At 69.1% G+C, this 88,865-nt stretch carries 91 protein-coding genes (1 of these 91 only partly in view); 33 read left to right on the forward strand and 58 right to left on the reverse strand.

Features of this window, described 5'->3' with window-relative positions; genetic code table 11:
* Window positions 1–2,373: the 3' portion of an AAA family ATPase gene (locus tag VFZ09_RS00945; RefSeq protein ID WP_329725528.1), read on the forward strand. 63 nt of this gene lie to the left of the window's left edge; the window shows 2,373 of its 2,436 coding nt (coding positions 64–2,436); its start codon lies off the left edge, out of view; the stop codon is at window positions 2,371–2,373.
* A 26-nt stretch (window positions 2,374–2,399) separates the two neighbouring features.
* On the opposite strand, the gene VFZ09_RS00950 is transcribed toward VFZ09_RS00945, so the two are convergent.
* The gene (locus VFZ09_RS00950; protein WP_329725529.1) at window positions 2,400–2,711 is read right to left on the reverse strand and encodes a hypothetical protein; all 312 of its coding nucleotides are present in this window, start codon (window positions 2,709–2,711) and stop codon (window positions 2,400–2,402) included.
* A 102-nt stretch (window positions 2,712–2,813) separates the two neighbouring features.
* On the opposite strand from VFZ09_RS00950, the gene VFZ09_RS00955 reads away from it, so the two are divergent.
* From VFZ09_RS00955 to VFZ09_RS00970, 4 genes are all read left to right on the forward strand, one after another.
* Window positions 2,814–4,760 carry a hypothetical protein gene (locus VFZ09_RS00955; protein ID WP_329725530.1) on the forward strand — a complete coding sequence of 649 codons (1,947 nt, stop codon included), beginning with the start codon at window positions 2,814–2,816 and terminating at the stop codon, window positions 4,758–4,760.
* 67 nt (window positions 4,761–4,827) lie between these two features.
* On the forward strand, window positions 4,828–5,178 hold the full coding sequence (locus VFZ09_RS00960) for a hypothetical protein (RefSeq protein WP_329725531.1): 351 nt from the start codon (window positions 4,828–4,830) through the stop codon (window positions 5,176–5,178).
* Window positions 5,179–5,286: 108 nt separating this feature from the next.
* Window positions 5,287–5,802, forward strand: a complete 516-nt coding sequence (locus VFZ09_RS00965; protein ID WP_329725532.1) for a helix-turn-helix domain-containing protein — start codon at window positions 5,287–5,289, stop codon at window positions 5,800–5,802.
* Window positions 5,803–5,894: 92 nt separating this feature from the next.
* Window positions 5,895–8,168 carry an adenylate/guanylate cyclase domain-containing protein gene (locus VFZ09_RS00970; RefSeq protein WP_329725533.1) on the forward strand — a complete coding sequence of 758 codons (2,274 nt, stop codon included), beginning with the start codon at window positions 5,895–5,897 and terminating at the stop codon, window positions 8,166–8,168.
* A gap of 12 nt (window positions 8,169–8,180) precedes the next feature.
* Here the strand turns inward: VFZ09_RS00970 and VFZ09_RS00975 are convergent, their stop codons facing one another.
* A complete protein-coding gene (locus VFZ09_RS00975) occupies window positions 8,181–8,732 on the reverse strand; it encodes a GNAT family N-acetyltransferase (protein WP_329725534.1) in 552 nt (183 codons plus the stop codon).
* Window positions 8,733–9,010: 278 nt separating this feature from the next.
* Here VFZ09_RS00975 and msrA point away from each other — a divergent pair, with 278 nt between their 5' ends.
* The 3 genes from msrA (at window position 9,011) to VFZ09_RS00990 (ending at window position 10,494) form a co-directional block, all read left to right on the forward strand.
* Window positions 9,011–9,640: a peptide-methionine (S)-S-oxide reductase MsrA gene (gene msrA, locus VFZ09_RS00980; RefSeq protein WP_329725535.1), complete on the forward strand. Its 630-nt coding sequence runs from the start codon at window positions 9,011–9,013 to the stop codon at window positions 9,638–9,640.
* A 160-nt stretch (window positions 9,641–9,800) separates the two neighbouring features.
* Window positions 9,801–10,004, forward strand: a complete 204-nt coding sequence (locus VFZ09_RS00985) for an alpha/beta fold hydrolase (protein ID WP_329725536.1) — start codon at window positions 9,801–9,803, stop codon at window positions 10,002–10,004.
* A 145-nt stretch (window positions 10,005–10,149) separates the two neighbouring features.
* Window positions 10,150–10,494, forward strand: coding sequence for a hypothetical protein (locus VFZ09_RS00990; protein WP_329725537.1), 345 nt, complete (start codon window positions 10,150–10,152; stop codon window positions 10,492–10,494).
* Between the two features lie 13 nt (window positions 10,495–10,507).
* On the opposite strand, the gene VFZ09_RS00995 is transcribed toward VFZ09_RS00990, so the two are convergent.
* Window positions 10,508–11,545, reverse strand: a complete 1,038-nt coding sequence (locus VFZ09_RS00995) for an ATPase (RefSeq protein WP_329725538.1) — start codon at window positions 11,543–11,545, stop codon at window positions 10,508–10,510.
* Window positions 11,546–11,983: 438 nt separating this feature from the next.
* On the opposite strand from VFZ09_RS00995, the gene VFZ09_RS01000 reads away from it, so the two are divergent.
* Window positions 11,984–12,529: a hypothetical protein gene (locus tag VFZ09_RS01000; RefSeq protein ID WP_329725539.1), complete on the forward strand. Its 546-nt coding sequence runs from the start codon at window positions 11,984–11,986 to the stop codon at window positions 12,527–12,529.
* 2 nt (window positions 12,530–12,531) lie between these two features.
* Window positions 12,532–13,008, forward strand: coding sequence for an SMI1/KNR4 family protein (locus tag VFZ09_RS01005; protein ID WP_329725540.1), 477 nt, complete (start codon window positions 12,532–12,534; stop codon window positions 13,006–13,008).
* Between the two features lie 150 nt (window positions 13,009–13,158).
* On the opposite strand, the gene VFZ09_RS01010 is transcribed toward VFZ09_RS01005, so the two are convergent.
* On the reverse strand, window positions 13,159–13,647 hold the full coding sequence (locus tag VFZ09_RS01010; RefSeq protein WP_329725541.1) for a VOC family protein: 489 nt from the start codon (window positions 13,645–13,647) through the stop codon (window positions 13,159–13,161).
* A 2-nt stretch (window positions 13,648–13,649) separates the two neighbouring features.
* Entirely contained in the window at window positions 13,650–13,952 is a 303-nt protein-coding gene (locus VFZ09_RS01015) for a hypothetical protein (RefSeq protein WP_329725542.1), read from the reverse strand.
* Between the two features lie 121 nt (window positions 13,953–14,073).
* Here VFZ09_RS01015 and VFZ09_RS01020 point away from each other — a divergent pair, with 121 nt between their 5' ends.
* From VFZ09_RS01020 to VFZ09_RS01030, 3 genes are read left to right on the forward strand one after another with little or no spacing between them, the layout of a single operon-like run.
* Window positions 14,074–14,844, forward strand: coding sequence for a TetR/AcrR family transcriptional regulator (locus tag VFZ09_RS01020; protein WP_329725543.1), 771 nt, complete (start codon window positions 14,074–14,076; stop codon window positions 14,842–14,844).
* Window positions 14,841–17,600: a phosphoenolpyruvate synthase gene (locus VFZ09_RS01025; RefSeq protein ID WP_329725544.1), complete on the forward strand. Its 2,760-nt coding sequence runs from the start codon at window positions 14,841–14,843 to the stop codon at window positions 17,598–17,600. Before VFZ09_RS01020 ends, VFZ09_RS01025 begins: the two co-directional genes overlap by 4 nt.
* Window positions 17,597–18,103, forward strand: a complete 507-nt coding sequence (locus VFZ09_RS01030) for a permease (protein WP_329725545.1) — start codon at window positions 17,597–17,599, stop codon at window positions 18,101–18,103. The genes VFZ09_RS01025 and VFZ09_RS01030 overlap by 4 nt, the downstream gene beginning before the upstream one ends.
* On the opposite strand, the gene VFZ09_RS01035 is transcribed toward VFZ09_RS01030, so the two are convergent.
* From VFZ09_RS01035 to VFZ09_RS01085, 11 genes are all read right to left on the reverse strand, one after another.
* A complete protein-coding gene (locus VFZ09_RS01035; protein ID WP_329725546.1) occupies window positions 18,032–18,976 on the reverse strand; it encodes an alpha/beta hydrolase in 945 nt (314 codons plus the stop codon). The two genes, VFZ09_RS01030 and VFZ09_RS01035, sit on opposite strands and share 72 nt — an antisense overlap.
* A complete protein-coding gene (locus VFZ09_RS01040) occupies window positions 18,973–19,620 on the reverse strand; it encodes a TetR/AcrR family transcriptional regulator (protein ID WP_329725547.1) in 648 nt (215 codons plus the stop codon). Before VFZ09_RS01040 ends, VFZ09_RS01035 begins: the two co-directional genes overlap by 4 nt.
* A 94-nt stretch (window positions 19,621–19,714) precedes the next feature.
* Window positions 19,715–20,086, reverse strand: a complete 372-nt coding sequence (locus tag VFZ09_RS01045) for a hypothetical protein (RefSeq protein WP_329725548.1) — start codon at window positions 20,084–20,086, stop codon at window positions 19,715–19,717.
* Between the two features lie 135 nt (window positions 20,087–20,221).
* Window positions 20,222–21,526, reverse strand: a complete 1,305-nt coding sequence (locus tag VFZ09_RS01050; RefSeq protein ID WP_329725549.1) for a sensor histidine kinase — start codon at window positions 21,524–21,526, stop codon at window positions 20,222–20,224.
* A gap of 80 nt (window positions 21,527–21,606) precedes the next feature.
* Window positions 21,607–21,891, reverse strand: coding sequence for an NAD(P)-dependent oxidoreductase (locus VFZ09_RS01055; RefSeq protein ID WP_329725550.1), 285 nt, complete (start codon window positions 21,889–21,891; stop codon window positions 21,607–21,609).
* Complete coding sequence (locus VFZ09_RS01060; RefSeq protein ID WP_329725551.1) at window positions 21,869–22,510, reverse strand: DUF2239 family protein; 642 nt, start codon at window positions 22,508–22,510, stop codon at window positions 21,869–21,871. Before VFZ09_RS01060 ends, VFZ09_RS01055 begins: the two co-directional genes overlap by 23 nt.
* Window positions 22,511–22,713: 203 nt before the next feature.
* Window positions 22,714–25,050, reverse strand: a complete 2,337-nt coding sequence (locus VFZ09_RS01065; RefSeq protein ID WP_329725552.1) for a hypothetical protein — start codon at window positions 25,048–25,050, stop codon at window positions 22,714–22,716.
* 20 nt (window positions 25,051–25,070) lie between these two features.
* Window positions 25,071–25,733: a trypsin-like peptidase domain-containing protein gene (locus VFZ09_RS01070; RefSeq protein WP_329725553.1), complete on the reverse strand. Its 663-nt coding sequence runs from the start codon at window positions 25,731–25,733 to the stop codon at window positions 25,071–25,073.
* Window positions 25,730–26,563, reverse strand: coding sequence for a hypothetical protein (locus tag VFZ09_RS01075; RefSeq protein ID WP_329725554.1), 834 nt, complete (start codon window positions 26,561–26,563; stop codon window positions 25,730–25,732). Before VFZ09_RS01075 ends, VFZ09_RS01070 begins: the two co-directional genes overlap by 4 nt.
* 95 nt (window positions 26,564–26,658) lie before the next feature.
* Window positions 26,659–27,672 (reverse strand): hypothetical protein, encoded by a 1,014-nt coding sequence (locus VFZ09_RS01080; protein ID WP_329725555.1) that lies wholly within the window; start codon window positions 27,670–27,672, stop codon window positions 26,659–26,661.
* Window positions 27,673–27,832: 160 nt separating this feature from the next.
* Entirely contained in the window at window positions 27,833–28,498 is a 666-nt protein-coding gene (locus tag VFZ09_RS01085) for a nuclear transport factor 2 family protein (RefSeq protein WP_329725556.1), read from the reverse strand.
* Window positions 28,499–28,637: 139 nt separating this feature from the next.
* Between VFZ09_RS01085 and VFZ09_RS01090 the strand changes: the two genes are divergently transcribed.
* Together VFZ09_RS01090 and VFZ09_RS01095 are read left to right on the forward strand one after the other, a co-directional pair.
* Window positions 28,638–29,723, forward strand: a complete 1,086-nt coding sequence (locus VFZ09_RS01090; RefSeq protein WP_329725557.1) for a HEAT repeat domain-containing protein — start codon at window positions 28,638–28,640, stop codon at window positions 29,721–29,723.
* 110 nt (window positions 29,724–29,833) lie between these two features.
* Complete coding sequence (locus VFZ09_RS01095) at window positions 29,834–31,123, forward strand: hypothetical protein (protein ID WP_329725558.1); 1,290 nt, start codon at window positions 29,834–29,836, stop codon at window positions 31,121–31,123.
* A 104-nt stretch (window positions 31,124–31,227) separates the two neighbouring features.
* Here the strand turns inward: VFZ09_RS01095 and VFZ09_RS01100 are convergent, their stop codons facing one another.
* The gene (locus VFZ09_RS01100) at window positions 31,228–31,575 is read right to left on the reverse strand and encodes a YtxH domain-containing protein (RefSeq protein ID WP_329725559.1); all 348 of its coding nucleotides are present in this window, start codon (window positions 31,573–31,575) and stop codon (window positions 31,228–31,230) included.
* Between the two features lie 246 nt (window positions 31,576–31,821).
* On the opposite strand from VFZ09_RS01100, the gene VFZ09_RS01105 reads away from it, so the two are divergent.
* The 11 genes from VFZ09_RS01105 to VFZ09_RS01155 all read left to right on the forward strand — a co-directional run bounded on the left by VFZ09_RS01105 (window position 31,822) and on the right by VFZ09_RS01155 (window position 43,295).
* Window positions 31,822–33,351: an acyl-CoA carboxylase subunit beta gene (locus VFZ09_RS01105; RefSeq protein WP_329725560.1), complete on the forward strand. Its 1,530-nt coding sequence runs from the start codon at window positions 31,822–31,824 to the stop codon at window positions 33,349–33,351.
* A 35-nt stretch (window positions 33,352–33,386) separates the two neighbouring features.
* Window positions 33,387–34,532 (forward strand): acyl-CoA dehydrogenase family protein, encoded by a 1,146-nt coding sequence (locus VFZ09_RS01110; protein ID WP_329725561.1) that lies wholly within the window; start codon window positions 33,387–33,389, stop codon window positions 34,530–34,532.
* 127 nt (window positions 34,533–34,659) lie between these two features.
* Window positions 34,660–35,484, forward strand: coding sequence for a ribonuclease III (gene rnc / locus VFZ09_RS01115; RefSeq protein ID WP_329725562.1), 825 nt, complete (start codon window positions 34,660–34,662; stop codon window positions 35,482–35,484).
* Between the two features lie 77 nt (window positions 35,485–35,561).
* Window positions 35,562–36,119 carry a peptidylprolyl isomerase gene (locus tag VFZ09_RS01120; protein WP_329725563.1) on the forward strand — a complete coding sequence of 186 codons (558 nt, stop codon included), beginning with the start codon at window positions 35,562–35,564 and terminating at the stop codon, window positions 36,117–36,119.
* 144 nt (window positions 36,120–36,263) lie between these two features.
* The gene (gene era, locus VFZ09_RS01125) at window positions 36,264–37,211 is read left to right on the forward strand and encodes a GTPase Era (protein ID WP_329725564.1); all 948 of its coding nucleotides are present in this window, start codon (window positions 36,264–36,266) and stop codon (window positions 37,209–37,211) included.
* A gap of 11 nt (window positions 37,212–37,222) precedes the next feature.
* Window positions 37,223–38,683 (forward strand): ribosome biogenesis GTPase Der, encoded by a 1,461-nt coding sequence (der, locus tag VFZ09_RS01130; protein WP_329725565.1) that lies wholly within the window; start codon window positions 37,223–37,225, stop codon window positions 38,681–38,683.
* Between the two features lie 80 nt (window positions 38,684–38,763).
* Complete coding sequence (locus VFZ09_RS01135) at window positions 38,764–39,567, forward strand: tetratricopeptide repeat protein (RefSeq protein ID WP_329725566.1); 804 nt, start codon at window positions 38,764–38,766, stop codon at window positions 39,565–39,567.
* Between the two features lie 10 nt (window positions 39,568–39,577).
* On the forward strand, window positions 39,578–40,738 hold the full coding sequence (locus tag VFZ09_RS01140; protein WP_329725567.1) for a PQQ-binding-like beta-propeller repeat protein: 1,161 nt from the start codon (window positions 39,578–39,580) through the stop codon (window positions 40,736–40,738).
* Window positions 40,735–41,166, forward strand: coding sequence for a (deoxy)nucleoside triphosphate pyrophosphohydrolase (locus tag VFZ09_RS01145; RefSeq protein ID WP_329725568.1), 432 nt, complete (start codon window positions 40,735–40,737; stop codon window positions 41,164–41,166). The genes VFZ09_RS01140 and VFZ09_RS01145 overlap by 4 nt, the downstream gene beginning before the upstream one ends.
* Complete coding sequence (locus VFZ09_RS01150; protein ID WP_329725616.1) at window positions 41,166–42,050, forward strand: ribonuclease H-like domain-containing protein; 885 nt, start codon at window positions 41,166–41,168, stop codon at window positions 42,048–42,050. The genes VFZ09_RS01145 and VFZ09_RS01150 overlap by 1 nt, the downstream gene beginning before the upstream one ends.
* A 141-nt stretch (window positions 42,051–42,191) precedes the next feature.
* Window positions 42,192–43,295: a serine/threonine-protein kinase gene (locus tag VFZ09_RS01155; protein WP_329725569.1), complete on the forward strand. Its 1,104-nt coding sequence runs from the start codon at window positions 42,192–42,194 to the stop codon at window positions 43,293–43,295.
* 1 nt (window position 43,296) lies between these two features.
* Here VFZ09_RS01155 and VFZ09_RS01160 read toward each other — a convergent pair whose 3' ends face one another.
* Window positions 43,297–43,842, reverse strand: a complete 546-nt coding sequence (locus VFZ09_RS01160; protein ID WP_329725570.1) for a hypothetical protein — start codon at window positions 43,840–43,842, stop codon at window positions 43,297–43,299.
* Between the two features lie 1,486 nt (window positions 43,843–45,328).
* Between VFZ09_RS01160 and VFZ09_RS01165 the strand changes: the two genes are divergently transcribed.
* Complete coding sequence (locus VFZ09_RS01165; protein ID WP_329725571.1) at window positions 45,329–45,706, forward strand: hypothetical protein; 378 nt, start codon at window positions 45,329–45,331, stop codon at window positions 45,704–45,706.
* A 154-nt stretch (window positions 45,707–45,860) separates the two neighbouring features.
* Here the strand turns inward: VFZ09_RS01165 and VFZ09_RS01170 are convergent, their stop codons facing one another.
* The 26 genes from VFZ09_RS01170 to VFZ09_RS01295 all read right to left on the reverse strand — a co-directional run bounded on the left by VFZ09_RS01170 (window position 45,861) and on the right by VFZ09_RS01295 (window position 62,821).
* Entirely contained in the window at window positions 45,861–46,232 is a 372-nt protein-coding gene (locus tag VFZ09_RS01170; protein WP_329725572.1) for a hypothetical protein, read from the reverse strand.
* A gap of 27 nt (window positions 46,233–46,259) precedes the next feature.
* Complete coding sequence (locus VFZ09_RS01175; protein WP_329725573.1) at window positions 46,260–46,469, reverse strand: hypothetical protein; 210 nt, start codon at window positions 46,467–46,469, stop codon at window positions 46,260–46,262.
* Entirely contained in the window at window positions 46,466–46,687 is a 222-nt protein-coding gene (locus VFZ09_RS01180) for a hypothetical protein (RefSeq protein ID WP_329725574.1), read from the reverse strand. Before VFZ09_RS01180 ends, VFZ09_RS01175 begins: the two co-directional genes overlap by 4 nt.
* 38 nt (window positions 46,688–46,725) lie before the next feature.
* Window positions 46,726–47,148 carry a hypothetical protein gene (locus VFZ09_RS01185; RefSeq protein ID WP_329725575.1) on the reverse strand — a complete coding sequence of 141 codons (423 nt, stop codon included), beginning with the start codon at window positions 47,146–47,148 and terminating at the stop codon, window positions 46,726–46,728.
* A 10-nt stretch (window positions 47,149–47,158) separates the two neighbouring features.
* Window positions 47,159–47,470 (reverse strand): hypothetical protein, encoded by a 312-nt coding sequence (locus VFZ09_RS01190; RefSeq protein ID WP_329725576.1) that lies wholly within the window; start codon window positions 47,468–47,470, stop codon window positions 47,159–47,161.
* A 66-nt stretch (window positions 47,471–47,536) separates the two neighbouring features.
* A complete protein-coding gene (locus tag VFZ09_RS01195) occupies window positions 47,537–47,881 on the reverse strand; it encodes a hypothetical protein (protein WP_329725577.1) in 345 nt (114 codons plus the stop codon).
* Window positions 47,878–48,513 (reverse strand): glycoside hydrolase family 19 protein, encoded by a 636-nt coding sequence (locus tag VFZ09_RS01200; RefSeq protein WP_329725578.1) that lies wholly within the window; start codon window positions 48,511–48,513, stop codon window positions 47,878–47,880. Before VFZ09_RS01200 ends, VFZ09_RS01195 begins: the two co-directional genes overlap by 4 nt.
* The gene (locus VFZ09_RS01205; protein WP_329725579.1) at window positions 48,510–49,046 is read right to left on the reverse strand and encodes a hypothetical protein; all 537 of its coding nucleotides are present in this window, start codon (window positions 49,044–49,046) and stop codon (window positions 48,510–48,512) included. Before VFZ09_RS01205 ends, VFZ09_RS01200 begins: the two co-directional genes overlap by 4 nt.
* 2 nt (window positions 49,047–49,048) lie before the next feature.
* Window positions 49,049–49,888: a hypothetical protein gene (locus VFZ09_RS01210; protein WP_329725580.1), complete on the reverse strand. Its 840-nt coding sequence runs from the start codon at window positions 49,886–49,888 to the stop codon at window positions 49,049–49,051.
* A 31-nt stretch (window positions 49,889–49,919) separates the two neighbouring features.
* Window positions 49,920–50,216 carry a hypothetical protein gene (locus tag VFZ09_RS01215; RefSeq protein ID WP_329725581.1) on the reverse strand — a complete coding sequence of 99 codons (297 nt, stop codon included), beginning with the start codon at window positions 50,214–50,216 and terminating at the stop codon, window positions 49,920–49,922.
* A 23-nt stretch (window positions 50,217–50,239) separates the two neighbouring features.
* Window positions 50,240–51,058 carry a hypothetical protein gene (locus VFZ09_RS01220; protein WP_329725582.1) on the reverse strand — a complete coding sequence of 273 codons (819 nt, stop codon included), beginning with the start codon at window positions 51,056–51,058 and terminating at the stop codon, window positions 50,240–50,242.
* 77 nt (window positions 51,059–51,135) lie between these two features.
* Complete coding sequence (locus VFZ09_RS01225; protein WP_329725583.1) at window positions 51,136–52,533, reverse strand: hypothetical protein; 1,398 nt, start codon at window positions 52,531–52,533, stop codon at window positions 51,136–51,138.
* 70 nt (window positions 52,534–52,603) lie between these two features.
* Window positions 52,604–52,750 (reverse strand): hypothetical protein, encoded by a 147-nt coding sequence (locus tag VFZ09_RS01230; protein WP_329725584.1) that lies wholly within the window; start codon window positions 52,748–52,750, stop codon window positions 52,604–52,606.
* A 1-nt stretch (window position 52,751) separates the two neighbouring features.
* A complete protein-coding gene (locus VFZ09_RS01235; protein ID WP_329725585.1) occupies window positions 52,752–53,456 on the reverse strand; it encodes a hypothetical protein in 705 nt (234 codons plus the stop codon).
* 65 nt (window positions 53,457–53,521) lie between these two features.
* Window positions 53,522–54,655 (reverse strand): hypothetical protein, encoded by a 1,134-nt coding sequence (locus VFZ09_RS01240; RefSeq protein ID WP_329725586.1) that lies wholly within the window; start codon window positions 54,653–54,655, stop codon window positions 53,522–53,524.
* A 976-nt stretch (window positions 54,656–55,631) separates the two neighbouring features.
* A complete protein-coding gene (locus VFZ09_RS01245; protein ID WP_329725587.1) occupies window positions 55,632–56,108 on the reverse strand; it encodes a hypothetical protein in 477 nt (158 codons plus the stop codon).
* Between the two features lie 189 nt (window positions 56,109–56,297).
* Window positions 56,298–57,434 (reverse strand): hypothetical protein, encoded by a 1,137-nt coding sequence (locus tag VFZ09_RS01250; RefSeq protein WP_329725588.1) that lies wholly within the window; start codon window positions 57,432–57,434, stop codon window positions 56,298–56,300.
* 17 nt (window positions 57,435–57,451) lie between these two features.
* Window positions 57,452–58,498 carry a DNA adenine methylase gene (locus tag VFZ09_RS01255; protein ID WP_329725589.1) on the reverse strand — a complete coding sequence of 349 codons (1,047 nt, stop codon included), beginning with the start codon at window positions 58,496–58,498 and terminating at the stop codon, window positions 57,452–57,454.
* Window positions 58,495–59,400, reverse strand: coding sequence for a hypothetical protein (locus tag VFZ09_RS01260; protein ID WP_329725590.1), 906 nt, complete (start codon window positions 59,398–59,400; stop codon window positions 58,495–58,497). The genes VFZ09_RS01255 and VFZ09_RS01260 overlap by 4 nt, the downstream gene beginning before the upstream one ends.
* A complete protein-coding gene (locus VFZ09_RS01265; RefSeq protein WP_329725591.1) occupies window positions 59,393–60,535 on the reverse strand; it encodes a hypothetical protein in 1,143 nt (380 codons plus the stop codon). The genes VFZ09_RS01260 and VFZ09_RS01265 overlap by 8 nt, the downstream gene beginning before the upstream one ends.
* Window positions 60,528–60,833 carry a hypothetical protein gene (locus VFZ09_RS01270; RefSeq protein ID WP_329725592.1) on the reverse strand — a complete coding sequence of 102 codons (306 nt, stop codon included), beginning with the start codon at window positions 60,831–60,833 and terminating at the stop codon, window positions 60,528–60,530. Before VFZ09_RS01270 ends, VFZ09_RS01265 begins: the two co-directional genes overlap by 8 nt.
* Window positions 60,823–61,167, reverse strand: coding sequence for a hypothetical protein (locus tag VFZ09_RS01275; protein ID WP_329725593.1), 345 nt, complete (start codon window positions 61,165–61,167; stop codon window positions 60,823–60,825). The genes VFZ09_RS01270 and VFZ09_RS01275 overlap by 11 nt, the downstream gene beginning before the upstream one ends.
* 352 nt (window positions 61,168–61,519) lie before the next feature.
* Window positions 61,520–61,870: a hypothetical protein gene (locus VFZ09_RS01280; protein ID WP_329725594.1), complete on the reverse strand. Its 351-nt coding sequence runs from the start codon at window positions 61,868–61,870 to the stop codon at window positions 61,520–61,522.
* On the reverse strand, window positions 61,863–62,159 hold the full coding sequence (locus VFZ09_RS01285; protein WP_329725595.1) for a hypothetical protein: 297 nt from the start codon (window positions 62,157–62,159) through the stop codon (window positions 61,863–61,865). Before VFZ09_RS01285 ends, VFZ09_RS01280 begins: the two co-directional genes overlap by 8 nt.
* Window positions 62,152–62,538, reverse strand: a complete 387-nt coding sequence (locus tag VFZ09_RS01290; protein WP_329725596.1) for a hypothetical protein — start codon at window positions 62,536–62,538, stop codon at window positions 62,152–62,154. Before VFZ09_RS01290 ends, VFZ09_RS01285 begins: the two co-directional genes overlap by 8 nt.
* On the reverse strand, window positions 62,531–62,821 hold the full coding sequence (locus VFZ09_RS01295) for a hypothetical protein (RefSeq protein WP_329725597.1): 291 nt from the start codon (window positions 62,819–62,821) through the stop codon (window positions 62,531–62,533). Before VFZ09_RS01295 ends, VFZ09_RS01290 begins: the two co-directional genes overlap by 8 nt.
* Window positions 62,822–63,268: 447 nt before the next feature.
* Between VFZ09_RS01295 and VFZ09_RS01300 the strand changes: the two genes are divergently transcribed.
* On the forward strand, window positions 63,269–65,353 hold the full coding sequence (locus VFZ09_RS01300; RefSeq protein WP_329725598.1) for a S46 family peptidase: 2,085 nt from the start codon (window positions 63,269–63,271) through the stop codon (window positions 65,351–65,353).
* Window positions 65,354–65,451: 98 nt separating this feature from the next.
* Here VFZ09_RS01300 and guaA read toward each other — a convergent pair whose 3' ends face one another.
* The gene (gene guaA / locus VFZ09_RS01305; protein WP_329725599.1) at window positions 65,452–67,005 is read right to left on the reverse strand and encodes a glutamine-hydrolyzing GMP synthase; all 1,554 of its coding nucleotides are present in this window, start codon (window positions 67,003–67,005) and stop codon (window positions 65,452–65,454) included.
* Window positions 67,006–67,106: 101 nt separating this feature from the next.
* On the opposite strand from guaA, the gene VFZ09_RS01310 reads away from it, so the two are divergent.
* Window positions 67,107–67,733 (forward strand): hypothetical protein, encoded by a 627-nt coding sequence (locus VFZ09_RS01310; RefSeq protein ID WP_329725600.1) that lies wholly within the window; start codon window positions 67,107–67,109, stop codon window positions 67,731–67,733.
* A gap of 33 nt (window positions 67,734–67,766) precedes the next feature.
* Here VFZ09_RS01310 and guaB read toward each other — a convergent pair whose 3' ends face one another.
* Window positions 67,767–69,224 carry an IMP dehydrogenase gene (gene guaB, locus VFZ09_RS01315; RefSeq protein ID WP_329725601.1) on the reverse strand — a complete coding sequence of 486 codons (1,458 nt, stop codon included), beginning with the start codon at window positions 69,222–69,224 and terminating at the stop codon, window positions 67,767–67,769.
* Between the two features lie 141 nt (window positions 69,225–69,365).
* Between guaB and VFZ09_RS01320 the strand changes: the two genes are divergently transcribed.
* Window positions 69,366–72,056, forward strand: coding sequence for a TIGR02266 family protein (locus VFZ09_RS01320; RefSeq protein WP_329725602.1), 2,691 nt, complete (start codon window positions 69,366–69,368; stop codon window positions 72,054–72,056).
* A 15-nt stretch (window positions 72,057–72,071) separates the two neighbouring features.
* Here the strand turns inward: VFZ09_RS01320 and VFZ09_RS01325 are convergent, their stop codons facing one another.
* The 6 genes from VFZ09_RS01325 to VFZ09_RS01350 form a co-directional block, all read right to left on the reverse strand.
* Window positions 72,072–72,845, reverse strand: a complete 774-nt coding sequence (locus VFZ09_RS01325; protein WP_329725603.1) for a DedA family protein — start codon at window positions 72,843–72,845, stop codon at window positions 72,072–72,074.
* Window positions 72,846–73,115: 270 nt separating this feature from the next.
* Entirely contained in the window at window positions 73,116–73,571 is a 456-nt protein-coding gene (locus VFZ09_RS01330; protein ID WP_043390977.1) for a Crp/Fnr family transcriptional regulator, read from the reverse strand.
* Between the two features lie 38 nt (window positions 73,572–73,609).
* Window positions 73,610–74,125 carry a gamma carbonic anhydrase family protein gene (locus VFZ09_RS01335; RefSeq protein WP_329725604.1) on the reverse strand — a complete coding sequence of 172 codons (516 nt, stop codon included), beginning with the start codon at window positions 74,123–74,125 and terminating at the stop codon, window positions 73,610–73,612.
* A 26-nt stretch (window positions 74,126–74,151) separates the two neighbouring features.
* A complete protein-coding gene (gene miaB, locus VFZ09_RS01340; RefSeq protein ID WP_329725605.1) occupies window positions 74,152–75,531 on the reverse strand; it encodes a tRNA (N6-isopentenyl adenosine(37)-C2)-methylthiotransferase MiaB in 1,380 nt (459 codons plus the stop codon).
* Window positions 75,532–75,624: 93 nt separating this feature from the next.
* Window positions 75,625–76,131, reverse strand: coding sequence for a hypothetical protein (locus VFZ09_RS01345; protein ID WP_329725606.1), 507 nt, complete (start codon window positions 76,129–76,131; stop codon window positions 75,625–75,627).
* 11 nt (window positions 76,132–76,142) lie between these two features.
* A complete protein-coding gene (locus VFZ09_RS01350; RefSeq protein ID WP_329725607.1) occupies window positions 76,143–77,540 on the reverse strand; it encodes a VWA domain-containing protein in 1,398 nt (465 codons plus the stop codon).
* Window positions 77,541–77,640: 100 nt separating this feature from the next.
* Here VFZ09_RS01350 and VFZ09_RS01355 point away from each other — a divergent pair, with 100 nt between their 5' ends.
* Genes VFZ09_RS01355 through VFZ09_RS01365 form a run of 3 tightly spaced genes read left to right on the forward strand, consistent with a single transcriptional unit; the run spans window position 77,641 to window position 79,981 of the window.
* The gene (locus VFZ09_RS01355) at window positions 77,641–78,366 is read left to right on the forward strand and encodes an SDR family NAD(P)-dependent oxidoreductase (protein WP_329725608.1); all 726 of its coding nucleotides are present in this window, start codon (window positions 77,641–77,643) and stop codon (window positions 78,364–78,366) included.
* The gene (locus VFZ09_RS01360; RefSeq protein WP_329725609.1) at window positions 78,363–79,199 is read left to right on the forward strand and encodes a dihydroneopterin aldolase; all 837 of its coding nucleotides are present in this window, start codon (window positions 78,363–78,365) and stop codon (window positions 79,197–79,199) included. Before VFZ09_RS01355 ends, VFZ09_RS01360 begins: the two co-directional genes overlap by 4 nt.
* Window positions 79,196–79,981, forward strand: a complete 786-nt coding sequence (locus VFZ09_RS01365; protein ID WP_329725610.1) for an SDR family oxidoreductase — start codon at window positions 79,196–79,198, stop codon at window positions 79,979–79,981. Before VFZ09_RS01360 ends, VFZ09_RS01365 begins: the two co-directional genes overlap by 4 nt.
* Before the next feature lie 2 nt (window positions 79,982–79,983).
* On the opposite strand, the gene queD is transcribed toward VFZ09_RS01365, so the two are convergent.
* The 6 genes from queD to VFZ09_RS01395 form a co-directional block, all read right to left on the reverse strand.
* Window positions 79,984–80,346 (reverse strand): 6-carboxytetrahydropterin synthase QueD, encoded by a 363-nt coding sequence (gene queD / locus VFZ09_RS01370; protein ID WP_329725611.1) that lies wholly within the window; start codon window positions 80,344–80,346, stop codon window positions 79,984–79,986.
* Window positions 80,347–80,373: 27 nt separating this feature from the next.
* Window positions 80,374–81,666, reverse strand: coding sequence for a class I SAM-dependent RNA methyltransferase (locus VFZ09_RS01375; RefSeq protein ID WP_329725612.1), 1,293 nt, complete (start codon window positions 81,664–81,666; stop codon window positions 80,374–80,376).
* Window positions 81,667–81,757: 91 nt separating this feature from the next.
* Window positions 81,758–82,414, reverse strand: coding sequence for a CoA transferase subunit B (locus VFZ09_RS01380; RefSeq protein WP_047857818.1), 657 nt, complete (start codon window positions 82,412–82,414; stop codon window positions 81,758–81,760).
* A gap of 9 nt (window positions 82,415–82,423) precedes the next feature.
* Window positions 82,424–83,122, reverse strand: a complete 699-nt coding sequence (locus VFZ09_RS01385) for a CoA transferase subunit A (protein WP_329725613.1) — start codon at window positions 83,120–83,122, stop codon at window positions 82,424–82,426.
* 90 nt (window positions 83,123–83,212) lie between these two features.
* Window positions 83,213–84,391 (reverse strand): acetyl-CoA C-acetyltransferase, encoded by a 1,179-nt coding sequence (locus VFZ09_RS01390; RefSeq protein WP_329725614.1) that lies wholly within the window; start codon window positions 84,389–84,391, stop codon window positions 83,213–83,215.
* Between the two features lie 270 nt (window positions 84,392–84,661).
* The gene (locus VFZ09_RS01395; protein WP_329725615.1) at window positions 84,662–88,504 is read right to left on the reverse strand and encodes a protein kinase domain-containing protein; all 3,843 of its coding nucleotides are present in this window, start codon (window positions 88,502–88,504) and stop codon (window positions 84,662–84,664) included.
* Window positions 88,505–88,865: the final 361 nt, after the last annotated feature.

Consider the following 88,865-nt stretch of genomic DNA (forward strand, 5'->3'; position numbering starts at 1 on the left):
GGCCGGAACGAGGTCACCCAGCAACTGGCGAACCGGATCCTCGCCCACCCGTGCGTCACCCTCTTCGGACCTTCCGGAGCGGGCAAGTCCTCGCTGATGCAGGCGGGCGTGCTCCCACTGCTGGAGGCCACGCACGACACCCGGGTCGTCCACATCGAGGGCTGGCTCAAGGACGAGGCACCCCTGGAGCGGCTGGTGCAGGCCATGTTCCGGCAGCTCGACCTGGGGCTGTCTCCGGCGCACCCGAGCCCCTCGCAGGGACTCGAGGCGGCGCTGGAGCTGGCGGAGCAGCAATCGGCTCGCCCCCTCCTCATCTGCCTGGATCAGCTGGAGCAGCTCTTCCAGCAGGGTCGTGACGCGAGGCACCTGGAGGAGTTCCTCGAGAGCCTCCAGGCGCTGGCGCGCAGTCCCCTGCGAGGGCTTCAGCTCGTGCTGTCGCTGCGCGAGGACTACCTGGGACGCTTCCGGGACCAGGCGCGCGGACGGCGGGAGCTGTTGGCGCAGGGATTCCGTCTGGGGCCCCTCACGGTCGGAGAGATGGTGAAGGTGGCGTGCCAGCTCGCGGAGGCGGGCACACCGGCGCAGCAGTGGTCAGGGGAGGAGCTGTCCGAGCTGATGTTCCAGGTGCGGATGGTCGGGCAGGACAGGTCGGAAGAGGCGGAGGTGCAGGCGGCTTTCGCGCAGATTGTCTGCCGGGCGCTCTGGGAGGAGCGGGCGAAGGGGGGAGCCACCGAGGTGGCCCGGGCCGAGCTGATGCTCCACCAGTACCTGGAGACGACGCTGGATGGGATGGGGGAGCTGAAGGGACACGCACAGCGCCTGCTGGAGGATCATCTGGTTGCTGGCGACAAGAGCCGGACCCTGCTGACGGAGAAGCAGGCGCACGCGGTGTTGTCCGAGCTGTCGGAGGCGGAAGCCAGCACGGTGCTGACGCGCCTGGAGGCGGCTGCCGTGCTGCACGCGGAGGAGCACCAGGGCAGCCGGTACTTCGAGCTGGGACATGACTGGCTGGCGCGCAAGGTGTTCGAACGGAGAGAGGAGCGGGTCCGTCAGGAGCAGGAGGCCAGGAGGCTGCAAGAGGAGCGGACCCGGCAGGAGGAGGAGACGCGGAAGCTTCGGGAGGAGCAGGAGCAACAGGCGCGGGAGGCCGCCCGGAAGCTGCGCGAAGAGCTCGCGGCGAGGCGGAGATTGGCACTGCTCGCCGGTGGAGCGGTGATGGTGGCCGTGCTGATGGGCCTGCTGTTGTTCTGGGCGCTGCGGCAGCGGAGTGCGGCTGAAGTAGCGACAGCACGTGCGCGCGATCATGCGTTGATGGCGGGCGCGCGCGAGCAGCTGGGGCGTTCCAGTCCGGCCATTGCCTCCAGGCTGCTCCTGGAGGTGAAGAACCCGGAGCAGGTGCGCGGGTGGATGCAGGTGGCAATCGATCTACTGAAGGTGCCTATTCCTACCTTCACCCTGCACTGCCACGAGGGCGCTCGCGACGCTTTGTTCAGTCCAGATGGGAGTCGCATCGCCGTCATGTGTGGGAATGACAGGACCGTGAGGGTGTGGAAGACCGATGGGAGTGGAGAGCCCGTGGTGCTCAGGGGCCATGAGGCCAGCGTCTGGTCGGCGGCGTTCAGCCCGGACGGCCAGCGCATCGTCACCGCCTCTTTGGACAAAACGGCGAGGGTGTGGAAGGCCGATGGGAGTGGAGAGCCCGTGGTGCTCAGGGGCCATGAGGCCAGCGTCTTGTCGGCGGCGTTCAGCCCGGACGGCCAGCGCATCGTCACCGCCTCGGAGGACAACACGGCGAGGGTGTGGAAGGCCGATGGGAGTGGAGAGCCCGTGGTGCTCAGGGGCCATGAGAACAGCGTCTGGTCGGCGGCGTTCAGCCCGGACGGCCAGCGCATCGTCACCGCCTCTTCGGACAAAACGGCGAGGGTGTGGAAGGCCGATGGGAGTGGAGAGCCCGTGGTGCTCAGGGGCCATGAGGACAGCGTCTTGTCGGCGGCGTTCAGCCCGGACGGCCAGCGCATCGTCACCGCCTCTTGGGACAAAACGGCGAGGGTGTGGAAGGCCGATGGGAGTGGAGAGCCCGTGGTGCTCAGGGGCCATGAGGCCAGCGTCTCGTCGGCGGCGTTCAGCCCGGACGGCCAGCGCATCGTCACCGCCTCGGAGGACAGCACGGCGAGGGTGTGGCCTGGGTCCATTTCAGAGCTTCAGCGCTTGCTGCGTGAAGTCAACACAGACTGTCTTTCTCCCCAAGCGCGCCAGACGTACCTCGATGAAAGCGAGCCGCAGGCGCAGGAGCGCTATGAGCGGTGTGAACGCTCCTACGGGCGTTCCCCCTTCTTCACGGCGGCCCCCCAGACGCAGTCCGCCGCTCCCTGATCCCACGGGCTACGGAACCACGCGCTTCACGGGCAGGCGTGCCGCCTCTCGCGATGCTCGATGAGCGGCGCGATGGCGCGAAGGAGCGAGTCCCCCACGTCTCCCTCGGGAGCGATCACACTCCAGCGCTGCGCCGCCAGGTCGTTCCGGCCCGCGTCGGCGCTCTCCCAGTTCGGCACCTCGGTGCGGCACGGAAGAGCGGGGGGCCTCGGTGCCTCCTGGAGGGACTCCATCGAGAGTCCCTGCTCCAGGACGGGCTGGTGATCTCCCGCCCGGGCGAGGAGGAGCTGAAGCTCCAGGTCTGGAGGTAACGGAGAGGCTCGTGCTGGAGGGCTCATACGCGGAATCATTCAGGGATATCGCGGAAAAAACCATTTCGCGCGGCAACCGTGAGGCCGCCCGGACGACAATGGGACAAAGCGATTTTCCAAGGAGATGAGATGAGCATCAAGCGCATGGACGGTGGGGGCGCCTCCAACGCGGCCGCGCAGGCCCGCGAGGCGGCCCAGAAGGCGGCGGCGGAAGCGGCTCGTCAGGCGGCGCTCGCGGCGGCACGTGAGGCCGCTGCGCGCGAGGCCGCGGCCCAGGCGGCGCGCACGGCGTCTCAGCAGTCGAGCTTCCAGCCCCAGGCGGCCCGCAACACCCTGAAGCTGGATGGCAACGCCGCGCCCCCGGCCTCCTCGCTCCTCACCGAGAACTCCCGCGACAGCAGCGTCAACTGCCTGGACCGCGCCGCGGACTTCATCTCCAAGAGCACGCCCCAGCTCCAGGCCCGCTCGGAGCTGGTCTTCCTGGAGGATCAGCGCGCCGGCCAGGAGGGGCAGACCGGCCACGTGGTGGTGCGCCAGGGCGAGCGCGTGCTCGACCCGAGCAGCGGCAAGAGCTACGACGACATGCAGGCGTACCTGCGCGAGCAGCCCCAGTACCGCGAGGTGGGCACGCTCCCCGGCACCACCGCCGCCAAGATCTTCTCCACCGAGCCCGGCTCGCCCGAGCGCGCCAGGGCCCTGGCCTCGGCCAACGTGTCTCCCGAGCTGCAGCGCATGATGGTGGCCGATCAGCCGCCGAGCGTCCCCAGCAACCTGCCCAACCCGGCCAACCCCCAGGACTACAACGTCTCCACCGGCAGCGCCCAGGTGGGCCCCGTCACGGTGAACTACCCGGATCAGCCCGGCCCCGTGCAGGTGGAGTTCAGCTCCTCGCTCGAGAGCGAGGTGAAGCGCGAGGACGGCTACGTCACCGTCACCATGAACGCGGAGACGTCCGTGTCCGCCTCGGGTGAGCTGGAGCTCAAGGCCGTCACCGTGGGCGGGGGCGTCTCCGCCGGCAATCAGATGACGTACGAAGTGAAGATGAAGGAGGAGGACTTCGAGCGCATGCGGCGCGGCGAGATTCCTCCGCCCCATCCGCTGGATCCGAACACGCTGCCGGATGGCGGCTCGGTGCGCCTCGAGCAGTCGCAGTTCACCGGCACCTCCATGGAGGTGGGCATTGCCTACCACGCGGCCGAGCTGGGCATGTCCAGCGACATCCGCGAAGGGGAGGGGATGATGATCGAGATGAGCCGCACCGGGGACAGCGTGCAGGTGACGGCGGGCCCCAAGGAGTTCATCGAGAACGAGGGGAAGATCAGCGTGGGCGTGGGCCCCGTGTCCGTGTCCGCCGGCCGCACCGATACCCTCACCAACTACCAGCTGCGCACGGCCACGTTCGACCTGTCCAACCCCCAGGGCCAGGAGGCCTACGACGCCTTCCGCGAGACCGGCCGCATGCCGGAGCGGGATGGGGCGGGCGTGAGCAACGCCCTGCACCTGGAGCGCGTGACGTACGAGTCGCAGAGCGAGTTCGGGCTGGAGATCGGCCCCATCGAGCTGAGCGCCGAGGGCGCCGCGAACACCGGCGACATGCTCATCACCCACCACCCGGACGGGACGACGACGCGCTCGCTGGACCTGGTGTACGGGGGCGATCACCCGGACCTCAACATCTCGCAGCGCTTCGACCAGGACGGCAAGCTCATCCCGGGCAGCGAGAGCTACACGTACAAGTTCGACACGGATGATCCGAACATGCGGGAGATCATGGTGTACGCCTTCACCGGGGACGAGGCGAAGGCCCAGGCCGCGCGCGACAGTGATGAGCCCATGACCCTGACGCTCACCCGGGATCAGATGCGGCAGCTGCAGGAGCGGGCCAGCGATCAGCCCATGAGCCACATGGGCCTGGGGGGCCTGCTGTCCGATTACGACGGCAATCCGCTCGATCCCGCCATGGCGGCGAGCATCATGGCCAGCTCGCCCGCCTACAACGAGTTCCGCCTGGTCGAGTCGCTCTTCGGCCTCTCGAACGGTGGGAGCAATCCGCCGCCCGGCACCCTCGATTACTGAGCGCCCCTGACATCCACGGTAGGCTCTCCGCGGCGGATTCCGCCGCCCGGCGTGGAGGTGTTTCCCCATGGTGGTGCCCAGGCTCCTGACGCTCTCGGCCATCGCGCGAGGAGATCGCGCGGCGGCGATCTCCCGCATCGAGGCGGCCATCTCCCGCTGCGGGTGGTTGGTGGAGGCGCGCGCCTTCTCCGGGCTCTACATGAGCTTCCAGCTGGAGCTGGAGCGTCCGCGGCTGGGGGAATTCGCGCAGCGGATGCGGGACGCCGGTGCCCCGCTGGATGCTCCTTCCGAGGCGGCGCTCGCGGATGAAGTCTCCGTCTCATCGGAGCGCGAGGGCGCCGTGCCCGCGGCGCTGGGCGTCACCTTTCCGCACGGCAATCCCGATCAGCGTCAGGTCATTCCCAGTGTGCCGGGGTAGCAATCCCAGGGTCCGCTCCTCCTTCTCATGACTGATTGCAAATTGCAACCAGTTGTAGGGTAGGGGCACTGGTGCGAGAATGCAACCGGTTTTTCCTGGAGCAGAAGGATGAGCACCGCGGCACACCGGTCGGGTTGTCCGATCAATCTCTCGCTCGAGGTCTTCGGAGACCGATGGAGCCTGATCATCCTGCGCGACATGATGTTCGGCGGCCGGAGGCACTTCCGCGAGCTGCTGACCCGGTCGGAGGAGGGCATCTCGTCCAACATCCTGGCCGATCGCCTGAAGATGCTGCTGGACGAGGGGATGATCACGAAGACGGATGATCCCAGCCACAAGCAGAAGGCGGTCTACAGCCTGACGGAGAAGTCCATCGCGCTGGTGCCCATCTTCGCGCACCTGGGGGCCTGGGGACGCAGGTACCTGCCGGTGAGCGAGGAGCTCAGCATCCGCGCGCAGCTGCTGGAGGAGGGCGGCCCGGCCCTGTGGGATCAGTTCATGGCCGAGCTGCGCGAGCTCCACCTCGGCGAGCCGGCGAAGCGCGAGGGCCCCACCGTCGCCGAGCAGCTCCAGGCCGCCTACGAGAAGGTCCTCGCCCGGCAGGCCGCGAAGACCCGGCGCTGAGTGCGCGATCAGGGTGGGGATGCGCGGGGCGCCATGCGCTTCGTTCCCTTGCTCGTCCTCTGTAGAGTCGCCGGCCGAGGGGAAATCCACGAATGGCGAGTGACATCTGGAAGTTCCTGCCGCCGCGCCTGCGCAACCGCCTGCCTCGGATGCTCGGCGTGGCGGTGCTGTCCACGGCCGTGGCGGCGGGGTGCTGGCTCCTGGGCGGGCTGGGGCTGCCGGCCCTGGAGCGTGCCCTCTCCGATCGCGCGCTCACCACCTTCACCCGGAGCCGCGGCCTGTCCCCCGACATCGTCGTGGTGGCCATCGATCAGTCGACCCTCGATGGCGTCCGGAACAACCCCACGTACGCGCGCGACTTCGGCCCCTATCCGTGGAATCACTTCCTGTGGGCCCGGGTGATGGAGGAGCTGGCCCACCAGGGTGCCCGGGCCGTGCTGTTCGACGGGGTGATGGACGAGCCCTCCACCGATGGGAGCGCGGAGCTCGAGCTCGCCCGCGTGCTGCGGGACACCCGGCTGCCCGTGTACCTGGGCGTGGCCACCCATCCCAGGGCCGCGCCGCTCCCCAAGGTGGAGCCCGTTCATCCTCCTGCGGCCCAGGACTTCGGCGAGGGGGCCGATCCCACGGCGGTGGCCCGGGTGCTGGCCTTCCCGGTGCGCACGGATGGACGCGCGCTGCCGCGCCTGGAGTCCGAGTCCGTGCCGGGCGTGCGCCAGTCCCACAACCTCATCCCTCCCGTCACGCCGCTGCTCGCCGAGGCGAACGGGTTCGGCCTGGTGGAGCCGGAAGTGGATTCCGATGGGCTCTCGCGGCGCACCCGCTTCGCGTACACGGATGGCACCAACGCCTACGTCACGCTTCCCGTGGCAGCGGCGGCGGACTTCTTCGGGGCCACGGAGCTCGTGTTCTCCGGCCGGACCTTGCGGCTGGGCCAGCGCGAGCTTCCGGTGAACCCCGATGGCAGCGCGGCGCTCGACTTCGGCGGCCCGCTGCACGAGCGCTTCCGCATCGTCCCCGTCGTGGCGCTGCTGGACGCCTGGGCCCTGCGCCAGGAGGGCCAGCCGACGGGGCTCGACAAGAACCTGTTCCGCGACCGGATCGTGGTCATCGGCCCCACGGCGTTGGGGCTCGGCACACCCGCGTCCACTCCGTTCGCGGCGTTCGTACCCGGGATGAGCTCGCGGCTCGCCGTGCTGGAGAACATCTTCTCCGGCCGCTTCATCACCGAGGCTCCCTTCTGGGTGAGCCTGCTCTTCGCGCTCGGCCTGGCCGTGCTGTCCGCGGTGCTGCTGATGACGGTGCGCTCGCCCACGCTGGAGCTGGCGTGGCTGCTGCTGGCCGTCGTCCCCCTCGTCTTCCTGGCCATGGGGGCCTCGTTGGCGCTGGGGCGGGTGCACCTGCTCGGAGCGATGCCCGTGACGGCGGGCCTGCTGTCCAGCCTGGGCGCCATGGCCTCCAACCACCTCTTCGCCAACCGCGAGGCCGCCTTCATCCGCCAGGCCTTCAGCCGCTACATGGAGCCCCGCCTCATCGAGCAGATGATCGAGGAGAACCAGCTCCCCCGGCTGGACGGCGAGGAGCGCGAGCTCACCGCCTTCTTCAGCGACATCCGCGGCTTCTCCTCCTTCTCCGAGTCCTTCCAGCACAACCCCCGCGAGCTGGTGCGCGTGCTCAACCAGTACCTGACGCGGGTGAGCTCGGCGCTGCTGCGGGAGGGCGGCTGTCTGGACAAGTACATCGGCGACGCGGTGGTGTGTCTCTTCGGCGCGCCCGCCAACCACGAGGACCACGCGGTGCGTGCCTGCCGGGGTGCCCTGGCCGCGCAGGCCGAGGTGACCCGGCTGCGCAAGGAGTTCCGCAAGAAGGGCCTGCCGGACGTGTACACGCGCATCGGCATCAACAGCGCCCGGCTCTTCGTGGGCAACTTCGGCAGCGAGCAGCTCTTCGACTACACCGCCATGGGCGACGGTATGAACCTCGCCTCGCGGCTGGAGGGCGCGAACAAGGCCTATGGCTCGCTGATCATGATCGGCCCGCGCACCTATGAGCTGGCGCGCGAGCACATCGAGGTGCGCGAGCTGGACCGGGTGCGGGTGGCCGGCAAGGCCGAGGCGGTGACGGTGTACGAGCTGCTGGCGCTCAAGGGCGAGCTGCCGGCGGAGAAGCGCTGGACGGTCAAGCGCTACCACGAGGCGCTCGCGCTCTACCGGGAGCAGCACTTCGCGGAGGCGGCCGGCATCCTCGCGGCGCAGCTGTCCGAGGATCCCGAGGACGGCCCCACGGCCGTGTTGCTCGCGCGCTGCCGCGAGTACGAGCAGCACCCGCCCGCGCACTTCGACGGCGTGGCCAACCTGGAGAAGTGACTCCCGGACTGCTCACGGCGCCCGCTTGCGCCGGGCCCGCCAGGTGTCGCGATCCTGTCCCCAGAGCTCCATCGGAATGGTGTCGTGGGGCGGCGGCAGCTTGCCGGGGCCCAGCAGCCTCGAGCCCAGCCGCTGGGCGACCTGTTGGGACGCCGTGTTGTCCGGAGCGATGGAGTGGATGATCTCCGTCCAGCCGAGGTGCTCGAAGGCCCAGTCCATGGCCGCCGCCGAGGCCTCGGTGGCGTAACCGCGCCCCCAGAACTCGCGCAGCAGGCCCCAGCCGATCTCCGGCCCCGGCCAGTCCGCGGGCTGCCAGGGACCCACGCGTCCCACCCAGCGGCCCGTCGCCTTCTCGAGCACGGAGAACATGGCGTAGCCCTGCAGCACCCACGAGCCCGCCATGGTGTGCATGCCCCGCCAGACCATCGAGCGCGGCTGGACGCCGCCGATGAAGCGCGCGGACTCCGGATCGGCCATGAGCGACACGAAGCCTTCCAGGTCCTCCGTCGCCGTGGGGCGCAGGATGAGGCGCGGGGTCTCGAGGGTCGGTCCAGGAGCAATCACGGTGGGTCTCCGAAGCGGGTGGGCAAGGGGTCAGGTTCGCACCCCGTTCCCCCCCGAACAAGGGCCGCCGCGCGCCCGCCCGAGGCCTCGGTTCACCTTGACGGAGATGGGCGCGGGGTCACCAGGGTCCTCATGGGTCTCCCCCCTGGGGAATGAAATCCGTTATCCCTGAATTGGACAAATGCAGGGGAAATGGATCGCTCCCGGTGCGGAAACCTCGAGGGAGGGTCCTGCGTACTCGACAGGAGCGCCCACTCCGGGCGTCTGGAGTCCGAACCATGTCATCCACCCGCCCCGTTGCTCTCCGCCTGTTGCCCATGGCCCTGGCCCTGCTCGTGGTGTCGAGCGCGTTCACCGAGGCCCTCGGTGCTCCGCCGGCCAAGGCGCCCACCCCCGCCACCCCCACCGTCAAGGAAGCCCTGACGGAGACGGCCTATCTGGCCGGAGGGTGTTTCTGGGGAATGGAGGATCTGCTGCGCAAGATTCCGGGCGTCGTGGAGACGGAGGTGGGCTACACGGGCGGAACCTTCTCCCACCCCACCTATGGCGACGTGCACACGGGGAAGACGGGGCACGCGGAGGCCGTGCGTGTCGTCTTCAATCCGAAGGTGCTGACGTACGAGACGCTGCTGGAGAAGTGGTTCTTCCGCATGCACGATCCGACGACGCTCAACCGGCAGGGCAATGACGTGGGCACGCAGTACCGCTCCGCCATCTTCTATGTCTCGGAAGAGCAGCGCCGGGTGGCCGAGGCGGTGAAGGCCCGGGTGGACAAGTCGGGCAAGTGGCCGCGCCCGGTCGTCACCACCATCACCCCCGCGGGCGAGTTCACCCCGGCCGAGGCCTATCACCAGGACTACCTGGTGAGGAACCCCAACGGCTACACCTGCCACTACATGCGGGACTGAAGGGACTCGCCCGTCTCCGGCGGTTCGAGTGGCGGGTGGAGGAGTTCCGTGCGCTCGAGCGGCGCATCATCCGCACGCGGGCCGTCACGATAATCCCGGGGCTCACGCGCGGGCCGATTACTCCGCTCTGGCACGAGGCGCGGAGCTGGCCCACGTCACCGTGCCCACGCTCGTCATCGCCACCCCGGAGGATCCCACCTGTCCCGCGTCCAACTCGCGGCACCTGGCGGAGAATATTCCGGGCTCGACCCTGGTGACGATCGAGGGAATGGGACACGCGATTCCGCGCGCCGTGGTGCCGCGGCTCGGGGCGGCGCTCCTGAGCCACTTCGAAGCCGTGGAGGGAAGAGCGGGCCTGCGTTGAGCTTCATTCCGGGCAGGTGAGGGCGGGGCAAAGGCCCTCGCGGAGGAGGGGAGCGGGCAGTGGGCTCATCCTCGCTACCGGTCACCCTGTTGCTCCCGCAGCAGCGGGCTCACTTTTGGGGTGACCCCTTACAAGGAGTTCCCCCATGAAAAAGCTCCCTGCCTTGGTTGCCACCGGTGTGCTCAGCCTATGGGGTTGCGCCAGCGTCTCAGGCAATCGCACGGGCGATGAGTTGCCCCTGGACGCTCTGCTGAACGAGACGGAAGTCGCCCGGCGGGACCGCGCGGACGCCCCCACCGTCTACAATGGCGAGGCCACGGGAGGCGCGGGCTATACGGTGACGACGGGTGACGGTCAGCTCTGGGCGCCCGAGGTGGCTCCGGGCAACACCGTGACGAGAACCCAGTCGGACATCTGGCGGAGCCTGGAACGGCAGGACGTCCAATCCGACATCATCGACGAAGGCCCGACGCACAAGGCCTCGCGATAGGCGACACGGCCGCTCAGCCCGCCCTGCGCCACGCCGCGGGGCGGGCGTTCAGCTGCTCGCGGACCGCCTGGGTCAACAGGTCCGCGCGCAGGGGACCGGGCAGGAAGCCCTGTGCCCCCAGGGCCCACGCCTGCGCCTCCTCTCGCGCCCGGCCCGCCAGCAGCAGCCGAGCCTGAAGGCCCCGCCGCTTCACGCCCTCCACGGATTGCACCGGCGCCAGGACCACCGTGTGCGGGCTCGCGGCCCGGACGTCCTGCGTGCGCGCCACCCGGGCCCGGAAGCCCGCGTCCTCCAGCAGCTTCAGCAGGCCCTGCGTGGCCTGGACGCCCCAGCCGTACACCCAGACCCGCGGCTCGGGCTCCACCGCCAGCTGCCCCGCCACCTCCACCCGAGGAATCTCCGGCCGGGTGGGGCGCGCGCGGGCCGGAAGCTCATCCGTCAGTGGCACCAGCACTGGCAGGCCGCTCGCGCTCCGCTGGGTGAGGGTCGCCGAGGCACCGCCCTGCACGAGCCCCATCATCAGGCACTCGGCGCGATTGGTCACCAGGGGGAGGTGCTCATCCGCCTCGGGGAGGGGAATGGGCTCCACGGGGCGCCGCGCGTCGAGCAGGTGGGGATGGTAGAGCCGATCGATGGCCCGGGAGATGGCGGCATCGGTGGCCAGCAGGGTCACCACGCGCGCCTTGCCGCTCACGCGCGCCACCTCGTCCAGGGCGGGCGGGTCCGCCGGGGCCGTGGTGGCCACCACCAGCACCGAGTCGCGGTGCCCCTCCAGCCGCAGCGGGACGACGCGGCACTCCTCCGCCACCCGGGCCGGAAGCACGTCGGCGAGCCGGGGATCCAACACCTCCGCGTCCAGGTCCACGGAGGGAAGGAGGAGCTGCCGGGCGAGCGTCTCGAGCACCTGCTGCGCGGAGCAGAAGCCCATGTCCACCACCACCTGCCCGAGCGGCACGCCCCACTTGTTATGGAAGCCCAGCGCCGCGCGCAGCTGCAGCTCGTCCACGAGCCCGTCATCCCGAAGCAGCTCTCCCAGCCTTTTCTTCGCCATGCCGGGGAGCCATTGCGTCCGGCGTGCCAGACCCGGAAGGACCGGGCCGCTGGGGACCATCCAGTTTTCAAGGGATTAGCTCGTGCTGGAGCTGGCTTGGTCTGGTGACTGCAGCCATCACCTGGTGACGGTAGTCACCACCCGAGGCATCGGAGAAGGGAGACGGGTGTAGCGGGCACCAACGTAGGCGGCGCCGGTCAGGCCCCCTGGGATGATGCCGCCGAGAACGGTGAACCCCAGGAGTTGTCAGCCCCATTGGGTACTCCCTTGGATCGGCTACCCATCGGGGTGTGGCCATCACCACGGGGAATTCCCATGAAGCTGGCCGGAGCGGTGGTGCTGTTGGTGTGCCTCGCTGGATGCGCGACGACCTGGGGAGCGGATGGCCCAGGAACGGGGGGCTCTGGCCCTTCGCCCTCACCAGGGGCCAGGCCCGCCGTGAAGAAGGAACTGCCCTGGTTGGAGGTGCCGGGCGGGCGCATGAAGACGACCCTCTTCTACGGCCCCTGGCAGTGCCGCCGGGAGTTCATGAACCAGTGCCAGACGGAGTGCGGCGCGGGCTACAAGCTCAAGGGCTGCATGTGGTTGGCCGATCTCAAGTTCGACTGGGAGGGAAGCCTCGTCGTCTTGCCTGTGCCTGTGAAGGCCGGGAGCCGCTACGGCATCTATCACTGCTGCTGCAACTACAACGAACTGTCGAAGGAGGACACGCGCGCCGCTCGCAAGAAGTGGGAGGGGAAGAGGGAGTCCTTCCGGCGGGGTTGGAGCGAGAAGTTCGGAACGTGGCCGGAGAACGGTGACGTCTCCTGGCCAGGGCACCACATCTGGGATCTCAAGCACGGGGGGAATCCGGTGGACCCCAACAACATCATTCCCGCCGAGCCAGATGTTCATGAGATTTTCAACGAGCAGTACCCCATGTGTTACGAGGGCCAGTCGCCCTGGAATACAGCGGGACCCGACCTGCCCTACACAGACAACTGACGATGGCCACGCCCCTGAACAGATTGCTCGAAGAGGTCTCCCGTTCGCACTTCCCCCATCCCCCCGCCACACCCGAGGAGATCGAAGAGTTCGAGCAGCGGGTGGGCTGGCGGTTGGACCCTGACCTCCGGGCCTTCTACCTGCACTGCAACGGGGCGGAGCTGATCAGACGGTTGCCGGATTCCCCCTATCGCATTCTTCCCCTGTCGAAGATCGTCCGGGCGAGGGTCGCCATCTTCGGGAAGAAGAACGATGACGACGCGCACGGCCCTGCCTCGATGTGGGCCATCTGCGACGTGCAAGATGGCAACTACCTGCTGGTGGATGTTGCCCAGCAGGAGAATGGTCGCTACCCCGTCATCGACGGCTGGCACGAGGCGTGGCCGGACCCGAAGTATTGTGACCAGATCGCCAGCTCCTTCTCGGACTTCTTGGAGCGGGCCCTGCGTGATGGCCAGGCCTACTGGCTGAACGAATGAGACGATGCCCTCGCCCATGAGCCTCCTGCTCGAAGAAGTCTCCCGCGAGCACTTCCCAAATCCTCCCGCCACGCCCGAGGAGATCTGGGGGAATGAGGGCGTGGCCGGCCGGCAGTGGCGGCATCGAGCGCCCCGTGGACTGCAAGCTGTCTACGCCTGCGCGTACGCCTGCTCGAGCCGGGCGATGTCGAACTTCTTCATCTTGAGCATGGCCTGCATCACGCGCTGCGTGCGCTGCGGATCCTTGTCCTGCATCAGCTCCATGAAGCGTTTCGGGACGATCTGCCAGGACAGGCCGTACTTGTCCTTGAGCCAGCCGCACTGGCTCTCCTGTCCGCCGTTCGCGGTCAGCTTGGACCAGAGCGTGTCCACCTCTTCCTGCGAGTCACAGTGCACCATCAGGGAGAGGGCCTCGGTGAACTTGAAGATCGGGCCCCCGTTCAACGCCTGGAACCGCTGACCCGCCAGCTGGAACTCCACCACCATGGCCGACCCCTTGGGGCCCGGCCCCGCGTCGCCATAGCGCGACACGGTCAGGATCTTCGAGTCCTTGAAGAGCGAAACGTAGAGGCTCGCCGCCTCCTCCGCCTCCGTGTTGAACCACAGGAACGGGGTGATCTTCTGCTCGATGGCTGCCATGGTCATGCTCCTTCGCGGCTGGGGGTGAACTGCGTTTCGAGATACCGGCGCAGGTGACGCAGGGACTCGGCCGCCACCTCGGGGCCCTGCTTCGCCTTGGCGAGAATGAACGCGCCCTGGATGACCGTCTGCATGAACAGCCCGAGGCTCTCGGGCGTCCACGGCGCGTCCGGCACGTAGCGCGCCTTCGCCTCGGCGATGTCCCGCGCCAGCATCGAGGCATGCGCGCTGAGGTGCTTGTCACAGGTGGCGCGGATGGCTGGATGCGTGTCGTACGCCTCCTGCACCATTGGGTATGGCGTCAACCCCCCTCTGTAAAGGGCTGTTCCGACAGGGTGATACGTCACGAGAGGACTGTCTCTCACTCCGTCTTGACAGAGATGAGACGAGAGAGATATCTATCTCTCGCACTGACTCAACGAACCCATGTCCCTGCCCGAGAACATCGCCGACGCCGCTGCCCGCCTGGTTGCCCTGCATGGGCCGGACGGGTTCACCATGGATGACCTGGCCCGCGAGTCCGGGCTGTCGCGCGCCACGCTGTACCGGCAGGCGGGGAGCCGGGAGGCGGTGCTCGCCGCGCTCTCGGAGCAGGGGGTGGAGGTGGGGCATCGGGCGGATGTACGCGAGCGGATCCTCGCGGCGTGCCGCGTGGTGTTCTCCCGGGCCGGCTTCGAGGCGGCCACGCTCGAGGACGTCGCCCGCGAGGCTGGCGTGGGCCCCGCGACGGTCTATCGCCAGTTCGGAGACAAGAAGGGCCTCATCAGCTCGTTCGCCGGGCACATCGGCCCGCGCCGCGCGATGCGGGAGGTGGCGCTCCATCCCACGGGAGATCTGCGGGCCGACCTGGAGCGCGTCGCCGCGACCGTCATCCGCTACGCGACGGAGGATCTCGATCTGCTCAAGCTGGCGATGCTGGAGCGGATGCGTGGTGGGCCCTGGGCCGAGTTCCTCAACACGCCCCCGATGCGCGCCCGGACGATCCTCACCGGGTTGCTGGAGTCCTACTCGGCCAGCGGTGCGCTCGAACCGCACGAGCCCCAGCGCATGGCCCAGGCCTTCGCCGGGATGATCTTCGCCTTCGTCATCAGCCCGGTGCTGGAAGGCGGACCCCCGCCGGAGCCGGAAGAGACGGCCCGTTTCATCACCCACGTGTTCCTTGATGGTCTCGCATCCACTGCTCGGAGAACTCCATGAGCGCAGCTGAATCCGTGCCCCTGTCCGCTTCCCAGCCCGTGGGGACGCAACCGCTGATCCTCCCCTTCGAGCACATCTCCGCGGCGGATCTGCCCCGCGTGGGAGGGAAGGGGGCCAACCTGGGCGAGATGGCTCGCGCCGGCTTCCCGGTGCCGCCCGGCTTCTGTGTCACGACGGCCGCCTTCGATGCGTTCCTGGCCGGCTGCGGGGAGCTCCAGGCGCTGTACACGGAGCTGGAGGCACTGGATGGGCAGGACGTGGAGGGGGCCCGCCGCGCCGCCGGAGCCACGCGCGACGCGCTCGGCCGCGCGCCCGTTCCCCCGGCCGTGGCGGACGCCGTGCTCGATGCCTGGCGGGCGCTGGACACCGGGGCCTCGTGGGCGGTGCGCTCCAGCGCCACGGCGGAGGATCTGCCGGACGCCAGCTTCGCGGGCCAGCAGGACACCTATCTCAACATCCGGGGGGCCGAGGCGCTGCTCGACGCGGTCCGGCGGTGCTGGGTGTCGCTGTTCACCGATCGCGCGGTGCTGTACCGGGCCCGGAGCGGCTTTGGCCACCGGGCGGTGAAGCTGAGCGTGGTGGTGCAGCGCATGGTGTTGCCCGAGGTGTCCGGCATCCTGTTCACCGCGGATCCCATCACCGGGCGGCGGCAGACGGTGTCCATCGACGCGGGTTTCGGCCTGGGCGAGGCGCTGGTCAGCGGGCTCATCAACGCCGACCTGTACAAGGTGGACAAGGCCACGGGCGCGCTGCTGGAGGTCCGGGTGGGAGACAAGGCCCTGGCCATCCGCCCCAGGCCCGAGGGCGGCACCTGGGAGGAGCGGCTGCCCGACAACGTCCGTCAGGCCCGGGCGCTCGACGACGCGGCCCTGCGGGAACTGGTCGCGATGGGCGCGCGGATCGAAGCGCACTACGGCAAGCCGCAGGACATCGAGTGGTGCATCGAGGGCGGGCGGCTCTACGTGGTGCAGGCGCGGCCCATCACGAGCCTGTACCCGTTGCCCGATCCCGCGCCCCGCGACGAGGGCCTGCACGCCTACGCCAGCTTCGGCCACGTGCAGATGATGACGGACGCGATGCCGCCGCTCGCCCTGCAGGTGTGGCGGTTGCTGCTTCCGTTCGACAGGGGGGCGCCGGGCCCTGGGGACGCACCCGGCGAGGCACGGATCGCCACCGTCGCGGGCAGCCGGCTCTTCCTGGACATCACGCCCCTGTTGCGCCATCCCATCCTGCGGCGCGTGTTCGTGGGCATTCTCGGTCACGTCTACGAGAACGTGGGCCAGGGCCTGGAGACGTTGGCGGGCCGGCCGGCCTTCCAGCGCGGCGTGAATGGTGACAGGGCCTCGCTGAGGTCCGTGGGACGCTTCGCCGTGCCCATCCTGGCCCGGGTGCTGGCCCGGTTGTTCGCCGTGGATCCCGCCCGGCTCCAGCCCGGGGTGGAGTCCTTCATCGAGTCGCGGGTCGCCGGAGTGCGCACCCGGCTCGCGGCGGCGGCCCCGGGCGCGGCGCGGCTGCGCGAGGCACGGCGTGCACTCTCGGAGCTCTTCTCCGAGGTCATCCTCGTCGTGGCCCCGAACATCGCCGTGGGGATCCTCGGGAACCGGCTCCTCCACCGGCTGAACCAGTGGGGTCTGATCGGCGGCACGGCGGAGGACCTGTCCGCGCTGGAGCGGGGCCTGCCCGGCAACATCACCACCGAGATGGATCTGGCCGTGGGCGATCTGACGGATCGGGTCCGTCCGTATCCGGCCCTGGCCGAGCTGCTGCGAAGCCGTCCCGCCACCGAGGCCCTGGCCGCGGCGCGCGACGTGGAAGGGGGGCCCGCGTTCCTCGATGCGTGGCGGGCCTTCCTCGAGCGCTATGGCATGCGGGGGCCCGGCGAGGTGGATCTGTCCCGGCCCCGCTACAAGGACGCGCCCGCGCCGCTCATCGCGGCCATCGTCGGAGGGCTCGGGCCGGCCTCCGCGAACCGCGCCCCGGGCGAGCACCGGGCCCACCATGCGGCACTGGCCGCCAGGGCGGATGCGGCGGGTGAGCGCGTGATCGCCGCCTCGCGCGGCGGGCTGACCGGATGGCTGCGCTCGAGGCTGGCGCGCCGGTGGGTGAGGGTGACCCGCACGGGCATGGGGCTGCGCGAGCACCCCAAGTACCTGCTCGTCCGCGTGCTGGAGCTCGTGCGCGACACGGTGCGCGAGGCCGGGGCGCTCCTGGTCCAACGCGGGGCGCTCGGCGCGGCGGAGGATGTGTACCTGTTCCGCTTCGAGGAGTTGATCGCGGCGCTCGAGGCTACCCAGACGCCGGATCTGCGCTTGCTGGCTGGAGCGCGGAGGGAGGCCCTGCGGCGCGATGCGAAACGCTCACCGCCCTTCGTGATGGCGAGCGATGGGGAGATTCCCGCGCTGGCGGTCCGCGCGGATCTGCCCCCGGGCGCCTTGTCCGGGACGGCGGCCTCGGCCGGGGTGGTGGAGGGACTGGCGCGGGTGGTGCTCGATCCGGCGCGCGAGGTGCTCCACGCCGGGGAGATCCTCGTGGCCCCGCATACGGATCCGGGCTGGACGCCGCTGTTCGTCCACGCGGCGGGGCTGGTGACGGAAGTGGGAGGGCTCATGACGCACGGCTCGGTCGTGGCCCGCGAGTATGGCATTCCCGCCGTGGTCAGCGTGGCGGGCGCCACACAGCGCATCCGCACCGGCCAGCGCATTCGCGTGGATGGCACGCGGGGCTTCGTAGAGGTGCTGGACGGAGGTGCGGCATGAAGGGCGCGCTGCTGGTCATCGGGATGATGCTGGTGGGGGTGGTGGGGCTGGCGGCCTGGAGAGGAGGCTGGCCGCTGGTGTACGAGGGGCTGAAGCGGGGAGGGCAGGAGAGCGTGACCCTGCTGCCGCTGCTGGTGGTGGTCTTCGTGCTCACCGGCTTCGTGCAGGTGCTGCTGCCCCGCGAGCTGGTGGCGCACTGGCTGTCCGACGAGGCGGGGTGGAGGGGAATCGGGGTGGCGTGGGTAGCGGGCGCGCTCACCCCGGGGGGAGGACCCATCGGCATGCCCCTGGCCGCGACGCTGGTGCGCTCCGGCGCGGGGCTCGGCGTGGTCGTCACCTACCTGACCTCGCTGTCCATGCTGTCCTTCATCCGCCTGCCGATGGAGGTCGCCATGTATGGCGGCAGGTTGACGGGACTGCGGCTGCTGGCGTCACTGGTGCTTCCCCCCGTGGCCGGGCTGCTGGCGCATGCGCTCGGGCCCTTGCTGATGGGACGCACCTGAGGCGAGCAGGAAGCCGCTGATGCGCTCGGACAGCCAGTGCCGGAAGGCATCCGTCGTCGGCGGGCAGTGCCGGCAATCCTTGATGAGTTCCGTGTCGGCGAGCGTCGAGAACAACTCCGGCGCGCGGGCGAGGAGCCGCTGTCCCGGGAAGCTCACGTCCAGGTCCGCGCCGAGCACGAGCGTGGGCGCCTTCAACCGCGCGAGCTCCTCCGGCTTCGCGAGCGCGGGCACCCGCATGTCCATGTTGAACGAGCGGAGGGCATCGCCCAGGTAGGGCACCCAGTCGTCATCCGTGGTCGTGAGCAGGTGCCGGACGAACGCCTCCAGGCGCCGTTTCGACGGGGACATCCGGTACAGCATCATCGGGAGGCCCACCTTGGTGAACCCATCCCAGTGCGAGCCATTCACCACGCCCGCGGGAACGAGCAGGGCCAGCCGCTGGATGCGCTCGGGCGCGTACGCCGCGAGCCGGATGGCCACGAAGCCGCCCCAGCTCACGCCCACCACGTGCGTGCGCTCGAGCGACAACCCATCGAGCACATCCGTCAACCACTCGCCGTACTCGTTGTTGCTCACCGAGGGCCGCGCATCCGCGCTCTTCACCGACTGCCCGACGATGTCCACCGCGTAGACGCGGAAGCGCTCGAGCAGCGGGGCCAGCTCGCTGAGCACGTGCGCCGAGCTCGCGAGCGCCCCGTGGAGCAGCACCAGGCTCGGAGCACCCTCGGGACCGCCGACGAGCACGTGCGTGTCACCGACGCGGGTCTTCACCGTCCGGCTCTCCGTCGGCACCTTCAGCCGGTGACGGAAGCGATCGAACCACTGGGAGAGAACGGCCTTGGCCTGCTCGCCTCTGAACGCGGACTTCATCATCGCTCTTTCCTCCGGGGTGATGGGCGGGTGGGACGAAGGCCCTCGAGGTGCTGGTCGATCAGGCGCTCCACCATGGCGACCGGGGCGGGGTGCGCGCCCTGCACCCACGAGATGAGGGCGAAGTAGAAGAACGAGAAGTACGCCGCGCCGAACAGCGCGCCATCCACGCCGGGCCGGAGCTCGCCCCGCGCGCTCGCCTCCTCGACCAGCCGCGCGATCGCCCCATGCACCCCGCCCACCTGGGCGGTGAACTTCCCGGCCCACGGCTCGTCCGCGAAGAGCGACTCCTTGAGCAGGGTGCGCGAGAGCTTCGGACGCCGCTGGTAGTACCCGAACACGGTGCGCGTCAGCCTGGACAGCTGCGTCTCCAGCGGTCCCGGGCCGAGCCCCTCCAGTGCGTGCCGCAGCGTCTCCTCGAGGTCATCGAAGAGGGCGGCGTGGAGCAGCTCCCGCTTGTCACCGGAGTGGTGGAGCACCGTCCCGGCGGACACCCCGGCCCGCGCCGCGATGGCCCGCAGGTTCGCCGCCTCGAAGCCCACGCGCTCGAACTCCTCGCGCGCCGCCTCCAGCACGGCCTTGCCGGTGGCCTCCTTCTGGGCCGCCCGGACGCCCGGCTGCTTCCTGGATTTCGTTTCGTTGGACACGTTCAATGAACATGTTTAACGAAATTCGGATTCCGGGTCCAGCGAAACGGCGGCCCCCTCTCGAGGCGCACCTTCGAGGCGCACCCGAGAAGGCTCAGGTATCGGTGTCGGGCGGCTCCTCGCCCGTCACCTTGCTGATGATGTCGATGCGCTCGGCCACGCCGGTGCCATCGCGCCGGAGCTCGTAGACGAGGCGGACCTTGCGGCCCGCCTTGACCGCGCTCAGCTCGGTCTGGATGCCGTTCTCCACCACGCTCGTGCCGGGCGTCACCCAGACGCGCACCTTCTTCTCCCAGGGGGCCATCGGGTTGAACACCCAGGCCTTTCCCTCCTTGCCCACGTGGGTGAAGACGCCGAGCTCCACCATCGGCTCGTCCACGTACACGCCCGCCGCCTGCCGCCGGTTCACACAGCCCGTCCCCAGCAGCGTCGCGGCCAGGACCGTGGCGATCAGCACTCGTTTCATGGTTCATCCTCCCGCGGATACACGTGCCCCAATCTGTCTCGCGGGACAAGCTGGCGCGGGGCAGGGGAGTCAGCTACCCCCACCGGTGCCCCGGCCCCCCGAGTGCCTCCTGGCGAACAGGCTTCTGTCGCCCGGTCAGCGGCCCGCCGCGCGCAGGTTTCCGCTCGAGCTCGTCTCCGGAGGCAGCGTCGGCACCTTCGGCAGATCGATGGTGAAGCACGTGCCCTTGCCCAGCTCGCTCTCCACCTCGATGCGGCCGCCGTGGGCCCGGATGATGCCGTACGACACGGACAGCCCCAGCCCCGTGCCCAGCCCCGCGGGCTTGGTGGTGAAGAACGGCTCGAAGAGGTGCCGCTTCGTCTCCTCGGACATGCCCGAGCCGGTGTCACGCACCTCCACGCGCACCTGCGCGCCCTCTCGCCGGGTGACCAGGCGCACCACGCCGCCGGAGGGAGTGGCCTGCCCCGCGTTGACCAGCAGGTTCACCAGCACCTGCACGATCTGCCGCGGACGGCCCACCACCGGCCCCACGTCCTCCAGCACCTCCTCCACCCGCACGTGGCCCAGTTGGATGCGCGCGATGCGCAGCGCCGTCCGCACCTCGGCGGTGAAGTCGTAGGAGACGTAGCCCTCGTAATCCCCGCGCGAGAAGCGGCGCAGATCCGAGACGATGGAGTTCACCCGTTTGATTCCATCCAGCGTCGCCGGCAGCACGTCGTCCACGTACTCCTTGAGCGGCGCGGACAGGTTCGGCTCGTCCTTCAGGTCCTGGAGCAGCGAGTCCACGTTGCTCGTCACGTAGCTCATGGGGTTGTTGATCTCATGCGCCACGCTCGCCGCCATCAACCCCAGGCTGGAGAGCCGCTCCTGCTCGAGCGCTCGCTGGTGCAACTGCTGCAACTCCTGGTGGGCCTGCTCCAACAGCCCGTGCTTCTGCACCAGCAGCTCTCCGCGCTTCTCGGTCCCCAGGTAGCCGAAGATGCCGATCAGGGAGAAGGCCGCGGCCGTGGCGGGCTCGGCGCCGGTGGACAGGGCCACTGCGTTGATCACCACGAGGTAGAGGGCCATCCGGGGACGGACCCACCGGTCGAGCCCGAAGTACCAGAGCATGTTGTAGGGCACGAAGACCCAGACCAGCACGGACCAGCGGGTCTGGATGCCCAAGAGGCAGATGCAGACCATGTTGATCGCCATCCGCATGGCTTCCACCCCGGCGCGGCTGGTCTTCCGGGCGAGCCATTCGAGGAACAGGGTGTTGAGCGGGATGAGCGCCGCGGCCACCCCCACGACGGAGAGGACCGCGTTCCACTGGCCCCAGTGCGCGATGATCAACGAGAGGTTGATGACGGCCGCCCCCATCCCCGCGAGCCCCTGGATGGCACGTTGGGCCCGCTCCGAGTCCGACACGGGGTCTGCAACGCCAGGCTGGCTGTCCATCATGCTCCTCGGTGTCGTGGCGACCGGAGGAGATCATAGGAGCAACAAGGGTCCGCCAGCCAAGGAGGACCCGGCCTGGCAGGTCAGGTGAGCAACCTCACCGGCGCGCCGGCCTTCCAGGCGAGGATGTCCTCCAACGCATCGCGGTAGAAGACGGCGTAATTTTCCCGCGTCACGTAACCCAGGTGCGGCGTCAGCACGACGTTGGGCAGCGTCAGCAGGGGATGGCCGGCTGGCAGGGGCTCGACGGGGAACACGTCCAGCCCGGCCCCGGCGATCCGCTGCTCGCGCAGCACGGCCAGCAGACGGCTCCAATCGGCGAGCCCCCGCGCGACGCGCTGGTAGTCATCGAGAATGGCGATCTTCACGGGCGGCATTCTCCAGATCCCTCCGGGCGATCGCCACCAATCGCCGGACATGCTCGCGGACATCCTCCGGCCAGGGCTGGATGAGCTGCTCGAAGCGCTCGGGGTCGTTCGCGAAGAAGGCCCGCGAGGACTCCTCGAAGCCGGGGAAGTCTCCCGCCATGATGCTCATGAACTTGTAGGCGGCTTCCTGGGAGCGCCGGGCCCGATCCGCGCCCGCGCTGTTGCGCTTCGCCTCCTCGACGAGCTTGCGCAGCGTCACCGAGGCCCCGCCCGGCTGCGAGTTGAGCCACTCCCAGTGGCGGGGCAGGAGCGACACCTCCCGCGAGACGACTCCCAGCTTCGGCCGGCCCGGACCGGATCGCCGGGTCTCCTCCACGGCCGTCTCGGCCTCGGCCCGCCGGGCCCGCTTCTTCTCCAGCTTGTCCAGGAACTCGTACAGCGTCCCCCGGAAGTCCAGGTCCACCGGCGTGCCCGTCTCGTCCTCGAAGATCAGGATCGACGCGCTGTCTCCCCGGTCGAGCCGCTCCTTGGCCTTCAGGGCGACCTCCATCAGCTCTCCCGACGCGATGAGCCGATGTCCCGCGAAGCCCGTGTAATTCCTCTGCTTTTCCTCGCCCATACCCGGCTCCTTTCCGAAGCCCCAATACCACCCGGGTAGAAACCAATCCCACGGGGTGAAATCCATGACGTCGAATATTACCCCGGGTAAATCCGGCATCAATGGATTTTACCCGGGTGATATCCAGCTCATTGGATACTACCCGGGTGGAATGAGGCCCCGCCGGGGCGCGGCCGGGGCAGGGGAGGGGGCCCCGGGCGGGCTCAGTTCCGGTACAGGAGGAACAGGGGCGTATCGATCGAGACGCCCGCGCTGAAGCGCCAGGACGGAGCCGGGGTCACGCCGCCCGCGTCGAGGTCATACGCGGCGCCCAACGAGAGCGAGACCGGCGTCCTGGGAATCATCCCCTTGAGCCACAGGCCGGGGCTGACGGCCTCCATCACACGGGGCGCCTTGCGCTCCTCCACGCCGACGAACTGGGTGTAGCCGGCCAGATCGATCACCTGGAAGAACGCGCTCCAGGTGAGCCCGGCGCCGCCGAGCTGGTAGTCGAGGCCGACGGGCACCAGCAGCCGGGGCGTGACGCGGTTCGCGCGGGGTCCGGAGAGCGAGTAGGAGCCCCCCAGCCCCACCAGGCCGCCCAGCGAGACGAAGCGGTGCACGTCCGGATCGCTCCGCCAGCGCCAGCTGCCCACCGGCGAGGCCGAGGCGAGCACCACGGCCTTCACCTCCTGGGCATCCTTCGCGTCGGCGAGCGACACCAACAGGCCGCCGTACCGGGCGAAGCCCTCCGGCAGGCAGATGCACGGCCGGCGCTCGCAGCGCCACTCGGACGTACGCGCCTCCGGTTCCGCCGCCGAGGGGGCCTTCCACGCCTCCTCCTGCACGCACCGCTTCGCCACGCCGTCGTCGTACCGAGCCGTCCGGCTGGAGATCGCCTGGTGCTCGAGCAGCAGCTGGTACACGGTGGAGAGATCCCTCGCGATCGCCGCCACCACCATGCGCAGCACGTCGCGGGACGAGGACAGGAAGCCCCGGGCCTCGAGCAGGGCCTTCTGGTTCTGAGCCACCTGCTCCGCGGCACCGGCACCGGAGGACTCCAGCCACGCCCCCATCAGCCGGTTGAGGTGCAGCAGCCCGTCCAGCGCCACATGCGCGGCATCGAGCGCCGACACTCCCTGCTGGGCCAGCAACCGGGTGGCCTCGGCGATGCGCTCGGGGCCTCCGTTCTGGGCGCCCGCGGAGAGTTGCCCGGCCTGCTCCACCAGCCGCTGCAGGTCCGCCGCCACGGTGAAGACGCCCTCGGCCGATTCGGAGAGGGGAGGGGCGATCGCGGCCCAGATCTTCAACCGCGACTGCTTCCCGGCCGGCGCGTACACCCAGCCGCAGCTCTCCTTCTGCAGCGAGAGCAGCAACACGGCCAGGCCCCGGGCGTTCGCGTCCATCTGCGGAACGAGGCCCCGGTTGGCGTCATCCACCAGCGCGGTGTAGCGCGTGAAGGAGGCGGGCATGCCACTCACGCACGCCATCTGCGTGTAGAGCCGCGAGACGTCGGGGGGAAGGCCCGGCTCCAGGGGGAGCGTCTCGAGCCGGCGCGACAGCGTGTCCAGCGCGCGCACCGGGTGCACGCCGCTCACCATCGAGTCCACCATCTCCCGTACGGGCAGCGCGGCCCGCTCATAGCGGCGCCCATCCGCCTGGGCCACCACCTCGAAGACCAGGTGCGAGGGGATGGAGCGGAGATCCTGCTCCACCGTCTTGCGCAGCAGTGCGAGCGAGGCCGCCCCGCCAGCCCCGAGCGTGGAGGCGAACGCGTTGTTGTGCGCCGCGGTGCAGGTGGCGGGCAGCCAGTCACGGATGTGCCCCTGCCGCTGGCCCCACTGATCCTTCACCTCCTGCTTGCAGATGCGCTCGTCGAACTCGACGAGCACGTACAACACGGCCTCGGCCTCGGCCCGCTCCTGGAGGGCTCCCGCCAGCCCGGTGAAGACCTGATCCAGGAACGCGTTCAGATCGATCCCCGGCAGCAGGCCCGGCAGGCTGGTGGCGGTCTCCACGCCCGCGTTCAGGGAGGTGTGGCCCCGGGCCGCGTCCAATATCTCCGACGTGGTGAGCGCCGCCTCCTGTTGCTCCCGGGGAGCGGTCTTCGAGCGCCGCACGGCCTCCAGTGCCAGGTCCAGCTCGTCGAGCGCCTGGAAGAGGGGCCTGCGCTCACTGAAGTACGCGGCGAGCACCAGCGCGTCCGAGTCGAGCAGCGCCTCCAGATCGAACTCCGACGCGGAGGGGCCCTGGTAGCGCTGGCACCAGGAGGCGATCTCGGGGACGGACTGGGGGGAGGGGATGCAGGCGGCGCGGATGCGCCCGGGGAGGTTGCCGCGGATCTGCCCCCACCACAGGGCGAAGGCGCTCGTGGTGTCCTGGGTGGGGAGCAGCCCGGCGCCGGGCACGGCGGTGGACAGGGGCACGGGAGCCACGCCCAGCGGGGCTCCGGGAGCGGGGCCCACGGACTGGGGAACGGCTCTGGATTGAGCGAGCGCGGCGGTGGACAGCAGGAGCAGGGCCAGGAGGATGCCTCCCGGTGCGCGCGGATGCCTACGCATACAGTGTCCTTTCTCGGTGTCTAGACGTCGAAACCCAGCGCGTGCATGGCCTCGAGCACGTCATCGCTGGAGAACGGAATGGCCTCACCCTGGTGGGTGTCGGCGTGGAAGGCGCGGTGGAGGCCGATGAGCTCGTCCGGCTGGCCCGGGCCGGTGCTGCGCAACAAGGGGCCTCCACTGAAGGCCGGGAGGTTGGCGGCGGGGTAGTGCAGGTGGCCATCCTCGCCGGTGGTGACGGTGACGGGGATGGACACCTGGGTGCGCGGCCGCACGAGGGTCCAGCCCCACAGCATGGCCTCGCCGTCCCTCGCCGAGTCGGCGAGCAGGGGCGGATCGAGCGGTCCGCTCACCTCCATGGGCATGCGCAGCACCGCCAGATCCAGGGTGCCCAGGAAGCCGGCGCTCTCGAGGAAGCGCGAGGGGATGACCACGGCATCGGCCCAGGCCCGGACGTTGCCCAGGTCGACCTTCACCTGGGCCGCGGCGAAGAGCTGGGCTCCCGCGCGGAACAGCACGGCGTGCGCCACCGTCAGCACCAGCCGCGGGTGCACCAGCAGACCGCTGGCCACCTGCGAGCGGTTCCAGGCGGAGGCCTCGATCGCCGCCACCGGGGTGAAGGCACCCTCGAGCGGCTGGTTCCGGTAGAAGAGGCCGAGGTTGGCCGCCGACCAGCCGCCGATCATCTCGTCACCGGGATGGAGTGCTCGACGCCTCCGACGTGGACCTTGATCTCGGCCGGCGGGGCGGGAGCACCCGGCTCCAGCTCCACGCGGAACTCCAGACAGGGATGGGACGCCCACCTCCGGGGCGCGTCCACCAGGCGGACCTGCTTCACGCCCTGGAGCTGCTGGAGCTCGGGCAGCTTGAGCTGCGCGGCCTGACGCAGTTGCCCGAGCTGCACGGCGGTGCTCGCCGGGGGCGTGGCCGGTGTCAGCGGCGTGCCTGGCTGGGGCGAGGGCGGCGTGTCCGACGACTTCTGTTGCACCTGGGCGGAACGGACGCGCCGGGACTCGGTCAGCATGCCGAGCAGCTCGTCCCAGAAGGACGCGCCGATGGCCGCGGCCGCACCGGTGAGGAGGACCTGCCCCACGAAGGTGAGGGTGGCGCGGATGGGGGAACCGCTCTGGGTGGGATTGGGCCAACCGCACGTGCCCAGGAAGGCGTTCGCCCCCGAGACGAGCGCGATCAGGAGCCCGATGAACAGCGTGTTCTCGGAGTTGGCGGTCCGGGTGAGCCGATCCACCTCGTCGCCGCCGAGCGCGATCGGCACGGGCTGCTTCGCCGAGCCGATATAGGTGTCGCCGGTCCGCAGGTCGACCTGGAGGTTGCCGCCGGCTTCTTTCTTCCCGAAGCGCATCCGGGGCCGGAGGGGTTGCCAGTTGCGGTGCTTGAACACCGACGAGATGCGCTCGACCGCCAGCGAGAGGACGAACAGCACCAGGAGCCCTCGCAGGAAGGCGTCCAGACCCCCACCGTTGCCGCCGAGAGTCTCCAGGGTGCCGCTGGTGCCCATAGTCTCGCCCCGTGTCTGGTCACGGCGACTATAGCGGCCGGTTCGGACAGGGGGCAGGGGAGAGAGTCCTTCCCCCGTTCATCATCCCGGGACGCTCAGGCCAGGGGCCGGCGGCGGACGCGCCACACGGTGAGCATCGCGCCCAGGAGCACCAGGAACGCCGTGCCTTGAGCGCCCCGCGCATCCCGAGCCACCGAGCACCCGAAGGCGAACCCAGGGGGCTCGACTTGCTCCTTCAGGCAGACCGGAGCGCCCTCGGTGGCGTTCCCCGCGGGATCGATCACGCGCCAGGAGAAGCACGGGGTGTACGCGGCATCATGCCGGGGCATCTCGAAGGTGGTGTCGGTGGGCTCGCCCGAGGTATCCACCCCCCAGACGCCCCACAGGACCTTGTGCTCATGCGGGTCCGGCTCACCGAAGCGGTAGGGCGTGTCGTCCGTCACCCAGAGCTCGAATCGATAGGCGCCAATGGCGCGTCCACCCTGGACACCGGGGACCCGGACCCGGGCGAGGGTGCTCACCTCCCGGCCGGTCTTGCGGCAGGGGAGACACACGCCGGGCGTGCATTGGAGCTTGTCCCGCTCGAAGGACTCGAGCGCCACGTCCAGCCCTCCGAGCAGCTCGAGCGGCGGAGCCAGCTGCGCTCCGGTCGTGAACGAGCCGCGCAGCTCCGTGGGTCCCTGCACCCACTCGGGTGGGGGCTCACTCTGGAGCAGGGCCGCGACGAACGTGTAGCGCCGGTCCGGGAGCAGCGGGGAGTCGGGCCGCCACGCCTCACCCGAGGGGCTTCCAGGCCAGGAGTGCAGGCGTCCGGGAACGAGCTCACCGGTGACGGAGTCCGTCACGGTGACGGAGAGGAGGTTGTGGAAGGTGGCCTGGTCGTTCGCGGGGGTGCCCGAGAGCGTCCAGGTTCGTGAGGTGAACAGCACCACGGTGTCGAGCGGGACATTCGAGGCGCCGTCCGCGGGGAAGCTCTCGGTGAGCGTGTAGTAGTCGAGCCATGTCCCGAGCGGCTCGCAGGCCTCGGCGGGTGACGCGCGCAGCGACACCGAGAGGGCCAGGGCCGCTTGAAGGAGACAGACGGCGAACAGGAAGGGTTTGAAGCGCATCGGAGCTCCCGGTGGAAAGGATGGCGCCGGAGCGGCTGTGCAAGGCACGAACCACACACGCGCGGAGGGACGCACCGTGGTGGAGCGTGACGTGGAACCGTGACAAGGGCGTCAGGGCGCCCTCGGATTTGGACGTGGGGCTGCTCGCGGCGCGCTGACCTCAGCCCTTGGAGGGAGGGAGGTACTGCGCGGGCAGCGGCTGCTCCGGCGTCTCGGCCGTCCAGGCCACCGTGAGCAACCACCAGCGCTTGCCATCGTTGAAGAGCTGGATGCTGTTGATGCCGCGCATGAAGGGCTTCGTCTCCTCGCCGCGCAGGGCCTCGTAGGTGCTGAAGACGTGCACGAGGGCGCCGAAGCGCTCCTGGACGCGATGGATCTCCCGCTCGCGGAAGCCCTCCTCGACGAGGAGCTTCCCGGACGAGGTGATGTACTCCTCGGGGGTGATCAACCGGTAGCCGAAGGTGCCGTCCTTGCGCTTGCCGGCGGGGATCATCCGCGCGCCGGGAGCGAAGAGGGAACGGAAGCGCTCCCAGTCGCGGGCCTGGCCCTTGGGTCCGGAGATGACGTCATAGAGCGCGGCCACGACGGACTCGGGGGTGGCCACGTCTTCCGGCTTGGCCTCGGGTGCGGGGACAGCGGGAGCCGTGACCTGCGCGGGGGCCGGAGCAGGGGAGGGCGCGGCGGCGGGAGCCTGCGCGGGAGCCGGAGCCGGGGCGGGCGCGGGAGTGGGCTTCTTCGCATCGGCGGCGAACGCCGGGGTCATCACACCGGTGGAGAGCAGTGCGGCGACGATCGGCCACACGCGGAACTTGGGAGCGGAGTGCATGAGGAGCCTCAGGGACTGCGAGGGGCGCGCATCATGGCCCACGCCCGGTGAAAACTTCCACTTCGCCTCGCCAGCCGGAATGCGTGTCACTACAGTCGTGACGCCTGTGCCTGCTTCCAGGCACCGGGGGGACACAACAATGAAACGCATCGTCGTCAGTCTCGCGCTGCTCGCCGGCTGCACCACCACGACCCGTCAGGCCGAGCCGCCCGCCGCCACCACCCAGGCCAGCGCGCCCGCGTCCATCTACGTGTTCAAGGGCGTGGAGGTCTTCGGCTCGCGCAAGGTGCCCCGGGAGAAGCTGCTCGAGCTCGTCACGATGCCTGCACCGGGCACGCGGATGGACACGAAGAACGAGCAGCAGAACAAGGAGTTCATCGCGAACCTCATGGAGAGCAAGAAGCGGCTCTCCGAGACGTACTCCTTCGCGTTCATCCGGATGTCGGTGGGCCAGGACCAGAAGCACACGATGGGGGTGATGGTGGATCTGGTCGACACGGGGGACGAGTGGCGCATGCCCTTCAACCCCGAGCCGAAGGGAGAGGTCGCCGATCCGGAAGGGTTGCTCGCGGCCTGGTCGAACTATCTGAAGACGTTCTGGAAGCTGCGGAACCAGGGGGCGGTGCCGGAGTGGGGCATGGGCACCTGCCGGGCGCCGCTGGGGTGTTACGGGGGGTTCGATCACCCCGAGCTCGCGCCCATGGAGCAGCGTTTCATCGACGGGGTGCCGCGCAACGCCGATGCGCTCGTGCGCGTGCTGCGCGAGGACAAGGACAGCGGCAAGCGGATGAACGCGCTCATGCTGTTGACCTACCTGTCCTCGCCCGAGCAGCTGGTGAAGGCGATCCTCCCGTCGGTGCGTGATCCGAACGAGGGCGTGCGCAACGAGGCGCTGCGCCGGCTCGGGTCGGCCCAGGAGGTGTCGAAGAAGCCGGGCATCGTGCCGATCGAGCCCGTGCTCGAGGCGCTCTGTTACCCGATGGCGACGGATCGCAACAAGGCGGGCTGGACGCTGGTGCACATCATGGAGGTGGAGGGCACCGTGCACCGGCAGCAGATCCTCGACAAGGCGGGCGAGGTGCTTCTGGAGATGGCGGGCATGCGCTCGGACCTGGACCGCGAGCCCTCGCGCAAGGTGCTCGCGATGCTGGCGGGACAGGACTTCGGCGACGACATGGCGGCGTGGCGCCGCTGGTTCGAGCAGACGCGAGGTCCGAGACCATGAGGACGCGGATGCTGGGCTGACAGGGGAGGGGACGAGCCGACCGGTTCCGTACGGCCGCCTCTCTTCACCCTTTGTGTGGAGGGCGCATCTCTGACAGCGTGGGAGATTCGATGCGGCGCTCCCGCCTGCTCCAGGCCCTGATCCTCTCGCTGGCCCTGCACCTGGGCCTGGGGCTCTTGTTGTACCTGGCGCCGCCGAAGCGCGATCCCTTCCTCCTGAGCGCCCGTCAGGAGCCGGTCCAGTTCGAGGTGGTCGAGCGCACGCCACCCCCACGACAGGAGCCGCCCCCACCCACGCCGCCCCCGGCCGTGGAGCCCCCTCGGCCGCCGCGTCACACGCCGCGGCCCCCACGCGCCGCGCCGCCTCCCGTTCCACCACCTCCGACCGCCACGGCCGAAGCGTCGCCTCCCGCCGCCACGCCACCGGCCGAGCCTCTCGCCGAGACGAAGCCCGAGGCGCCGCCCGAGGTTCCGGATGTCCCGCGCCAGGTGCGCCTGTTCCCAGGCCCCGATGGCCTGGCAGTGGGCCCTGCACCCTCCACGGGCGCCACACCGGGAGCCTCCACCGGACGCACGTGGAGGCCGGGGGATGGACCTTCACCCGAACAGCTCCGCGCGCAGGAGAACGCACGGGTCCAGGGCCGCGTGCAGGGCATGCTCGACGACGGCATGGCGCACCTGCGCGTGCGGAATGGCCTCGTGGACACCTACTTCGGAGAGATGGACAAGGCACTGGAGAAGGGGCTCTCCGGCGCGCCGCTCTTCGCGTACGAGGGCGTGTTCAAGCACTTCTTCAAGGCCACTCCCGAGCGGGGCAAGGGCTTCCATGATCTGATGAAGAGCTTCGGGAACTATGGCGCGACGGGCAGCCCGGACGGAGCGGGCGGGCCCTCGGGCACGGATCGGCTGGAGGACGTGGCGCGCTCGGGAGGAGCGGGGGCGCGGGCCCGGTCGAGGCCCTCGGCCGTGGACATGTTCGAGACGTACAACAAGGCCGCGGGCGCGCTGCACGTGACGCTCGAATTGGAGCAGTCGCGCACGGGCAAGGTGCTGGGGGTGAAGCTGCTCGACAGCTCCGGCAATCCGCTCTTCGACACGTATGTGGTCGAGCGAGTCCCCCCGTCGCTGGAGAAGCTCGGGCCCGCGTCGGAGCACTTCGCGGCGAGATCGACGGGCAACGTGCGCAGCGTCTGGGGAGTCGATGGGCACGTGAGCTTCTCGCGCACCATCCGGTTCTCGAAGCTGGACGAGCTCCGGGCCGACGACGCGGCCTACATCTCGGCGTTGATGCCGCTGGGGCTGTTGTCGGGCAACTTCGAGGAGACGCGGGGCGAGGTGATCATCCCGGACTTCCGCCGGCCGCACTTCGACATCCAGACCCAGTTGCTGCGCGTGTACTGAAAACCCCAAGGACTTCAGGGCCTTGAACGAAGAAAGGCCCCTGGAAGCGCGCGGTGTGCACGCCTCCCCGGGGCCTCGTCTCCCTCTCGATGGCCGGACAGCGGCTAGGCGCTGGCGGTCTTCTCCTGACCCACGTTGATGCCCTGCTTGCCGAGGTAGCCCATGGCCTTGTCCTTCACGTCGGTGCGCAGCTCGGTGCCGGTCTTGGGCGCGAGCATGAGCGCGGCGATGCCACCGACGGCGCAGCCGATGACGAACGCGCCGATGCCGGCGAACGAGCTGCGGGCGGGCTTGTAGGTGGTGAGGCCCACGTAGCGCAGCACGTCATCGGCGTCGAAGTCGTCCCACTGGTTCTTGGCGAACCTGGGCAGGTCCTTCATGATCTTCCGGGCGAGCAGCCGCCGGTAGATGTCGCTCTTCACCGCCCACTTGGCCTTCTTCGCGAACAGCATTCCGTCCTCCTCCTTGGCCACAGCCAATCCGAGGGATGGGTCTCCCCCCACGGCAGCCCACCCCTGCGAGCCGTGAAAGTAGGGAGGGCGGGCGAGGGGGGAACCCCCTGGGCAACGTCCGGGTGACGGGGGAGGGGGGAGGCGTCGGCTGCCGGTCAGAGTGGGGGCATGACGCGGCGTGTCCAAGGTGGGGAGTGAACGGAGACAGCGGCCAGGCGAGCACCTTTCTGGTATGCCCCCGGCGCCATGTCATTCGATCAGAAGCTGCTCGAGAAGATCGCCCAGGTCGAGAAGGGCGGAGCCGAGAAGTACCACGCGAAGAACCGGGAGACGGGGAAGCTGTTCGCCCGTGAGCGCATCCGGCTGCTGGTGGACGAGGGCTCGTTCGTCGAGGACGCAAAGCTCGCCAACAACGTGGACGCGGAGCTGCCGTCGGACGGCGTGATCATCGGAGTGGGGAAGGTGGCGGGGCGTCCGGTGGCGATCATGGCCAACGACTCCACGGTGAAGGCGGGGAGCTGGGGCGCTCGGACGGTGGAGAAGATCCTCCGCATCCAGGAGACGGCCAAGGGGCTGAAGTGCCCGCTGCTGTACCTGGTGGACTCGGCGGGAGCGCGCATCACCGATCAGGTGGAGATGTTCCCGGGCCGGCGGGGCGCGGGCCGCATCTTCTACAACGAGGTGCACATGTCCGGCGAGGTGCCGCAGGTGTGCCTGCTCTTCGGGCCCTCGGCGGCGGGCGGCGCGTACATCCCCGCGTTCTGCGACATCGTCATCATGGTGGACGGCAACGCCTCCATGTACCTGGGCAGCCCGCGCATGGCCGAGATGGTCATCGGCGAGAAGGTGACGCTCGAGGAGATGGGCGGCGCGAAGATGCACTGCTCGGTGTCGGGCGTGGGCGACGTGCTGGTGAAGACGGAGCAGGAGGCGATTGAAGCGGCCAGGAAGTACATCTCCTTCTTCCCGGAGAACTTCACCCAGGCGCCGCCGCGGGCCGAGCCCAAGGCGCCCAAGGCCAGCGGCAAGCGGGTGGACGAGATCATCCCCGCGGACCAGAACAAGCCCTTCGACATGCACGCGCTCATCGCCGAGCTGATCGACGAGGGGAGCTGGTTCGAGGTGAAGAAGCTCTTCGCGCAGGAGCTGATCACCGGCCTGGCGCGCATCGACGGCCGGCCGGTGGGAATCGTGGCCAACCAGCCCAAGTACAAGGGCGGCGTGCTCTTCGTGGACTCGGCGGACAAGGCGGCGCGGTTCATCTGGCTGTGCGACGCCTTCAACATCCCGCTCTTGTACCTGGCGGACGTGCCGGGCTTCATGATCGGCACGAAGGTGGAGCGCGCGGGCATCATCCGGGCGGGCGCGAAGATGATCTCCGCGGTGTCCGAGGCGAGCGTGCCGAGGATCTGCGTGGTGGTGCGCAAGGCGTACGGCGCGGGTCTGTACGCCATGAGCGGGCCGGGCTTCGCGCCGGACGCCACGCTGGCGCTGCCGCAGGCGATGATCGCCGTGATGGGCCCGGAGGCGGCGGTGAACGCCGTCTACTTCAACAAGATCCAGGAGAAGCCCGAGGCCGAGCGGGCCGCCTACGTCCAGCAGCTCCGGGACGAGTACCGTCAGGACGTGGACATCTACAAGCTGGCGAGCGAGCTGGTGGTGGACGAGATCGTCCCGGGCGACCGGCTGCGCACCGAGTTGCTCCAGCGTTATGAGTTGTATTCCCGGCGCTTCCAGCCCCGGGAGTCCAAGAAGCACGGCGTCTACCCGGTTTGACGGTCTCCCCTCCACCCTCTGCTATACATCCCCCCATGGACTTCGAACTTCCCGAAAGCCATCGAGCCCTCCAGTCCTCCCTCCGTGACTTCTGCGAGCGCAGGGTGAAGCCCTACGCCCGCGAGTGGGACAAGGAGGAGAAGTTCCCGATGGAGGTGGTGAAGGAGCTGGGTGAGCTGGGCGTGATGGGCATGCTGGTGTCCGAGGAGTACGGCGGCGCCGCCATGGACTCGCTCGCGGTGGCGGTGGCGGTCGAGGAGATCGCCCGCTACGACGGCTCGCTGGCCCTCACCGTGGCATCCCACAACGGGCTGGGCACCAGCCACCTGCGCGTGTTCGGCAACAAGGAGCAGCTGCGCAAGTACCTGCCGAAGCTGGCCACGGGCGAGCACCTGGGCGCCTGGGGCCTGACGGAGCCGGGCAGCGGCTCGGACGCGGCGGGCATGAAGACCACGGCGGTGCGCAAGGGTGACAAGTGGGTGCTCAACGGCACCAAGATGTTCATCACCCAGGGCACGGTGGGCAGCGTCTTCGTGGTGCTGGCCGTCACGTCGCCGGAGAAGAAGCAGAAGGGCGTCACCGCCTTCATCCTGGAGAAGGGGATGCCGGGCTTCAGCCAGCGGTCCATCCACGGCAAGCTGGGCATGCGCTCCTCGGACACGGCGGAGCTGGTGCTGGAGAACGTGGAGGTTGCGGACTCGCAGCGGCTGGGCGAGGTGGACCACGGCTTCATCGACACGATGAAGATCCTGGACAAGGGCCGCATCACCATCGGCGCGCTGGCGGTGGGCCTGGCCCGGGGCGCGCTGGAGGAGTCGGTGCGGTACGCCCGGGAGCGCACGGCGTTCGGCCAGCCCATCTCCGAGTTCCAGGGGCTGCGCTGGATGTTCGCGGACATGAAGACGGAGACGGACGCGGCGCGGCTGCTGGTGTACCGGGCGGCGCACCTGGCCGACGCGGGCCAGCCGTACAGCCAGGAGGCCTCCATGGCCAAGCTGTTCGCCTCCGAGGTGGCCACGCGGGCCTGCAACAAGGCGGTGCAGATCCACGGCGGCTACGGCTACACCCGGGAGTTCCCCGTCGAGCGCTACCTGCGCGACGCCAAGCTGTGCGAGATCGGCGAGGGGACGAGCGAGATCCAGCGCACCATCATCGCGCGCGAGGTCTTCAAGAAGGCGTAGGACACGGCCGTGCGGCTGGATACCGGGGCGGGGGAGGGCCTGGAGGCTCCCCTGCCGTGGGTGCTGCTCGAAGCGGTGGGGAGACCCTACCGTTTCGCAGCGGAAGGATTCGAACTGGGAAGAGGCCGTGGCGACCCTGCAACCCGCTGAGCGAGTGAAGGCCCTGGAGGCGCGGCTGGGGACGACGTTTCCCCGTCCCGAGCTGGGGCTCACCGCGCTGACGCACAAGAGTTGGATCAACGAGCACCGGGGCGAGGGCCACCAGGACAACGAGCGGCTGGAGTTCCTCGGGGACGCGGTGCTCAACCTGGCGGTGGGCCACCGGCTGATGGAGCGTTTCCCCCAGATGAAGGAGGGGGAGCTCACGCCGTTGCGGGCCCGCATCGTCAACGAGGAGGGCTTGTCGCGCATCGCTCGGCGGCTGGGGCTGGGCGAGCTGCTGCAGCTGGGCCGGGGCGAGGAGCTGAGTGGCGGCCGGGAGAAGAGCTCGCTGCTGGCCAACGCGCTGGAGGCGGTGTTCGCCGCCGTGTACCTGGGCTCGGGGCTGGAGCCGGTGATGGGGCTGGTGGACCGGCACTTCGCCGAGGCGCTGGAGGGTGTGGCGCAGGCGCTCAGCCGGCAGGACTACAAGACGAAGCTGCAGGAGGCGGCGCAGGACAGGCTCAAGCTGACGCCCCGCTATCAGATCGTCTCCGAGGTGGGCCCCGACCACGAGAAGATCTTCGAGGTGGAGGTGATGCTGGGCTCGGACGTGTACGCACGCGCCACGGGCCGCAGCAAGAAGGACGCCGAGCAGACGGCGGCCCACGGGGCCCTGGTGCTGCTGGACCGGGGCGAGAAGCCGGGGCAGGTGGCCGCGGCGCCTCCGGGGACACCGAATCCCGGAGTTCCGGGGGCAGCCGAGCAGGCGCCGGTGGCCGTTCCGGGTCCGAAGGACGACACCCCGGCCTGAAACTGCTTGGCCGCCTGGGGGGTGGAGCATAAGGTCCCGCGCCCATCCGCTAGTGGGATTCAATCTGGGAGGCAGCCATGGGAATGATGGACGAGGCGCGCGCGGGCAATGATCTCTATGCCACCTTCGACACCACCGAGGGTCAGATTGTCGTGAAGCTCTTCGCGAAGGACGCGCCGGAGACGGTGCAGAACTTCGTGGGGCTGGCGACGGGCGAGAAGGAGTGGGTGCACCCGGGGACGCGCGAGCGCATGACGGGCAAGCCGCTCTATGACGGGACGATCTTCCACCGCTGCATCGGCAACTTCATGATCCAGGGCGGGGATCCGCTCGGCCAGGGCATCGGCGGGCCGGGGTACAAGTTCAAGGACGAGTTCCAGAGCGGCCGCCGGTTCGACAAGAAGGGCCTGCTGGCCATGGCCAACGCCGGTCCGAACACGAACGGCAGCCAGTTCTTCATCACCGTGGTACCCACGCCGCACCTCAACAACCGGCACACCATCTTCGGCGAGGTCGTGAAGGGCCAGGACGTGGCCGACCGCATCGCCAACGAGATCCCCAAGGGCGCCGGCGACCGGCCGAGGAAGGACGTGGTCATCAGCAAGCTGACCATCAGCACCTCCGCGCCGGCCTAGGCGTCCCGAGCCGCCCTGGAGGCGGTTGCCCGCCGGGTTGCCGCATTTCACGGCGGGTCCGATGTTCCATGTCGTTCCGAGCAGTTCTTGGGGAACCCCCTCCAGAGGGGGCGCCCTGATCACCTTCGACCTTCGAAGCTTTAGATGGCTCCTCAGCAGACACACCGCAGCGGGTTCGCCGCGCTCATTGGCCGTCCGAACGTGGGCAAGAGCACGCTGCTCAATCAACTGACAGGCGAGAAGCTCGCCATCGTCTCTCCCAAGCCGCAGACCACCCGGAACCGGATTCTGGGCGTGGTGACGCGGCCGGAGGGGCAGGTGGCCTTCCTCGACACGCCCGGCATCCACCAGGCCAAGGGCGAGCTCAACCGCTACATGGTGGACGTGGCGCTGCAGGCGGTGGACGACGTGGACCTGGTCCTCTTCGTCGTCGAGCCCGGCGGCATCGCGGAGAAACCCGAGGTGAGCCCGGGCAACCGGTTCATCCTCGAGCGGCTGCAGAAGGCGGGCAAGCCCACCTTCCTGGTCATCAACAAGATCGACACCGTGCTCAAGCCGGTGCTGCTGCCGCTCATCGATCTGTACCGAAAGGAGTTCCCCTTCGCCGAGGTGGTGCCCATCTCCGCGAAGGATGACGACGGTGTGGAACAGCTCTTCCAGGCGGTGCTCCAGCACATGCCCGAGGGCGATCCACTCTTCCCCGAGGATGTGCTGACGGACCAGGCGGAGAAGACGCTGGTGGCCGAGTACATCCGCGAGCAGGTGCTGCGTCACTGCCGGCAGGAGATTCCGTACTCCACGGCGGTGCTGGTGGACTTCTTCGACGAGTCCGAGCGCGAGCCACCGCCAGGAACGCCCCCGGGCAAGCTCGCGGGCCTCATCCGGATTGCCGCCTCCATCTACGTGGAGCGTGACAGCCAGAAGGCCATCATCATCGGGAAGCAGGGGCAGATGCTGAAGACGATCGGGACGGACGCGCGCAAGGCCATCCAGCGGTTGCTGGGGGCGCACGTGTACCTCTCGCTACGGGTCCGGGTGGAGGCTCGCTGGAGCGAGCGTCCCGAGGGCCTCAAGAAGCTGGGTTACGAGTAGGAAGTACGCGCATGAAGCCTCTGGTCGCCATCGTGGGCCGTCCCAACGTGGGCAAGTCCACGCTCTTCAATCGCCTCGCCAGGCGCCGTATCGCCCTGGTGGAGGACCAACCCGGAGTCACCCGCGACCGGCATTACTGGGACGTGGACTATGACGGCCGGGACATCACCATCATCGACACGGGCGGTTTCGTGCCCGGGGAGAAGGACTCCCTGCTGCAGCAGGTGCGCGAGCAGGCGCAGCTGGCGGTGGAGGAGTGTGATGCCATCATCTTCGTGACGGACGCCCGGGTCGGTCTGACCTCGGCGGACCAGGACGTTGCCCACTACCTGCGCCAGAGTGGCAAGCCGGTGGTGGTGGCCGCCAACAAGCTGGACAGCGAGTCGGGCAGTCTGCAGGCCCTCGCCGGCGAGTTCTTCAGGCTCGGACTGGGCGAGGTGTTCCCCATCTCGGCCGAGCACGGCCTGGGGGTGGGCACGATGATGGAGACGGTGATGGGCAAGCTGCCCCCGCTGTCTCCCGAGGAGCTCGCGGCCCGCGAGCAGGCCGCCAAGGCCGAGGAAGCCGCGGAGGCGGGGGAGGGTGGCGAGGAGGGCGAGGAGACCGCGCCCGCCGAGGAGGAGGACCGTCCCATCCGGGTGGCCATCATCGGCCGGCCGAACGTGGGCAAGAGCACCCTGGTCAACGCGCTGCTGAAGGAGAAGCGGGTGGTGGCCAGCGAGGTGCCGGGCACCACGCGGGATCCGATCGACTCGGAGCTGACGTACAAGGACCGCAAGGTCATCCTCACGGACACGGCGGGCATCCGGCGCAAGAAGACGATCGCCCACCGGGTGGAGAAGTTCTCCGTGGTGGCGGCGCTGAAGTCCATGGAGCGCAGCGACGTGGCGGTGCTGTTGATGGACGCCACGGAGCCGGCGGTGGATCAGGACGCCAAGCTGGCCGGCATCGCCGAGGAGAAGGGCCGCGCGCTGGTCATCGTGGTGAACAAGTGGGATCTGATCAGCACGGACAAGCGCAAGCAGGAGCTGTTCCGCGAGGACCTCAAGCACGCGCTGAAGTTCGTGCACTATGCGCCCATCGTGTTCACCTCGGCGCTGACGGGCTCCAAGGTGGAGAAGGTGCTGGAGCTGGCGGTGGAGCTGGCCGTGCAGTTCCGGTACCGGGCGCCCACGCCGCAGCTCAACCGGCTGCTGGAGCACATGGCGGACAACCACCCGGCGCCCATCGTGGGCCGGGGTCCGCTCCGGTTGTACTACATGGCCCAGGTAGGTACGGCTCCTCCCACTTTCGCCATCACCTGCAACCGGCCGGACGGTGTACCGGACATGTACAAGCGGTACATCACCAACCAGCTGCGCGGGACGTTCGACCTGCGGGTGCCCATCCGGCTGCTGTTCCGGGATCGCCCGGGCCAGGCCAAGCGCGCGGCACGCAAACGGCCCAAGCTGGCCGGGAAGTCCAAGCATTAAAGGGATGTCCGCGTTGACACTGTGGGTGCGCGCTCCGTAGATTGCGCGCCCTTCGACCCTGTACAGAGGTGCGAACCATCGTGGCCGAGAAGTCCGAGAAGATGACGAAGCAGGAGCTGAGTGCTCCCGATGCCTTCCAGCTGTACGGCGCCGAGGCCAGTGACTGGCTGATGAAGCGCAGTCAGATCATCAGCACCATCGCGGTCGTTGTCGTGGTGGGCGGATTGATCGCCGCGCTGGTGCAGTACTTCCACAACCGGAGCGAGGAGGCGGCGGCCAAGCAGCTCGGCCAGACGCTCGAATCGCTGGAGCGTCCGGTGGTGGAGGGCGTGGCCCTTCAGCCGGCGCCGGGCGAGCTGCCCCCCTTCAAGTCCGAGCAGGAGCGGAACGAGACGACCGTGACGGAGCTCACGAAGTTCCGGGCGGATCACAAGGGCACGGAGGCCGCGCTGACGGCGGCGCTGCCGCTGGGCAAGGCCCAGTACAAGCTGGGCAAGTATGACGACGCCGTGGCCACCTTCGGTGAGTTCACGAAGGACGCCCCGAAGAGCTCTCCGCTGCTGACCGCGGCCTACGAGGGCCAGGGCTACGCCTACGAGGCCAAGAGCCAGCTGGACCAGGCGCTCGCGTCGTTCAAGCAGATGTCGACGGCGGAGGCCTCCGGCGAGTTCATGCAGGGCATGGGGCAGTACCACCAGGCCCGCATCCTGGCTGCGCAGGGCAAGAAGGACGAGGCGGCGCAGCTGCTGGCGGACCTGAAGGCCTCGCAGGGCAACGCGGCCGCCGGGCGGCTGGCCACGGAGCGGCTGGCGGTGCTGGCGGCGCAGGGCGTGAAGGTGCCCGAGCCGACGCCCGCGGCCACCCAGAAGCCGGACGCGGGGTGAGCGCCTGACCATGCGCACCGCGAGCGGGTGGAAGCGTTGGGTGGGAGGGCTCGCGGCGGCGGGTCTGCTGGGCGCCTGCACCACGGTCCCGGTGTACGGCAACCCGGTCACCGCCGGGCCGGTGCAGCCTCCCCACCACTTCTTCACGGTGGACTGGTGGAGGCAGCTCGTCAGCCCCATGCTGCTCGAGTACGCCCCTCGCGAGCACGCGCAGCCGGCGTATGACGCGAAGAACGAGCGCGTCCTCACGCTCACCCGGGACGGCCTGGTCCGGAGCTTCGACCCCGAGGGGACGGAGCTGTGGCGGTACACGGTGGGCAACCGCTTCTACGCCGGTGCGACGGTGGACGACGGCATCGCCTACGTGCCGGGCACCGACGGCGTGCTGCACGCGCTGGACGCCAAGACGGGCGCGATCAAGTGGAAGTACACGGCGGGCGAGGCGCTGGCGACGGCGCCGGTGCTCGCGGGCGAGCTGGTGCTGGTGGCCTCGCAGAGCGACACCCTGTTCGCGGTGAAGCGGGCCACGGGCGAGCTGGCGTGGCTGTACCGGAGGGATCCTCCCGCGGGCTTCACCATCCACCGGGCGTCCACGCCGGCGGTGCGCGGACAGGCGGCCTGGGTGGGCTTCTCCGACGGCACGCTGGTGTCGCTGGACCTGGAGGACGGCGGCGTCCGCTGGGAGAAGACGCTGGCGCCGGCCGGGGTCACGCAGTTCGTGGACGTGGACACCTCGCCGGTGCTGGACGAGTCGGGCCATGTCTACGCGGCCTCGTACGCCGGTGGCCTCTACGCGCTCGACGCCGAGACGGGCGACGTGGTGTGGAACTCGGTGGCCCAGGGCCTCACCTCGCTGCTGCTGCACGGCAACGTGCTGGTGGCCACTGGGGATGACCGCCTGGATGCCTACCTGGCCGACAGCGGAAAGCTCCTCTGGTCGCAAACCCTGGAGGAAAGGGCCGGGCTGGAGCCGGTGTTGGTCAAGGGGATGCTCCTGGTGCCAGCACAGCGCTCGTTGCTCTTCGTGGACCCGCGCACGGGCCAGTCGCGCCTGGCGTGGAACCCGGGAGAGGGAATCTCGGCTCCGCCCCGGGTGGTGGGTGGCAAGGTGTACGTGCTGTCCAACAACGGCTACCTGTACTCCCTCCGGTTGGATGGGAGGAGCGGTTGACGCAGGCGGCCGTGAAGCGGACGGTCCGGGTGGTGGCCGCCCTGATTCACCGGCCCGGGGATGGGTCGCGGTTCCTGGTGCAGCAGCGGCTGCCGGGTGGGAGCCGGGGGCTCCTCTGGGAGTTTCCGGGCGGCAAGGTGGAGCCCGGGGAGTCCGAGCCGGAGGCGCTGGCTCGGGAGTGCCGGGAGGAGCTGGATGTGCGGCTCCACGTGGGGAGGCGGCTATGGGCGGGGAGACACGAGTATTCGGACCTGACGGTGGAGCTGGCGCTGTACGTGGCCCGGCTGGAGTCGGGGGAGCCGAAGACGCTGGGAGCCCACGCGCTGGCCTGGTTGACGCCGGCGGAGATGCTGGCGCTGCCGTTCTGCGAGGCGGACATTCCGCCCCTGGAGGACCTGGTGGCGGGCAGATGGGGTCCGCTGGGCTGATGCTGCGGCGCACGTTCCAGCTCATTCCGGGGGTGGGTCCCTGGAAGGAGAAGGACCTGTGGGCCCGGGGCATCCAGACCTGGGACGACTTTCCGGAGAACGGCTCGGTGCTCGGCCAGAAGCTGGACGAGGGTGCCCGCCGGCGGCTGGCGCTGGCACGCGAGGCCCTGGAGCGGCGGGATCTGAAGGCCCTGGCCGCCATGGTGCCACCGCGGGAGCACTGGCGGCTGTACCCCGAGTTCGCGCGCGACGCGGTCTACTTCGACATCGAGACGGACGGAAAGCAGGAGCAGGAGCCCACGGTGGTGGCCCTGTTCGATGACGGGGGCCTGCGCGTCTTCATCCAGGGCCGCAACATGGATGAGCTCCCGGAGGCCATGGCGGAGCGGCGGCTGTGGGTGACGTTCAACGGCTCGTGCTTCGACGTGCCGGTGCTGCGCGAGTACTTCGGCAAGCGCTTCCCGACGCCGGATGCGCACATTGATTTGCGCTTCGTGTGCCGGCGGCTGGGGATGAGCGGCGGGCTGAAGGAGCTCGAGGACAAGCTGGGGCTGGGGCGGCCACCGCACATGAAGGGCGTGAACGGGTGGGACGCGGTGCTGCTGTGGCGCGCGTACCTGGCGCGCGGGGACGTGGAGGCCCTGCGCTTCCTGGTGGAGTACAACCTCTACGACTCGTTCCAGCTCCGGTCCCTGATGGACAAGGCGTACAACCGGGCCCTGGACGACCTGAACCTGGACGCCGAGCCGCGGGTGCCGGTGTTCGAGCGGGGCGAGGTCCTTTACGACGTGAGCCGGCTCATCATGGAGCTGGGGCCCACGGAGCGGGACTTGAGGGTGCTCGAGCGGGTGCGTGCCCAGGATCGGGATCTGCACCAGGATTGACGTTCCTTCGGACCCGAGGGCAGAAGTCGGGCGGCCGTGTCAGTCGGGTCTGGTAGGGTGGCTGACGCTGGAGGTTCGGCGTCTGGGCCCTACCTCCGGCATTTCACTGGCGCGGCGTTGGCGTCGCGAAGGAGAGCCCGAGTGTCCATCGATAGGCCCGAGTCCTCGAACCACCCCCGGCTGCTTTTCTCCGTGGATGGGACCCGTTACGAGCTCGTCCGCAGGCTGGGACGGCGCAGCAATGGTGAGCTGCTGCTCGCCCGGCGCCGCTACGCGAAGGGGCCCGCCGGCTCCGTGATCATCAAGCGGTTGTCGCGCCCGGTCAGTGAGACGCAGAAGCATCGGTTGAAGGAAGAGGTGCAGCTGGCGTACCGGCTGGACCATCCGGGCATCGCCAAGGTGTACCAGCTGGTGCTGCATGGGGGCCTGCCGTACGTGGTGATGGAGTACGTGGAGGGCCGCTCGCTGGAGACGGTGTTGAGCGTCACGGCCATGCGGCAGCGGCCCATGTCCGAGGCCTTCGTGTGCCACGTGATCTCCGAGGTCGCGGACGCGCTCCACCATGCCCATACGCGGACGGACGAGCACGGACGGCCCCTGGGAATCGTCCACCGGGACGTCAACCCGGAGAACATCCGGGTGGGCAGCAGCGGCGAGGTGAAGCTGGTGGACTTCGGCGTGGCGTACTCGTTGCTGCCCGGGCGTGAGGCCACCACGGCCAACGTGCTGCGCGGGGACATCGCCTATGCGTCCCCCGAGCGCATGCGGCTGGAGAAGGTGGATCACCGCGCGGATCTGTTCTCGCTGGGGCTGGTGATGCTGGAGCTGCTCACGGGCAAGCACCTGTTCGATCTGGAAGACGTGGAACAGGCGGCCCAGGCGTCCGGGCCGGAGTCCGCCACGCTGACCGAGGCGCATTGCGAGGAGCCCAGCTGGGTGCCCATCGCGCAGATGGCTGCACGCATCCAGCGGTTCGGCCCGGAGGACGTGGAGCGGGCCGCCCAGCGGGTTTCAGAGCCCCTGCGGGCCGTGGTGCACCGGGCGTTGCGGCGCGAGCCGGCCGAGCGCTACCAGTCCGGCCTGGAGCTGCGGGATGCGCTCCGGGAGTTCCTCGTGGTCCACGGGCGCTCGTACGGACGGCCCGAGGCGGCCCGGGAGGTGCTCGTGGCCGTGAAGGAGGCGGAGCTGCTGCGCGAGTCCGCGGACGTCCTGGAGCCGGAGGTGTTCCCGGGCAACGAGCACTGAATCAACGCCGGCGTTGTTTCTTGGAGGGCGGCGGCTGCGGCTTTTCCTTTTCGCCGGAGACCTGGAAGGGAATCCGCATGTCGGGGACCTCGCGGCCCTGGGAGTCCGTCATCGACGTGCCGGTCTGCGCGTCGATGACCAGGGTGTACTTGTGGCCGCTCTTGAGGGGCGTGGGCAGGGAGATCCGGTACAGCAGTCCGCTGGGGGATTCCTCGGCGGAGTCGTCCGAGACCATGGCACGCTCGGCCTCGTCGAACAGGCGGACGCGGTAGTTGCGGAGCACCAGGGTGCTGCGCAGCTCGAGCGCCGACGTGGGATCGATGAGCGGACGGCCTTCTTCTTCGCCCACGAGGGGAATGGCCTCCAGGCCGGCATCCGGGTGCGTGTACTGGAGCGAGAACGACGCGAGGCCCGGGCCCGCGTCGACGGCCGTTTCGGCTCCAGCGGCGGGAACACCCGCGTCACCGGCAGGGGCGGAGGGCTTGGGGCATCCGGCCACGGCGAGCGCGGCCGCGCAGACAGCGAAGCTCAAACGGAGGAGTCGCATAGGGCGCGCAGACCCTATGTCCCAACGGCCCGGACCGAGAAGCGCGAAAGCCAGGCTCCAGGGGGCTGGAGAGCAGGCCCGTGGACGGCCGGCTCCACCCCGTTTCCCTCTGACATTGGGTCTGATAATCTCGAATTAGGTTGACTACTGATAGATCGCTTGTCAGATGAGGCGTATTCAAGCCGCCATCATGAGCGTCCGTGTTACCACCATGGACAACCAGTCGCATTGAGCGACACCGCGCGCTGAGGCCATTTCCTCAGCTCGCACAACGCGCCCTAGAAGGGGCGGCGTGCACACTTTCCGGGTTCCAGGTGCCGACCAAGTACGTCCCTGCGTCGCCAAATGCACGAACCCACCAGGATGCTCACGTCGCCAACGTGAGACAGGGCACCGGGTCGAGTGCTTCTACACTCCCCGGTGCCCGCCGCAGTTCTCTGCGGCGGACGGGGAAAGCCTGCTTCCAGTCGCGGCGAAATTCAAGCGCGAAACGTGACGTTGTGTCGGTCCGGTGTACTTCGTAGGTCATGGTCTTTCGCTACAACGCGCCTGGCCGCTGCTGGGACTGCCACTGGTACGCGTGGCGGAAGTGCCGCGTGTGCGAGCGCTGGGTGTGCCGGAAGCACCGTCACGGCGCAGGGAACTGGTTTCGCTGCGAGCGCTGCCCCTACAGCGAAATGGCGGCCATCCTGCGGGCCCACCACCAGCAGCTTCGCGCGGAGTACCAGGCGGAGCTGTCTCGCCGGGCCCGGCGCGCACGTCTTCGACGGGGAGGCGTGGAACTCCCCCTGGTCATTGGGGCTGCACACGTCGTCTGAGTGACAGTCCGCGCGGTAGACTGTCGACATGCCCTGCGACAAGGCCCCGCCCAGACACCTGAAGTTTCGGCCTGCGGTCCACCCAGCCCACAAGGCGGAGCCGTTCAAGGTGGCCCCGCCTCGAGCGCCGCGGCGAGCTCGCCGATCTCCAGGCCTTGGATGGGCGACGACGCTGGGAATGGTGCTCCTGGTGCTGGCACCGGCGGCATTGTCCCCTGTGGTTCAAGCGGCCCACGAGGGGCAGGTGAGCGCGGCCCAGGAAGCATGGCCCACGGACGTTCACTCGGAGCCAACGCCGGCGCGACCTGGTGCCGGGGGACCGAAGCCGGTCGCGAACCAGAAGCGGGCGCCGTGCACCGCCGGCCTCGAGCTGGAGTACTCCGGGGCCTGCTGGCTGTCGCTCGAGCAGAAGCCACCCAACTGCCCACCCCAGACGGCGGCCCACGACGGGAAGTGCTTGCTCCCAGTGGCGACCCCGCGCCCGGTTCCGAGCTCGGTTGAGGGTGAGAGCACGAGTTCGCCGTAGGCGACTCAGTCAGGTCCTGGAGCTCCGGCCCGGGCGAGGTCCTCCTCGAACTGCAATTCGACTCCGGGAGTACGGCCCCCCGTGTCGGCTTGCAGGCCCGCGCTGCTACGCTGCGCGCCGCATCCCAGCCCAGGAGTCCCCCATGTTGAAGCACATTGCTCTTGCTGCTCTGCTGTCTCTCGCGACCGCCTGCACCGCCGACCCGGAGGCGGGCGACAAGTGCACGCCCGAGGGCGGCATCACCTGCGACACCACAACCTCGGCGCTATTCTGCGAGGGAGGTGTGTTCCGCGCCGTGCCCTGCCGAGGTGGAGCCGGATGTGTCGCGGGACAGGATCGCGGCGTCTGCGACCTCACCAAGGCACAGGCCGGCGACGCCTGCCCGGCCTCTGCAGCGAATTCGGGTCAGTGCGACGCTGCGAACCCGAACCAGCTGCTGAAGTGCACCGGCGGGACGTGGACGGCACAGGCCTGCAAGAGCTGCTCGACGCAGGCCGGCGGGATCTACTGCGTTCCGTAGCCCGCAACGCGACGGGGCGGGGGAGTTGCAGCACCAGGCCGCCGCTCACCACCCGCCCCGTCGTTTCCGCTTCACCACTCGCCGCGCAGCGCAATCCTCAGGCCCCAACCGAAGATGGCCAGGAGGAGCGCTCCGGCGAGCACGTCATCCAGCGTCACGCAGTCGCCCCACCGTGCCACCCGCGAGACTCGCCCGGCCACCGCTCGCTCGCCGGCAGCCACGTCCACGAGCGCTCCACGCCGCGCCAGGTGCTCGGGGAAGGGGCCACCTGGGCCCGCTGCTGGCCCGGGGGCGGGGGCAGCTCGAGCACCGGAGGCAGGGTGGGGGAGGGGGCCGTGCCGCCGTCGTCACCGGGGGGCGGCACCTCCGTCTCCGGGTACGCGCGGAAGCCGCCGGCCTCGCAGACGTTCGCCACCTTCTCGGCCCCCTTCTGCAGCTGCCCGTCCGGCAGGACGTTGGCGAGCGTGCCGGCGAGGCCGCAGAGGCCGGCGATGATGGCGATGATGATGCTCTTCTGGCTCTTCATGGTGCACCTCCTGGACTTCGGTGAGAGCTACGTGAACAGGCAGAGGGCGACGTGGGCGGCGAGCTGCGCGTCGTAGACGGCGTCCCGCACGGTGTCCGTCTGCTCGCGCCACTGCGGGATGGGGAAGCCAGTCGACGCGGTCCAACCGAGGCTCTCGGCGACCGTGGTGTACCCCTGCTCGGCCAGCATCCACAGTCCCGCGTCCGCGCGAAGGCCGGGATTGCGAGGGGTGCTCACTGGCCCGCCTCGGCCTGGTGGGCGCGCCAGGCGCACCCGGCGATGAAGAGAAAGGCCACGCTGAAGCCCGCGCCGAAGGCAACGCCACGGATGGCGTCCTGGATGGGGTTCAGCTCGGCGCCGCGCTCGATGATGACGACGGGCGCGCGCCGCTTCGTCTTGCTCACGGCATCGTTGGTGGGGACAGGGGTGTTGCTCGTCTGCGTGTCGCTGGACATGGTTCGGGTCCCTCGGCTTTCTGGGGTTGCTTCCGCGCTCACAGGAGCCTGCGCGCGGCGATATCGTTGGTGAAGGCATCGAGCGCCCACTGGGCGGACGCGCGCGCCGTCTCCAACGCGCTGACGTCCATCCCCGCGGAAGCGCCTTGCCGCACGATGCTCGCGCCCTCCGCGTAAGCAAGCCACGCGCGCACCAACTCCTTCGTGGGGTTGCTTCCGGCGGCGGCCTCGGACCGGGCGGAAGTCAGGTAGGCCGTTGCGCGCTCCAACCGAGACTCGGCGGTCATGAGCGAAATGTTGCCCTTCGTTGTCCCGTGGCCGACGACAGCGGCCGCGCGAGCCGCAATCTGGCTGCGGTGCTTCCACGCCGCATAGCCCATGGCCGTCGCGGTGGCGCCGCCGAGGGCGCCCGCGAACAGCAGGAGGAGAATATCGCCAGTGTTGTCAACGTGGTTGCTCATCGGAACGTTCCTAGGACTGCCGCGTGTCGGACGGGAGGGCGGCGGCGGGCGCGTCGAGGCAGTCCAGCAACTCGCCGACGAGGTTGATGGCGGACGTGCGGGTCATGGCAATCCCGCGCAGCTGGTCGAGCATGACGACGATGGGGGCCGGGCCGTCGATGATGCCGGCGCTGCCGCGGGCGAACTCCACGTGCTCGAAGCAGTAGGCCTCGCCGCGGTGGTACGCCGCCTCATCCGCTTCCTCACCAACGTCGGACGGGTCGAAAGCGGGGGGGCGGGGCATGAGGAGCTGGGCGAGGGCAGCACGGATGCGGTTCAGCATGGTGTCTCCTGTTTCGGCGTAAGGGATGCTCGAGCCACCGCCAGCGGTGGCCCTGGTTTCGTCGAGCTACGGCTGCCCGTCTCGCGGATCCGTGTGCTGTGCCGCGGGACTCGGCGGCGGCGACGCGTCCGCGAGCGGGGGGCGCTGTCCATGGCGCTCGTAGAAAGCGCCCTCGAGGTTGGCCAGGCGCCGGGAGAAGTGCTCCACCTCCTCACGCACCACGGCGCGGACAACGGGGCGCAGCTCCTTGCGCAGGGACTTGAGCAGCGCCGGCCACTCGGCCTTCATCACCTCGGCAACCAGGCTGCCCAGCTTGCCGCGGACGGCCCGGGAGGCGCCCAGCGCGGCAACCACTCCCGTCGTGATGATGGTGACGAGCGCCTCAGCCACCTGCACGGGGTCCACATTCACGACGCCACCCCCAGCGCGGACTTGGCGCGAAGCCAGTAGGGGGTGCGCTGCGGCACCGTCTTGTCGGAGCCGTTCACCTTGACGGTGATGAGGCGGAAGGACTCGGCCGTGCCCTGACTGCCCAGGGCCGACAGTCCGCGGCTCCACCAGTACCAGGCCGCCACGAGAAACCCCACCGCGGGGGTGGCCACCTGCGCGGGGTTGCCCTCGAGGTCCAGCTTGAGCTTGGTGCCGGCAGCGCGGTAGTTGGCCCGGCCCGTCAGCTGGATGGGGCCACGGCCCTTGTAGCGCATGCCGTCCCCGGGCTGCGTGTTGCCCAGGTCCTGCCGGCCCTCATATGCCTTGCCGCTGGCGTACTCCTCGAAGGCGTTGAAGCCGTCCGACTCGAAGGCCGTCTGTGCCAGGAAGGCAGCGAGGTCCTTCGGGTCCGTAATGCCGAACCTGCGCACGGCACGGACGAGCAGCGGCTGCAGCTCCGCGGCACGTTCGGCCGAGAGGCCAGGGGCGATGTAGCGGAGGGCTCTGACGGAAATCACGGCGTCTCTCTCTTTCTGTCGCGCGTCGAGCGCGGCGAGGACGGCGGCGGCAGCTGTTGCCGCCGCGCCAATGGGAACGAGAAGCAGCAGAATCACTTGAAGCTCCTCACGACGTACGCGGTGCCGAGGAGCACCGCCGTCACTCCCACCACCCCGGCCGTCACCTTCGCGTAGAAGAGGAACTTGCCGGGTGTCTCGGGGTCCGGCAGGTACGGTGCAACGGCGTCGGCGATGTCCGACGCCGCCTGTTTCACCGTCACCGCCGTGTCGTGTGGAATGTTGGCGATGGCGGTGAAGATGGACTCATTCCAGGCAGCCTTGGAGGCCTGCTCGATGCGCAACGCGGCGTCGCGCAGCGCGAGCGTGTAGAGGGCCCGGTCGTAGAACGAGCCGTCCGGACGCTTGTTGGCAATGGCCCACGGGAGGTACTTCGCCTCGATGACCTTGAGGTCCTCCCATGCGAGCTTCATCTGCTTTTGCTCGTAGGTGAGGGTGGCCATGCCCAGAAACGCGTTGGTGGAGAAGGCGCCCGCGAGGCCCACCTTCCACAGGCCCGTTTCGTACTGCTTCTTCACCTCCTGCAGCTGGGCAACCAGCTTCTTCCTGTCCTCCTCGCTGGGCGTGCTCATTCCTAGAAGCCCACCGCGTAGATGCGCAGCCAGTAGTTGTACGAGTCGCCCTGGAACGCATCGAGGTTGAGACCTCCAGCGCCCACGGCCACCTGGAACCACGCCGCCGGGAACCTCCGCGGGTTCTCCTCGGTGTAGTCGTCCTTCAGCGCCGCCGGCCCTCCGAGGGCGGCGTAGCCACAGAGGCCGTTCCAGCCGAACCCGAAGTTATTCACCGTGCCACACGTGGCGAAGGCGATGCCGTCCCAGGCGTTCGTGGATCCCAACCCAAACAGCGTGGCGCCCAGGGACACGAGATGAGGGGAGGGGCCGGACTGGGAGAACTGCTCCACAACCAGCATGACGCGCGTGTACTCGCTGATGTCCCAGCCCGCGCCGCGGGCGGTCGAGAACTGCGACGGGGCGTCGGGCCGGACGTAGTAATTTCCCCCGTCCCCGTTGCACAGTGGCCAGAATCCATCCGGGTACTCCCGGCTGTCGATGTCGAAGAGGATGCGGGCGGCATCGGCCGCCACCAACGTCGCCCCACGCCGGTTGCGGCGCAGCCGCGTGCGAGGAATCTCTTCGATCGACGGCGCGATCACAACGCGCCAGAGGTCCCCCGGCACACCTCCGCCCGGCGTCGTGTCCACCACGAGCTTCTGGAAGGTGGTCGCGTGCGTGTACGAATCCGTGCTGCGAACCACGAGGGGCACGGTGCTGTCATCCACCGTCACGCGCACGGGGAAGTCCCCGCGCCCCCGCACCTTCTCCAGGGAGAAGCCACGGCCGTTCGCGTTCGCCACCTCGAACGTCCCGTCCGCTCTCACCTTGCTCGGCTCCAACGAGTAGTCACGCTCCATTGCGTTTCTCCTGACGTCGTGTGGCCGGCGGCTACAGCCCGCCGAGGAAGTTGCCGAGGGCCTTGCCAAGGCCGCCGATGATGGCGCCGAGGGGATCCGCCGGCTGCTGCTGGGCCTGCTGCTGCTGGGCCTGCTGCTGCTGGTACATCTGCTGCTGGTACATCTGCTGCTGAAGCTGGAGCTGCTGCTGCTCGCGCTGGGCGGCAGCCTGGCGCTCCGCCGCGGCGTTGTTCATGTAGAGCACCGCTCCGCCCCCTCCGAGCACGACGACGGCGGCCAGGGCTACGTAGAGCGCGGTGTTGTCACTGCTGTCCTTCGGGGCACTCATGGTTTTCCTCTCCGGAGTCACGCCTACATGGCGAACTCCTCCAACTGCACCTGCTTGCGCTTGGGCAGCTTCGTCACCTTCGTCTTCAAGCGCTCTTCCTCGGCCTTGCGCGCGGCCTCCTCCGCCAGCCGGCGTGCCTCGAGCTCTGCCGCACTCAAGGGAGGCGGCCCCTTCACTTCCTCCTTCGTCTCCGGGCCACCGAAGAGCGACTCGATGCCGTCACCAATCGCCTTCACCACCTGGCCGGGCACCGTCGTCTGTACGGTGGGGTCGAAGTTGGAGACGAAGTCGCGCGCGGCCTGGTTCGCCTCGGGTGAGATGGCCTCCAGCCCCGCGGAGAGCAGCTGGACGACTGCAACCGGCACCGCGAGGGGCGGGAAGATGGCCGCGGCCGCCGCAACCTGCTCCACCGCCTGGACGGTGTTGTCGTCGGTGATGCCGATGGCCTCAGCGAGCTCGCGGGCACCCTTGGCCGCGGCGAAGGCGGGCAGACTCGTGACGCCCAGGAAGCGCGCCAGGTCCCCCTTCCCCTCGCCACCGTCGAGAAGTTCCTCGACGACGCGTCCGCTGAGCTCGGACGCGGCCGCGCCAGCGCCAACAACGTTCCCCGTCAGGAGGTCCTTGGCCCCGCCGAGAAGCACCTCGAGCCCCGTGTCTCGCTCGGGCGGCGGTTCCCCCGCGGCGAATCCCGGTGGGGGAGGGGGCGGGAAGCGGACAACCTCGGCAGGCATCACCTTCGGCTGGTCCGCTTGAATGGCGGGTGCACTTGCTCTGTGCCGCTTTGCGAGGAAGGGGAGGGCAGCACCCACCAGGGTGGCACCCGTCAGCAGGAAGGTCAGCATTCGGCACCGTCACGAAGGGGTTGCGGACGACGGCCGGGGGCTCAGGAGCCCCCGGCACCCACTACTGCGCCGGTGGCTCAGTCCGCCTTGCCACCGCGGGAGAGCAGCTCGGAGAGCTTCTCGAGCTTCTCCGTCACGTCACGCACCGGGTCGGAGATACCGCCGAGGAAGCCCTTGGTGCTGATGACGGCGCCGGGGAGCGCCTCGGACAGCTGCCAGGCGATCTTCTGCATCTGCCCCGTGTCAGCCAGGCGCTTCGCCACGAGGTACTCCTGCGCGGCCTTGTAGGCCATCGTCTTGGGCAGGAAGGTGGTGACGTTGCCGTCGTACTTGCACCGGCGACCCGGCGTCGTCTGCGCCACGGGGTGGTTGACGTCGTAGACGTAGAAGCCCATGAACGGGGCCAGCGAGTCCTTCACCTTGATGCCGTGGACGTAGGCACGCGACACGGCGTGGACCTCGCGCCCCGGCGACAGCCGCTGGACGAAGGCCTTGATGGCCTCGTTGACCTGGCTCGTCTTGGGCACCCCCATGTAGAGGTAGCCGAGCTTGAAGGGGTTCGTCCCCCCGATGCGCTTGATCTTCACCACGCCCGGCTCGATGTCGTTGATGTCCATGTCCTGGACGCGCCAGAACGGCGTCACCGTGTCGGTGATGGAGGACTCCACCTCGCCGGTGTCCGGCTGCTTGGTGAACCACGCGTCGAAGCTCGCGGGCGTGGCCGGGTCATCCACACGCACCCGGTCACCCACCGTCACCCGGTACTTCTCGAACGCCGTGTCTGCCAGCGCCGCATCCTCGGCGTACACGGCGAAGATGAGGCCGTCCTTGGTGGCCACCTCCTCGTCATCCGAGTTGACGATGGTGCTGTAGTGGATGGGCGGCGCCCAGCTCTGCGCCCCATCCGGCGTCGCCTGGGTGTCCGGGTAGAGCTCGAGCGTGATTTCCTCCAGCGTCACGGTGGCATCGCCCCCGTGCAGCGGCTCGGCCCCCGTCTTGAAGGTGATCGTGACGGTGCGCAGCTGCTCGTCCCCCATGCCGCCGAGCTTGTTCCACGCGTTGAGGAACTCCACCCAGCTGAGCGGCAGGTAGCTGTCCCAGGTGAGGAAGTTCGTACCCACCACGAGCGGGGCCTGCAGGCCGGTGGCCGCGCCCAGCCCGGTGATGGCCTTCTCCAGCATCACCTTGCCGGCGATGTTCAGCTTCGAGAACTTCACGTCCTGCCAGGGCGTGAGCGGCTCGGTTCCGTCCTTGAGCAGGGTGAGGTCGACGCTCAGGCAGTCGAGGATGAGCTTCTGCTGCGCCGTGCTCAGGCCGCCCGGCTTCGCCGTCGTCTCGCACTTCACCCTGGCCCTGCCGCGAATACGAAGGGACCCGGCCGCCGTCCCCTTCACGCTCTCGAACTTGCCGGCCTCGATGCCCTTGGAATCACTCATCGCAAGGGTGATGACGCTGCCACTGCGGACCTGGTCCATTCCGTATCTCCTGGTGTGGCCGCCCGGACACGGGCGGCGCGTAGTGTCTTTCGCCTCGGTGGGCCTCGGCCTACTTGCCCGCGGTGAGCTTGGACTTGTCGCTCTCGGGCTCGTCGCTCGTCATGATGAAGTACGCCGCGGTGCCGCCCACCCCGAGGGCCAGGCCGGTGATGACGGCCGCAATGATGTGGCCGGTGCTGAAGCTGCCCTTGTCCATGTCACTTCTCCTTCGTCTGCGCGGGCTGCATGCCCGCGAGCTCTGCCAGCAGCGCCGGGTCCGGCTCACGCCGGTTGCGCGCGCGAAAGTTGTGCGGCTCCAGTTTCGCCACCTCGAGCGCGAAGCCGCGTCCGCAGAGGTCCGTGAGGAACCTCAGGTCAGCCCGGTCCACCTGCTGGAAGCTGTAGATTTCGGAGACCTGGGAGCGCGTCTGGATGTCGATGGAGCGGAAGTTCTGCGCGATGAACCACGGGCGCACACCTTCCTTGAGCCAGCCCATGGCCATGGCCTTGGTGAGCTCCGTTGCGTGCTCCGACCAGCGCCCCATCTCCTCGAGCACCACGTCCACGTCACCCCGGTCCGCGAGCCAGGGCAGGACGGCCTTCACCTGCTCGGCCACCTCGGCGCCGTCCTTCATGCGCGACACGGGGACGATGGCCAGCTCCAGGCCCTGGCGCAGGAACACCTCGTCCTTGTTCTCGACGAGCCAGTCCTCAAAGTCCGGCGCTTCCACCCGGTGCGTGATGTCTCCCAGCGGCGTTCCGTCGCGCTCGCGTCCCTCCTGCGTGTACTCGTCATCGATGTCGATGACGACGATGGACCGCCCGGCTTTCCGCAGCCGCGGAATGACGACGTTCTTGAGCCACGTGCCCTTTCCGAGGCGGCTCAGTCCCACGACGGCGCGGCCGATGTCCTTGGTCAGCACCGCGTCGGTGCGAAACTCGTCCCCCGATGGCCACCACGCCCCAACGCTCTTGGGAGCGCGCCCCTTCACAATCCACCCGCCCGTTTCGCCTTGAGGCGAGCGCGCAGCTTCGCGCCGGCGCCGGCCGCAGCCTCAAGGGCGTCCACGGCCTTCGCCTTGAGCGTCGGTCCCAGGAGGATGGCTCCGAGGGCCGCGAGCTCGAGGCGCCGCGCCATGGGGCTGCCCGCCTCGGATTTCGGCGCAAGGGACATGGCCATCTCGGCCATGAGGAGCTCGCCCAGCCGTTCCGCCGGGAGGCCCTTCACCTCGAATTGGAACGGCGTGTTGCGCAGGTAGACCAGGTCAAGCTTCTCGGTAGGGTCAAAACCGGGCCGCTTCGCCATGCCGCACACCACCTGCGCGAGAATGGCCGCGGGGACGGCGTACTGCTTCAACCGCTCGACGGGGACCCCCATCGCCATGGGCGGCGGGGGTGTGGGCGCGGGTTGCGGTACGGCGGCGCTCTGTGGTGCCGAAGGCACCGCTGGGGTGGCCGGGGACGCCGGCTGGGCGCCATGCGCGGCAACCGCTGGCTCGTGGGGAGCTCCGCGCTCCGGTGGCTGCCGCGGGGCCGGTTCCGCACGCACCTTCGTTCCCACTTCCGTCAGCAGCCGGAGCCGACGTGCGTGTGCCAGAAGCTCGCCCGGAAGCCTCGCTGTTTGGTCGGCCGCCTCTGCGAAAAGGACTGCCTCGAGGAATGCCGCGTCGGCGTCCTCGCGGTACTCATCGCTCCGGTAGTACTCGTAACGCTGAATGGCGGATTCCAGAGACTTGAGCTTCGTCGCCAGGGTGCGCCGGCTCCGCTCCGTCCCACGCGCGGGCGGACGGCCCTTCCGCATGCGCGCACGGGCCTCGCGCACCGCAGCTGCGGACGGGGAGGGGACCCACGACCCCTCCTCCATCCGCGCCGCAGGAGGTGCGTTGGGCACCTGCTTGTCCTCGAGCGCTGGCCCCTCAACCTGCCCAAGGGCCTCGAACGCGGCCGGGTTTCGCGGGGTGACGGTTCCGGCGTCGGCGACGTCCCGCTTCAACGCCTCGAAGGCCTCGGGGTTGCGGGGCGCTACGGCATTCGCCTGCGCCGGCTCAACCGGAGCGCGGTCGGCCGGGGACACGGCCGCCACCGCTACCGTTGCCGTTGTGCCGTTCTCCGCAACGTCCATGGTCCTTGTGCCTCCGCGAAAAGGGGCGTCGACGGGCGAGAGCACCGGGCGCGCTGGGCGCTGTGGCCATCCGCGTCACTCGGGAGGCGCGGCTGTAGCGACTCGCCGCGGGTCTCGCCGTCGACGTCAAGACGTGTCTCAGATTTCGCGGCGAAATGGACCTGGGCGCCTTCGGCTACTTTCGTCGTCGTACGCGCAGCTTCTGCGTCGCGCGGTCACTTTCTCCCCGGGCTCCACGACGGATCGCGTCGCTGGCACAATGCCTCTCATGTCTTGTCCCGCCCCTCGGTATGTCACCATCAAGGAGGCCGCCTCCCTCGCCGGCGTTGCTGAATCCACCCTCCTGCGCATGTGCCAGCAGCGACGTCTCGACGCACACCAGGTCGGCGGGACCGTGTGGCGTGTGCGCATCAACGCCGTCACCGGACTTCCGGCGTGTGCGCCCACGTGCCACTGCTACAGCTGCCGTCCGAGAGGCTGCCGATGTGCGGAGTGTTCTGCCGAGGCGTCTCCATGAGGGCTTTGCCTTCGACGCTCTGGGCCGAGATTCGTACCGGTGCCCCGGTCACTGTCGAGGTGCGTGGCGCGTCAATCGAGGCGCTGTACGTCGTTTGCTGCACCTGTGGCGCTCAGTGCCACCTCGAGCAGCTCACCTCGAGCCTGTTCCCCCTCTGCGCCCATGTGGCAGTGTGGGTCCAATGACCGCAACGTGCATCTGCCACAACTGCAGCAGCGAAATGGAGATGTCGGGCTCAACCGTCGCCTGTCCCGGGTGCGAGTTCATCTCGGACGGCGAGGGCGTCCAGCGCAACTACAACACGGGACGGCCCTGCGACTGCACGGAATGCGTGGCGCGGACTCAGGCGCTCCAGCGAGTTTCTGAGTACCCGCCGTTGTTTCGTCTATTGGGGCATGTCTTCGTCGAGCTCGTGCGCTCGTCGGTTTCACGGCGACACTGAGCGCACGAGCCCCGCCTTCACGTCCCCCAGAGGGGGAAAGAGGCCGCGGCCGCAGCAAGGGCCGCCGCTACTTCTCCGACAACAAGGAGCGCTGCCACGGCCTTGCCTACCTCCACCTGGTTGGGGCGCGCCGCCTGTGCATCAACACCCAGCTCGCTGCGTTGCCACCCGTCTCCCAGGGTGGCGCTCATGAACGTCTTGTAGCCGCGCCCCGTTGGGCCATTCGGGTCGGAGTCGTCCGGTGCACACGCCTTCTCCGACGTCTCCCAGAGCCAGTCCACGACTTCGTCCGGGCAGAGCTTCGGCTGCGTCCGCTTCATCTTCACGAGGACGCTGAACGCGTTTTTCCACCACATGCACTTGAAGTCCCCCTTGGTGTAGTCCTTGCGCCGGTACCCCAGGGCCTTGGCCCTGTCGCGAATGTTCTGCTCCGTCCACGTCTTGGAGGTGTCGTGGATGAGCTCCCAGAGTTGCTGTCCCTCTGGGGGGAACATGGGGGGACGCGTCCTGACGAACTCCGGGCCCGCGGCATAGGCCCCTGTTGCGAAACACAATGCGAGAACGAGAACCACCTTCAACAGCTTCACGTGTACCTCCTGGGTTTCGGGCATGGCTGCCCTGGCGGGCCGACGAAACGCGTCGGCCACGGTGTGCAGCAGCGCCCTTCGGGCCTGCTGGTGACTTCACTGCAGCTGGAGCTGGGCGCCCTCGTCCGGGGCCACCACACGCACGCCCTCGAAGCACGCCTCTTCGGCGTAGCGGGTGAGCAGGGGCGAGAAGTTCTCCTTCACCCAGTCGCGGAAGTAGATGTCAGGCGCGCCGAGCACCAACTGGCGTCCCTCGAGCCCAACGGGGACCAAGTCGCGCAGCCACTCGAGGGCGTACGACTTGCCGTCCTCTCGGAGGCCCGCCAGGACTGCGCCCCAGCCACTTTCGGCAGCCGAGCCGGAGGGTAGGGCGGGGAAGTGCGCTCGAGCGCTGGGCGGCTTCTGGGCCGCGGGCTCCGCCTCGGGCTCCGGGTCGACCGTCCACGCGCCGGTGAGGAGCTTTTCGGCGGGCTCATAGCCGTCGTGGCACCGTCCCACGAGCATCCACACGAGTCCTACGCGCTGGCGGGAGCGGAGCTCCCCGCGGCACAGGGGGGAGCGGGGCATCAGGGCGAAAACCCGCCGCCACTCCTCCAGCGGGCGCCGCTCGAGGGCCGCCAGGCCGTCCGCCACGAGCTCCGGCGAGGAGCGCTCTGGCCATGGGGCGAAGCCGTGAGGGGCTGCCAGCGCGTTGTAGGCCTCGCGGAGCTCCGCCACGGGCCCGGGCAGGGTGCTGGGGGTGAAATACCTCCTGGGGGCTGCCTGGCGCGCTTCCCGGGCCGCCTTGGACACCACCCGGAGGGTGCCCTGCGTCACGGGCCGGAGAGAGGAGGAGGAGAAGGGGAGTGACTCTTGAGGTGCGTCACGCTGGGCCGTCACGCTCGGTGACGCTCCGTCACGCTCCGTCACGCTGGCTTTTCGAATTCGGTAAACCTTTGATCTTACTTTAGATTGTTCCTTCTTCTTCTCCTGCGTCACGCTCGGTGACGCTGCCGCGTCACGCTCCGTCACGCTGGCCGTCACGCTCCCGGGAGCGCGGCTGGCCGCCGACTGCTGGGGTGCGCCCGCCACAACCCCGGCCAGGTGGGCGTGAGCGGCGGAGACTTCCGGCACCTGCTTTCCGGCCAGGAGCTGGAGCGCCCGGCAGAAGCCCTCGAGGCGCGCCTCGGCAAGCTGCCGGGCCAGTCGCTCTTCGGCAAGGGCGGCCCGCAACTGCTGGAGCTCAGGCGACATGTTGTGGGCGCAGGCCGTCACAAACACCTCTCCAGGGTGTCGAAAAGGGTGGGCTGGCGCGGAGCCAGGCAGTAGGGCGAAAACCAGAGCCGCTCACGGAGGGCGTTGGTCCGGTTGCCCCGCGCGGCGGCGTAGCCGCCAGGCGCAGTCCAGGCTTCACAGCGCCAGGTGGCCGGCATGTCGTGCTCGCCCTCCAGGCCACAGAGGACGATGCGCAGGGCCGGGTTGTCGCCGTTGGACAGGGCCCACGCGCGGACTTCGTGAGCAACGGTCAGGGACTCCTCGGCGTAAATGGATGGGTCCCGCCCGGCCTCGGCGGAGTAGGGCGGGTCCAGCAGAACGCCCGTCACGCCCACCTTCGTCGTCGCACACGGGGTGAGAACCCGCGTCCAGTCCCCGCAGCACACCGTGGCGCGGCGGAGCCGCTGGGCCAGCTCGTTCATCCAGTCGACCAGGCCGTCGCCGGCGACATCGTCCCGGTGCACCCCCGTATGCCCGCTGAGGCGAGGTGACTGGTGGGGAAGCGCGGACGCCCGGCGGTGCACGCCCTTGTGCCCGCGGCCGACGTTCGGGCGGCGGCGGTGGGTGGCAGTCGTCGCGAGGTCACGGGCCCGGGCCTCCCCACCACCAGCCGGCACCGACTGCGCCCATGCTGGCGCCGAGCACCAGCCGGAGCCAATCCACAGGCCCACGCCCCACACCCACCAGCCGGCTACTTTCGCGTCGAAGTGCTCGGGGTCGCTGTGCATCCGCTCCCGGAAGTCGGCGCGTGCCACCAGCCACGCGTGACGGGCGTGCAGGTCCGCCTCATTGGCGGGCCAGTCGGCGTAGTGCGCAACGGCCTCCGGGTCGTGCTTCACGGCGCGCCAGAAGTTGGCGATGAAGCAGTCCTTGTCGTTGACGAGCTCCGAGCGGGCCGCTGTCGGCCGCGCAAGGAGGACGGCCAGGCTGCCGGCGAAGGGCTCCACGTAGTGGGGCACGTCACCGAGGCCGTCCCACACCTGCTGGGCCGCGCGGCTCTTGCCCCCCATCCACGGGAAGGGCGCTTGAAGACGTTCGCTCATACCGAGGCCTCAACCTCCACGAGTGCTCGCCGCCCCCGGGCCTTGCGCGCGGCCGCCCTCGGCTTCGCGCTGCGGGAGGCCTCGGTGAGCAGGACGTTCAGTAGCTGGCGCACGTGGGTGCGCTGATCGGCAGGCTCAAGGTGTTCCTCAGTCACGTCGGCTGGGTCCGCGTGGGGGAGTTCATCGCCCACGGGGCCTGTTGCCACGTGAGGCGCCGCGGAGGCGTTGGCCGCCTCGCGCATGAGGCGGCGGAGCTCCGCGGGCGTGTCGGCATGCAGAGGGACGGCACCCTCGACGCTGCACGCCGTCCAACTGCCCCTCAGTCCGCGCCGGGCCTTCGTCTCTGTGATGACGAAGCCGAACTCCCGCGCGGCCTCGTCGAGGCACCGCCGCTCAACCTGGAGCGCCCGGTAAATGGCTGCCTCGAGGAGCTCCCGCATGTCCCCCAAGCTGGTGGTGGTGAAGACGGTGTCGCCGAGGAGCGACAGCACCTCGGGACAGGCCACCACCGCCTTCAGCTGCCGCACCGCCGTCCGGCGCACCAGGCGCACGCTCAGCGCAAACCCGCACCGTCGCGCCAGCGTACGCAGGGAAGCAATGTCCCGCTTCTCCTGGTGCTGCCGCTGCTCGAGCTCCCGCCAGAAGTCGACCAGCGTTTTCTCCCCCTCCGCCCGCTGGAGGGACACGGTCGCATCGGCGGGTGGGAGGAAGCGGTGAGGTGGCTCCTGGCGCAGCAGCCCCTGCAGTTGGTCGAAGAGAAGCCCGTCCCGGTAGCGCTGCTCCACCATCGCCGCGACCTGGAGCCGCTTCCTCCGGCTCTCGACGCACATGTTGCAGTCACAGGAGGGGGACATGCCCAGGCACGGCTTGGCGCGGGCCAGCGCGGTCGCACGTTTAGGCATGTCCACCCTCCGGTGAGGAAGGCGACGGCAGGGTAGCCCGCGGAGCGCTGAAGTGCTCGCACTTGCACTCCTGGCGAGCACACGGCCGGTAGCCGAAGTTCCCGTGCTGCTTCTCGGTGTGTCCGCACGTGAGACACCTCGGCGAGGTCCGAGACGCGCGCGACGCAGGACGCGCTGCGGGCTCAGTCGTGAGGGGAGAGGGTCCGCTTTGCACTTCCGCGGCACCCTCCGGCTCCAGTCGGCGCGCGCGAATCGCCTCCACCAGCTCGCCGCGGGTGCTGCCGAACACCTCCCACGTCGTTGCCGGGTCCGTCACGTGCTGCAGGTACGCGCGCCAGCCCTTGCCCCTCACCCATCCGCCGAAACTCCAGTCCTCGGCGATGACGGCCGCGCGGGTCTCGGCGGTGCCTGCGGGGTTCGGTCCGTACGGATGGCAGAGGGAGCAGAACTCATTCGTTCGGCCGTCGAGTGGCTTCTTGCACCCATCACACAGCGCGCCGCGAGGTGCAGAGGTGTCAGACTCGGACCCCCCCTCAACAAAGCCCTTGCAGCGGCAGAAACAGCGGCCGAGGCCCTTGGCTCCGTGCTGCATCCGCATGTGATTGCACGCGCCGCAGAGGTCTCGCGAGTCCCGAGTCACGGGGGGCGCCGGTGGGTGGAGGTCTACCAGCTCGAGCTGGGGCGCGGGCGGTGGCGAGCGCTGACTGACGCTCGCCACCGCCCGGGCGTTGAGGCGGATGGCACGCGCGAGGAAGGTGAGGTCCTCGACGAGCTCCGGCGCGGACTTGGGCAGGGCGTCGAAGTCGAGCAGAGCTCCGCGCACCTGCTCCCTCCACAACCACGCCGCGTCCCCCACCATGACGACGCCCATGTGAGCGTCGTTGGCCGAGGTGCGCAGAATGGTGTCGTAGATGCCGAGCAGGGCCGTGTGGACGTCCGAGAGTGCGGCGTCCACCTGCGTCAGGGCCCGGCCCGCAGAGGGGCTCTCGCCGCCGGGGCGGAGTTCGTGGATGGCGAGCGCGAGGGAGGTTGCGGCCGTCCACATCCGCGCGGCCACCAGCTGCAGCACCTGGTGGACAGCCAGCTTGCGCGCGGCGGCGGTAGTGAGGGTGCCGAGGGCGAGGGAGTCAGGCATCACCTGCCCCCTTGTCTGCGGGCGGGAGCAGGGGTGACAGTGCGCCGCAGATGCGCTCGAGCCGCTCCCGGAGTTTCTGTAGTTCGGACGCATCGCGCAGCAGGCTGGAAATGAGGTCTCGGGCGTCGGCTGAGCGCAGTTGCCGCTTCTTTACAGCCTCCGTCACGAGGGCCTTGGCGAACGGGAGGTACTGAGAGGCATGCGTCAGGTCCTCCACGACGTACCCGAGGTTCGTTGCAGCACTGCTGAGGTAGTCCAGGGCAATTCGGGAACGCATCGAACCGCCATCATCCAACATGGAGCACCTCCCGCACCCGCTTGAGGCAGCCCGAGGCGGACTGGAGGGACTCGCGCACCGAGGCGAGAACACGCTCGAACTCCGCCGGGTCCTCGTCGACGAAGCCGATACCCAGCGGCGTGCTGGGCAGCGAGGTGACGGCAGCCGTCAGCTCCTGCTCGAGATCGTCGAGGTACTGACGGACGTGGTCCTCAGCGAATTCGAAGGAAGGCAACGCGGCGGCCGGAACCATCATGGGCGTGGGCGGGGACTCGCCGCGCTCGAGGTCGTGCACCAGTCCCCGGGCAGCCAGCAGTGCCCGCCGAAAGTCCTCGGCGAGGTGTTGGATGTCCATCGAGAACAGCCCCCACGCAGGAGGCCAGTTCTGTGGGGACACGTCGTTGGCCACAGCCAGAAGGCGGTGAGAAAGGCCAGCAACCTCCGCTCGGATCCGCCACAGCGACAGGGCCACAACTACGTGAGCGCTCGACGGCTGGGGGTCTTCAGCGGCCGCTTTGAGGTCATCCAAAGCCCAAAACACGTCCACGGCGACATGCTCGAGTCGCCGCCTCAGTACGTCGTCATCGGGCATGCGCTCAGGTTTGAAGAGCTTCCGGACAGCGTCCATTGCCGAAGCGCAGCTGGCGAGTCGGACTGCGCACTTGCGGAGATTGAAGAGGGCGGACGTCTCGAGGGGGGACGTTTGCTCACCCATGGCGCACCTCGGCCAGGCGCTCGGCGAGGTACTCGGCCTCCGAGGAGTAGGCATGGGCGGTGCGCAGGTGGCCCAGGGCCCGCGCCTGCTCGGCGCGGGCCTGGAAGCGCGCACAGCGCTGCTCTACGTTGTGGCGCTCGAGCGCGGCGTCCACCGCAAGCGCCTCCTCGACGAGCTGGGCCCACTCGGCATGCTCCGCCGCGGTGAAGGGGGCACGCCCCGCCAGGCTCTCGAGGAAGGCAGCGCGGCGCTCCGCGAGGGAGCGGGCGCGCGCCACCAGCACGGTGCGCTTGTCCAGCGCGACGGATGCCAGCGTCCGGCTGCAGCTGCGGGGCTCACCCACGGGACACCTCCGCGGTGGCCTTCGCCAGGAGCTCCGGCGCGGGGCGGCCGACGTCAAGACCCACGGACGCGTAGGACAGGGCCCGCAGGTTGTCCTCGAGCACCTCGGAGATGGACTGGAGCTGGTGGAGGACTTCGGCGTCCACCGCCAGGCCAAGCCTCGAGGCCTCGCGCATCAGCAGGGGCAGCCCGTTGCTCAGGTCCACCGCCGCACGCGTCAGCCGAGAGAGTTCCTTCTTGTAGGCGTCAGGGGCAGCGGTCGACGACAGCACCTTGGAGGTCTCAGCCATGGGCCACCTCGTCGAGGAGACCGCGGGTGGTGAGGACGGCGCGGCGGACGTCGCGTGCGAGCACACGCGCACGGCGCTCCATGCACGCCAGGGAGGCTCGCAGATGCATGGTGACCTCAAAGTGCTGCGACAGCTCGGTCGGTGTGCGGTCCCGCGCGGAGCTGGCATTGAGGATGTCCTCCATGGCGCTGTCCATGGTGGTGAACGCTCCGCAGAGTTCCTGCACAACCAGGTCGCCGGTCGAAGGGAGCTGCTCAGGGGACCCGATCGACCAGGCGAGTTCCTGGAGAGAGCTGTGCGCCACGTTCAGAGACCGGAGCGCCGTGCGGAGCGCGGTCTCGGCGGCGGAAGCAAGAGCCAGCGTCGAGGTCTCAGCCATGGGTCACCTCATAGGACGCGGACTCCTGGCCGAGCTGCATGAGCTCGCGCGCGGCGGCCGTCAGCCCCCAGCCATCCGCGTAGAGGTAGAGGATGCCGTTGCGGGCCAGAGCGTCGAGCTCGCCCATGAGTCCGGCGACGTGGAGGAGCTCCGGACGCGCGAGGAGGGAGTCGCTCGACAACTGCACCTCGCGGAACAGCAGAGAGATGATCAGCCGGTGCGTGGGGGTGAGGACGGACGACGCCACCGGGCGGGAGCCCGGGGAGGACGGGGTGTGGGACATGGGCAGGTCCAAGGCCGAAGGAGAAGCCGAGGACAGGCGCCGGCAACCGCACACCGGCGCCCGTCCTCGTCGACCTGCCCAGGTCGGCCGTGCCCGGGCAGGAGTCTCAGTCCCTGGACGGCGAGCTAGCGAGCTCGAGCAGCATCCAGGCAGACGGGCATAAGTATGGCTGCGCGTCTGATAATGTGCGTTATGTCAACTCAGCCCACGGGCATCCCAGAGGCCTCCAAGCCAAGGTCCGGCGGCTGTGCTCGCATGTATCTCCCCCCGTCCCCCGTCCGATCGCGACGAGCCGCGTCAATCGCCACGCTCGCCTGCTCATCGGAAATCAAAGTCCCGTTCAGGAGTTCAGGGGCCGGGAATTTTCTCCCCGCTTGACCGGGACCGGCTGTTCCCACGACAACCCCGCCGCATCTCTTCCGGTTCCCGGAAAGGAACTTCAACTCCATGAAGCGTCTTCTCATCGTGGCCTCCCTGCTCGGCGCCGCCCCCGCGCTCGCCGATGAGGGCATGTGGACCTACAACAACTTCCCCGCCGCCAAGGTCAAGGAGAAGTACGGATTCGAGCCCTCCCAGGACTGGCTCGACAAGGTTCGTCTGGCCTCGGCCAAGTTCGGCGGCGGCTGCTCGTCCAGCTTCGTCTCCCAGGACGGCCTGGTGATGACCAACCACCACTGCGCCCGTGGCTGCATCCAGCAGCTGTCCACCGCCAAGAAGGACTTCATCGCCAACGGCTTCTACGCCAAGACCCAGGCCGAGGAGCTCCAGTGCCCGGCCCTCGAGCTCAGCCAGCTCGTCGAGATCACCGACGTCACCGACCAGCTCAACACCGCCACCAAGGGCCTCACCGGCAAGTCGTACGCCGACACCCTCAAGGCCGAGATGGCCAGGCTCGAGCAGGCCTGCACCAATGGCGCCCCGGACGTGCGCTGTGACGTGGTGACGCTCTACCAGGGCGGCAAGTACAACCTCTACCGCTACCAGCGTTACCAGGACGTGCGGCTCGTGTTCGCCCCCGAGCACGCCATCGCCTTCTTCGGCGGCGATCCGGACAACTTCGAGTTCCCCCGGTACGACCTGGACGTCACCTTCGTGCGCGCCTACGGCAAGGACGGCAAGCCCGCGAAGACCCCCAACTACTTCAAGTGGTCCGACAAGGGCGTCAAGGAAGGCGATCTCACCTTCGTCTCCGGCAACCCCGGAAGGACCTCGCGCGGCCTGACGGTGGCCCAGCTCGAGTACCTGCGCGACACCGGCCTGCCCAAGCAGCTCTTCAGGCTCTCGGAGATCCGCGGCATGGTCTCCGAGTTCCAGAACCGCGGCCCCGAGCAGAAGCGCATCTCCAGCAACCTGCTCTTCGGCGTGGAGAACGGCCTCAAGTCCACCAAGGGCAAGCACGAGCAGCTGGTGGACAAGGCCTTCTTCGCCCAGAAGGTCGCCGCCGAGCAGGAGCTGCGCGCCAAGGTCAACGCGGACCCGAAGATGAAGGCGAAGTACGGCAACGCCTGGGATGAGATCGCCCGCGCCCAGGACGCCTTCCGCAACATGCGCAAGGAGTACGAGAACGTCGAGAACGGCTTCAACTCGCAGCTCTTCTACGTGGCCCGCACCCTGGTGCGCGCCGCCGACGAGCGCGCCAAGCCGGACACCGAGCGCCTGCGCGGCTACAACGAGGCCAACCTGCGTTCGCTCGAGAACCAGCTGATGAGCAAGGCGCCCGTCTACCCCGAGCTGGAGATCGCCCAGCTGACGTTCGCCCTCACGAAGATCCGTGAGGAGCTGGGCCCGGATCACCCGTTCGTCAAGAAGGTGCTCGGCAAGGAGTCCCCCGCGTCGCTGGCCGCCCGCGTCATCAAGGGCTCGAAGCTGGCCGACATCAAGCTGCGCGATCAGCTCTACAAGGGCGGCAAGAAGGCCATCGAGTCCTCCAAGGATCCGATGATCCAGCTGGCGGCCCTGGTGGACCCGGACGGCCGCGCCATCCGCAAGACGTACGAGGAGCAGGTCGAGGCCGTCATCCGCAAGAACAGCGAGCTGGTGGCCCAGGCGAAGTTCGAGGTCTACGGCACCGGCATCTACCCGGACGCCACGGGCACGCTGCGCCTGTCCTTCGGCTCCGTGAAGGGCTACACCGAGGACGGCAAGCAGGTGGATCCCATCACCGTCATGGGCAACACCTTCGACCGCCACACCGGTGAGGAGCCGTTCGCCCTGCCCAAGAGCTGGCTCGCCTCGCAGAAGGATCTGACGGCCTCCACTCCGATGAACTTCGTCACCACCAACGACATCATCGGCGGCAACTCGGGCTCGCCCGTCATCAACAAGGACGCGGAGATCGTCGGCCTGGTGTTCGACGGCAACATCCAGTCGCTCGGCGGTGACTACGGCTTCGACGAGAGCGTCAACCGCACCGTCGCCGTCCACAGCGAGGCCCTCATCGAGGCGCTCAAGAAGGTCTACAAGGCCGACCGCGTCCTCGAGGAGCTGCGCCCGGGCTCCACGCCCACCGTGAAGGCCAGCCCCGGTCTGTAGTCCGGCCCGCAGTCCGCTGAAGTCCCACTGAAAAGACGAAGGGGCTGCCCGAATCCACCCGGGCAGCCCCTTTGTTCTTCCTCACCCTGCCCCCGCGGCTACTCCCACTCGATGGTGGCGGGCGGCTTGGAGGAGACGTCGTAGACGACGCGGTTGATGCCACGCACCTCGTTGGTGATGCGCGTGGAGATGCGCTCGAGCACGTCGTACGGCAGCCGCGCCCAGTCCGCCGTCATGCCGTCCACGCTCGTCACCGCGCGCAGCACGCAGGTGGACTCGTAGGTGCGCTCATCCCCCATCACGCCCACGCTCTGCACCGGCAACAGCACCGCGAACGCCTGCCACAGCTCCTTGTACAGGCCCGCGTCCCGGATCTCCTGCTGGACGATCGCGTCCGCGCGGCGCACCAGCTCCAGCCGCGCCTCGGTGATCTCCCCCAGCACCCGGATGGCCAGGCCCGGTCCCGGGAACGGCTGCCGCGATACCATCTCGTCCGGCAACCCCAGCTCGCGGCCCAGCGCGCGGACCTCGTCCTTGAAGAGCTCGCGCAGCGGCTCCACCAGCTTGAGGTTCATCTTCTCCGGCAGCCCGCCCACGTTGTGGTGGCTCTTGATGGTGACGGACGGGCCCTTGTACGACACCGACTCGATCACGTCCGGGTACAGCGTGCCCTGCGCCAGGAACTCGGCGCCCTGCACGTCCCGCGCGGCCGCCTCGAACACGGTGATGAACTCGCGGCCGATGATCTTCCGCTTCTTCTCTGGATCCGTCACCCCGGCCAGCTCCGACAGGAAGCGCGCCCGCGCATCCACCGTCTTCAGCGGCACGTGGAAGCGATCCACGAAGAGCGCCTCCACCTGCTCGCGCTCACCCTGCCGCAACAGGCCGTTGTCCACGAAGATGCACTGCAGCCGTGCCCCCAGCGCCCGGTGCAGCAGCAGCGCCGCCACCGAGCTGTCCACGCCTCCCGACAACCCGCAGATGACCCGGCCGTGCTCGCCCACCTGGCGGCGGATGGCGTCCTCCGCCTCCTGGATGAAGCCCTTCATCGTCCAGCTCCCGCTCACCTTGCAGTCGGTGAACAGGAAGGCGCGCAGCATCTCCTTGCCCATCGGTGTGTGCACCACCTCGGGGTGGAACTGCAGGCCGTAGATGGGCTTGCTCTTGTGCGCCGCCGCCGCGTAGGGCGAGTTGCCACTGCGGCCGATGGCCTCGAAGTCCGGCGGCAGCATGTCCACCCGGTCTCCGTGGCTCATCAACACCTTCACCCGCTCGCCCAGCTTGAAGCCCGCCAGCGGCCCGCGCGCCGCCAGCACCTCCACCTCGGCCGAGCCGTACTCCCGGTGCGCGGAGCGATCCACCCGGCCTCCCAGCAGCTTGGAGATCAGCTGCAGGCCGTAGCAGATGCCCAGCACCGGCAGCCCCGAGCTGAACACGAAGGGATCGCACCGCGGCGAGCCCTCCGTCTCCACCGAGGCCGGCCCTCCGGAGAGGATGATGCCGCGCGGGGCGAACCGGCGGATGTCCTCCGCGGGGAGATCCGGACGGTGGATCTCACAGTACACGCCGAGCTCTCGCACCCGGCGGGCGATGAGCTGCGTGTACTGGCTCCCGAAATCGAGGATCAGGATCTTCTCAGCGTGAATATCCACACACTCTCCAGGGGGGGCGCGCGTTGACGGATGCGGGCCTTATCGCTACAAACTTTCGGAAATCAACCATTAAGTCCCGCTCGAACTCGAAGAGGTCCTGGATGCGCCTGCCCGCCGTTGCAACCGTCCTGCTGCTGTCCGCCACCGGTTGCGTGAAGGAGATCTCCTCGGAAGAGCGTCTGGAGCGCGAGTCGCCGAGCCGTTCCTCGGCCGGCGACACCCCGGACGCCGCCGCGCTGAGCAAGGTGAACTGCGACGACACGGGCGATGCGCTCAACCAGGCCCGCAACGTCAACCGGCCGGAGAGCGACCGGGTGATGAGCTACATCGACCTCTACACCTCGTTGCAGAAGCGCAACGCGACGTTCGAGGAGGCGATGAACCGCAACCCGGACCTCCACTACACCGAGGGCAGCCAGAAGCTGGTGGCCGCCCGCGAGAACTGCATCCAGCAGACCGCGGACGTGAAGGTGGAGTTCGAGACCTACGTGCGCGAGCTGGTGGACGTGCCCACCGTGCAGGAGGTCAAGGGCGGCAACACCGTCACCGTGGCCCGGCTGGACTTCAACACCCTGCGCCAAGCCATCGAGACCCTCAACCCGGACGACAAGGAGCAGCTCATGGGCCGGGTGCTCAACGCGGAGAAGAAGGTGGCCCCGGCGGCGGCCCCGGCGGAAGAGCCCGCCAGCAGCGGCTCCTCCGGCAGCGGCCGCAAGCGCGGCAAGTAGCCGGCTCGCGGCCCTCCGGCCGGCCCGGGCGCCCTACTCCACCCGGTAGTTGGGCGCCTCCTCGGTGATGATCACGTCGTGCACGTGGCTCTCCTTGAGCCCGGCCGAGGTGATGCGCACGAACTCCGCCTTGGTGCGCAGATCCTCGATGGTGCCGCAGCCCACGTAGCCCATGCCGCTGCGCAGCCCACCCAGCATCTGGTGGATGTTCATGCCCAGGCTGCCCTTGTACGGCACGCGGCCCTCGATGCCCTCGGGCACCAGCTTCACCGCCTCCACGTCCGCCTGGAAGTAACGGTCCTTGGCGCCCTGCTTCATGGCCCCCATCGAGCCCATGCCGCGGTAGCTCTTGTAGCTGCGGCCCTGGTACAGGATGACCTCGCCCGGAGCCTCCTCGGTGCCGGCGAAGAGCGAGCCGATCATCACCGTGCTCGCCCCGGCGGCCAGCGCCTTGACGATGTCGCCGGAGTACTTGATGCCACCATCGGCGATGACGGGCACGCCGTGCTTGTCCGCCTCGCGCGCGCAGTCGTCGATCGCCGTGAGCTGGGGCACGCCCACGCCGGCCACCACGCGCGTGGTGCAGATGGAGCCGGGGCCGATGCCCACCTTCACCGCGTCCACCCCCGCCTCGATGAGCGCCCGGGTCGCCGCCGCCGTGGCCACGTTGCCGGCGATCAGCTCGAAGCCGCGGAAGTTCTTCCGCGTGTCGCGCACGGCGTCGATGACGCCCTTGGAGTGGCCGTGGGCCGTGTCGATGACGATGACGTCCACGCCCGCCTTCACCAGCGCGTCGATGCGGGCCTCACGGTCCGCCGAGGCACCGATCGCGGCGGCGCACAGCAGCCGGCCCTTGGCGTCCTTGGCCGCGTTGGGCCGGGTCCGACGCTTCTCCATGTCCTTGATGGTGATGAGGCCCCGGAGCTCGAACTGCTCGTCGACGATCAGCAGCTTCTCGATGCGGTGCTCGTGCAGCAGCTGCTGCGCGTCCGTCTGGCTGATGCCCTCGCGGCCTGTGACGAGCTTGCGCGTCATCACCGCCTCCACCTTCTGGTTCAGGTCCGTGACGAAGCGCACGTCACGGCTGGTGACGATGCCCACCAGCTTGCGGCCCTGCACCACCGGGATGCCCGAGATGTTGTACTGGCGCATCAGCTCGATGGCCCGGGCCAGCGGCACCTGCGGCTCGACGGTGATGGGGTCCACCACCATCCCGCTCTCGAACTTCTTCACCTTCATCACCTCGAGCGCCTGCTGCTCGGGGGTCATGTTCTTGTGGATGACGCCGATGCCGCCCTCCTGCGCCATGGCGATGGCGGTCCGGGCCTCGGTCACGGTGTCCATCGCCGCGGAGAGCAGCGGGATGTTGAGCCGCAGGTTGCGGGTCAACCGGGTGGTGAGATCGGCGTCCTTGGGCAGGATCGCGCTCTCCGCCGGCTGGAGAAGCACGTCATCGAAGGTCAGCGCGAGCCGGACTTCAGAAGGCAGCATGGGGGCTCCCGGGAGCAGCGGGTCATGCCCGCGGTGAAGCCGCTTCCATAAGGGGTGAAGGCCAGGGGTGCAACGATCAAAACCGCCTTTTCACGGCCCGTCTCCCTGGCATGCAGGCAATTGATGTTAGGATTCCCTCTCGTGACGCAGCCACAGAGTCCATCCAAGGGAGAAGCCATCGGGTTGGTCGTCAAGTTGCCCTTCGCGACCCCCGACGAGTTCGTGGCGAAGTACGGAGCCAATGTCACGCGCGGCGGCATCTACCTGCGCGCCAAGACGGTGAAGCCTCCCGGTTCCATCGTCACCCTGGATCTCAAGCTGGCCGATGGCTCCCGCATCATCCACGGCACGGCCGTCATCCACTTCGTCACCGGGCAGGGCGGGCAGGGAGCCTCCGGCATGGGGTTCCGCTTCCTCTCCGTGGACCCCGCCACCCGGCAGTTCCTCGACTCGGCGATCGCCCCCCTGCCGCACGCCCAGTCTTCCCTTCCTCCACTCCCAGCAGGGGTGGGGCCGGCGGATTACACGGTCCCCGCGGGAACACCGCCGCCTCCCCCGCTGACGGACGCGCCAACGGTCGCCCCCGCGCCCGCTCCCCACCCCGGCCAGGAGATGCTGATCCCCGCCCACACCCCGTGGCCCGGGACCATCGCCGCGTTCACCCCGCCGCCCCCGCCCCAGCCCGAGGCCGCGCCTGTCGCCGAGCAGCCCGCCCCTGCACCCCCGCTCGAGGCCGCGCCCACGTCACAGGCCGCGCCCGCCGCCGAGCAGCCCGCCCCCGCGCTCCAGTCCGATGCCGAGCCCATCGATGTCGAGCCCATGGATGACGCCGAGCCTATCGATGCCGAACCCATCGATGAGGCCGAGCCCATCGAGACAGCGCCCGCCGCTGCGCAGCCCGCGCCTCGGCCCGCGGCCGTGGCCTCTCCGCCACCTCCCCCGCGCCCCTCCGAGGAGACTCCTGCCGCTCCGGTGCCGCCCCGGCCTCCCGCGCCCGCGGTGGCCTCGAGCCGTCCCGCGCCTCCTCGCGAGCCCACCCAGACGCTCTCCTCGTCCGCCACGCCCGTGGTCCCGAGCGCCCCCGCCTTCGAGGCCCCCACCGAGGAGCCCAAGCGCACCGGGCCCATCATCGGCATCGACCTGGGCACCACCAACTCCTGCGCCGCCTTCGTGCGCCAGAGCAAGCCGGCCGTCCTCCACAGCCGCGAGGGGCACAACACCGTCCCCTCCATCCTCGCCCTCAACGCCCGCGGCAAGCTCGTGGTCGGCCACCCCGCCAAGGGGCAGATGCTCACCAACCCCCGGCAGACCGTCTACGGCGCCAAGCGGCTCGTCGGCCGTCCCTACGAGTCCCCCATCGTCCAGCAGATCAAGGATCGCTTCGCCTATGAGATCGCCCCCGGCGGCAACGGCGAGGCGGCGGTGCGGCTCGGGGATCGCATCTACAGCCTCCAGCAGATCTCCGCCCTCATCCTCCGCGAGGTGAAGGAGGTCGCCCAGAACCAGCTCGGCCAGCCCGTCTCGCGCGCCGTCGTCACCGTCCCCGCCTACTACAACGACAACCAGCGCCAGGCCGTGCGCGAGGCCGGCCGGCTCGCCGGGCTCCACGTGGAGCGCATCCTCAACGAGCCCACCGCCGCCGCGCTCGCCTACGGCTTCGGCCGCAAGCTCACCCAGCGCGTGCTCGTCTACGATCTCGGCGGCGGCACCTTCGACGCCTCCGTCCTCGAGCTCAAGGACACCCTCTACGAGGTCGTCTCCACCGGCGGCGATACCTTCCTCGGCGGCATCGACTTCGACACCGCCATCGTCGAGTACCTGCTCGAGCAGTTCCGCCAGCAGACCGGTCTCTCCATCCAGCTGGATCGGGTGGCCATGCAGCGCATCCAGGACGCCGCCGAGCGCGCCAAGTGCTCCCTCTCCGAGCGCTCGCAGGTCCGCGTCCACGTGGCCTTCCTCACCATGGTCGACGGCAAGCCCGTGGACCTCGACGTCCCGCTCACCCGCGAGAAGCTCGTCGAGCTCACCGAGGAGCTCGTCAACCGCACCCTCCAGGTCTGCGCCGACGTGCTCGACGTCAAGGGGCTCACCCCCAAGGACATCGACGAGGTCATCCTCGTGGGCGGGCAGAGCCGCTCGCCCCTCGTCCACGAGAAGATCCAGTGGTTCTTCGGCAAGGCGCCCACCAAGAACGTGCACCCGGACGAGGCCGTGGCGCTCGGCGCCGCCCTGCTCGCCCACAGCCTGGCCCAGAACGAGGGCGTGCAGCTCATCGACGTGCTGCCCATGGCCATCGGCGTGGGGCTGCCCGGCGGCCGCTTCAAGCCCGTGCTCGAGCGCAACGCTCCCCTGCCCGCCAACAAGGGCTACCAGATCTCCACCAGCCGCGAGGATCAGGAGGAGATCGATCTCATCATCCTGCAGGGCGACTCCGAGCGCGCCGTGGAGAACGAGTACCTGGGCACGCTGAAGGTCTCCGGGCTGCCCGGCGGGCCTCGCGGCTCGGTGAAGGTCTCCGTCACCTTCGCCGTGGACAACGAGTGCATCCTCACCGTCACCGCCCGCGAGCAGACCAGCGGCATCGAGGTGATGAACGTCTTCTCCACCCGCGACAACCCCGAGCAGGTGAAGGCGAAGCTCGGACCCCATCACCCGAGTCAGCCCGAGCCGCCTCCCATGCCTCGCAGGCAGTCGTTGTCCGGCATGCCCGCCGCGCAGAAGCCCACCGCGGCCCAGCCCGTGGTCCTGCCCATCGCCATCGCCGCGACCGCTCGGGACGTGGCTCCGGGCGGACTGGTCGGGTGGTTGAAGCGGATCCTCGGACGCGCGTGAGCCGGACAGGAGGGCTCAGTCGCGGATCGGCAGACGCTCCGTACCGGAGGGCTTCTCCGCCATCTCGAACACGGGCGCCGGGGCCGCCGGGTGGACATCCGAGGCCGCCGCTCCCGTCAGCAGGTGCGCGGGCACCGGCGAGGCCTTCACCGCCGCATCCAGCGCCGCCCCACGCACGGCCGCGATCCGCTTCCGCCACACGAACACCGCGAGCCCCACCACCGCCAGGGTGCCGAACACCACCAGCTGCCCCTCCTTCATCCGGTCGATGGCGTAGTCCAGCTTGTCCCCGAAGTGGAACCCGAGCCACACGAAGAACGGCGCGGACAGCAGCGCCGCCAGCCCGTCCCAGAAGAGGAAGCGCCAGTACGACATGCCCGCCGAGCCGGCGCTGAAGTACGTCACCGCACGCACCCCGGGCATGAAGCGCGCAATCATCACGATCTTCTGCCCGTGCAGCGCGAACAGCCCCTCCACCCGGACCCGCTTCTCCGGGGTGATGAACCTGCCCAGGAATCCGGAGGGGGTGGTAGAGCGTCCCACCTTCGAGCCAAACCGGCGACCGGCGGCGAAGATGAGGCTGTCACCCACGAGGATGCCCAGGAAGCCGACCAGCATCATCACCGACAGGCTGGCCGCGCCCTTGTGGGCCAGGAAGCCCCCGAGGATGAGCGAGATGTCCTCGGGCAGAGGCACGCCCAGCCCACACGCCACCAGCACGCCGAAAACGGTGGCATAGGCGAGGAAGCCGTGGGTACTGCCCAGCAGGTTGGTGAGGAATTCTTGCACGCTCGTCTCTCAGTCACGTCCGGGAGACCCGACAGGCCTCGTCATCCGAGCCCAGGCCTCCAGCGCCCCCGCATCAACCGGGTACGCGTCGTCAAAACTCCGAGCCCCCATGCGCCGACTCATAATCCCTTCGTGCGTCCGCTGCTCGAACTGCGAACGTCCGGGCCTCCGTCCGAGTGCCCGGTTGCTCCAGGTGGGGTCGTGTGGGTGTCTCGAAAGTCCCTCGCATCGTCCGCGAGGAAGGTAGCACGGCGCGCAAGGGGGGGTGCTTCAAGTCTTTCCCACGAGCGACTTCATGGCTTCCCGGTTGTCTCGGACCTTCTGGCCAAAGTGGCTCACGATCCCCATCAGCAGCTTCATGCACGCCTGGGGCTTCTGGATGGTGAGCTTCTGGAAGTCCGCGTGGCGGATCTCCACCGCCGTCACGTCCGTCATGGCCACGGCGGTGCACAGCCGCTCGCCCTTCTGGATGAGGGTCAGTTCGCCCAAGGGCTCTCCGGCCACCACATCCCCGAGCGTCACCTCCTCGCCCGCGGTGTTCTTCGCACTCAGCCGGACCGTGCCGTCCCCGACGATGAAGAGGGACTCGCCCGGCCGGTTCTCCAGGAACAGGGCAGAACCCTTGGGAAACGCCCGTGCGACCCCGATGGCGGCGAAGATCTGGATGCCGACATCGGTGAAATCCTTGAAGAGCGGGGATGCTTTGAGTGCGGCTGCAACCTCCATGCGAGGTGCTCCTAACACGCACGCTGGCGGGCGTCACGTTAACGGCTGGCCCGGTGCTCGGCGGCCGTCTGGACGTAGTGCTTCGCGGACTCGAGCAGGAAGCTCCGCTCCTCCTCGGTGATGGCCCGCTTCACCTTCCCCGGCGAGCCCACCACCAGCGATCCCGGCGGAATCTTCGTCCCCGGTGTGAGCAGCGTCCCGGCGCCGATGATGCACTCGTCGCCGATCTCCACCCCGTCCATCACGATGGCACCCATCCCCACCAGCACCCGGTTGCCCACCGTGCACCCATGCAGCACCACGTGGTGCCCCACCGTCACGTCGTCCCCGATCGTCGTCGAGTACCGGTGGCTCGTGACGTGGATCATCGTGAGATCCTGGATGTTGGTCCTCCGGCCGATGCGGATGGGGTTCACGTCCCCCCGCAGCACCGAGTTGAACCACACCGAGGAGTCCTCCCCCAGCTCCACGTCCCCGATCACCTGCGCCGAGTCCTCGACGAAGCAGCTCGGGTGGACGCGCGGGGTTTGATCTCGGAAACGGCGCAGGGCCATGGGTTCTCCAGTAGGGGGATTGAGGCTCAGGCCACGACGCAGGTTTCGGGGCTCGGGAGATCGGCGGGCGGCACCACCACCGGCTGGCTCAGCACCACCGTCTGCTTGCCGGACAGTTGGTTCGGCGTCGCGCTCTCCACCAGCACCTTCACGAACGCCCCCGCCGGCGCGTCGCCGTCGAAGTTCACCGTGCGGTTCTCCGGCGTCCGCCCGAAGCGCTTCGCCGGGTTGTAGCGCGAGTGGCCCTCCACCATCACCTCCACCTCCTGCCCCACCTGCGACGCCGTGTGCTCCCCGCTGATGCGCCGCTGGATCTTCTGCAGCCGCTCCAGCCGCTCGATCTTCACCTCGTGCGGCACCGGACCCCACTCGTCCTCCTTCAGCGCCGCGCCCGTCTTCGGCCGCGGGCTGTAGATGAACGAGAACTGGTTCTCGTAGCGCACCTTCTCCGTCAGCTCGAGCGTGAGCGCGAAGTCCTCCTCCGTCTCACCCGGGAAGCCCACGATGATGTCCGTCGTCACCGCGATGCCCGGACGCGCCGCGCGCAGCTTCTCCAGCCGCTCCAGGTACTGCGCCACCGTGTAGTCGCGCCGCATCCGCTTCAGCACCGGATTCGAGCCGCTCTGCACCGGCAGGTGGAAGTGCGGCATGATCTTCGGCTGCGTCCGGAACGCCTCGATCAGCTCGTCCGACAGATCGTGCGGGTGGCTCGTGGTGAAGCGCACGCGCTCGATGCCCGGCACCTCCGCCGTGCGCAGCAGCAGCTGCGCGAAGCTGATGCCGCCCCGGTACGAGTTCACGTTCTGACCGATCAGCGTCACCTCGCGTACGCCCACCTTCGCCAGGTCCGCCACCTCGGCGAGCACCTCCGGGAAGGCCCGGCTCACCTCACGGCCTCGGGTGTGCGGCACCACGCAGAAGGAGCACACGTTGTCGCAGCCCTTCATCACCGTGACGAACTCGGTCACCTTGCCGCGGCTCGTCTCGGGGTCGGCGCGCGGGAAGACGTACTCCTCCGAGTCCACCCAGGCCGTCTCCACCACGCGCTCGCGCTCGCCCTGCACCCGGCCGATGATGTCCGGCAGCTTGGCGATGGAGTCCGGGCCGAACACGAAGTCCAGGTAGGGCACCTTCTTGAGGAGCTTGTCCTTCTCCTGCTGCGCCACGCACCCGCCCACGCCCAACAGCGTGCCGCGGGCCAGCTTCACCGTGCGGTAGCGGCCCAGGGCGGACAGCATCTTGTCCTCGGCCTTCTCGCGGATGGAGCAGGTGTTGAGGATGATGAGGTCCGCCTCCTCCGGAACCGGCGTGGGCCGGTATTCCAGCTTGCCGAGTACCTCGCTCATGCGGAGCGAGTCGTTGACGTTCATCTGGCAGCCGAAGGTGTGGATGAAGTAGCGCTTCATGGGTCTTTCCGTACGGAGAACGGGCTCTTATCCGACGAGCCCCGGCGGATTGCAACGGTTCCAGTGCCCTGGCGGGCAGGAGGGCGAGCCCCCCTAGGCCCGGGTGAGGGCCTTCTGCATCCGGGTGTGGAGGGCCACCAGCTGGTCCTCGTGCTGGTTGAGCAGGTCGATCGCCTCCTGCCCGTAGCGCCGGGCCAGGGGCTCCAGGCTCTCGACGCGGTGCAGCTCGTCGCGAGCCCTGGCGGCCTTCTCGGCCGCGGTGGCATCCGCCTGCTGCTCCAGCTCCGCCAGCCGGGTGCGCAGCCGGCGCGCCGTCCAGCGCTGGCCGGCGTAGGCGCGCAGCATGGAGTTGCCCAGCTCCACCACCTTCACCGCCAGCCCGGAAGCCTTCAGGCCGAGCTCATGCGCCGTGGTGAGCGCGGCCGTCTCCCCCGGCTTCGCCTGCTCCACATGGGCCAGGAAGGCCTCCTGGTAGCGGATGAGGCCCTGAAGATCGGCCTCGGTGAGGGCGTGGGCGGCGAACCGCAGCGTGCGGGAGTCAGCGGCCCCCATGGCGCTGGCCTGCGACACTTCGAGATCATCGAACATGGAACGGGACATGGGTGTCTCTCTCAGGCGGGGACGAGCTGCTCCGCGATGCGGGACAGATCGGCCACGGAGTTCACCACCACCGTCTGGTGGCACTCCTTCGAATAGGTGAGCATCTCACTGTCCCCGAAGCCCCAGTTGGGACGGTCCTCGGGGCAGATCCACAGGAGCCGTTTGCACTTCTGCTTCAGGTCCTTGAGGGCCCAGGCGTTGTTCGCGTTGTAGTTGTTGCGGCCGTCCCCGATGATCATCACCGTGGTGCGCCGCGTGATGCTGCCGAGCTGATCCCTCGTGAACATGGCGAGCGCCCGGCCGTAGTTGGAGTTGGCGGTGAGCGACACGGCCTGCCCCATGGTGGCCAGGTCGATCGCCTTGTCCACCTCCTGCTCCTTGAAGTACTGCGTCACGTCGCCCACGTCCGACACGAAGACGAACGAGCGCACGCGCACGAAGAGCGACTGCAGCGTGTACGTGAAGAGCAGCATCATCCGCGACGCGTTGCGCACCGAGTCCGAGACGTCACAGAGGACGACGACCTCGGGGCGCTCGGGGCGGCGGGCACGGAACCGGGGCACCATGGGAATACCACCCCACGGCAGGTTGCGGCGCAGCGTGCGGCGCACGTTCAGCGTCCCCTTCCGCTTCGAGCGCGCCTTGCGGATCAGCCGGGCCTTGAGCTTCTCGGCCAGCGTCTTCACCGCGGACTCCATCTGGTTCACCTCGGCCTGGCTGAGCTGGTGCAGCGGCTTGTCCACCACCCCGCCCGTGGGCTTGCGGATGCGCGCCTCGGCCTGACGCTTCACCTCGCGCCGCGCCGCGTCCTCCACCTTGCGCATGGCCTCGGCCACGTGCCGCGAGACGATCTCCACCCCCTCCACCGGCAGGCCCCGCTTGCGCAGCTCCTCCTCCAGCGCCTTCAGCTCCGAGCGCGCCCGATCCATCCCCGCCGCCACCATCAGCCGCCGCGAGAAGAAGCCCGTCTGCATCGAGCTCTGCATCTGCGACAAGTCGAGCTGCAGCGTGGCCGAACGGAAGATCTGCGCCAGCCTCGCCCGATCCCCCATGAGGGCCGCCTGGGCCAGTGGGGACAGCTCGGGGAAGAGCTGGTTCATCTGGAACAGGAGCATCGTGAGGTTGTCGCCCTCGATGAGCCCCTGCTCCTGGATCTGCTGGGCCAGGGACTTGTCGAGCGCCTCGAACGTCTTGGCCGCCCCCGAGAAGAAGAAGTCGAAGGCCCGGTTGAAGACGTCCACGTCCTGGTGGCGCTTCACCATCGTGGTCCGCAGCACCGAGCGGAAGATGGCCTTGTCCTCGAGGCCCACCTCGGCGGTGGCCCGTGCGGCATCCACCACCTCGGACGTGCTGACACGCACCCCGTTCTGGCGGAGGACCTCGGCGAACTCGACGATGCGTGCGTCCATGTGGTTGGCAACCTCTCCACCCAGCGTTCTACCAGCCTCTACCCTGCCCCGATTCTCCTGTATATCCGCCCCGCACGCGGAACACCCGAGGGAGACATTCATGCCAACAGCCGTCGTCACCGGAGCGGGCATCCGGCTCGGCAAGGCCATCGCCCTGGCGCTGGCCGAGGTGGGGTACGACCTGGCCCTGCACGTCCACCGCTCGACCGAGGGAGCGGAGGAAGTCGCCACCCGGGCCCGCGCCCTGGGCCGCACCACCACCGTGCACCGCGCCAACCTGGGGGACCCGAAGGAACTGGAGTCCCTGGCGGCGACCCTGCGCCAGGCCCACCCGGCCATCGACGTCCTCGTGAACAACGCGGGCATCTACGAGCGGGTGGCCTTCGAGGACATCACCCGGGAGCAATACCACCGGATGATGGGAATCAACCTGGAGGCGCCCTTCTTCCTCACCCAGGCGCTGCTCCCGGCGCTGCGCGCCGCTCCCCAGCCGCTGGTCGTGAACCTCACCGACATCGCCGCGGAGCGGGTGGTGAGCCACTACGCCCACTACACCGCCAGCAAGGCCGGGCTGCTCGCGCTCACCCGGGCACTGGCGGTGGAGCTCGCGCCCCGGGTGCGGGTGAACGCCATCTCCCCGGGGACGGTCATCTTCCCGGAGGACTTCGACGAGGCCGCCCGGCAGGCCATGCTCGCCCGCATTCCCTTCGGGCGGGAGGGCTCGGCCGAGGACGTGGCCCGGGCCGTGGTCTTCCTGGCGCGCGAGGCCCCTTATATCTCCGGACAGGTGATCGCCGTGGATGGAGCCCGGAGCGCCCAGCTATGAACCGCCTTTCCTCCGATGCCTTCGCGAGCGCCCCCCGCGACGCGCAGGGCCGCCCGCTGGATGTCATCGAGCTGCGCCAGCTCCCGGTGAATTGCATCGTCGGGGTGTACCCGGCCGAGCGCGGCACGCCGCAGCCGCTGGAGCTCGACGTGGCCCTCTATCTGGACACCCGGAAGGCCGCCGCCGAGGGGAGCCTCCGTGACACGGTGGACTACGCGCGCCTGTCCGGCGAGCTGCGCTTCCTGCTGGAGTCGGCCGACTTCCGCATGCTGGAGACGGCCGCCGAGGCCCTCTGCCGCTACATCCTCGCCCCGCCGACGGAGGACTCGGCGCGCGCCCCGGTGCGGGCCGTCACCCTGCGGCTGTCCAAACCGGAGGCCCTGGGCCGGGCGGGCCTCGCCTCGCTGCAGGTGCACCGCACCGCGGACGAGTACCAGTACGAGAGGGAGGACAAGCCCTTCGGGCGGGTGGACATCCTCTTCCAGGACGAGCACGTGGGCATCTACCGGCTGCGCATCGCTCCGGGCCGCACCATCCCCACCCACGAGCACCGGGTGATGAGCGAGTCCGAGCTGGTGCTGGGCCACGGGTTGCTGCTCCAGGGCCGGCCGGTGCTGGCGGGCACGGGCTTCCGGTGGCCGAAGCACCTTCCGCACCGTTACGACAATCCGCGGGCGATCGAGCAGACGGTGCTGTGCGTGGATCGTCCGGCCTTCATCCCCCATGACGAAGTGGAGGTGCCCGAGCCCCCCGGTGGGTTGGTGCCAGTGGAAGGCCGGGCGTACTACCCGGCGGCGGCGAGCACGCCGGAAGCGGAGGGCGAGCGGTGGTGAGCACCCGGCCGGTGGGGACGCGGAAGGTGCTGGTGACGGGCGGTGGCAGCGGCATGGGCCTCGCGGTGGCCGAGGCGCTGCTGCGGGCCGGAGGCCGGGTGGCGGTGACGGGGCGCCGGGCGGAGCGGTTGGAGGCAGTGGTCCGCGCCTGGCCCGGTCGGGCGGTGGCCCTGCCCTGCGATCTCGCCTCCCCCGCCGAACGCGCGGGCCTGCTGGGGCGGGCCCGTGACGCACTGGGCGGGCTGGATGGACTGGTGCACTCGGCGGGAGTCGTGGAGCACCAGATCCCCGGTCACATCTCCGAGGACGCCCTGCGGGCCCAACTGGAGATCAACCTGGTGGCCCCGCTGCGCCTGGGCGAGGAGGCGCTGTCGATCCTGGAGGACGGAGGCGGCATGGTGTTCATCGCCTCGACGCTGGCATTGAGGCCGCTGCCCACCAGCGCCGTCTACAGCGCGGCCAAGGCCGGGTTGCTGGCGGCGATGCGCTCACTGGCTCTCGCGGGCGCCGCGCGGCGCATCCGGGCCAACGCCGTCTGTCCGGGAGTGGTGGACACGGAGATGGTCAGGGCCCCGCGCCTGGCTCCTGGCGAGGCGCCTCCCGAGGGCGTGGAACTCGAGCGGAGGATCTCCGCCCAGTTGTCCACGTTGGGGGCGCTGCATCCGCTGGGGCGGCTCGGGAAACCCGAGGAGGTGGCCGAGGCGGTGGTGCACCTGCTGGCCGCACCATGGACCACCGGCAGCGAGCTGGTGATCGACGGAGGGATACTGCTGCGAGAGTGAGCTCAGTCGTTCTCGCCGCGGTAGATACAGCCCGAGGTGCAGGTCTCCCGCACCATCACCTGGGAGAGCTGCGGGAGCCGGGGCCTCACCCGCTGCCAGATCCACCGCGCCAGATTCTCGCTGGTGGGGTTGGAGAGCCCCTCGATCTCATTGAGGTAGTAGTGATCGAGCTGGGCGTGGATCGGCTTGAAGGCCTCGGTGAGGTCGGCGAAGTCCATCACCCAACCCGAGTCCGCGCCCACGGGTCCCTGAACATGCAGGGTCACGCGGTAGGAGTGGCCATGCAGCCGGGCGCACTTGTGCCCCGGGGGCACATTGGGGAGGCGATGGGCCGCCTCGAAGGTGAACTCCTTGAAGATCTCCACAACAGACTCCTGAGAGCCGCCGGGTGTCTACGCGGGCAGCTCGAAAGACATCACCGACTCCACGTGGTGCGTCTGGGGGAACATGTCCACCACCTGGAGCGCCAGCGGCTTGTAACCGGCCTCCACCAACCCCGCCGCGTCCCGGGCCAGGGAGCCCGGATCGCACGCCACGTACACCACCCGCCTCACCCCCAGGGCCTTGAGCCACCGGGCGAGCCCTGGCGCCCCCGTCCGGGGAGGATCCGCCAGCGCCAGGTCGAACCGCTTCCCCTCGCGGATGAGGCCCTCGCACACCTTCCGGGCATCCCCCTGGTGGAACCGCACATTGGCCACCCCACCCTCCCGCGCACTCCGCTGGGCCAACTCCACCGAGGCCGGAGAGGACTCCACCCCCAAGACCGATGCCGCGCTCGCCGCCAACGGGAACGTGAAGTTGCCGTTGCCCGAGTACAACTCCAATACCGCATCCGACTCGCGCGGGGCCAGCTCGTACACCGCCGAGGTCACCAGCCCCACGTTGGCTTCCGCGTGCGCCTGGGAGAAGGCGTCCGGGCGCAGGTACAGCGGCACCTCGGGCCGCAGCGGCGACACCGAGCGCAGCACCGGCTTGCCAACAATGCGCGGCGAGCCCTCCTTCGGCACCAGCACCGCCCCCTCCAGCCGCAGCGAGCGTACCGCCTTGTCGCATGCCTCCACGTGCCGGGGCGTCGCCTGCCCCTTCAGCAGCACCGCGAAGGCCGCCTTGCCGCCCTCGGCCAGCAGGTGCACCTCCTCCGCGTCCCGCGCCACCGGCTTGAGCAACGGCCCCAGCTTCCCGGGCAATGTGGCGAGCGCCGGCACCAACGCGCCGCACTCGTCCACCGGCACCCGGTCATGGCTCCGCCGCCCGAAGTAGGAAAGATCGTCCTTGAGGAAGTGCAGCACCGCGCGCCGCCGGTAGCCGAACTCCGTGGGCGCGATCAGCAGGGGCCGCACCGCGAAGCTGTCCCGCTTCAGCCGGCCCAGGTGCTCCAGGGCGGAGAGGACGATCTCCTGCTTCGCGGCACGCTGGGCGGCCTCGGACAACTCCAGCCAGTCGCACCCGCCACACCGCGCGCTCAGACCACACGGCGAGCGCCTCCGGTCCGGGCTGGGGGCCAGCACGTCGCCGATCAGGTGCCCGCGCACCACCTTGCCCTCGTGCTCCAGGCGGACGCGCACGCGCTCGCCGGGGAAGGTGCCGGGCACGAAGACGGTGCGGCCCTCGTACGAGCCCACGCCCTCTCCGAGCTGACCGAGCCGCTCGATCGTCAATTCAATGGGGATATCCGGCAGCAGCATGGACCTTATTCGACCTCCATACCGGCCGGGGTATTCCGCCGCGGCCCCGGGGGGAGGGACCGCGGCGGGAACGACACGAGACCCAAGGGCCTCAGATCTTCATCTCACGCACGTCCGGGGCGATCTTGAGCTTGGGCTCGGTAATCGCCTGGACCTGCTCCACCGTCACGCCGGGGGCCAACTCGCGCAGCACGAGACCCTGGGGGGTCACGTCGATGAGGGCGTACTCGGTGACGATGTGGTTGATGCACTTGAGGCCGGTGATGGGGAGGGAGCACTTCTTGAGGATCTTCGGCTTCCCCTCCTTGTTGACGTGCTCCATGGTCACGAAGACGCGCTTGGCGCCCACCGCGAGATCCATGGCGCCGCCCGGGCCCTTCACCATCTTGCCGGGGATCATCCAGTTGGCGAGGTCTCCCTCCTCGCTCACCTCCATGGCGCCGAGCACGGCCAGGTCCACATGGCCGCCGCGGATCATCCCGAAGGACAGCGCCGAGTCGAAGAAGGCGGCGCCCTTCACCACCGTCACCGTCTCCTTGCCGGCGTTGATGAGATCCGGATCCTCCTCGCCCTCCATGGGCCACGGTCCCATGCCGAGAATGCCGTTCTCGGACTGGAACATGATGTCGATGCCCTTCGGAATGTAGTTGGCAACCAGCGTGGGGATGCCGATTCCGAGGTTCACGTAATAGCCGTCGCGCAGCTCCTGGGCGATGCGCTGGGCAATCTGCTCACGGGTCAGGGGCATGGCGTCCTCTCAGGCCTTCTTCTGAACGGTGCGGCGCTCGATCCACTTCTCGAGATTCTTCGACTGGATGATCCGGTGCACGAAGATGCCGGGCAGGTGCACCTGATCCGGATCGATCTCACCGGCGGGCACGATGTGCTCGGCCTCGACGATGGTGACCCTTCCCGCCATGCACATCATCGGCGAGAAGTTGCGGGCCGTCTTGCGGAACACCAGGTTGCCCCAGGTGTCCGCCTTCCAGGCGCGCACGATGGTGAAGTCCGCCTTGAGCGGCGTCTCCAGCACGTGCAGCCGCCCGTCGATCATCCGCGTCTCCTTGCCCTTGGCGAGCTCGGTACCCGCGCCCGAAGGGGTGAAGAAGCCGCCGATGCCACAGCCACCGGCGCGGATGCGCTCGGCCAGCGTGCCCTGCGGGTTGAGCTCCACCTCGAGCTTCCCGGAGAGCATCTGCTGCTCGAAGACCTTGTTCTCGCCCACGTAGCTGGCGACGATCTTCTTCACCTGGTTGGCCTTGAGGAGAATTCCCAGACCCAGCTCGGTGGTGCCGCAGTTGTTGGAGATGATGGTGAGTCCCTGAGTCCCCTTGCGGTGCAGCGCCGCGATCAGGTTCTCGGGATTGCCGCACAGCCCGAAGCCGCCGCTCATCAGCGTGGCGCCATCCGGGATGTCGCGGACGGCCTCGTCCGCGCTCGCGATGATCTTGTTCATGAACCCCTCCTACGAGAACGGGGCGAGGGCCGATAGACCCTCACCCCGCCCCTCTCCCAGGGGGAGAGGGAGTGTTCGTCCCGTGTTGGACTAGCGCTCCACCATGAGCGCGATGCCCTCGCCGCCGCCGATGCACAGCGACGCCACGCCACGCTTCTTGTTCGTGTCCTGCAGCGTGTGCACCAGCGTCACCAACAGGCGCGCGCCCGAGGCGCCGATCGGGTGACCGAGCACCACCGCGCCACCGCGCACGTTCACCTTCGAGGCCTCCAGGCCGAGCAGCTTGTTGTTGGCCAGGGCCACCACGGCGAAGGCCTCGTTGATCTCCCAGAGGTCCACGTCGGTGGTCTTGTGACCGGTCTTCTTCAGCAGGTTGTTGATGGAGTCCGCCGGAGCGATGGTGAACTCCACCGGCTTGCGGGCGGCCCCGGCGTAGCCGGCGATCCGGCCCAGCACGGTACGGCCCTCGGCCTTGGCGCGCTCGGCGCTCATCAGCACCAGCGCCGCGGCGCCGTCGTTGATGGAGGAGGCGTTGGCCGCCGTCACCGTGCCGTCCTTCTTGAAGACGGGCTTGAGCGTGGGGATCTTGTCCGGCTTGGCGTTCTTGGGGCCCTCGTCCTCGCTCACCACCACGTCACCGCCCTTGCCGCCGGGCACGGTGACCGGGACGATCTCCCGGGTGAACAGGCCGGCCTTCTGGGCCTCGATGGCGCGCCTGGTGGACTCGAGCGCGTACTCGTCCTGGTTGGCGCGGCTGATGCCCTGGGTGACGGCGCACTCCTCGGCGCAGCTGCCCATGTGGACGTTGCCGTAGGGATCCCACAGGCCGTCGAGGATCATCGCGTCCTTGAACTCCACGTTGCCCATGCGGGCGCCGCCACGCATGGTGTGGCTCACGTAGGGCGCGTTGCTCATGGACTCCATGCCGCCGACCACCACCACCTCGGCGTCACCCAGTGCAATGGCCTGGGCGCCGGCGATGACCGCCTTCAGGCCCGAGCCGCACACCTTGTTGAGGGTGACGGCGGGAACGGTGTCGGGGATGCCGGCGTAGATGGCAGCCTGACGCGCCGGGGCCTGGCCCACGCCCGCCTGCAGCACGCAGCCCATGATCGTCTCGTTGACCTGGGCCGGGGAAACGCCCGAGCGCTCCAGCGCCGCCTGGATGGCGATGGCGCCGAGCTGCGGGGCCGTCAGCTTGGACAGGGCTCCCTGGAAGGCCCCGATGGGGGTACGCGCCGCGCCGACGATCACCACTTCACGAGCCATGAACTGCCTCCTTGGGATGCGGGAGATGACTTCAAATAACGCTCGGGAGGGCCCTTATCACTGCCGCTTGTAGGAGGGTCAAGCCTCCTTGCCCGCCCGGAGTCCGGAGCGTCCACTGTCCCGAGAGATGGGCTTCTGGCTCCGAGGAATACTCGGAATCTACGCTTGATGCAGCACGTCATGCAAAGCAGCAGCCAGATTGGCTCGACCGGCGGGCGTGTCCTGCCAGGCCAACAGGGTGTCCACGGCCATCCCCATGGCTTCGAGGCCCTATTCCGTGGCTTCGCCCCAGCGCTGGCGGGCCAGTTCCAGCGTCCGGGCGTTCTCGGACACCTGGCGCAGGAAGCGCTCTCGGGCCTTGGGCTCGGGGAAGTCACCGGCGCGGGCCCTCACGCACTTCACGGCCTTGCTCAGGGCCGTGTCTCCCGCACTCGCATCCCCCTGCGCGAAGCAGGCTTCCGCCAACGCCAGGTACATGCCCACCGCGTAGACGCCCTCGCTGCACATCCGCTCCAACGCCCCCACGCCCAGTTCCGCCTCCTGCCGGGCTTCCTCCATGCGCTCCTGGACGAGCAGGATGGAACTGAGGACGGTGCGCGCGAACACCAGGTAGGCCGGGAACGGCCTCAGCAGCTCACACGCCTTGAGCGCATGAGACTCGGCTTCGCTCAGCGCGCCACCCGCCGCGGTCATCCGCGCCAGCAGGGCATGGGTCATTCCCGCGAGGAAGGGAAGGACGAGCTCCCGCCCCAACAACTCGAGCGCCCAGGCGTGCGCCTCCCGCCGCTCCTCCAACTCGGGGCTTTCGGACAGCACCAAGCCCAGGATGAACAAGGAACCCTCCAGCAGGAAATGGTGTTCCGTCAGTCTGGCGAAGGCCAGCGTCTCTCGAAGCAGCTCCACGGCCCCCTGCGGATTTCCCGCTGCTATCAGGCTCAACCCCAAGGGGAACCGGATGAAATTCGTGTTCCGCTCCGAGCCCACCGAGTCAAAATCCCGCCGACCCTGCTCGAGCACCGTGAAGCTCCGCCATGGGCTGGCGTCGAAGGAGTGGAGGAAGTAGCCCTGCGACATGCGCGCAAATCCCCGGGCCATGGGGGAGTGGGTCATCGCGTCGGCGCCCACCTCCATGAGCCGCCCGAGCAGGGCTTGCGCCTGCTGCCGCTCGCCGGACCAGATGTGCGTGGCCCCGATGAAGGAGACGGCCTCCAAATAAGCCTCGACCGCCTCGGGCTCCGGCGTGGTGCGCACCAGCAACCCGCACAGTTCCGCCATCTGCTCCGGATGGGCAGCACTGGCGCCGCCAATGAGCAGGTTGCCAATCAACCGGCACCACAACGGACTGCCGGCCTTCAGTCCGGCCAACGCTGGGATGCTCAGTTCCACGGCCCTGGACATCTGCGCCATCCAGAAGAGCACCATGGCCTGGAGCGCCCGCAGATGGGTGAGGTCCTCGCTGCCCACATCACAGGCCAGGGCCGTCTCCACGCACCGCAGCGTCCCATGCAAGTCATTGCGCTCGAAGAGCCGCTCGGCGGCCCGGGTGTAGAAGTGAACGGCACGCTCGGGCTGCTGCCCCCGCTGAGCATGCGTGGCGAGCACCAGTGAATCGGGCTCGCCCATCCGCTCCAACCACACCCCTGCGAGCTGGTGGCCCAGGGGCTTCTGGCTGTCGGGCACCAGGCCATAGGCCGCATCCCCCACCAGCGCGTGGCGGAACCGGTACTCGGCCGCATTGGGAAGGCGGCTGTCGGGCCATGGCTCGATGACCTCCTGCTCCACCAGCAGCCGCAGATGCTGCTCCAACTGCGTCCGCTCGCCGTGGCGGCCCAACAGCTCCCCCACGCCCTCCAGCCAGAAGGAGCGGCCGAAGATGCTCGCGGCCAGCAGGACCTGACGTAACCCCGGCTCCATCCGCAGCAGGCGCGCCTGCAGCACCGCCAGCACCGTCTCCGGTGCCTCCTTCCCGCGCCCTTCCGCCGCCATGCGGATGAGTTCCTCCAGGAAGAGGGCATTGCCATCGGATTGCTCCACCACCTGCTGCACCACGGACTCCGGCACCTGCGGCCCCAACACCTCGCGCACCAGCCGGACACTGGCCTTGCGGCTCAAGCCCTGGAGCGGCAGTTCCTGCAGGCGCCTGGCCCACATTCCCGGGAAGAGTTCCTTCACCTCGGGCCGTGCCAGCGCCAGAACCAGCAAGGGCTGCCCGGCCAGTTCCCGCAGCAGCCCATCCACCAGCGTCACCGTCAGCGCATCGCTCCAGTGCAGGTCCTCCAGCACCAGCAGCACCGGTTGCCGCTCACACTCCGCCTTCAAGAAGACCACCAGGGCCCGGCCCACCTGCGCACTCATCAACCACGGGTCGCTCCGCGCCGCACGCAGGCGGGGACTGTCTTCCTCGGGAAAGGGAATGGCACACAGCTCGCCCAGGAACTCCACCGCCTCCTGGACCCTGGCCTCCGACAGGTGTAAGGCCACCCGCTGGTACAACCGCGTCCGCCGCGCCTCCAGGCTCTCGCCCTCTCCTACTGCGCACAGCCTCCGCAGCGCCTGACCCAGCAGGCCGTACGCGGCGCCCGTGCTCATCGGGTCTCCGCGCCCCAGCAACACCAGAGGCGGCTGCTCCCGGCCCTCCAGGCGGCGCACGAATTCGTGGCGCAGCCGGGACTTGCCCGTGCCGGGAGAGGCCGTCACCAGCAGGGCCCGCGCGGCGGACTCCTCCACACACGCGGTGAAGGTGAAGTCGAGCAGCGCCAGTTCCTGCTCCCGGCCCACACACTGAGTGGGCTTGCCCAGCAACGGACGGGAGGCGTCGGCGTCGAGCCGCTCGCCCTGCAGGACGAAGGCGCCTGAATCGGCTCGGGAGAGTTGGAAGCCCGACCCGAGCAACCCGGCCGTGACATCGTCCATCACCACGCTGGCCGAGGGTGTGCTCCCCATCAGGTGCAGCAGCCGCCCCGCTCGGTCCATGGCCTCGCCCACTGGCAGCCGCTCGTTGAGGACGCCCAGGCCCGTGGCCAGCACCACCGCGGCCTCCGGCCAGCGCTCCTTGAACGTGAGGGCGCAGCGCGCCGCCAGCACCGCCTGGTCCGTGGCTGTGCCACGCTCGGGCACCAACGTGGCCACCAGCGAGCCGTCCGCCAGTAGCTCCACCCGGGCACCCAGTAGCGGCGCCAGGTACGTGCGCAACGAGTCACGCAGCACCACGCCCTGGTTCCAATCCGCCGTCTCCTCCTGGGACCCGGCCGCGAGAGACACCAGCAGGACGCTGACGAGCGTCTGCTCGGCCTCCGTCCCGCTGTCGAGACGCAGCTCCGGCCCGGCCTGCGACAGCAGCAGTTCGGGGACGGACTCCATTGCCACGAGTGCCTCCACCAGTCTGGCTGCGTCCGGCAGCCTGCGCCGCGCGTCCTTGGCCAGCATCCGGTCCACCAGCACCTGCAGGCCAGCCGGCAGCCCCGGGCGCAGCACCTCCAGGCGCGTGGGCTCGGCGTGCAGAATCTTCGCCAGCGTGGCCGCGAAGTGGGGCGCCGCGAAGGGCGGCTTGCCCGTGAGGCACTCGTACAGCACGCACCCCAGCGAGAAGATGTCGGCGGCGGGAGGAATCTCTGGCGCACTGGAGGCCTGCTCCGGCGCCATGTACCCCGGCGTGCCCACCACCATGCCCGTCCCCGTCACCGCAACCAGCGTGGGATGCGCATGGCGTGCCAGACCGAAGTCCAGCAGCACCACCTCCTCCGGCCGACCCCCTCTCAGCAAGAGGTTGGAGGGTTTGAGGTCCCGGTGGATGATGTCCTGTTGGTGGGCTACCGCGAGCGCCTCGGCTGCCCGGTGCAGCAGTGTCAGCGTCTCTGGCAGCGACAGCGGTTGGCGGGCCAGTCGCCGTGACAGGTTCTCTCCCTCCAGCCACTCCATGGCCAGGTAGGGCTGGTGCGCCTCGGTGGAGCCATGCGCCACGTAGGCAACGATGCCGGGGTGGCGCAACTCGGCCAGCAGCACGGCCTCGCGTTTGAAGCGGTAGGCCACCTCTGGAGAGGTGACGCCATGCAGCAGTTTGAGGGCCACGGTGCCACCCGTGGTGGCGTCCGTGGCGCGATAGACGCTGCCCATCCCTCCGCGGCCCGCCAGTGCCTCAAGGATGAAGCGGCTGGCGATGACCGTCCCCTTGGGCAGGATTCCAGGGGGTTGGGCGGGTACGGGGGGGGGTCTTGTCGTGGTCCATGGATGTCCGGCTGTACTCCTCTGGCCACCATAGCCGAGCCTCTTCCCTGTGCCCAAATCACCCCCAGGTCATCTTCGGGGGCAGCAGTCTCTCTGCCCATGCCGGGCGCAATCGGCATAGGGGGGTAGAGAGGGTAACTCCCTACTCCCCCTGCCACACCACCGGACAGGCGGATCCGCATCCGGCGGTTCGGTTGGTTGAGGTTATCTCTCCCGACGTCCGTTTTCGTTCGCCGCCCTCGGTGCTTCG

This window comes from Archangium sp. (genome assembly GCF_036277355.1).
GTDB lineage: Bacteria > Myxococcota > Myxococcia > Myxococcales > Myxococcaceae > Archangium.

Excerpts from the sequence above, each read along its gene's own strand:
- VFZ09_RS01095 (WP_329725558.1), top strand. The coding sequence starts at position 29,834 with ATGCGGCGCTCCCGCCTGCTCCAGGCCCTGATCCTCTCGCTGGCCCTG.
- VFZ09_RS01060 (WP_329725551.1), bottom strand. The coding sequence starts at position 22,510 with ATGGGCGAGGAAAAGCAGAGGAATTACACGGGCTTCGCGGGACATCGG.
- VFZ09_RS01045 (WP_329725548.1), bottom strand. The coding sequence starts at position 20,086 with ATGAAACGAGTGCTGATCGCCACGGTCCTGGCCGCGACGCTGCTGGGG.
- VFZ09_RS01110 (WP_329725561.1), top strand. The coding sequence starts at position 33,387 with ATGGACTTCGAACTTCCCGAAAGCCATCGAGCCCTCCAGTCCTCCCTC.
- VFZ09_RS00970 (WP_329725533.1), top strand. The coding sequence starts at position 5,895 with ATGGCGAGTGACATCTGGAAGTTCCTGCCGCCGCGCCTGCGCAACCGC.
- VFZ09_RS00955 (WP_329725530.1), top strand. The coding sequence starts at position 2,814 with ATGAGCATCAAGCGCATGGACGGTGGGGGCGCCTCCAACGCGGCCGCG.
- miaB (WP_329725605.1), bottom strand. The coding sequence starts at position 75,531 with ATGAAGCGCTACTTCATCCACACCTTCGGCTGCCAGATGAACGTCAAC.
- VFZ09_RS01355 (WP_329725608.1), top strand. The coding sequence starts at position 77,641 with ATGCCAACAGCCGTCGTCACCGGAGCGGGCATCCGGCTCGGCAAGGCC.
- VFZ09_RS01005 (WP_329725540.1), top strand. The coding sequence starts at position 12,532 with ATGGCCACGCCCCTGAACAGATTGCTCGAAGAGGTCTCCCGTTCGCAC.
- VFZ09_RS01360 (WP_329725609.1), top strand. The coding sequence starts at position 78,363 with ATGAACCGCCTTTCCTCCGATGCCTTCGCGAGCGCCCCCCGCGACGCG.
- VFZ09_RS01165 (WP_329725571.1), top strand. The coding sequence starts at position 45,329 with ATGTTGAAGCACATTGCTCTTGCTGCTCTGCTGTCTCTCGCGACCGCC.
- VFZ09_RS01105 (WP_329725560.1), top strand. The coding sequence starts at position 31,822 with ATGTCATTCGATCAGAAGCTGCTCGAGAAGATCGCCCAGGTCGAGAAG.
- VFZ09_RS01350 (WP_329725607.1), bottom strand. The coding sequence starts at position 77,540 with ATGGACGCACGCATCGTCGAGTTCGCCGAGGTCCTCCGCCAGAACGGG.
- VFZ09_RS01080 (WP_329725555.1), bottom strand. The coding sequence starts at position 27,672 with ATGCGCTTCAAACCCTTCCTGTTCGCCGTCTGTCTCCTTCAAGCGGCC.
- VFZ09_RS01160 (WP_329725570.1), bottom strand. The coding sequence starts at position 43,842 with ATGCGACTCCTCCGTTTGAGCTTCGCTGTCTGCGCGGCCGCGCTCGCC.
- era (WP_329725564.1), top strand. The coding sequence starts at position 36,264 with ATGGCTCCTCAGCAGACACACCGCAGCGGGTTCGCCGCGCTCATTGGC.
- VFZ09_RS01295 (WP_329725597.1), bottom strand. The coding sequence starts at position 62,821 with ATGTCCCACACCCCGTCCTCCCCGGGCTCCCGCCCGGTGGCGTCGTCC.
- VFZ09_RS01245 (WP_329725587.1), bottom strand. The coding sequence starts at position 56,108 with ATGTTCCCCCCAGAGGGACAGCAACTCTGGGAGCTCATCCACGACACC.
- VFZ09_RS01035 (WP_329725546.1), bottom strand. The coding sequence starts at position 18,976 with ATGATGAAGTCCGCGTTCAGAGGCGAGCAGGCCAAGGCCGTTCTCTCC.
- VFZ09_RS01255 (WP_329725589.1), bottom strand. The coding sequence starts at position 58,498 with ATGAGCGAACGTCTTCAAGCGCCCTTCCCGTGGATGGGGGGCAAGAGC.
- msrA (WP_329725535.1), top strand. The coding sequence starts at position 9,011 with ATGTCATCCACCCGCCCCGTTGCTCTCCGCCTGTTGCCCATGGCCCTG.
- VFZ09_RS00965 (WP_329725532.1), top strand. The coding sequence starts at position 5,287 with ATGAGCACCGCGGCACACCGGTCGGGTTGTCCGATCAATCTCTCGCTC.
- VFZ09_RS01375 (WP_329725612.1), bottom strand. The coding sequence starts at position 81,666 with ATGCTGCTGCCGGATATCCCCATTGAATTGACGATCGAGCGGCTCGGT.
- VFZ09_RS01190 (WP_329725576.1), bottom strand. The coding sequence starts at position 47,470 with ATGCTGAACCGCATCCGTGCTGCCCTCGCCCAGCTCCTCATGCCCCGC.
- VFZ09_RS01075 (WP_329725554.1), bottom strand. The coding sequence starts at position 26,563 with ATGGGCACCAGCGGCACCCTGGAGACTCTCGGCGGCAACGGTGGGGGT.
- VFZ09_RS01180 (WP_329725574.1), bottom strand. The coding sequence starts at position 46,687 with ATGTCCAGCGACACGCAGACGAGCAACACCCCTGTCCCCACCAACGAT.
- VFZ09_RS01390 (WP_329725614.1), bottom strand. The coding sequence starts at position 84,391 with ATGGCTCGTGAAGTGGTGATCGTCGGCGCGGCGCGTACCCCCATCGGG.
- VFZ09_RS01140 (WP_329725567.1), top strand. The coding sequence starts at position 39,578 with ATGCGCACCGCGAGCGGGTGGAAGCGTTGGGTGGGAGGGCTCGCGGCG.
- VFZ09_RS01205 (WP_329725579.1), bottom strand. The coding sequence starts at position 49,046 with ATGAGCACGCCCAGCGAGGAGGACAGGAAGAAGCTGGTTGCCCAGCTG.
- VFZ09_RS01270 (WP_329725592.1), bottom strand. The coding sequence starts at position 60,833 with ATGTTGGATGATGGCGGTTCGATGCGTTCCCGAATTGCCCTGGACTAC.
- VFZ09_RS01250 (WP_329725588.1), bottom strand. The coding sequence starts at position 57,434 with ATGTCGCCTGAGCTCCAGCAGTTGCGGGCCGCCCTTGCCGAAGAGCGA.
- VFZ09_RS01345 (WP_329725606.1), bottom strand. The coding sequence starts at position 76,131 with ATGTCCCGTTCCATGTTCGATGATCTCGAAGTGTCGCAGGCCAGCGCC.
- VFZ09_RS01150 (WP_329725616.1), top strand. The coding sequence starts at position 41,166 with ATGCTGCGGCGCACGTTCCAGCTCATTCCGGGGGTGGGTCCCTGGAAG.
- VFZ09_RS01225 (WP_329725583.1), bottom strand. The coding sequence starts at position 52,533 with ATGGACCAGGTCCGCAGTGGCAGCGTCATCACCCTTGCGATGAGTGAT.
- guaB (WP_329725601.1), bottom strand. The coding sequence starts at position 69,224 with ATGCTGCCTTCTGAAGTCCGGCTCGCGCTGACCTTCGATGACGTGCTT.
- VFZ09_RS01210 (WP_329725580.1), bottom strand. The coding sequence starts at position 49,888 with ATGGAGCGTGACTACTCGTTGGAGCCGAGCAAGGTGAGAGCGGACGGG.
- VFZ09_RS01170 (WP_329725572.1), bottom strand. The coding sequence starts at position 46,232 with ATGAAGAGCCAGAAGAGCATCATCATCGCCATCATCGCCGGCCTCTGC.
- VFZ09_RS01260 (WP_329725590.1), bottom strand. The coding sequence starts at position 59,400 with ATGCCTAAACGTGCGACCGCGCTGGCCCGCGCCAAGCCGTGCCTGGGC.
- VFZ09_RS01300 (WP_329725598.1), top strand. The coding sequence starts at position 63,269 with ATGAAGCGTCTTCTCATCGTGGCCTCCCTGCTCGGCGCCGCCCCCGCG.
- VFZ09_RS00995 (WP_329725538.1), bottom strand. The coding sequence starts at position 11,545 with ATGGCGAAGAAAAGGCTGGGAGAGCTGCTTCGGGATGACGGGCTCGTG.
- VFZ09_RS01185 (WP_329725575.1), bottom strand. The coding sequence starts at position 47,148 with ATGAGCAACCACGTTGACAACACTGGCGATATTCTCCTCCTGCTGTTC.
- VFZ09_RS01275 (WP_329725593.1), bottom strand. The coding sequence starts at position 61,167 with ATGGACATCCAACACCTCGCCGAGGACTTTCGGCGGGCACTGCTGGCT.
- VFZ09_RS01310 (WP_329725600.1), top strand. The coding sequence starts at position 67,107 with ATGCGCCTGCCCGCCGTTGCAACCGTCCTGCTGCTGTCCGCCACCGGT.
- VFZ09_RS01070 (WP_329725553.1), bottom strand. The coding sequence starts at position 25,733 with ATGATCGGCGGCTGGTCGGCGGCCAACCTCGGCCTCTTCTACCGGAAC.
- VFZ09_RS01220 (WP_329725582.1), bottom strand. The coding sequence starts at position 51,058 with ATGCTGACCTTCCTGCTGACGGGTGCCACCCTGGTGGGTGCTGCCCTC.
- VFZ09_RS01265 (WP_329725591.1), bottom strand. The coding sequence starts at position 60,535 with ATGCCTGACTCCCTCGCCCTCGGCACCCTCACTACCGCCGCCGCGCGC.
- VFZ09_RS01030 (WP_329725545.1), top strand. The coding sequence starts at position 17,597 with ATGAAGGGCGCGCTGCTGGTCATCGGGATGATGCTGGTGGGGGTGGTG.
- VFZ09_RS01120 (WP_329725563.1), top strand. The coding sequence starts at position 35,562 with ATGGGAATGATGGACGAGGCGCGCGCGGGCAATGATCTCTATGCCACC.
- VFZ09_RS01385 (WP_329725613.1), bottom strand. The coding sequence starts at position 83,122 with ATGAACAAGATCATCGCGAGCGCGGACGAGGCCGTCCGCGACATCCCG.
- VFZ09_RS01380 (WP_047857818.1), bottom strand. The coding sequence starts at position 82,414 with ATGCCCCTGACCCGTGAGCAGATTGCCCAGCGCATCGCCCAGGAGCTG.
- VFZ09_RS01215 (WP_329725581.1), bottom strand. The coding sequence starts at position 50,216 with ATGAGTGCCCCGAAGGACAGCAGTGACAACACCGCGCTCTACGTAGCC.
- VFZ09_RS01025 (WP_329725544.1), top strand. The coding sequence starts at position 14,841 with ATGAGCGCAGCTGAATCCGTGCCCCTGTCCGCTTCCCAGCCCGTGGGG.
- der (WP_329725565.1), top strand. The coding sequence starts at position 37,223 with ATGAAGCCTCTGGTCGCCATCGTGGGCCGTCCCAACGTGGGCAAGTCC.
- VFZ09_RS01085 (WP_329725556.1), bottom strand. The coding sequence starts at position 28,498 with ATGCACTCCGCTCCCAAGTTCCGCGTGTGGCCGATCGTCGCCGCACTG.
- VFZ09_RS00950 (WP_329725529.1), bottom strand. The coding sequence starts at position 2,711 with ATGAGCCCTCCAGCACGAGCCTCTCCGTTACCTCCAGACCTGGAGCTT.
- VFZ09_RS01335 (WP_329725604.1), bottom strand. The coding sequence starts at position 74,125 with ATGGCCCTGCGCCGTTTCCGAGATCAAACCCCGCGCGTCCACCCGAGC.
- VFZ09_RS01010 (WP_329725541.1), bottom strand. The coding sequence starts at position 13,647 with ATGGCAGCCATCGAGCAGAAGATCACCCCGTTCCTGTGGTTCAACACG.
- VFZ09_RS01285 (WP_329725595.1), bottom strand. The coding sequence starts at position 62,159 with ATGGCTGAGACCTCCAAGGTGCTGTCGTCGACCGCTGCCCCTGACGCC.
- VFZ09_RS00960 (WP_329725531.1), top strand. The coding sequence starts at position 4,828 with ATGGTGGTGCCCAGGCTCCTGACGCTCTCGGCCATCGCGCGAGGAGAT.
- VFZ09_RS01240 (WP_329725586.1), bottom strand. The coding sequence starts at position 54,655 with ATGGACGTTGCGGAGAACGGCACAACGGCAACGGTAGCGGTGGCGGCC.
- VFZ09_RS01100 (WP_329725559.1), bottom strand. The coding sequence starts at position 31,575 with ATGCTGTTCGCGAAGAAGGCCAAGTGGGCGGTGAAGAGCGACATCTAC.
- VFZ09_RS00990 (WP_329725537.1), top strand. The coding sequence starts at position 10,150 with ATGAAAAAGCTCCCTGCCTTGGTTGCCACCGGTGTGCTCAGCCTATGG.
- VFZ09_RS01395 (WP_329725615.1), bottom strand. The coding sequence starts at position 88,504 with ATGGGCAGCGTCTATCGCGCCACGGACGCCACCACGGGTGGCACCGTG.
- VFZ09_RS01230 (WP_329725584.1), bottom strand. The coding sequence starts at position 52,750 with ATGGACAAGGGCAGCTTCAGCACCGGCCACATCATTGCGGCCGTCATC.
- VFZ09_RS01330 (WP_043390977.1), bottom strand. The coding sequence starts at position 73,571 with ATGGAGGTTGCAGCCGCACTCAAAGCATCCCCGCTCTTCAAGGATTTC.
- VFZ09_RS01290 (WP_329725596.1), bottom strand. The coding sequence starts at position 62,538 with ATGGCTGAGACCTCGACGCTGGCTCTTGCTTCCGCCGCCGAGACCGCG.
- VFZ09_RS01090 (WP_329725557.1), top strand. The coding sequence starts at position 28,638 with ATGAAACGCATCGTCGTCAGTCTCGCGCTGCTCGCCGGCTGCACCACC.
- VFZ09_RS01065 (WP_329725552.1), bottom strand. The coding sequence starts at position 25,050 with ATGCGTAGGCATCCGCGCGCACCGGGAGGCATCCTCCTGGCCCTGCTC.
- VFZ09_RS01050 (WP_329725549.1), bottom strand. The coding sequence starts at position 21,526 with ATGATGGACAGCCAGCCTGGCGTTGCAGACCCCGTGTCGGACTCGGAG.
- VFZ09_RS01020 (WP_329725543.1), top strand. The coding sequence starts at position 14,074 with ATGTCCCTGCCCGAGAACATCGCCGACGCCGCTGCCCGCCTGGTTGCC.